105 protein-coding genes and 2 pseudogenes (1 of these 107 running past the window's edge) are annotated in these 115,343 nt (G+C 38.4%); 69 read left to right on the forward strand and 38 right to left on the reverse strand.

Translation table 11 applies throughout. The features are described from left to right. Positions 1 to 84 precede the first annotated feature (84 nt). The 3 genes from I6F65_RS00005 (at position 85) to I6F65_RS00015 (ending at position 1,399) form a co-directional block, all read left to right on the forward strand. On the forward strand, positions 85 to 402 hold the full coding sequence (locus I6F65_RS00005) for a hypothetical protein (RefSeq protein ID WP_197110857.1): 318 nt from the start codon (positions 85 to 87) through the stop codon (positions 400 to 402). Between the two features lie 104 nt (positions 403 to 506). Further along, positions 507 to 809 (forward strand): hypothetical protein, encoded by a 303-nt coding sequence (locus tag I6F65_RS00010; protein WP_024609678.1) that lies wholly within the window; start codon positions 507 to 509, stop codon positions 807 to 809. Positions 810 to 1,087: 278 nt separating this feature from the next. Continuing rightward, positions 1,088 to 1,399: a hypothetical protein gene (locus I6F65_RS00015; protein WP_024609679.1), complete on the forward strand. Its 312-nt coding sequence runs from the start codon at positions 1,088 to 1,090 to the stop codon at positions 1,397 to 1,399. Between the two features lie 96 nt (positions 1,400 to 1,495). On the opposite strand, the gene I6F65_RS00020 is transcribed toward I6F65_RS00015, so the two are convergent. From I6F65_RS00020 to I6F65_RS00050, 7 genes are all read right to left on the reverse strand, one after another. Further along, positions 1,496 to 2,779 carry an allantoate amidohydrolase gene (locus I6F65_RS00020; protein WP_197110859.1) on the reverse strand — a complete coding sequence of 428 codons (1,284 nt, stop codon included), beginning with the start codon at positions 2,777 to 2,779 and terminating at the stop codon, positions 1,496 to 1,498. 14 nt (positions 2,780 to 2,793) lie between these two features. Next, entirely contained in the window at positions 2,794 to 4,023 is a 1,230-nt protein-coding gene (locus I6F65_RS00025; RefSeq protein WP_197110861.1) for an alanine--glyoxylate aminotransferase family protein, read from the reverse strand. A 2-nt stretch (positions 4,024 to 4,025) separates the two neighbouring features. Then, on the reverse strand, positions 4,026 to 4,850 hold the full coding sequence (locus I6F65_RS00030; RefSeq protein WP_197110863.1) for a sulfite exporter TauE/SafE family protein: 825 nt from the start codon (positions 4,848 to 4,850) through the stop codon (positions 4,026 to 4,028). Beyond that, a complete protein-coding gene (locus I6F65_RS00035; protein WP_197110865.1) occupies positions 4,838 to 6,421 on the reverse strand; it encodes a gamma-glutamyltransferase family protein in 1,584 nt (527 codons plus the stop codon). Before I6F65_RS00035 ends, I6F65_RS00030 begins: the two co-directional genes overlap by 13 nt. After that, positions 6,418 to 7,620, reverse strand: a complete 1,203-nt coding sequence (locus I6F65_RS00040) for an amidase family protein (protein WP_197110867.1) — start codon at positions 7,618 to 7,620, stop codon at positions 6,418 to 6,420. Before I6F65_RS00040 ends, I6F65_RS00035 begins: the two co-directional genes overlap by 4 nt. A 462-nt stretch (positions 7,621 to 8,082) precedes the next feature. Next, positions 8,083 to 8,565: a putative 4-hydroxy-4-methyl-2-oxoglutarate aldolase gene (locus I6F65_RS00045; protein WP_166109173.1), complete on the reverse strand. Its 483-nt coding sequence runs from the start codon at positions 8,563 to 8,565 to the stop codon at positions 8,083 to 8,085. Between the two features lie 3 nt (positions 8,566 to 8,568). Beyond that, entirely contained in the window at positions 8,569 to 9,222 is a 654-nt protein-coding gene (locus I6F65_RS00050; RefSeq protein WP_004334664.1) for a TetR/AcrR family transcriptional regulator, read from the reverse strand. A 178-nt stretch (positions 9,223 to 9,400) separates the two neighbouring features. On the opposite strand from I6F65_RS00050, the gene yddG reads away from it, so the two are divergent. Next, a complete protein-coding gene (gene yddG / locus I6F65_RS00055; protein WP_197110878.1) occupies positions 9,401 to 10,309 on the forward strand; it encodes an aromatic amino acid DMT transporter YddG in 909 nt (302 codons plus the stop codon). Between the two features lie 106 nt (positions 10,310 to 10,415). On the opposite strand, the gene I6F65_RS00060 is transcribed toward yddG, so the two are convergent. Both I6F65_RS00060 and I6F65_RS00065 read right to left on the reverse strand, forming a co-directional pair. Then, a complete protein-coding gene (locus tag I6F65_RS00060; RefSeq protein ID WP_197110880.1) occupies positions 10,416 to 11,972 on the reverse strand; it encodes a PepSY domain-containing protein in 1,557 nt (518 codons plus the stop codon). Next, positions 11,969 to 12,265 (reverse strand): hypothetical protein, encoded by a 297-nt coding sequence (locus I6F65_RS00065; RefSeq protein ID WP_197110882.1) that lies wholly within the window; start codon positions 12,263 to 12,265, stop codon positions 11,969 to 11,971. The genes I6F65_RS00060 and I6F65_RS00065 overlap by 4 nt, the downstream gene beginning before the upstream one ends. 381 nt (positions 12,266 to 12,646) lie before the next feature. On the opposite strand from I6F65_RS00065, the gene I6F65_RS00070 reads away from it, so the two are divergent. Then, positions 12,647 to 14,695: a TonB-dependent receptor gene (locus I6F65_RS00070; RefSeq protein WP_197110892.1), complete on the forward strand. Its 2,049-nt coding sequence runs from the start codon at positions 12,647 to 12,649 to the stop codon at positions 14,693 to 14,695. A 100-nt stretch (positions 14,696 to 14,795) separates the two neighbouring features. On the opposite strand, the gene I6F65_RS00075 is transcribed toward I6F65_RS00070, so the two are convergent. After that, the gene (locus I6F65_RS00075) at positions 14,796 to 15,320 is read right to left on the reverse strand and encodes an ankyrin repeat domain-containing protein (protein WP_024610852.1); all 525 of its coding nucleotides are present in this window, start codon (positions 15,318 to 15,320) and stop codon (positions 14,796 to 14,798) included. Between the two features lie 105 nt (positions 15,321 to 15,425). Continuing rightward, complete coding sequence (locus tag I6F65_RS00080; RefSeq protein ID WP_166109177.1) at positions 15,426 to 16,952, reverse strand: catalase; 1,527 nt, start codon at positions 16,950 to 16,952, stop codon at positions 15,426 to 15,428. A gap of 414 nt (positions 16,953 to 17,366) precedes the next feature. On the opposite strand from I6F65_RS00080, the gene I6F65_RS00085 reads away from it, so the two are divergent. The 5 genes from I6F65_RS00085 (at position 17,367) to I6F65_RS00105 (ending at position 24,257) form a co-directional block, all read left to right on the forward strand. After that, a complete protein-coding gene (locus tag I6F65_RS00085) occupies positions 17,367 to 18,047 on the forward strand; it encodes an HAD family phosphatase (protein WP_197110894.1) in 681 nt (226 codons plus the stop codon). 218 nt (positions 18,048 to 18,265) lie between these two features. Next, a complete protein-coding gene (locus I6F65_RS00090; protein ID WP_166109179.1) occupies positions 18,266 to 19,987 on the forward strand; it encodes a cytosine permease in 1,722 nt (573 codons plus the stop codon). 68 nt (positions 19,988 to 20,055) lie between these two features. After that, positions 20,056 to 21,579 carry a mannitol dehydrogenase family protein gene (locus tag I6F65_RS00095; RefSeq protein ID WP_197110896.1) on the forward strand — a complete coding sequence of 508 codons (1,524 nt, stop codon included), beginning with the start codon at positions 20,056 to 20,058 and terminating at the stop codon, positions 21,577 to 21,579. Positions 21,580 to 21,581: 2 nt separating this feature from the next. Next, on the forward strand, positions 21,582 to 22,499 hold the full coding sequence (locus I6F65_RS00100; protein ID WP_024610857.1) for a carbohydrate kinase: 918 nt from the start codon (positions 21,582 to 21,584) through the stop codon (positions 22,497 to 22,499). A gap of 291 nt (positions 22,500 to 22,790) precedes the next feature. Next, on the forward strand, positions 22,791 to 24,257 hold the full coding sequence (locus I6F65_RS00105; RefSeq protein ID WP_024610858.1) for a carbon starvation protein A: 1,467 nt from the start codon (positions 22,791 to 22,793) through the stop codon (positions 24,255 to 24,257). Between the two features lie 95 nt (positions 24,258 to 24,352). Here I6F65_RS00105 and I6F65_RS00110 read toward each other — a convergent pair whose 3' ends face one another. Then, the gene (locus I6F65_RS00110; RefSeq protein WP_197110898.1) at positions 24,353 to 24,877 is read right to left on the reverse strand and encodes a TetR/AcrR family transcriptional regulator; all 525 of its coding nucleotides are present in this window, start codon (positions 24,875 to 24,877) and stop codon (positions 24,353 to 24,355) included. Positions 24,878 to 25,103: 226 nt separating this feature from the next. Between I6F65_RS00110 and I6F65_RS00115 the strand changes: the two genes are divergently transcribed. From I6F65_RS00115 to I6F65_RS00225, 24 genes and pseudogenes are all read left to right on the forward strand, one after another. Then, entirely contained in the window at positions 25,104 to 25,724 is a 621-nt protein-coding gene (locus tag I6F65_RS00115) for a glutathione S-transferase family protein (protein ID WP_197110900.1), read from the forward strand. A 61-nt stretch (positions 25,725 to 25,785) separates the two neighbouring features. Beyond that, positions 25,786 to 26,478 carry a cupin domain-containing protein gene (locus I6F65_RS00120; protein ID WP_197110902.1) on the forward strand — a complete coding sequence of 231 codons (693 nt, stop codon included), beginning with the start codon at positions 25,786 to 25,788 and terminating at the stop codon, positions 26,476 to 26,478. A gap of 137 nt (positions 26,479 to 26,615) precedes the next feature. After that, positions 26,616 to 26,996: an STAS/SEC14 domain-containing protein gene (locus tag I6F65_RS00125; RefSeq protein WP_024610862.1), complete on the forward strand. Its 381-nt coding sequence runs from the start codon at positions 26,616 to 26,618 to the stop codon at positions 26,994 to 26,996. A 294-nt stretch (positions 26,997 to 27,290) separates the two neighbouring features. Further along, complete coding sequence (locus I6F65_RS00130) at positions 27,291 to 27,746, forward strand: nuclear transport factor 2 family protein (RefSeq protein ID WP_166109183.1); 456 nt, start codon at positions 27,291 to 27,293, stop codon at positions 27,744 to 27,746. A 297-nt stretch (positions 27,747 to 28,043) separates the two neighbouring features. Then, positions 28,044 to 28,271: pseudogene (locus I6F65_RS00135) on the forward strand (DUF6789 family protein); the annotation flags it as partial. 510 nt (positions 28,272 to 28,781) lie between these two features. Next, positions 28,782 to 29,240: a hypothetical protein gene (locus tag I6F65_RS00140; RefSeq protein WP_024610864.1), complete on the forward strand. Its 459-nt coding sequence runs from the start codon at positions 28,782 to 28,784 to the stop codon at positions 29,238 to 29,240. Positions 29,241 to 29,438: 198 nt separating this feature from the next. Further along, positions 29,439 to 29,759, forward strand: a complete 321-nt coding sequence (locus I6F65_RS00145; protein ID WP_024610865.1) for a hypothetical protein — start codon at positions 29,439 to 29,441, stop codon at positions 29,757 to 29,759. Between the two features lie 58 nt (positions 29,760 to 29,817). Further along, positions 29,818 to 29,994, forward strand: coding sequence for a hypothetical protein (locus tag I6F65_RS00150; RefSeq protein ID WP_158001062.1), 177 nt, complete (start codon positions 29,818 to 29,820; stop codon positions 29,992 to 29,994). Positions 29,995 to 30,316: 322 nt separating this feature from the next. After that, positions 30,317 to 30,667: a hypothetical protein gene (locus tag I6F65_RS00155; protein ID WP_197110904.1), complete on the forward strand. Its 351-nt coding sequence runs from the start codon at positions 30,317 to 30,319 to the stop codon at positions 30,665 to 30,667. A gap of 140 nt (positions 30,668 to 30,807) precedes the next feature. Then, a complete protein-coding gene (locus I6F65_RS00160; protein WP_158001063.1) occupies positions 30,808 to 30,975 on the forward strand; it encodes a hypothetical protein in 168 nt (55 codons plus the stop codon). Positions 30,976 to 31,132: 157 nt separating this feature from the next. Next, positions 31,133 to 31,495, forward strand: coding sequence for a hypothetical protein (locus I6F65_RS00165; RefSeq protein ID WP_158001064.1), 363 nt, complete (start codon positions 31,133 to 31,135; stop codon positions 31,493 to 31,495). A gap of 634 nt (positions 31,496 to 32,129) precedes the next feature. Further along, complete coding sequence (locus I6F65_RS00170; RefSeq protein WP_024610870.1) at positions 32,130 to 32,516, forward strand: hypothetical protein; 387 nt, start codon at positions 32,130 to 32,132, stop codon at positions 32,514 to 32,516. Positions 32,517 to 32,555: 39 nt separating this feature from the next. Next, on the forward strand, positions 32,556 to 33,266 hold the full coding sequence (locus I6F65_RS00175) for a hypothetical protein (protein WP_166109188.1): 711 nt from the start codon (positions 32,556 to 32,558) through the stop codon (positions 33,264 to 33,266). A gap of 272 nt (positions 33,267 to 33,538) precedes the next feature. Beyond that, on the forward strand, positions 33,539 to 33,949 hold the full coding sequence (locus I6F65_RS00180) for a hypothetical protein (protein ID WP_024610872.1): 411 nt from the start codon (positions 33,539 to 33,541) through the stop codon (positions 33,947 to 33,949). Positions 33,950 to 34,165: 216 nt separating this feature from the next. Then, entirely contained in the window at positions 34,166 to 34,642 is a 477-nt protein-coding gene (locus I6F65_RS00185; RefSeq protein WP_197110906.1) for a hypothetical protein, read from the forward strand. Between the two features lie 672 nt (positions 34,643 to 35,314). Then, the gene (locus I6F65_RS00190) at positions 35,315 to 35,662 is read left to right on the forward strand and encodes a DUF2282 domain-containing protein (protein ID WP_008165743.1); all 348 of its coding nucleotides are present in this window, start codon (positions 35,315 to 35,317) and stop codon (positions 35,660 to 35,662) included. Then, the gene (locus I6F65_RS00195; protein ID WP_024610874.1) at positions 35,652 to 36,578 is read left to right on the forward strand and encodes a DUF692 domain-containing protein; all 927 of its coding nucleotides are present in this window, start codon (positions 35,652 to 35,654) and stop codon (positions 36,576 to 36,578) included. Before I6F65_RS00190 ends, I6F65_RS00195 begins: the two co-directional genes overlap by 11 nt. Next, positions 36,575 to 37,402 carry a DNA-binding domain-containing protein gene (locus I6F65_RS00200; protein ID WP_024610875.1) on the forward strand — a complete coding sequence of 276 codons (828 nt, stop codon included), beginning with the start codon at positions 36,575 to 36,577 and terminating at the stop codon, positions 37,400 to 37,402. Before I6F65_RS00195 ends, I6F65_RS00200 begins: the two co-directional genes overlap by 4 nt. Before the next feature lie 32 nt (positions 37,403 to 37,434). Beyond that, positions 37,435 to 37,977, forward strand: a complete 543-nt coding sequence (locus I6F65_RS00205) for a DoxX family protein (RefSeq protein ID WP_231613060.1) — start codon at positions 37,435 to 37,437, stop codon at positions 37,975 to 37,977. Positions 37,978 to 38,166: 189 nt separating this feature from the next. Further along, a complete protein-coding gene (locus tag I6F65_RS21945) occupies positions 38,167 to 38,853 on the forward strand; it encodes a cation:proton antiporter (RefSeq protein ID WP_269435946.1) in 687 nt (228 codons plus the stop codon). Positions 38,854 to 38,876: 23 nt separating this feature from the next. Continuing rightward, positions 38,877 to 39,410, forward strand: coding sequence for a cation:proton antiporter (locus I6F65_RS21950; RefSeq protein WP_269435947.1), 534 nt, complete (start codon positions 38,877 to 38,879; stop codon positions 39,408 to 39,410). 97 nt (positions 39,411 to 39,507) lie between these two features. Beyond that, positions 39,508 to 39,879 (forward strand): DUF3703 domain-containing protein, encoded by a 372-nt coding sequence (locus tag I6F65_RS00215; RefSeq protein WP_197110908.1) that lies wholly within the window; start codon positions 39,508 to 39,510, stop codon positions 39,877 to 39,879. Positions 39,880 to 40,241: 362 nt separating this feature from the next. Then, on the forward strand, positions 40,242 to 40,457 hold the full coding sequence (locus I6F65_RS00220) for a hypothetical protein (RefSeq protein WP_024610879.1): 216 nt from the start codon (positions 40,242 to 40,244) through the stop codon (positions 40,455 to 40,457). A gap of 223 nt (positions 40,458 to 40,680) precedes the next feature. Continuing rightward, the gene (locus tag I6F65_RS00225; protein ID WP_197110910.1) at positions 40,681 to 41,808 is read left to right on the forward strand and encodes a hypothetical protein; all 1,128 of its coding nucleotides are present in this window, start codon (positions 40,681 to 40,683) and stop codon (positions 41,806 to 41,808) included. Between the two features lie 530 nt (positions 41,809 to 42,338). On the opposite strand, the gene I6F65_RS00230 is transcribed toward I6F65_RS00225, so the two are convergent. The 10 genes from I6F65_RS00230 to I6F65_RS00275 all read right to left on the reverse strand — a co-directional run bounded on the left by I6F65_RS00230 (position 42,339) and on the right by I6F65_RS00275 (position 58,471). Then, positions 42,339 to 45,287 (reverse strand): TonB-dependent receptor, encoded by a 2,949-nt coding sequence (locus tag I6F65_RS00230; RefSeq protein WP_197110912.1) that lies wholly within the window; start codon positions 45,285 to 45,287, stop codon positions 42,339 to 42,341. A 78-nt stretch (positions 45,288 to 45,365) separates the two neighbouring features. Next, positions 45,366 to 47,492, reverse strand: coding sequence for a glycoside hydrolase family 16 protein (locus tag I6F65_RS00235; RefSeq protein ID WP_197110914.1), 2,127 nt, complete (start codon positions 47,490 to 47,492; stop codon positions 45,366 to 45,368). Positions 47,493 to 47,852: 360 nt separating this feature from the next. Next, positions 47,853 to 48,644 (reverse strand): sterol desaturase family protein, encoded by a 792-nt coding sequence (locus tag I6F65_RS00240; RefSeq protein ID WP_024610882.1) that lies wholly within the window; start codon positions 48,642 to 48,644, stop codon positions 47,853 to 47,855. After that, complete coding sequence (locus I6F65_RS00245; RefSeq protein ID WP_024610883.1) at positions 48,637 to 49,314, reverse strand: CDP-alcohol phosphatidyltransferase family protein; 678 nt, start codon at positions 49,312 to 49,314, stop codon at positions 48,637 to 48,639. Before I6F65_RS00245 ends, I6F65_RS00240 begins: the two co-directional genes overlap by 8 nt. A gap of 41 nt (positions 49,315 to 49,355) precedes the next feature. After that, positions 49,356 to 49,994, reverse strand: coding sequence for an ATP-binding cassette domain-containing protein (locus tag I6F65_RS00250; RefSeq protein WP_024610884.1), 639 nt, complete (start codon positions 49,992 to 49,994; stop codon positions 49,356 to 49,358). A 41-nt stretch (positions 49,995 to 50,035) separates the two neighbouring features. Then, on the reverse strand, positions 50,036 to 51,790 hold the full coding sequence (locus tag I6F65_RS00255) for an ABC transporter permease (RefSeq protein WP_197110916.1): 1,755 nt from the start codon (positions 51,788 to 51,790) through the stop codon (positions 50,036 to 50,038). Continuing rightward, a complete protein-coding gene (locus tag I6F65_RS00260) occupies positions 51,787 to 53,127 on the reverse strand; it encodes an ABC transporter substrate-binding protein (protein ID WP_197110918.1) in 1,341 nt (446 codons plus the stop codon). Before I6F65_RS00260 ends, I6F65_RS00255 begins: the two co-directional genes overlap by 4 nt. Further along, positions 53,114 to 53,947: a DUF547 domain-containing protein gene (locus tag I6F65_RS00265; RefSeq protein ID WP_197110920.1), complete on the reverse strand. Its 834-nt coding sequence runs from the start codon at positions 53,945 to 53,947 to the stop codon at positions 53,114 to 53,116. The genes I6F65_RS00260 and I6F65_RS00265 overlap by 14 nt, the downstream gene beginning before the upstream one ends. Before the next feature lie 2 nt (positions 53,948 to 53,949). Then, entirely contained in the window at positions 53,950 to 56,103 is a 2,154-nt protein-coding gene (locus I6F65_RS00270; protein WP_166109201.1) for an FAD-dependent oxidoreductase, read from the reverse strand. 10 nt (positions 56,104 to 56,113) lie between these two features. Beyond that, a complete protein-coding gene (locus I6F65_RS00275; RefSeq protein ID WP_166109202.1) occupies positions 56,114 to 58,471 on the reverse strand; it encodes a TonB-dependent siderophore receptor in 2,358 nt (785 codons plus the stop codon). A 413-nt stretch (positions 58,472 to 58,884) separates the two neighbouring features. Between I6F65_RS00275 and I6F65_RS00280 the strand changes: the two genes are divergently transcribed. Together I6F65_RS00280 and I6F65_RS00285 are read left to right on the forward strand one after the other, a co-directional pair. Continuing rightward, complete coding sequence (locus tag I6F65_RS00280; RefSeq protein ID WP_024610890.1) at positions 58,885 to 59,298, forward strand: hypothetical protein; 414 nt, start codon at positions 58,885 to 58,887, stop codon at positions 59,296 to 59,298. Positions 59,299 to 59,585: 287 nt separating this feature from the next. Further along, positions 59,586 to 62,102 carry a plasma-membrane proton-efflux P-type ATPase gene (locus I6F65_RS00285; protein WP_197110922.1) on the forward strand — a complete coding sequence of 839 codons (2,517 nt, stop codon included), beginning with the start codon at positions 59,586 to 59,588 and terminating at the stop codon, positions 62,100 to 62,102. 116 nt (positions 62,103 to 62,218) lie between these two features. On the opposite strand, the gene I6F65_RS00290 is transcribed toward I6F65_RS00285, so the two are convergent. After that, a complete protein-coding gene (locus I6F65_RS00290; protein ID WP_197110924.1) occupies positions 62,219 to 62,644 on the reverse strand; it encodes a hemerythrin domain-containing protein in 426 nt (141 codons plus the stop codon). A gap of 298 nt (positions 62,645 to 62,942) precedes the next feature. Between I6F65_RS00290 and I6F65_RS00295 the strand changes: the two genes are divergently transcribed. The 3 genes from I6F65_RS00295 to I6F65_RS00305 are packed head-to-tail and all read left to right on the forward strand — an operon-like array spanning position 62,943 to position 63,728. Further along, the gene (locus tag I6F65_RS00295) at positions 62,943 to 63,200 is read left to right on the forward strand and encodes a hypothetical protein (protein WP_231613061.1); all 258 of its coding nucleotides are present in this window, start codon (positions 62,943 to 62,945) and stop codon (positions 63,198 to 63,200) included. 24 nt (positions 63,201 to 63,224) lie between these two features. Then, positions 63,225 to 63,482, forward strand: a complete 258-nt coding sequence (locus tag I6F65_RS00300) for a hypothetical protein (RefSeq protein WP_197110926.1) — start codon at positions 63,225 to 63,227, stop codon at positions 63,480 to 63,482. 27 nt (positions 63,483 to 63,509) lie between these two features. Next, entirely contained in the window at positions 63,510 to 63,728 is a 219-nt protein-coding gene (locus I6F65_RS00305; RefSeq protein ID WP_166109205.1) for a DUF6500 family protein, read from the forward strand. Positions 63,729 to 63,771: 43 nt separating this feature from the next. On the opposite strand, the gene I6F65_RS00310 is transcribed toward I6F65_RS00305, so the two are convergent. Then, on the reverse strand, positions 63,772 to 65,427 hold the full coding sequence (locus tag I6F65_RS00310) for an RluA family pseudouridine synthase (RefSeq protein WP_197110928.1): 1,656 nt from the start codon (positions 65,425 to 65,427) through the stop codon (positions 63,772 to 63,774). A 320-nt stretch (positions 65,428 to 65,747) separates the two neighbouring features. On the opposite strand from I6F65_RS00310, the gene poxB reads away from it, so the two are divergent. From poxB to I6F65_RS00325, 3 genes are all read left to right on the forward strand, one after another. After that, positions 65,748 to 67,472 carry a ubiquinone-dependent pyruvate dehydrogenase gene (poxB, locus tag I6F65_RS00315; protein ID WP_197110930.1) on the forward strand — a complete coding sequence of 575 codons (1,725 nt, stop codon included), beginning with the start codon at positions 65,748 to 65,750 and terminating at the stop codon, positions 67,470 to 67,472. A 213-nt stretch (positions 67,473 to 67,685) separates the two neighbouring features. Beyond that, a complete protein-coding gene (locus I6F65_RS00320; RefSeq protein ID WP_197110932.1) occupies positions 67,686 to 68,159 on the forward strand; it encodes a hypothetical protein in 474 nt (157 codons plus the stop codon). Positions 68,160 to 68,172: 13 nt separating this feature from the next. Continuing rightward, positions 68,173 to 68,586, forward strand: a complete 414-nt coding sequence (locus I6F65_RS00325) for a hypothetical protein (protein WP_331461294.1) — start codon at positions 68,173 to 68,175, stop codon at positions 68,584 to 68,586. A gap of 107 nt (positions 68,587 to 68,693) precedes the next feature. On the opposite strand, the gene I6F65_RS00330 is transcribed toward I6F65_RS00325, so the two are convergent. Next, positions 68,694 to 69,920 carry a threonine/serine exporter ThrE family protein gene (locus tag I6F65_RS00330; RefSeq protein ID WP_024610900.1) on the reverse strand — a complete coding sequence of 409 codons (1,227 nt, stop codon included), beginning with the start codon at positions 69,918 to 69,920 and terminating at the stop codon, positions 68,694 to 68,696. Positions 69,921 to 70,036: 116 nt separating this feature from the next. Then, positions 70,037 to 71,266 (reverse strand): glycosyltransferase, encoded by a 1,230-nt coding sequence (locus tag I6F65_RS00335; RefSeq protein ID WP_166109208.1) that lies wholly within the window; start codon positions 71,264 to 71,266, stop codon positions 70,037 to 70,039. 201 nt (positions 71,267 to 71,467) lie between these two features. Between I6F65_RS00335 and I6F65_RS00340 the strand changes: the two genes are divergently transcribed. The 4 genes from I6F65_RS00340 (at position 71,468) to I6F65_RS00355 (ending at position 76,455) form a co-directional block, all read left to right on the forward strand. Then, positions 71,468 to 73,918 carry a prolyl oligopeptidase family serine peptidase gene (locus tag I6F65_RS00340; protein WP_197110934.1) on the forward strand — a complete coding sequence of 817 codons (2,451 nt, stop codon included), beginning with the start codon at positions 71,468 to 71,470 and terminating at the stop codon, positions 73,916 to 73,918. A gap of 63 nt (positions 73,919 to 73,981) precedes the next feature. After that, entirely contained in the window at positions 73,982 to 74,200 is a 219-nt protein-coding gene (locus I6F65_RS00345) for a S9 family peptidase (protein ID WP_197110936.1), read from the forward strand. A 344-nt stretch (positions 74,201 to 74,544) separates the two neighbouring features. Next, positions 74,545 to 75,162, forward strand: a complete 618-nt coding sequence (locus I6F65_RS00350; protein WP_197110938.1) for a LysE family translocator — start codon at positions 74,545 to 74,547, stop codon at positions 75,160 to 75,162. A 120-nt stretch (positions 75,163 to 75,282) separates the two neighbouring features. Then, positions 75,283 to 76,455, forward strand: coding sequence for a hypothetical protein (locus I6F65_RS00355; protein ID WP_197110940.1), 1,173 nt, complete (start codon positions 75,283 to 75,285; stop codon positions 76,453 to 76,455). 169 nt (positions 76,456 to 76,624) lie between these two features. Here the strand turns inward: I6F65_RS00355 and I6F65_RS00360 are convergent, their stop codons facing one another. The 5 genes from I6F65_RS00360 to I6F65_RS00380 are packed head-to-tail and all read right to left on the reverse strand — an operon-like array spanning position 76,625 to position 84,289. Continuing rightward, on the reverse strand, positions 76,625 to 77,848 hold the full coding sequence (locus I6F65_RS00360) for a VWA domain-containing protein (RefSeq protein WP_197110942.1): 1,224 nt from the start codon (positions 77,846 to 77,848) through the stop codon (positions 76,625 to 76,627). Then, positions 77,845 to 80,178, reverse strand: a complete 2,334-nt coding sequence (locus I6F65_RS00365) for a DUF5682 family protein (RefSeq protein WP_197110944.1) — start codon at positions 80,176 to 80,178, stop codon at positions 77,845 to 77,847. Before I6F65_RS00365 ends, I6F65_RS00360 begins: the two co-directional genes overlap by 4 nt. Positions 80,179 to 80,187: 9 nt before the next feature. Beyond that, on the reverse strand, positions 80,188 to 81,267 hold the full coding sequence (locus tag I6F65_RS00370; protein ID WP_024610242.1) for an AAA family ATPase: 1,080 nt from the start codon (positions 81,265 to 81,267) through the stop codon (positions 80,188 to 80,190). A 56-nt stretch (positions 81,268 to 81,323) separates the two neighbouring features. Further along, the gene (locus I6F65_RS00375) at positions 81,324 to 82,865 is read right to left on the reverse strand and encodes a DUF5691 domain-containing protein (RefSeq protein ID WP_197110946.1); all 1,542 of its coding nucleotides are present in this window, start codon (positions 82,863 to 82,865) and stop codon (positions 81,324 to 81,326) included. Then, positions 82,856 to 84,289, reverse strand: a complete 1,434-nt coding sequence (locus I6F65_RS00380) for an SWIM zinc finger domain-containing protein (RefSeq protein ID WP_197110948.1) — start codon at positions 84,287 to 84,289, stop codon at positions 82,856 to 82,858. Before I6F65_RS00380 ends, I6F65_RS00375 begins: the two co-directional genes overlap by 10 nt. A 357-nt stretch (positions 84,290 to 84,646) precedes the next feature. Between I6F65_RS00380 and I6F65_RS00385 the strand changes: the two genes are divergently transcribed. From I6F65_RS00385 to I6F65_RS00425, 9 genes are all read left to right on the forward strand, one after another. Further along, the gene (locus tag I6F65_RS00385; protein ID WP_197110950.1) at positions 84,647 to 85,495 is read left to right on the forward strand and encodes an ADP-ribosylglycohydrolase family protein; all 849 of its coding nucleotides are present in this window, start codon (positions 84,647 to 84,649) and stop codon (positions 85,493 to 85,495) included. Positions 85,496 to 85,822: 327 nt separating this feature from the next. Then, complete coding sequence (locus tag I6F65_RS00390) at positions 85,823 to 86,677, forward strand: immunity 49 family protein (protein ID WP_197110952.1); 855 nt, start codon at positions 85,823 to 85,825, stop codon at positions 86,675 to 86,677. 406 nt (positions 86,678 to 87,083) lie between these two features. Then, positions 87,084 to 87,878, forward strand: coding sequence for a hypothetical protein (locus I6F65_RS00395; RefSeq protein ID WP_197110954.1), 795 nt, complete (start codon positions 87,084 to 87,086; stop codon positions 87,876 to 87,878). Between the two features lie 211 nt (positions 87,879 to 88,089). Continuing rightward, positions 88,090 to 88,884 carry a hypothetical protein gene (locus tag I6F65_RS00400; protein WP_197110956.1) on the forward strand — a complete coding sequence of 265 codons (795 nt, stop codon included), beginning with the start codon at positions 88,090 to 88,092 and terminating at the stop codon, positions 88,882 to 88,884. A gap of 211 nt (positions 88,885 to 89,095) precedes the next feature. After that, positions 89,096 to 89,893: a hypothetical protein gene (locus I6F65_RS00405; protein WP_197110958.1), complete on the forward strand. Its 798-nt coding sequence runs from the start codon at positions 89,096 to 89,098 to the stop codon at positions 89,891 to 89,893. Then, complete coding sequence (locus I6F65_RS00410; protein ID WP_197110960.1) at positions 89,886 to 90,521, forward strand: pentapeptide repeat-containing protein; 636 nt, start codon at positions 89,886 to 89,888, stop codon at positions 90,519 to 90,521. Before I6F65_RS00405 ends, I6F65_RS00410 begins: the two co-directional genes overlap by 8 nt. Positions 90,522 to 90,658: 137 nt before the next feature. Next, positions 90,659 to 90,808 (forward strand): hypothetical protein, encoded by a 150-nt coding sequence (locus I6F65_RS00415; protein ID WP_197110962.1) that lies wholly within the window; start codon positions 90,659 to 90,661, stop codon positions 90,806 to 90,808. Beyond that, positions 90,798 to 91,661: an immunity 49 family protein gene (locus I6F65_RS00420; RefSeq protein ID WP_197110964.1), complete on the forward strand. Its 864-nt coding sequence runs from the start codon at positions 90,798 to 90,800 to the stop codon at positions 91,659 to 91,661. Before I6F65_RS00415 ends, I6F65_RS00420 begins: the two co-directional genes overlap by 11 nt. A 343-nt stretch (positions 91,662 to 92,004) precedes the next feature. Next, a complete protein-coding gene (locus tag I6F65_RS00425) occupies positions 92,005 to 92,568 on the forward strand; it encodes an SMI1/KNR4 family protein (RefSeq protein ID WP_197110966.1) in 564 nt (187 codons plus the stop codon). A gap of 298 nt (positions 92,569 to 92,866) precedes the next feature. Here I6F65_RS00425 and I6F65_RS00430 read toward each other — a convergent pair whose 3' ends face one another. After that, on the reverse strand, positions 92,867 to 93,379 hold the full coding sequence (locus I6F65_RS00430) for a MarR family winged helix-turn-helix transcriptional regulator (RefSeq protein WP_197110967.1): 513 nt from the start codon (positions 93,377 to 93,379) through the stop codon (positions 92,867 to 92,869). Between the two features lie 165 nt (positions 93,380 to 93,544). Between I6F65_RS00430 and I6F65_RS00435 the strand changes: the two genes are divergently transcribed. After that, on the forward strand, positions 93,545 to 94,438 hold the full coding sequence (locus tag I6F65_RS00435; protein ID WP_197110968.1) for a haloalkane dehalogenase: 894 nt from the start codon (positions 93,545 to 93,547) through the stop codon (positions 94,436 to 94,438). A gap of 52 nt (positions 94,439 to 94,490) precedes the next feature. Here I6F65_RS00435 and I6F65_RS00440 read toward each other — a convergent pair whose 3' ends face one another. Continuing rightward, positions 94,491 to 95,651, reverse strand: a complete 1,161-nt coding sequence (locus I6F65_RS00440) for a winged helix-turn-helix domain-containing protein (protein ID WP_166109218.1) — start codon at positions 95,649 to 95,651, stop codon at positions 94,491 to 94,493. Between the two features lie 215 nt (positions 95,652 to 95,866). Between I6F65_RS00440 and I6F65_RS00445 the strand changes: the two genes are divergently transcribed. Continuing rightward, a complete protein-coding gene (locus I6F65_RS00445) occupies positions 95,867 to 96,457 on the forward strand; it encodes a 3'-5' exonuclease (protein WP_197110969.1) in 591 nt (196 codons plus the stop codon). Between the two features lie 87 nt (positions 96,458 to 96,544). Here the strand turns inward: I6F65_RS00445 and I6F65_RS00450 are convergent, their stop codons facing one another. Both I6F65_RS00450 and uvrA read right to left on the reverse strand, forming a co-directional pair. Continuing rightward, complete coding sequence (locus I6F65_RS00450) at positions 96,545 to 97,036, reverse strand: hypothetical protein (RefSeq protein WP_166109220.1); 492 nt, start codon at positions 97,034 to 97,036, stop codon at positions 96,545 to 96,547. Positions 97,037 to 97,207: 171 nt separating this feature from the next. Next, positions 97,208 to 99,742 carry an excinuclease ABC subunit UvrA gene (uvrA, locus tag I6F65_RS00455; protein ID WP_197110970.1) on the reverse strand — a complete coding sequence of 845 codons (2,535 nt, stop codon included), beginning with the start codon at positions 99,740 to 99,742 and terminating at the stop codon, positions 97,208 to 97,210. Between the two features lie 365 nt (positions 99,743 to 100,107). On the opposite strand from uvrA, the gene I6F65_RS00460 reads away from it, so the two are divergent. The 4 genes from I6F65_RS00460 to I6F65_RS00475 all read left to right on the forward strand — a co-directional run bounded on the left by I6F65_RS00460 (position 100,108) and on the right by I6F65_RS00475 (position 107,456). After that, positions 100,108 to 102,792, forward strand: coding sequence for a TonB-dependent receptor (locus tag I6F65_RS00460; RefSeq protein ID WP_197110971.1), 2,685 nt, complete (start codon positions 100,108 to 100,110; stop codon positions 102,790 to 102,792). A gap of 113 nt (positions 102,793 to 102,905) precedes the next feature. Then, positions 102,906 to 105,470: a glycoside hydrolase family 3 protein gene (locus I6F65_RS00465; protein WP_197110972.1), complete on the forward strand. Its 2,565-nt coding sequence runs from the start codon at positions 102,906 to 102,908 to the stop codon at positions 105,468 to 105,470. A gap of 122 nt (positions 105,471 to 105,592) precedes the next feature. Then, positions 105,593 to 106,675 carry a histidine kinase gene (locus I6F65_RS00470; protein WP_166109224.1) on the forward strand — a complete coding sequence of 361 codons (1,083 nt, stop codon included), beginning with the start codon at positions 105,593 to 105,595 and terminating at the stop codon, positions 106,673 to 106,675. Continuing rightward, on the forward strand, positions 106,650 to 107,456 hold the full coding sequence (locus tag I6F65_RS00475) for a LytTR family DNA-binding domain-containing protein (protein WP_197110973.1): 807 nt from the start codon (positions 106,650 to 106,652) through the stop codon (positions 107,454 to 107,456). Before I6F65_RS00470 ends, I6F65_RS00475 begins: the two co-directional genes overlap by 26 nt. 270 nt (positions 107,457 to 107,726) lie before the next feature. Here I6F65_RS00475 and I6F65_RS00480 read toward each other — a convergent pair whose 3' ends face one another. Continuing rightward, entirely contained in the window at positions 107,727 to 108,320 is a 594-nt protein-coding gene (locus I6F65_RS00480) for a hypothetical protein (RefSeq protein WP_197110974.1), read from the reverse strand. Between the two features lie 250 nt (positions 108,321 to 108,570). Beyond that, a complete protein-coding gene (locus I6F65_RS00485) occupies positions 108,571 to 108,762 on the reverse strand; it encodes a hypothetical protein (protein ID WP_197110976.1) in 192 nt (63 codons plus the stop codon). A 315-nt stretch (positions 108,763 to 109,077) separates the two neighbouring features. Here I6F65_RS00485 and I6F65_RS22030 point away from each other — a divergent pair. The 8 genes and pseudogenes from I6F65_RS22030 to I6F65_RS00520 all read left to right on the forward strand — a co-directional run. Continuing rightward, positions 109,078 to 109,203 (forward strand): annotated as a pseudogene (locus I6F65_RS22030) (transposase); the annotation flags it as partial. Between the two features lie 358 nt (positions 109,204 to 109,561). Continuing rightward, entirely contained in the window at positions 109,562 to 110,317 is a 756-nt protein-coding gene (locus tag I6F65_RS00490) for a hypothetical protein (RefSeq protein WP_197110978.1), read from the forward strand. Between the two features lie 318 nt (positions 110,318 to 110,635). After that, on the forward strand, positions 110,636 to 111,361 hold the full coding sequence (locus I6F65_RS00495; RefSeq protein WP_197110980.1) for a hypothetical protein: 726 nt from the start codon (positions 110,636 to 110,638) through the stop codon (positions 111,359 to 111,361). Positions 111,362 to 111,685: 324 nt separating this feature from the next. Beyond that, positions 111,686 to 112,540, forward strand: a complete 855-nt coding sequence (locus I6F65_RS00500) for an immunity 49 family protein (protein ID WP_197110982.1) — start codon at positions 111,686 to 111,688, stop codon at positions 112,538 to 112,540. A gap of 26 nt (positions 112,541 to 112,566) precedes the next feature. Further along, entirely contained in the window at positions 112,567 to 112,785 is a 219-nt protein-coding gene (locus I6F65_RS00505; RefSeq protein WP_197110984.1) for a hypothetical protein, read from the forward strand. Next, the gene (locus I6F65_RS00510) at positions 112,778 to 113,629 is read left to right on the forward strand and encodes an immunity 49 family protein (protein WP_197110986.1); all 852 of its coding nucleotides are present in this window, start codon (positions 112,778 to 112,780) and stop codon (positions 113,627 to 113,629) included. Before I6F65_RS00505 ends, I6F65_RS00510 begins: the two co-directional genes overlap by 8 nt. A 229-nt stretch (positions 113,630 to 113,858) precedes the next feature. Beyond that, the gene (locus I6F65_RS00515) at positions 113,859 to 114,416 is read left to right on the forward strand and encodes an SMI1/KNR4 family protein (RefSeq protein ID WP_197110988.1); all 558 of its coding nucleotides are present in this window, start codon (positions 113,859 to 113,861) and stop codon (positions 114,414 to 114,416) included. 107 nt (positions 114,417 to 114,523) lie between these two features. Next, positions 114,524 to 114,814 carry a DUF2442 domain-containing protein gene (locus tag I6F65_RS00520; RefSeq protein ID WP_197110990.1) on the forward strand — a complete coding sequence of 97 codons (291 nt, stop codon included), beginning with the start codon at positions 114,524 to 114,526 and terminating at the stop codon, positions 114,812 to 114,814. A 63-nt stretch (positions 114,815 to 114,877) separates the two neighbouring features. Here the strand turns inward: I6F65_RS00520 and I6F65_RS00525 are convergent, their stop codons facing one another. Then, positions 114,878 to 115,343, reverse strand: the final stretch of a protein-coding gene (locus I6F65_RS00525; protein ID WP_197110992.1) for a sulfotransferase. The gene runs 1,112 nt beyond the window's last position; only the last 466 of its 1,578 coding nucleotides appear in the window; the start codon falls outside the window, past its right edge; its stop codon occupies positions 114,878 to 114,880.

Below are 115,343 nucleotides of genomic sequence, written 5' to 3' on the forward strand. Positions count from 1 at the left end.
CGCTTTAGCATTTACTATGATGTGGCTACCAATGTGGGCTGATTAATATATATACTACAAAGATCAACAGCCCCTAGTATAATATTGCTGTTTATAGGTGACTACACTCGATTTTTTGGTATTGTTTTTAGTGTTGTTACAGGAGGGCTTGGTTTTTTTTCAGCGGCTCAGTTATTAAATAATTCCCTTGAGAAGAGTGCAAAAACAATGAAACCTTTATGGTTAAAATGGGGCTTGTTTTTTGGGTTGTCTTCTATTGTTTTTACATTAGTTAATTCACCAGACACTCCTAATGTTTTAATTTCTGTCTTGCTAATTCTTCCTATACCTTTTGTTTTAGTTTTAATGTATTTAAACAGACTCTATCTTTGGCAAGGGGCTAGCAAAAAACGTAATGGCTAAGTAGCTGATTATTTACTCGCTGATTTTAGCTTGTTACTCGCAATTATAGCCATTCATTAGTGCTTGGCAAAGTGTTATATGTTTTCAATAAATGGAGTTTTAATATGAGAAAAGAGTTTCAGTTCAAAGTTAAAGGGCACGATATTAACGTTGTTAACTCATGGATTAGAGGGATAAAGCTGTATGTTAATGGTGATATTCGTGATCAAAACGCCAGTTTTTTTGCAAATCGTAAAATAGCGCTTTTATCTGCCAGTATTGGCGATATTGGCATTTTAGAAATCTATCCAGTTTCAACGTTAATTTCTGTAGAAATAGATGCATATTTAATTATAAATAACGCAAAGCAGTATGTTTACAGCTCACATAAACGTTTAAGTTTAGCTGAACAAAGAACCGCACAATAAACGTAACGTAAGCTGTTTAAGAATGCGCATATACGGTTGACTGCTTCGTTTATCAGCACACTAGCAAACTTAATTTAGCTTGTAGTAATGATTTATTTTGAAAAAATCTCTTATGTTTAATTTAAAGTTTATTAAAAATGAATGATGATAGTGAGCTAGCGATGACTTTGTATAAAAAAGTATTTTTTGTGATTTACCTATCACTTGTATTTACGTCTTGTATTTTTGATTGTACTCAAGGTAATTAGTTGATTACTACATAGGGAGAAGTTAGCAGGATGCGAATCATTAAAATTTTAGTATGGCTTAATCTTATATCGTTTATATTAATGCCATTATTTCGTTATTGCTTTTATAACTCTATGTATTTAGAGCCCAATGAGCCTTATGGTATTGCAGATGTGATTGAGCTGTTTTTAGGCTTTTGGTTCATGTTTGTAATTTTTATATCAGTAATTATATCGCTTTACTTAATGGTAAAAAAACACCCTAACAGGAAAAAACAAAGCGGGTTTTTAATCATGTTTTGTTTAGCGCTAGTAATGTTAGCTGACCCTTTGAGAAGCCTAGCTGCTCGCTTAGCGATATAATTGTTTATGTATGTATTTAAAATAAGTGCCTTTATTTTAAATACATACAACCAAGTACCTCATCAATAAAGTTTATAGCTATTCCCTTGCTTAAAATTACTCAAACCCTTTTACATAAAGTACGAGCGCGCTGTACATTACACTGAGTGCCTTTGTTACATCGCGGTCTATAACCGCTTCTGCTGGGTGATGGCTTATACCGCCTGGGCTGCGTATAAATAACATGCCAACGGGGCAAATAGGAGCGATTGCCATTGCATCGTGCCCAGCGCCTGAGGCAAGTGAAGGCGATGCTTGGTTATTGAGTTTGCATGCATTGGTGAATAAATGTTGAATAGTGGTGTCGCACGCAACGGCATCAGCGGCATGCGTCCATTGCCAATCGAGTGTTAAATTGCGTTTGCTTGCTATAGATTGAGCGCTGCTTTGTATGGCGCTTAGTAAATTAGCGAGATCGATGTCGCTTTGTGCACGTGCGTCTAGGCTTATGGTTGTTTTACCTGCAATCACGTTTGTTGCACCGGGGCGAGATTGTATTTGCCCCACGGTTGCAACTTCGCCATTTTTAGCATTGTTTGCTAGTTTTTCAATTTCGGTTACTAATTCGGCGCAGCCTGCTAACGAATCCTGACGTAAATTCATAGGCGTAGTGCCTGCATGACCGCTTTGGCCTGTTAGGGTGATCATGGCGCGTTTTGCCCCTGCAATGGCCGTTACAACGCCTAACGCCTGATTAACCGATTCGAGCACCGGACCTTGCTCTATATGAGTTTCCCAGTAAGCTAGTAATTCGCTTTTATTTAGTGCGGTTTTTGCGTAGTCGTTGGGATTTAAGCCAAAGTCGAGCATGGCTTGGCGCATAGTTATGCCGTTTGTGTCTTCAATGTTTAGCCACTGTGGGTCAAATTCGTTAGCGAGGGCTTTTGAGCCAATTAAAGTTGTGGCAAAGCGGGTGCCTTCTTCATCGCAAAAGCCCACTACATCTAAATGAAAGGGCAGGTCGAGCTTAAGCTTATTTGCAAGTGCTGCAATTTCTATCCCTAGTAGTACACCTAAAATACCATCAAACGCACCTGCATTTGGAACTGTGTCGAGGTGTGATCCTATAATTAAACGTTTAGCATGTGGGTTTGATGATTTTAGTCGCCCCCAAAGGTTGCCCACTTCGTCTTGCCACGATTGCATGCCTGCCTCAACCATCCACGATGCAGTAACGGCGTTACAATCTTTGTGCTCTTTTGATAAGTACACGCGGTGAATGCCGCCTTGCATTTGCGATAGGCTACTGAGCGTTTTACAGCGTGATAAGGCGCGTGTTGCGTGAGTATCGCCGCGCTCTTTATTTAATAAAGGGCTGTATTGTGGGGTTTCAATCGTCATGCTAATTCTCTATTTTATTTATAGTGAGTAAGGGCTGCAATGGCGGCTTCGCCTTTAGGACCTTTGTAACCGTTGGCATGCAAGCAAGCGTCTAGGCTGGCAAGTGTTTGTAGTACGGCGTCTTTTCGGGCGTTGTACCCCATAGTGCCAATACGCCAAATTTTGCCATGCAGCGGTCCAAACGAGGTGCCTATTTCAATACCAAAATCGGTTAGCATTTGTCCGCGTACGTGATCGGCATTAATGCCCTCGGGTATATAAACACCCAGTACGTTGTTCATTTTATGCGTTAAATCGCCAAATACATTTAAGCCCAGTGCTTGAATGCCCGTTAGCATGGCATCGCCATGTAATTTGTGGCGCGCTACGCAGTTATCTACGCCTTCTTCAATTACTATGCGGGCGCATTCTGAGGCGCAATACAGCATGCTGGTGGCTTCGGTATGATGATTTAGGCGCTCCTCTCCCCAGTAATTCATGATCATACCTAAATCAAAATAGTTAGAGCGCACAAAGGGCTCTGTGCCGTCGATATGATCGGCTGTGCGAATACCAGCTTCTACCTTTTTACGTTTTTGGATCCACTCGGCGCATTTGTCGCTTAGTGTTAATGGCGCTGACCCAGAAGGACCGCCTAAACACTTTTGTAGACCAACAGAAAGTGCATCGAGTTTCCACTCATCGGCAGGAAGTTCGTTACCCACAATAGATGCGGTGGCATCGCAATAAAATAGTATATCGTGCTTTTGGCAAATACCGCCAATATGCTCAAGAGGTTGGTTCATGGTGGTGGATGTATCGCCTTGTACCATAGCAAGCACATGGGGTTTTACATCAACAATGGCTTTTTCGATTTGTTCTGGCGTAAACACTTCGCCCCACGGTACTTCTATTGTGTGCACCTTTGCGCCAACGCGTTCTGCTATTTCAGCAAGTAGGTGGCCAAAGCGCCCCATAATTGGCACTAGTACTTTATCGCCTGGGCGTAAAATTGAGCATAATACGGCTTCAATACCCGCGCGCGATGTGCCATCTATTAGCATGGTCCATTCGTTTTTAGTTTTAAAAATTTCGCGATAGCGCGCCATGGTTTCGTTCATAAAGCCGGTCATTACAGGGTCGTACTGACCTATAAGCTGCGCCGACATAGCACGTAAAACACGGGGATCTGCATTAATAGGACCTGGTCCCATTAATAAACGCTGTGGTGGGTTTAAGGTTTGAACTTGCGTGTTATTAAACATGTTTAGGCTCCCAGAGTCTGAATAAGCATGCGTATACCGGTTATCATTAAAACAACGGCAAAAGCGCGTTTTAGTTGTTTTTGATCCAGCTTACTACCAATTTTTACGCCAATAGGCGCAAATAAAATAGTTAGCGGAATAATAAGAAAAAAGGCCGGGAGGTTAACTAACCCCCACGTACCTAGGGGAGCATCGATTGGCGTTGTGCCAATACTTAATAAGGTAATAACACCTGGTAGCGCAATCAATAAACCAAAAACGGCCGCAGTACCTACTGCAACATGGGCGCGTACATTAAATGCGTTTAGCATAGGTACGCCAATAGTACCGCCGCCTATGCCAATCATTACCGACAAACCACCTACAATACTTGCCATAACGCCTTGACCAAATTTACCTGGCAGTTGTTTTACAAGCGCGGGTGCGCCGGCTCTAAATAACATATTAAGGCTTACCAAAATGGCAATGCAGGCAAACATGAGCACTAATGCGTTACCGCGAACGGAATGAGCAATAATACTACCGACTACCGCCATAACTAATATAAACGGTGCCCAATATTTTATTAGGGCAAGGTCAATATTGCCTTTGCTATGGTGCGAGCGAATAGATGAAAGCGAGGTAGGTACTATAGTGGCAAGTGATGTGGCGGTTGCTATCATCATTGCCGATTCTGGGCTTACGCCAAAACCTTGTAGCAGGAAGTACAGTACAGGCACGATAACAATACCGCCGCCTACGCCAAATAGTCCTGCTAAAATACCAGCAAAAATACCGGTTGCTATTAAGGCCACTACTATTGGCCATTGGTTAATTATTTCTGACATTGTGTTCCTGCTGTAGTTACTGTTGCACGTCCATTTGAACGAGGATCTGTTGCAGCTTCAAGGCTTGTAGGTGTATCTAAAATAGCCCCAGCGTGCCCCATCATTTCGTTATTATTATCAACGCTTACCCAATCGTGGTCACGTTGATTTAATTCATGTTCTATATGAGACGCTAAACTTTTTTCAATTTTTAAATTTGTACTTGTATCGCCCCATGTTCTTCCAAGTAACCACCGAGGATCGCTAATTGCTTGGTTTATTGACTTATTTCGCCATGCATAACCTGCAAAAACAGCGGCTTGGGTTTGTGGTTGGCCTTCACCGCCCATTGTTCCGTAGGCAAGGCGACGACCATCGTTAAATTTTGCCATTGCAGGGTTAAGTGTATGCGCAGGCTTTTTATTTGGGGCAAGGTTATTGACATCTTTATTGTTTAAACTAAAGCTTAAACCTCGGTTGTTCCACACAAAGCCGCCTTCGCTCATTAATATGCCGCTGCCAAATTCCCAATAAATACTTTGAATAAAGCTTACTAATTGCCCGTTTTTGTCTCTTGCTGCCATCCATACGGTATCGCCAGGCTCTGTGTTAAATGACCATTGTTGTGCTTTGCTCATATCAATATTGTTGGCAAGTTCGCTTAAGCGATCATCGGTTAGTGCGTTTTTATAATCATCCCCTAATACTTCAGGGTCGGCCCAAAGGGTAGGGCGATGGGTAAAGCTTTGTTTGGTTGCCTCTACAATTAAGTGCGTCCAGTCGGCATCGGTTTTAGCTAAATGCTTTAACTTATTTACGGCACCAATTATTTGCAGCGAATGCACGCCCTGTGTTGGCGCGGGTAAGTTGTAGCAGTCAATACCACTTAGGTTTGCATTTAGCGGGGTAACTACTTCGGCTTGGGTACTTGCAATATCATCTGTGGTAATCGAGCTGCCTGCCTTGGCTAAATCAGCGGCAAATGAGTTGGCAAGTGCACCTTCATAAAATGCGTTTAAACCTTGTTTTGCTAAGTGCTCAAATGTTGCTGCAAGTTTAGGGTTTTTAAAATGCTGACCCGCTTGCAAGGGCTTACCATTGGGTATGTAAAGGTTTTTAAACGCGTCATTGGTATTTTCAACCGCCGCTAATTTTTCGCAGCCTGCTTGTAGGCTTTTTGTAACGGTAAAGCCCTCGCGAGCAAGCGCAATGGCAGGCGCTAAAATTTTTGAAAGTGGCAGTGCTGCGTGCTCATCAAGCTCAAGCGCTTTTTGCCAACCGCGTATTGTACCCGCTTGGGTCAGTGCGCTTAATCCGCCGCGCTCTGGTATTTGCGTGAGCGGGTTATACGCCGTTGTATTAGTTGCTGCGCGACCGCAGGCGTCAATAGCGGTGGGCGTTTTTTGGTTTGGGTTATCGATAAGCCAAAAGCTGTCGCCACCAATTGAGTTCATATGCGGATATACAACACTAATAGCTGCCGCCGCCGCTACCATAGCCTCGGTGGCTGTACCGCCTTGTTTTAGTATATTTATACCCGCCTCAGTGGCCGAAAAATGAGACGCGGTAAATGCAATGTTGTGTGTGGTCATGCCGATGTGTCCTGTTTAAAGTGTGCCGCTAGGTGCTTAACGCAAGCAAGTAGGCTTTTATCGTTGCCGTGGCTCATCATTAGTGAAAAACCATACGGGTGATCATTTGCTAAATCAGCCAACGGTAAATGCACTTGCGCTGAGCCACTCAGCCCTGCAATTGCCGAAAGCGTAATAATTTGCATGCGTAAGGCGCTTGTGTCGGCGCCTAGTTTTGGTGCGGTTGTGCGGGTGGTAGGTAAAAATAAGCAGCTGTGCTTATCTAAATTATTAGCCACGATTGCTTGCCACTCATGCTGCACTTTTAATGCTTCTTGTTCTTCTTGCTCGGTTAAAGCCTGTGCCATTTTAAAGCGATCTGCAATAGCTGGCGCAAAATGAGAAAGCTGATCTGGGAGTTCAAGCCAGTCTCGGTGCGTTTTAGCAATCGCACGACCTTGTAATATTCTAAAGGTATCGGCAAGCTCACTTAGCAGGCTGCTTTTGGGGAGCTTAAAATCGATATGATGATTAAAATAAGGTTTGGTTTTTTCTAAAAGCTTACCCAGTGGGGCTTGTAAAGAGGGGTCAACGAGTTCAAAGAGTGCTTCGCACATAACCAGAGTATTTACTTTATTAATAGGTTGTTGTGGTAATAATACATCGCCAACGCTGCTTAATAGCTCGGCGCTTTGGGTAAGCCAACCTATGGTATCGAAAGGGGGAGCCAACGGTATTAGGCCGTCTTTTTCAATCACGTTATGGCTTGGCCTTATGCCATATAAACCACAATAGCTGGCGGGTATTCTAATTGAGCCGCCAGTGTCGGTACCTAAGCCAATATCGGCTAAGTTAGCAGCCACGGCTGCTGCCGAACCCATACTCGAACCACCGCAAGCATGCCCTTTTAATTTAGGATTTTGCGCAGCGCCATAATGTATATTATTACCCTCTAAGCTATAAGCCAGTTCGTCTGTGTGGGTAAAGCCTATAAAGTTACAACCAGCGGTCATGAGCTTATTAACCGAGCTTGCCGTATTTTGAGCCGGTTTAGCTGTTTTAAACCAATGTGGATTGCCAGCGCTGTTTCGCTCGCCCTTTACTGCAAATACATCTTTTACGGCTAAGCGATTGTTTGCAAGTAGACCAGAGTGGTTTGTTTGCCACAGGGTAGGACCGTGATTGCAAAATATACCTTTGTTGTTTTTTTTATCACTCATTTGCAGCTCATTATTATAAAACTGACCAAGTACTTACTTATTAAGTTAAGAGTGATTAAAAAGCGGGCTGGTTATTATTATGAATACCAATTTTATTAAAAACATGATCATTCTATCGGATTAAATAGCGCACTTACTTCGTTAAAAATTATTCATAGAGAACAACTATATGTCATAATTTTTTCCTTGTTATTACGCTATTTTCTTCGCGTTATAATAGATCACTAATTTAATGCAATTGGTATAACTCCGCTTTTTAATCGGTAGTTTTGATTTTATCGTGTTTAGACTAAGCAAGAGGAATGCCATAAATTAAAATCCTGTCCAATTGGTCAGGTTTGTGTGGGTTGTACGAGGTTTGTAAATGTTGACTGTAAAAATAGTGGCATCAAAATGAGTTAAAACAAACCAACTTGGTGCGAAGGTGCACCAAGTTGGTCTTTATTTATATGGTTTTGAGTGCTAAATAAGGGCCGTTTTACTGATGATTAAACCGTTAATATCGGCGTAAACCCAATCGTTAGGTTCTATGGTGGTGCTAAGCATGGTAATAACTTGGTTTTTATCACCAAAGCCGCGCTTTAAGGTACTACGCGGTGTAGAGCCTAGCGCCATTACAGGTAAGTTCATCGTGGCGAGTATTTCTATATCTCGGCAACAGCCATTTATTATTACGCCTTCCCAGCCATTACTTAAGGCACGCTCAGCCATAATATCGCCTATAAACGCAAAGCGTTTGCTCGCAAACCCGTTTATAACTAATACTTTACCTTCACCATTTTCATGCAATATATCGGCGGCAAAAGAGTTGTCTTCTGGGCAGGTAACGGTAACTACTTTGCCATAAAATGTGGTTTTTTTACCAAAGTGGTAAAGGCCGCTGTCTGCTACTTGTACGTTATCGCGATGATCGTCAAATAAATCGGGTGTAGTAAAGGATGTCATGGGTTAAGTCTCACTTTGCTCAGGTATTTTAAGACCAATACCTTTTAAAATTATGTGGGCAATTGATTGCGTAATCTGTGCCACATCGGTTTCGTCGTACTCTAATTTGTTCATTACGAGTAAAACCTCAGCCTGAAAGTCGGCGTAATATTGGGTGGTAGACCAAATAGTAAAGAGCAAATGGTAGGGATCAACTTTATCCATTTTATCTGCGTCCATCCATGCTTGAAGTACATCAACCTTTTGTTTAACCCAAGGGCGGGTATTGGTTCTAAAGTAGTTTTGTAAATAAGGTGCACCGCGCAGTATTTCACTGGCAAATAAGCGAGATTGCATTGGCTGATTTACGGCGAGTATTACTTTGCTTTTAATATAGTTATAAAGCACGGTAGCTGGATCGTCGTTAATTGTGACGTTATCGAGGCCCAAGTTCCAATTAGCTATTATGCGGTCGATCACAGACTCGTACAGACCATCTTTACTTTTAAAGTAATACAAAATATTAGCTTTTGGCACCTGCGCTTCTTTAGCAACCATGCTCATACTTGCTCCGTCGTAACCTAATTGCGAAAACAATTGCTCGGCGGCATCTAAAATTAATTTTTGGTTTTTCTCGCGTGTAACTTCTTTTTTATTTGGCTTTATTTGTGTGGTCATTATAGAGTTTGCGTGTTTAACGTATTGATTGATTGTAGCTTTACTGACCAAAAGGTCAATTACTAAAAAGGGTGATTATTAAAAGAAATGTGAGAGTTAAGCTATTAACTTTAATTGTTTAATTAAATAATTGCTGTTAGTTTAGCTGCAAATTTATAAGTAGTACTTTAGGTTTGATATGGGTTTTTTAAGCAAAAATAAATACACGCTTTATGGCGTAGCTGCAATATTACTATGGAGCTGCTTAGTTGCGTTACTTAGGGATGTGTCTGAGTTGTTTAGTCCTATTGGTGGCGCAGCAGCTATGTACACAGTAAGTGCTGTGTTTTTAATACTTGTTATGGGGCTACCTAAGTTAAAAGGGTTTTCTAAACGCTATTTAGTAATAGGTACTTTATTATTTGTATTTTATGAGGTGTGCTTGGCGCTCTCTATTGGTATGGCTAATAATAGGCATCAGGCCATGGAAATGGCGGTAATAAACTATTTATGGCCCACTCTCACTATTTTATTAACCATTATGGTAGGGCGCAAAAAAGTAAGTCTATGGGTTTATCCGAGTATGTTTGTTGCCTTTTTAGGGGTTGCTTGGTGTATTACCGGCGATCAAGAAATGTCGTTGGATACACTAACGACTAACTTTGCTGATAATCCAGCTACTTATTTAATGGCATTAGCAGCGGCGTTTATATGGGCTGTTTATTGCGTAGTAATGCAAAAGTTAAGTAATGGTAAAAATGCGATTACGTTGTTTTTTACTGTTACAGCAATGAGTTTGTGGGGGCAATATGGTTTTAGTAATGAGGCGCCATTAACGTTTTCGCTCAGCTCAAGCATGACATTATTATTAGCCGGTGTAGTAGTGGGGAGCGGTTATGCGCTGTGGAATCAAGCTATTATTGGCGGTAACTTAATTCTTTTGGGAACGCTTTCGTACTTTACACCGGTGTTCTCAACTATTATTTCGGCGTTGTATTTATCTATTTCACTGAGCGCTTCGTTTTGGCAAGGGGTAGTACTGGTAACAGTGGGCTCGCTAATTTGCTACTTTGTAACGCGAGAAAAGCCTAAACGCACAGTAAACTAATCTATTTTAGTTAACTCTTTTAAGGTGCTGATATTTAATAGTTTATATTTTAAATCTAAATTTATACTTTTAATGAGGCGTGCAATACGCCTCATTAAGTTTTTCTTTATAATTTTGCCGGTATAACTGCATAGCTTACTGATTTATTTCTAACTTTTTTTGCACAATAATAAAATATTAATGCAAATACTGCAGCGCTAATATCAACAAAACCGCTTTGATAATATTTTAAAAAATCATCAGCTAATAAAGCCTGTATAAGTGTTGAAACCCCCATTCCAGCAGATAAAAATGCAATGCCGATTAGGCCCCAATAGCTAGCGTGGTGAGTTCCTTTAAAAAAGGTATAAGCAACAAAGGCAAAAAATACCAAATAGTAACTATAGAGATAGCTGTAATTTGCGTTACCCATATATTGGTTAGTCCATTTAGCTTGTAATAAAGTGGCAACCACTGCAATCATTGACCCTAAGCAAACACCAATTGTTAAATTTGCCATAAATCGTGTACTTCGTTTGTTGGCATCTTGTTTAAAGCGCTTGTCTAGCCATAATAAGTTACCAGAGTAAAATAAGAATGCGCCAAGTAGCCCCATAACAAAATACCCCCAACGTCCCCATTCACCTCCATAAGTACCAAAGTGAAGTGAAAAGAAACTTCCTACTATATTACCCCAAACACCATCATCTCCTTGCGGATAGCTTGAGTTAAGTACTTCTAATGTATAGGGGTGTAAGAATAAGTAGTCGGTATCAGGTCCGCGAACGACAGCGCTGCTATTACTCATTTTTAATGTTGCTGTCGGGTTTTTTGTATTTAAACGACTAAATGTAATGTGAATTGGCTCATAACCTGGGGCGTAGTTTTTTGCCGCTAGGAGCTGCTTATTTATGCTTGGTAAGTTTGCAATATGATAATTATGTGCTGCTGGGGCAGGACGTTGAAAAAAGGATTTATCGTCATAAAATGCTGATAGACCATCATAAACCAGATCATGAAATGCAAATACCACCACAGTAAACGCTATAATTAAATGAAAAGGCAAGCTGGCGATCCCAACTAAATTATGACTATCGAGCCAAAAGCGACTGGCGCCTTTTTCTTTTCGAATCGCAAAAAAGGTTTTTACAAGCGTAGGTAGTAAAATAATTACGCCAGACACCAATGCTAAAAAGTACAGCGCAGATGCTATACCGAGTATATATACGCCTGATTGGTCGTGCCCAATTTTGCCTGCAAACCCTGCGGTTCGATGCAAGTAATCTATTAAATCTGCAAGTTTATTCTCACCTTGTTGCTGTATTACAAGCTCATTTTGCTGGTTTAGATAGAGTGCCTGTAATTGGTTATCAAGTTTCATTCCGCGCCCTTTACCTTGGCTATACCAAGATAGTGGCGCTTGATCTGTTAATAAATCGAGAGAAAAACCATTACCCATTTGCTCAGGGTACTTAGCTATTGCTTGGTCAACCAATGTTTGGTAATTGTTAGCGTGTGGTTTAGTCACTGGTGCGCTGGTGGGTTTTGCCCACTGTGCTAATTCGTGTTTAAACATGGTTAAACTACCAGCATAAAAGCCTATAAAAAGTACTAAACCTGCAATTATTCCTGTCCATGTATGCACACCTTGGTAGGTACGCAAAATATCGGCTCTTACTCTCATAGCCAATTCCTTAAAATTATAAATAAACTATATAGCGTTATATTTAAGCCCCCAAGCGTCAGCCAAGCATTTTTTGCTGAACTAAACAGGTAGGTGAAGCTAAAAATAGTTAACCATAAAATGGGTATCATCCACATATTAAATTGCACTTTGTCGGGCGCATCTATGCCTCCCGCTCCGTACCATGCAAAAAAAGCAACGAGAATAAACGCTAGCGCTAGCCCTAAAAAACAACCAGCCAAACTTTTGCCAAGCCAAGTTGGTTTTACTTTTTGCCTTTGTGCAGATGACATTATTTTACTTCCTTGTGTTTAATCAGGCTTACGAGCGGAATTATTATTAAAGCGAGCATTATCATTAAAATGATAAAAAATACGGCTGCCGCATTAGAAAAAGCATATAAGGCTAATGGTATTGCAATAACAAAAAGGATAAATGCGAGCTTGCGCCAGCTTTTGTTAATGGGTTTGCTTAGAAGTCGTTGGTGGCGGTTACTAAGATAAAACAGGGATGTAGCAGTAAATAAAAGAAGAGAAAGGGTAAGTTGCAACATAAATTAAAACACTTATTAATGATGTTGCTATTCTAAATGATAACTAAACTCAATTGCAACAAGTGTGTGTTTGTGCTATTTTTTCGAAAAATAAAACAACTATCCATAAAAGGAAATAACTGTGGTAGCTTCATTTAAGCCTAATAAACTTTCACTACTGATTACAAGCTCTTTGTTATTGGCTCAAAGCAATGCATTTGCTGATGAAACAAGTCGCGAATCAATAGATACAATTATTGTAACAGGCGAAAAAATCGAAAGGTCACTCAAAGATACGATTACATCGGTTGCAGTGGTAGATAAGTCACTATTAGAAAATGGACAACTAGGTTCTGTTTCAGAAGCTTTGGCAGAAATGGCAAATGTAGTGGTACTTACTGGAGCCGTGCCAGACATGCGCGGTGTGTCGGGTAATGGTGGTGCAACAGGTTTTAACTCATTTAGTGGTGGCTCTAAAGCAAGAGTATCAACGCTTGTTGATGGTGTAAGTCAGCCGTTTGTAGCTGATTTAACCGGTGATACAGGTTTGTGGGATATAGATCAAATAGCGGTATACCGTGGACCGCAGTCAACTAGCAATGGTCGTAATAGCATTGGTGGTGCAGTTTATATGACAACCAAAGCACCAACACAAGATTTTGAAGGTGCTGTACGCGTTGGGTATAGAAATCAAGATAGTTATCTTGATACAGCCGCGGTTGTTTCAGGGGCTTTAATTGAGGATGTACTAGCATTTCGTTTATCTACTCAATATGTAAATGGTGAAACCTTTAGCAACCCAACGATACATGAAACCAATCCAACAGATAAAAACTTAAATAAGCTTAATACCAGTAGTACGCGTGCAAAATTACTGTATACCCCAACAACAGATTTAGCTGTACAGCTAACTTACTCTACCTACAGTGAAGAGGGTAATACAGGTCGTAAGTACTTTGAAGGTGATGAACCGTTTGATTATGTGCCTTTATTTCAGCGCGATATGGATACCCAGTCAGACACGACTCAGGTAAATATTGACTATAAAATAAATGATAACTTTTCGTTCGATATATTACTCGCATATATGGATTATGATTGGGGCTTCGAAGCATATGAGGCACTTGCCAGTGCTGAGTCTGATATTTTTATGGATGAAAAAAATATCACAATTGATAGTAAGTTAAACTTTGGCTTAAATAGTGATTTTTATTCGGGCTTTGTAGGTATTGCTTATTTTGACCGTGAACAAGACTTTAAAAGCGTTGGTGCAACCAATTATTTTGGTGACGATAGTAGTGACTCTAAAGCAATTTATGGCGAAACAAGCTTTGAGTTAACAAATGAGCTTACGTTAACAGCGGGGCTGCGAGTTGAGCGTGAAGAACAACTTCGTAATTTTGATATGGCTTTTGGTGGCAGCAGATTAGTTGAGCAATTAGATGATTCTAATACGATAAAACTACCTACGGTAGCTGTTCAATATAAAGTAACTAATAACACTACCTTATCGGCAAGTGCTCGTCGTGGTTATAACGCTGGTGGTGGTGCCTTAGATTTTGCTGCACAAGAATACTATTACTACGAGCAAGAATCAGTAAATACCTATGAAGTAGGCTCGCGTAGCGTACTAAATAATGGTGATTTAAATATTAGTGCTAATATTTTTTACAATAACTTTAATGGTTATCAAGCCTTAAGCTCAAGTCGAAAAATCACTAATATTGACGATGCGCATAGCTATGGCTTAGAACTTGAAGCATATAGCATGCTAGGTGAGCAATGGCAGTTACATGCAGGGCTAGGTTTATTAAAAACTAAAATAGATGAATCAGCGACTTATTCAGATGCAGTGGGTAACGAATTAAACTCAGCACCAGAGCTAACTGCAAGTTTAGGTTTATCGCATTGGTTTACTGATAGCTTAAAGTTAAATGTGAGCGCTAATTATGTAGACGATTACTATGGCGATTTAACTAATACAGAAGAGCGTGTTGCCGGAGGTTATACAATTACGCGTGCAACAATAAGCTATAACAGCGATCATTGGTTGGTGAGTGCTTTTATTAATAATGCATTAGATGAAGAAGCATTTACGTCAGTTGAGCCTGCAAGTGGTCGTTACCCAACGGGTTATGTTGCGGTAGTGAATCCTCAAACGTTAGGTGCTTCAGTAACGTATCGTTTTTAACATGTATTAATTAAGTAGTAAGACAGACTATTAAAATTAAGCAGTAAATTTTAATAAATAAAGTAGCCCTATTATTTTAGGGCTTTTTGTTGCGTGCAGTTTATTTTGCATTATTTACCTGTGCTAATAATTCAATAACTTTTTGTTGACCAAAGGTTTGTGCAAATTGCTCGGCTGTTTGACCTGCTTTGTTTTGATGCGCGTTATCGCAATCAAGTGATACAAGTGTTTTAGCTATACTAAATTCACCTCTAAAAATAGCAGCCATAAGCGCTGTGTTACCTCGGTTATCTTCTAAACAGGCATTAGCACCTAAGTGTAAAAGTGTGTTAACCGACTTTTTATTACCATGGTAAGTAGCAATCATTAACGCGGTGTAGCCTTTATTGTTGTAGCTGTCGATAGGAATACCAGCATCTACAAATTGCTCTATTACATCGGTATCGTTAGTACGTGCTGCAGCAAAGTAATAAGCAAATAAGCTTTGGTATTGCTCTTTTACCTGATCTTGTGTTTGTTCACTTGAGGTTTGAGTATTCGTATTTTGTGTAGTAGCAGTTGATTGAGCATAAGCGCTATTGCCAAAACTTAATAGTAGGGTAAATATAATTAATAAGTTACGCATAAAAATGACCTTTAAAAAAGAGGAAGAGATTTACTCTCTTCCTCATGGTTGTGGTTGCTTATGTAGCCGTTTGTTTAGTTGGAACTATTGTTTTCAACTAGCTACTTACAATTTAGCTGCAAGCTGTTTAACTACTTTAATGTCGCCTTTTACAGCTTTTGTTAAGCGTGTACCGTACTCAGTATCTGCTTTGTAAAAGTGGCTAAGCATTTTGTGTTTAACATTACTGTTTTGCACTTTACCTAAATCACCCGCTAGGTTATTTATTAGGTTTGTACGTTCTTGTTTGCTAAAGCCACGGTATAAAACACCTGCTTGAGCAAAGTTTTGCTGCTTTTTAATTGCTGCTTGTTGTACAAATCCTTTAAGCTCTGTATTACTTCTGCGTGCAATTGGGTTTTCAGCTACGTTTTCTTGGCTTGGCTGGTAGTTCACATTGCTTGTAGTGTTACCGTAGTTCATTGCGCCGTCTTGGTTGTAATTAACCACTTCAACTTTTGCACGGTTAATTGGCAATTGCTGGTGGTTAGCACCTAGGCGGTACATTTGTGTATCAGCGTAAGAAAACATACGACCTTGTAATAAACGGTCTTCTGAAGGCTCAATACCAGGAATAATGTTTGCTGGTGCCATTGCTACTTGTTCCGTAGATTGGAAGAAGTTAGTTGGCATACGGTTTAACGTCATTGTTCCTACTTTAGTTTCTTTAATATCTAACCACATTTTTGTTGCATCTAACGGGTTGTAATCAAAGTCATCAAGTTGCGATGGATCAAGCGTTTTAATGTACAGATCCCATTTAGGGAAATTGCCTCTGTTTATTTCAGTGTATAAATCTTGTGTTAAATGCTGAAAGTTTTGGCTTTGTACTTTTGCCACTTCTTTTGAGTCAAGGTTATCAATGCCTTGCTGGCTTACCCAATGAAACTTAACGTATTTAACATCGCCCGATTTATTAATCATTTTGTATGCATGTACACCCCAACCGTCCATTTTACGAAGACTTGCTGGTGTACCGTAGTCGCTGTAAACCCACGTTAGCATTTGTGTAGAACCTGGTTCATGCGAGAAAAAGTCAAATACACGGTTAGGATCTTGAATGTTATCTACCGGAGATGGTTTTAAAGAGTGAACCATGTCTGGAAATTTGATTGCATCACGAATAAAGAACACAGGTAAGTTATTACCAACTAAATCCCAGTTACCTTGGTCTGTGTAAAACTTAGTTGCAAAGCCACGTGGGTCGCGCAGTGTTTCTGGGCTACCTTTAGAGTGAATTACAGATGAAAAGCGAACAAATACGTCAGTTTCTTTACCTGCTTGTGCAAACGGTGCTGCAATTGTTAAATCGTCTAGCTCTTTTGATGCTACAAACACACCGTGTGCGCCAGTACCACGAGCATGCACAACACGCTCAGGAATACGCTCACGTGCAAAGCGTTGTAGTTTTTGAATTAGTTGTACGTCTTCTAGTAATACGCTGCCACGTTCGCCAGCCGTAATTGAATTTTGGTTGTCGCCAACAGCTGCGCCGTTGTCTTTAGTTAACGTAGTCGCTGCGCTTGCCGGTAATGCCATTGCAAGTGCTAGTGCACTTAGTGTTAATTTTGTTTTGTTTATTTGAGTATTCATTGTCGACCTCATCTATTTAAAAGTGCCGGCAGTGGTGCTGGCTGTTAATCTGTTAACGATAGTATTCATTTTTTTAACTTCGGTAAAACTGATTAATTAGATTGGTCTGATTCGAAAAACAGATGAAATAATTTAACAGGTGTATGTTTAGAGTTAACACCAATTTTGATACTAAGACCTTAGTCGATATGCATATTAATAAAATTGATTAAATACAGAGGTTTTTAATTTTAATTGCGTGTATTTTCACCAAGCTGGTGCGTTTTATACTTACAACGTGTTGACATATCAATTCAATAAAGGGAATATGCTCAATCGCTGGGCTTATGCTCATCATTGAGGGTTGCACCAAAATAGTTTTACTAAACTGGTTATACTAGTCGTTAAACTAATTATTATTTATAAGGTGGCAAAATGAACACTAAAATTGAGCTTGTAATATTTGATTGTGATGGTGTTGTAATAGACAGCGAAATTTTGAGTGCTCAAGTATTAATTAATATGCTTGTTGAAAAGGGCGTTGATATTGATCGTGCTTATGTACAGCAACATTTTTTAGGGTGTAACTTTAAAACAGTAAGCCAAAAAATAGCTAACGCATTTAATGTCACTCTCCCAGAGAGTTTTGAAGGTGATTACCGAGAAGCTCTTTTAAACGAATTTGAAACATCGCTAACCACAACCGATGGTATAAGCGATGTACTAAATAATTTAGCTGTGCCTATTTGTATTGCTACAAGCAGCAGCCCAGCACGCACCGCCAAGGCGTTGAGCGTAGTAAGTTTAAGTAAATACTTTAGTAATACAGTATTTACGAGCAGTGAAGTAAAGCGCGGTAAACCAGCGCCTGATTTATTTTTACATGCAGCTAAGCAAATGGGTGTAAAACCTAAACATTGTTTAGTGATTGAAGACAGTAAAGCCGGTGTAAGTGCAGCAATAGATGCAAATATGCAAGTGCTGCATTATAGCGGAGGGCAACATATGCAAGAGGCAATTAATCATGTACATAAAGCCTACCCAAATGTTGCTCATTTAACGCATTGGGAACAGTTTTTTAATACTTACCCTATGCTTAAAAGTAGTGATTTTTAAATATTGATGAAATAAAGAGCACTGTAAATTTACAGTCATTTAAAATTGTTATTTGTAGCCATACACTGACTGGTTCATAAATAGCAAAATATAAGCGTTGTTAGTTATTGCTTTAACAATAACAAAACAAATTAAGGAATTACGCGTTTATAACTAAATTATAAAAGGCGCTGTATTTAGGTATTAAATACTTTGCTGTTAAACCAATAGGAAATACCATGGCAACGAGTCCACACACACAATCATTTAAAGATGTAAACGAAGAGCAGCTTCCCGTTGCTAATAACCGATTACACGGTTGGAAACATTTTGCTGGGCTATATGCTGGCGAGCATGTTGCGGCTACTGAATTTGTTATTGGTGCAACGTTTGTTGCATTAGGTGCTTCAACCATCGACATTCTACTTGGTTTACTAATAGGTAACCTTTTAGCGATGTGTTCTTGGTGGCTTATTACGGCTCCTATAGCAGTAGAAACACGCTTAAGTTTATATAATTACTTAAACAAAATTGCTGGTAACTCAATGACCAAGCTCTATAACTGGGCTAATGTGGTTATTTTTAGTGTTATATCGGCCGCCATGATCACGGTATCCTCCACGGCCGTGCGGTTTTTGTTTGATATACCTGCTCAACTTGATTGGTACCCTAATAGCTTTTGGTTTGTGGCTATTGTTTTAGCGGTAGGCTCTATTGTTGTGTTTGTTGCGATGTATGGTTTTTCGACGGTTGCTGACTTTTCAAAGCTTTGTGCACCGTGGTTATTTGTTATATTTATTGCCGGTTCGTTCGCATTATTCCCAGAACTTTCTAACCATGTTTTAGGCTCAACATCTTTAAGTAGCTTTAGTGACTTTATGACCATAGGAGACTCCTCCATATGGACCGGTACAAATGCCGATGGCGAAAAAGGTATTGGCTTACTAGAAGTAATTGGTTTTGCATGGGCTGCTAACTCAATCACTCACTTTGGTTTGATTGACATGGCTATTTTTAGATTTGCTAAACGTAAAAGCTATGGTTTGTTCTCTGGTGTGGGCATGTTTTTTGGTCATTACTTAGCGTGGATCTCTGCCGGTATTATGGGCGCAGGTGTTGCTGTATTACTTAAAACAACTATTTCATCGCTTGATCCGGGTGATGTTGCATACCATGCATTAGGCTGGACTGGATTTGTTATTGTAATAATTGCTGGCTGGACTACAGCTAACGCAAACCTTTACCGCGCTGGTCTTGCAGCACAATCTATATTTGTAAATCAATCACGTGAACGTACAACCGCTATAGTGGGTGTTGTTACGGTGATTATTGCGTGTTTCCCATTTGTATTTTCACAAATGCTACCGCTACTAACATACGCAGGCTTATTAGTTGTACCAGTAGGCGGCATTGTGTTTGCTGAGCACGTATTGTTTCCTAAAATTGGTTTAACACGTTACTGGGCTAAATATAAAAACATTACCCGCAGCGTACCGGCTATAGCATCTTGGGCGTTAGCGCTTGTGTTTGGCTTTGGTTTAAACGCCATTGATGTAATGTCATTTTACTACTTGTTTATTCCTACGTGGATTTTCACAATCGTTATTTACACTTTACTTGCTAAAAAATACGGTGCAGGTGAAGACTATACGAGTGAAATTGCTGCCGACGAGCAAGAGTTAAAAGCAATTAAAGAGTACCAAGCAACAGAAGCTAAAGATTTACCAAAACCGGTAATAGATAGCTCTATGTTTAGTAAGGTGCTTAATGCTATTTCCACTATTTCGTTAATTGTTATTTTTGTATTTGCCAGCCAAGTCATGTTCTTTAGCGACACAATGAGCATGTATGGTGCGAACAAATCGCAATTCGAAATAATCTGTTTTATCTGTACTGTAATTTACTTTGTAACTGCTTACTGGTCGTTAAAACGCCATAAAGTATTGAATACAGTATCGTAAATACAGTTTGAGATATTAGTTTCGTATCATAATTTATATTTTATTTTTTGTTTGAGTAAGGCCGCACTATGACGCAATTACAACACACTGACGCTCTTGTAACAGGGCTAAACCAGCAGAGCTTGGCTCAACTACCAAGCCATGTTGATACACCAACGTACGATCGTAGCGCACTTAAAGCGGGCATTGTACATATTGGTGTGGGCGGCTTTCATCGCGCCCATCAAGCCGTTTATATTAACGAGCTTTTAAAAACGCCAGGTTCTGAGCAGTGGGGCATTTGTGGTGTTGGTCTTTTAGAAGGTAACCGTGGGCTGCGTGATATTTTAAAGCAGCAAGATTACCTTTATACCCTTACGGTAAGACACCCAGACGGTAAAATTGATAATAAAGTTATTGGTTCAATGATCGACTTTTTGTTTGCACCAGAAGACAAACAAGCGGTAATTAATAAGTTAGCACACAGCGATACAAAAGTAGTATCGCTTACTATTACCGAAGGTGGCTACAACTTTAACCCAGTAACGGGTGAGTTTGATTATAGCAATCCAGACATTATTAACGACATTAATAACCCGAACGACCCAATTACAGCGTTTGGTTACATTACTGCCGCTTTAAAATTGCGTAAAGAGCAAGGCTTAAGCGCGTTTACAGTGCAGTCTTGCGATAACATTCAGCACAATGGCCACGTAACACGTAAAATGCTTATAGCTTTTTCAAAAGAGCAAGATAAAGAATTAAGCGAGTGGATTGAACAAAATGTTACTTTTCCAAATGCAATGGTTGATCGTATTACGCCAGCATCTAAAAAAAGTGATATTGACTACGTAGTAGAAGCTTACGGCGTAAGCGATGAGTGGCCAATTACGTGTGAATCTTTCATGCAGTGGGTTATAGAAGACTCGTTTTGTAACGGTCGCCCAAATTGGGATACCGTAGGTGCACAGTTTGTAACTGATGTAACACCCTACGAAACAATGAAAATTCGCTTATTAAATGCAGGGCATTCGGTACTTGGTTTACTTGGCTCTATTCATGGCTATGGCACTATTGACGAAACGGTATCAGACACATTATTTGCTACTTACTTACGTGCATTTATGGATAAAGAAGTAACCCCGTTACTTGATCCGCTAGAAGGCATTGACCTTGAAGTTTATAAAGACACGTTAATAGAGCGTTTTTCTAATCCAAATATTAAAGATGGCTTAGCGCGTATTTGCTCTGAAAGTGCAGCAAAATTACCTAAGTTTTTAATTGCATCAATAAACGAAAACTTAGTAAAGGGTCATGATGTATCACTTGCAGCATTAGTTATTGCAACGTGGTGTTTGTACAGCGACAAAGGCGTGAGTGAAAACGGCGCTAAACTTGATATTCAAGATGCTATGTATAAAGAGCTAAATGCATACGCACAAGAAACCATTGTTGACCCATGTGCATTTTTAAAGTTAACCAGTTTGTTTGGCGACCTTGAAAATAACGACAGCTTTACTGTTGAGTATAAAAAATCGATTGCTGCGCTGTATGCACCTAACAGCAAAATTAAAACCATTATGCAAGCTGTGCTTGATCAAAAGAGTAATTAATAATGAGTATTTTAATTAATCATAAATCAAGCGAGAACGTAAGTGTTAGCTGCTTTGGCGAAGTGTTGTGGGATTGCTTTGATTCGGGTAAACGTTTAGGCGGTGCGCCGCTTAATATGTGTGTGCGTATTAACTCATTAGGCATCAAAGCCGACATGATAAGTGCAGTAGGTAACGACGAGTTGGGCACTGAGCTTTTAGGCGAAATTAAAAGTAAAGGCGTAAGCTGCGAATACATTGCTATTAATAATGATAAAAAAACCAGTACGGTTGAAGTAACGCTCGACAGTGGTGGCTCGGCAAGTTACGAAATAGTAGGTGATACCGCGTGGGATAACATAGCACTCACTGACGCATTACTCGATAAAGTTAAAAATAGCGACGTGTTTGTATTTGGTAGCTTAATCGGTCGAAGTGAAGCATCACTGGCTACATTAAAACAACTAGTTGATGTAGCTAACTTTAAAGTATTTGACGTAAATTTACGTGCGCCTCATTACACGCTAGAAACACTGGTAGATTTAATGAATAAAGCCGACTTTGTTAAATTAAATGATGAAGAGCTTTACGAAATAGCAAAAGCAATGGGATGTAAATACCACTCGCTTGAGCAAAACTTAGCGTTTATTGCAGAGCAAACAAATACAGAATATTTATGCGTTACTAAGGGTAGCCACGGTGCATTGTTAACAATTAAAGGTGTTAACTATTACAACTCTGGTTACTTAATTAGTGTGGTTGATACTGTAGGCGCAGGAGATTCTTTTTTAGGGTCGCTAATTTATCAGTTATGTAGTAACGATGATGCTCAATTTGCTGTCGATTTTGCTTGTGCGGTTGGCGCTATGGTAGCCGAAAGCGCGGGAGCAACACCAAGCTTAACGCATCAGCAAATTAGTAATTTTATGAATCCTTTATAAGCTTATTTAAACAGATATAGAAAACAACCAATCATTGTGTGTTAGCGGTTTTGCCTTAGGTAAAATCGCTTTTTTTATGTCTAAAATAAAACGCGATTATAAAATAAGCTGTGTGGATTGTTAAATACACATATTGCATAAATAGTAGCTTACATTGCCGATGGTATTAGCTAAACGTCTTATTGTTCGGGTTATGGCGCTTTGTTAAGATCGTTGATTATTCACGGATTGAACAGGCGGGGCGACACACATGCGCTCTATAACACACATACAAAAAGAGAAACGTGCTTTATGATAATCTTTTTTATCTGCCTTACTATTTTAATACTGGGTTATAAGTTTTATAGTCCATTTGTTGAAAAGCAAGCAGGCTTGGATTCAACCGTTGATACACCACAAAAACGCTTTAGCGAAGGTGTTGATTACGTAGCAATTCATCCTGTACGTGCTTTTTTAATTCAATTTTTAAATATTGCAGGTGTAGGCCCAATATTTGGTCCGATACTGGGTGCTTTATACGGTCCGGTTGCTCTAGTTTGGATTGTACTTGGTAACGTTTTAGGTGGTGCTGTACACGACTTCTTCTCAGGTGTAATGAGTATAAAAGAAGACGGTAAAAGCTTACCAGAAATCGCAGGTCACTATTACAATGTAGTATTTAAAGGCTTTATGCTTGTATTTACTGCCATGCTACTGTTTTTTGTAGGTGTAGTGTTTATTATGAGCCCTGCGGGCTTATTGAGTAACCTTGATTTTTTTGAAGGTACAATATTAGCAAACAACACCTTTTGGGTTGTGGCTATATTAGCGTATTACTTTTTAGCTACGTTATTACCAATTGATAAAATTATTACTAAATTTTACCCAATTTTTGGTGCTCTTATGATTGTAATGACAGTGGCAATTGCTATTTCATTATTAATTAATGCTCCTCATTTACCTGTTCCAAGTGACTTTTTGGCTTATTTTGAAGCCGACCACGCTCACGACTTTTTAGAACCAAACCCAGATGGATTACCAACGTGGCCGTTATTGTTTATTACTATTACGTGTGGTGCTATTAGTGGTTTTCACTCGACTCAAGCGCCAATTATTGCCCGTTGTTTAACAAATGAAAAATACGTACGCCCAGTATATTACGGCGCCATGATGTGTGAAGGTATTGTTGGTTGTGTATGGGCACTTGCGGGTATTGCAGCGTTCCCAGATGGTTACGCAGGCTTAAAAGCATTACTTGACCAAGGTGGTCCAGGTTTAGTTGTTAACCATGTAGCTAACAGCTACTTAGGTGTGTTTGGCGGTATTATGGCAATTATTGCTGTTGCGGTATTCCCAATCACTTCTGGTGATACAGCGTTTCGCTCATTACGTTTAACGGTTGTTGATGCGTTCAATATTCCACAAAGCTTACGTAATCGTTTATTAGTGGCTGTACCAATACTTGCTATAGCATACTTTATGACTAAATTAGATTTCTCGTTAATTTGGCGCTACTTTGCATTCTCAAATATGTTGCTTTCTACAAGCGTACTATGGCTTGCAACTAAGTACTTATTTGACCGTGGAGCTTTTCATTGGATTGCGAGTATTCCAGCTGTTATAGCAACAGGTGTAACAATGTCTTATATTGCTACTGCAGCAATAGGGCTTAACTTATCAAGCGATTTGAATAAGCCAATTGGTGCTGCAGTCGTTATACTTGGTTTAATTGTGTTAGTTATTGTGCATTCTAAGCATAAAGTTAAACCTGCAATGTAATATCTAAAAGTAGCGTAAGTTATTACGTTATTTTAAGTACAAAAAAAGCGAGCTATTAAATAGCTCGCTTTTTTATGCGCTAAATTTAAATTTTATTACGTTAGCTGAGTTGCAAGTTCAAAGTAGCTGTTATCGTCGAGTGTTTTACTTATCATCATTGCACCCTCTAGCAGGCTAACAGTTTGAATAGCCGATTGAGTAGGGTTTAGATCGCCATTAACTAAATGTGCAGCAGTAAGCCATGCTAGGTTTTCGTTAAAAAAGCGCTTTACTTCAAGGCGTACTTTATCCGGTAAGCTATCGCTTTCGGCTCCTAATAAACCACATAAACACATTTTTCTGTCGGTTACTAATGCACTTCTAAAAAGTTGAGTGTACACATTTATCGGGTTTTTACCGCTCGCTTTAAGTTCGTTTGGTTCACCTAGTGCAGCTAAAAACGAATTAGTATATTGATGCGCAAGCTCTGCACCTAAATCAGCCTTAGTAGGGAAATGGTAGTGAACACTCGCACTTTTAATTCCAACTTCACTCGCAAGTTCTCTAAAACTAAAATTACTATAACCGCCAAGACGTACCTTGTTTTCAGCTGCTTTTAATAAAGCTTCTTTCTTACTCATTTTAATATTTCCTATTCGCAATAATAAAATTATCGACCAGTAGGTAGTTATTTACAAGCGTTTTTATTTTTAAGCAACATACTAATTTTATTATAAATTAAGTTAGATCCTATAAATAAGAAAAATTTAAACGTTGACTTAAGTTTAGTTTAGCAATATAAATTACCTATCGGTAGGTAGGTAGTCGCCGTTTTATTTACTTTTAACAAAAATATAAGAGATAATTATGAAAATTTATGATGTAGAAAACTTCCCAAATCCACTTCGTGTTCGTATTGCTTTAGCTGAAAAAAATGCCACTGAAAATGTTGAATTTGTACCTGTTGATTTATTAAATGGTGAACACAGAACTGACGCTTTTTTAGCTAAAAATCCATTAGCGGGCGTACCAGTATTAGAACTAGATGACGGCACGTTTATATCTGAAAGTACGGCTATTACCGAGTATATTGATACCGCATTTGAAGGTCCGTCATTAATGGGTAAAACTGCAAAAGAGCGCGCAGTTATTAATATGATGCAAAAACGTGCGGAATCTATGGTGCTTGATGCTGTGGCAACATACTTTCACCATGCAACTGATGGCTTAGGACCAGATCTTGAAGTTTATCAAAATGCAGGTTGGGGTGAAAAGCAAGGTGAAAAAGCGCGCCAAGGTTTTAGCTATTTTAATGACGTACTAGAGCAATCAGCGTTTGTTGCTGGTGAACAATTTAGTATTGCTGATATTACATTGTATGCAGGGCTTGTATTTGCAGGGTTTGCACAAATAGCAATTCCAAGTGAATTAACACATTTAGTTGCATGGCAAGAAAAAGTGGCAAAACGTCCAAGTGTTGCTGCTTAGTACTACAATTTAAGAATCATATAAGTTTAGGTTTAAGCCAAATTATAGTTAGGAGCTAAGTATGAAAATTGCTGCCGATTTTAGTAAACGAGTTGTTGTGCACAGTGAAACACTTGCCTGGGTTGCATCGCCAATGGCTGGAGTAGATAGACGAGCGCTTGATAGAGTAGGCGATGAAGTTGCTCGTGCAACAACGATTGTTCGCTACGCACCAGGCAGTGAGTTTTCGCCGCATACACACACCGGCGGCGAAGAGTTTGTTGTGCTTGAAGGTGTATTTCAAGATGAACATGGCGACTTTCCGGCTGGCTCCTATATTCGTAACCCGCCTGAGTCAAAACATAAGCCAGGGTCTAAAAACGGTTGTATTATATTTGTAAAATTATGGCAGTTTCAGCCAGATGATAGAACGCATGTACGCTTGCAAACAGATTTAATGCAAAGTGCGGCACATCCTAATTTTAAAAATGTAGCAGTAACGCCTTTATACAAAGACACCTTTGAAGAAGTAAGCTTACTGCTTTTCAAACCTAACGCCGACATGGTAATAAATGCACAAGGTGGGGCTGAGCTGCTAGTACTTGAAGGCTCACTTGATGAACAAGCTGATACTTTGGTAAAAAACAGTTGGCTAAGAGTGCCTATTAACAGCACTGTTAATGTTAAAGCGGGGAATAATGGCGCAAAAGTATGGCTTAAAACGGGTCATTTAACGGATGTAAGTAACCAAATTTCTCGCGTACAAAATACCTAAGCCTAAACCTAAACATATATAAAGTGAGCTACATGCTCACTTTTTACTTTAACCTTAGTGTTTTTTTCATTTGCTTCATAATTCATTAATCTAATGTAACGTACTCTCAAAGCTTAATTGAAGAATGAGATTAAGTGATGGCACATTCAAACCATGGTTTATCGATTGATATTGAAGGCAAAGGCAGTGAGTTTTTTTTAACGTTTAAGGCTGTTGGTAAGCTTACTCACGAAGATTATAAAAACATTACCCCTAAGATTGATTCAGCCCTCTCGCAAGTAAAACACCCCGTAATAAGTATACTAATTGACAGCATAGAACTTCAAGGTGTTGGCTTTAAATGTGTTTTTGATGACTTAAAGCTAGGTAAAAAACATAACAATGAGCTGAAAAGGGTCGCTATTTACGGCAATAAAAAGTGGCAATCAAATATCGCAAAAATAGGCAATAATGCTGTATCTGGGGAAATGGCATATTTTGAAAATGCCACCGCTGCAATTGAATGGTTAGAAGAGTAGCTAATTTGCCGGTTAATAAGTGGCTGATTATAAGTAGATTCAACGCTTTTAGTTTTGAAAATAACTGCTTGAGTTAAATTTACTACCCAAAATTGATTTAATACACAAACGAATAAAAACTTAAACGCTCTTATGGGCGTTTTTTGTTGTTTAAAACAAATATAGAGCATTACCACTACAAGCATTACACATAGTGCTTTTTATAAACATTTGTATTCGTTTTAATTCAATTGTGAATGTTTAGTTATTCAAATACACTTGTACCTATTGAGCAAATTACACATTACATAAACTATGAAATTAATACTTACCTTTATCGCATTATTTATATTTTCATCATCAATACAAGCCGCAGAAGAAGACAATATATTCACACCTGTGAGTGACCTTTTTTTAGCTGTTTCTAATATCGATCACGATAAAATGCGCGCAGCAGTAGATGATTCATTTTTACTTTTAGAGCACGGTGAAGTGTGGACTATTAACGATTTTATTAATGCAGTTAATCCTTCGGAGTTTACAAGAACTAACTATTTTAGTGTGATTAGTTCGAAAGTTGTTGGCGATACTGGTTTTATTAATTATTGGAATCAAGCAAATCTTAAAAGTGAAAAAAAGAGCATGGACGTGTTTTGGTTAGAAAGTGTAGTGGTTACAAAAGTAGATGGTAAATGGCTAGTATCGCAAATGCACTCAACTCGCCTACCTGAAGGGAAACCACCAATAGGCGTAACGTTTGTAAAACAGTAAATGTGAAAAAGTAGGCGTTACTGTATTTAATTAACACCTGGCTGTGTTTTATTTAAAATTAATTGGTGAATTTCTCAATTAGATTAAATAGATGACCTAATAAAAATGTGCAATTATTGTCACGAAAACCAACATACTGATAAAGCGAAATTACAGGATTTAGTTTTTTTATGATTATATTTAAACCAATTTGTCATTGGTGCTTATGGGTCCAAAAATCACGTTAAAAATTGCTTGCAGCAAATAACGTTTATTTTAATTTATGACTTTGTTTAGCAAAAGTAGTATCTACTTGTAAATGATTTATTGCCAAGTAACTCACAAGTAATGAAGGGTATTACTTTTGGTGTGGGTGCTTGGTTATTAATGATGATAGGTCCTATGCCGATGAGTGGTGCTGGTCTGTTTGGCTTATCAATGGGGATTATGGCACCTGTGCTAACCTTGGTGTTACATATTGCTTTTGGTGCAACGATGGGCTTAACTTTTGCTAAATTAAAAAGTACACATAACAGTACATTTTAAGCTAACTCACCAATTGTGTTCATCTGTAAAGATTAAATTTACAGAAGCGTGTTTGTTTAAGGCAAGTAATGCAGCTATTTTTGAATTTATTCAATAGCATTACAGCAAACACGCGTTACTTCATAATAAATAACGTATATAAAACCCTGCTTAATACACATTTTAACTACTACGAAATACGCTCTGCTAAAAAGTGCTTTTTTACTTGTAATAAAGCTACCTAAACATCGTCTAAAACACCCATAAAAACTAGATTAAACTCCCTTTTATATGCGAGGTAACTATATAGTAACCAATTGATCCAATGCAGGAACTCGGATATGGTTTGTTTATTAATAAAAATAAATATTGATGCTGTCGAATTACGCTTATTTAAGAAAAATAGCCTGTATTATGGGGTCTAAATTCATTACCAAATACTTTAAAAGTGCTTAGGGTTGATTTTAGTAGCTCGTTTTTTAATTTAGGCTGTTGGATTATTTTACAACCTTGCGATAGGAAATATTGATCATGAATTACTTAACAATTGAAAAAGCAAAAATGCTTATAAAACAGTTTAATATTCCTCATTTTTTTAATGACGTACTTGATGAAAAACTCAGTTATCCATTAGATATTTACTTTACTTGCCCTGTTGTATATTTCCTTAATAAAGAGGAGCAAGCAGCCTATATGCTGGGTGATATTATTCCACTTTGGGCTGATATAGGTGGATATATACATTATGCATATGACATTAACCAACAAAATTTCATATCCTTTGATATTGAGGAAGGTAGCATAGAAAAACGTTATTCTTGGGATGAAATAATGAAAAAAATTATTGGAATAGCCATAGAATATGAATGCGATGAACATGATAGTATTGAGCAGACAATCGGATCAGTAAAAGATTATTTTGCGTGCATAGAAATATCAAATTTCGATTTATTAGCTGAAAAATGTAGACTTGAATACATAAACAGCTAAATTAAAGTTTGTAGTTAATCTAATAAAAAAAGCAATAAAAACAGACGCTAAACGTTTGGCTGCTATTCGTTTTTCACTACAATTGTAGTCAAATATTTTGCTATTTATTTACTTAAAATTTGAATCTTTATTCTATTTCGGTGTTATGCACGCTTTGTTACGGCGTTAGTTTTTTAAAATATATAGGGCATTAATCATATGACTGAGTTTGTTAGAATTGCTATGTTAGTTGTTGGAGCGATTCCCTTAGTCGTATATCCATTTATAGTTATTGCTAGCCTCATGGGGCTGGGAAGTAACTCACATATTCATATACCCTTGTTTAATAGAATAATGAATCAGTTTTTTTTATGGGGTACATTAATTTACCCTTTAGTGTTTTTTGGGTGTTATAGGCTTAGTGACAAAATTAACGAATATAGTATTTTGGTTGCTTTTTTTCCCTTAGCTTTTTTGATTTTACTTTGGGGGAGTTTTCATTTTATGGATGCTCCGCCCAATACTAAAGTAGAAAAATAATGTGTAAGAGCAATGAAATTTGAACGTTACAATTTATCTGGATAAAAGTGAAAAAATATTGAAAGTATTAGAAGATAATATTGAATCTATTCGAGAGCAAAGCAGAATACATAAAAAAGCGGAGAAAGCTTTAGGTGAGAATAGTTCAAAAAGCCCGTGTTTAATTGGTCCTAAAACAGAGCAAGATTATCAAGACATGTTAAAGGATATTAAGGAGTCAGGGGAAGGTAAATGACAAGTATATCTAGCACAATATTAGGATCTGTTTATTTTTCGAGGTTAAATTTCAGCAATGTGTTTAGTATTTAGGCAATGCAGAGCCGATGTAGCGTTACGCAGGAGCGATTAACGAGGTCACTGGGTTTCGCCTCGAGATGCGATTAAATCTCCATAGAGGGAACAAATTTTAATCCTGAAAGGTTACAAATGCTAATGTATCCGACTTTTTAAAAACAAAAATCAATTAGCTTGTACTTCTTCGTCGCTTATTTTAGTAAGTTGTTGTTAGTTTATTAATTAGACATTGAATTTCGTTGGTAACTTACTTAAGGTTTTATATGCCTCTTTGGTTTGGAATATTAATTGTTATAGCAATAGCTTGTTTATTCGTATGGTATATCTATCCGGATAGAGCTTCTTCACCGAGTTTTTTACGTAAATATATGGCAATTTCTTGGGTTATTATTCGACGTGTAGTTTGCTTTTCGGCAGCGATACTTGGGCTGTTTATTATCTATATAGTGTTGACTTCAAATGAGGAAATTACGCTAAAACTCATATTTACCTTAGTAATATCATTAGTGCTATTGAGTGGTTTTGTATTTATAGGAATAGTAGGGTTTGCAAAGGATGAAAGCATGCTTGATTTATATAAAAGAATTAAGAAAAAATACGGTTTACGCTGGTAAGCTTAATATGTTGTTTAAATTATTAATAACTAGTTGTGCTGGTTATTTCGGTGTTACACGAGTCTTAGGGTTTTAGATGATAATTAATGGTCGAAAGTTTACATTTAAAGTTGCTAGCGATATAGAGTGTAGCGGTACATATGCTTGGCAGTTCTGCCAGCGACGAATCTGGTTATATTAGGCTTTATAATCAAGATGATAAATTATTAAATGAAAGAGAAGTTGAAATGGTGCAGTTAATCGAAACTGTTGACTGCAGTGATGATCACGTATCAATTAAGCTAATTGCCGATTGGTCTTTACAGTGAATAATTCACAAGACAGTCATGCTAAACTCTTAATTTGTGGGCTCCAAATGCTTAAAGCCTTTAGAGTTAATTTCAGGAACTTGTTTTAAATTTTTTAACTAACACACTATTTAATTTTTCAGTGTATGTATTATTTGTTCAGAATAATCAAATTTATTTGCCAAAAATAAACACCTATCAAAAAATCGAAATCCCATTTCAAACTTTGCTGTATGAGATTAAAAATATGAATGTTAATTATGAGCCACTTAGCACCGTAATCATTGATTTTGCCGAGCATCTTAAAAAAGGTAAGTTAATCCAACCAATTTTAGATAATCAAATATCAAATGAAACGACGGCTAAAGAGATCTTAGTGTTTATAGAAAAAATGACCGATCTGTGTGCTGAACTTTTACAAGAAGAAAAGCAATTGAACGGTAAGCCCTTAGACTATTGTGTTGTTGAAAAAGCATATATTTTGATTGAGTGTAATGTATCTGATGCGGGGTTTGAGTATCTTATGCATTCGCTTGAATGATAAAGTAGAACTTTAACTACAGCCAAGTTTTTTAACTGTACCATTACAAGCTCACATTATTTGTACTCGGCTAAGTATAGGAAATGGCTGTTTGCATGCACTTTATATTTGTAATTCTAAAACGCAATAAAGATAAATTGAATTAATGTATGAGAAATTTATTACGCCATTTAAAAAAATGGGTTTATTACCTATCTAAATTTACACTAATTGATGAAGTTTTAGGTTTTATATACTGGGCGTTTGCTATTTACGGTATGTTTATTATTACGGGTTACATTAAAACTCAAGCTATTATGATGTTCGCTCTTTTTATTTATATTTTTGTCGTATCCATTTTCTATATTTTTATATTAAAGAGATTTAAAAGGTATTGGAAAGGTGAGCCAAAGTAAATATGCAACAAAGGTTTGTATCATGGCTACACATTTGCTGCACTCCAAACTTACCATTCAGCGTAGCGTTAAGTGCCTCTCATATAATACCTTTTTAATAAACCATATTGTTGTTAACGAATACGTCACTTTTTACATATAGACTTTATTTACATAGAGTTAAATTTATAAAAGCATGTTAGTTGAATTTGGTGATAGGTGGTATTTTAATGCCAAGTTAGCATAATAGGGTGAGCATATTGAACTTTACAGACAGCGATATAGAACAAAGAAAACCTGTTTGGATAGCGCTGGCAGACTTGTTTTTGGACACTGATGTAACTTTAAATTACCCCTATATAATACGTATTTGTTCTGAATCTCCCTATTCTATAGAAACCCTACGCAGTATTTTGTACGAAGAAGTAGCGCCAGTTGTATCAATTAATTTGTTAAGCATTACCGGTGAATGGGCGGGCTTTAACGAGCAATGGTTAATAAAAGAAATAACTAAACAAGTTAAAAGTAATAACTCAATACAAGGTAAGCTTTTAAGGTTGCTTCCACGTATGTCTTGTCGGTTATATGTTGGAGAACATTGGAATAGTATTGAGCCTAAAATCAATATATTACGAGGAAGCATTTAAGTCCTCCTGCCTGCATAATAGTCATTTTAAGAGATGTTAATGAATCAAAAACTAAAATTATTAGAAGACATACTAAAGCGAAATAGTGAAGATCCTGATTCAATTGATATTGAAAATGAAATTGACCATTATTTTTTCTTTAATGCTATTCATAATAAAGATGACTTAGAAATTGCGTGGTCAGTTTTTGATGAACACGAAGATATACGTAAGAGATTGTCAAAAATACAAAACAATGCTGATTCTATTCCTGGATGGGGGTATAAAACACCCAATTTAGACTACGTTAAGTGTGATGATGAAGAGCTTAAACGTATTGTTTCTTTACACGTATCGAGCTTACGCTCCATTTTGCTTGAAGAAGATTACAACGCCGACATTATTACTTTTATAGACAATGGGTTTAAAGTTGAAATTGCCCCTTCAAATATAGAAATTCCAGGCACTTCAGTTAACACGCTTTTTGGTGTGCTTTATGAAGCGATTACTGAGTATTGGATAGAGTACTTTCCTTATGATGATGAGCACTACGAAGTTCTTAAAAACTGGGCTATCCATCTTACTAAATGCGACGAAGTTGCAACTTATTTAATGTGGCCATTTTTAGAACGAAGCAATGACCTAACGGATAATACAATGGATGCTGGTGCTAAGTTATGGAAATTTGGTTGTAGAGACCGATATTGGGTTAAAGATTTAGATTATTCAAGCAAAGTGGTTTATGTAAGACCGCCATGGTTAGATAAATAATTTGGCAATAATAGTTGTAAAAAAATTCCGTTATTTTAGTTCAATTTTTGGTGGTTTATAATAGACTTTAAAGTATAAATTTATAAAAATCAGCAAAGTGGAAGTTATTTTAATAGTTTCTATCGCACTTTTAAGTTTACTATTTAAGGCAACTCTATATTGGTTTATGCCTGTTACTGATGGTGAACCTAACTGTTTAGGTGACGCATAGAGCTTGCTCTTGTTTTTATAGCTGGTTTTTTTATGGTGATATAAAGGTAGATATTTGAATTATGAATTTTAAAAAATTGAGTGGTTTAGACTTAATTGTCATTATTTTATTAGCTACTTCGTACTCATTTTTAGCGTATAGATTTATCAATACTGCACTTCAAAGTACAGTGACGTATTCTTTAGAAGATGTGATTTTGATTAGTAGAAGCCCTGATTGGAAATACGGCAAAGGTTTTTATACTGCTGTTGTTACGTTAAAAAAAGAAGGGGATATTTATAATGTTAACTGCAAAGTTCACATCGGAGATAGCAGTTATCATCAATTAGTGGCATTAGGCAGTGTTACTTCTAAAGAAGATGCATATTCTCGCTGGGCTAACGTTGAGTGGACTGATACCGCTTTAATAATAGGTGATGACGCTCCGTATCAAGTCACAGTAAAACGCAGCCAAATCGAGAGGCACCGATAGAAATACGGTACAAAAATTTAAGGTGCTAAATAAATAACGCAGATAGCGTAATAATATTCTCAACAATCCTTTACTAATAATACAACACTTAAATTGGTAAGTTGTTGTAAAGTAATAGATAGTAATCATTTTTTTGCTGTGAAGTAAATAATTAAAAAGACCAAGGGGTGTAATTATTACGTATACGCGTTTAAAGACTGCAGAGGGACAATTTCGATGTCGATAATAACGAAAGTTGCTCTTATTGCGCTATTTTTAGTGTCGGCTGTAATATCACTTAGGCTCTCTTTTGGACCCGATATACCAATTGCAGAGTATAAAGATTTAGAAAAGGTATCAGGTGTTATCACCCATGTTGGTTGCTCAGGACGACACAATGAATATTTTTCATCGGTTAAATTAAATGATTCTAAATTTTATGAAATTCCGATGAGTATCGATTCACTTTATTGTGATGATGCACGAAAAGAGTGGGTTGGAAAGACTGCGTTTTTAAACATATTTCAAAACAGAGGTGCTATTGATGTTTACGAACTACGCATTGATCAGAATCTTATTTACGATATTTCATGGTATAAAAAACAAAAGCAATTAGAAGAAAAGTGGGTAATTGCTTTCCCTTATATATTAATTGTTATTGCGTTACTTGTTTATTTTAATAACCAACGTAAAAAACGACAAGTTAATTTTTAAGCTTATAACGCTTACGTAATTCGGTAAAAATGTTTAACTAACCCTGCATAAAATACGGGGTTTTCCTCAACACTCACGTTCTATACTCCTATACTTTAGCTCCCATATATAGGCAATACCACAACATAAAGATAAAACATACGCTGCCATTTTGGTACTTTCTACCTAATTAATTTGCTCTTTGTTGTCTGCACGGGTGTAGGTAAGAGGCGTGAGTAGGGGCCGTTATAGAGTTCACTAAGCTACAAACTACGCATCGCGTTTAAGCCTCTTCGAAAAAGAACAAATTTTAATCCTCAAAAGTTAATAGAGCCTAATATATCTCTTAATTAGGGTTCAGATTAAATCGTAATTTAACTGCAGTTGACGATCTATAACTTTTTTTGAAATATTTAATTAACACTTTATTCACTTTGCTGTTATTTTTTAGTGCAAGTAGTGTTTAAATATCAATGCGTTACTCTGGACTTGTTACAAGTTGAGATCTTTTTTATTTTATTGTTATCAATATTTTTGAAATTTAATTTGAAATTTATTTTTATGCAAATAGGTCTATTAAATTGATAAAACGGCGATACCGCTTATCCTTATTGTACTTGTTTATGAGAATGTGGATGTTTATTCGCATCCATTGATAAAACAAGAAAAAATATTTTAATCAGGAGCATACAAATGAAAAAAGTAAATTTAACTACGGCTTTATTAATTGGCGCATCAGCAGCAGTATTAAGTGCAGGCGCAGTAGCTGGTCCTAACAGCCAGTTAACAGTTGCAGAAGGTGCTTCAGCAAAAGTACAAGAGCAATTTAAAGGCTGGGTAGCTGGTGATAAAGTTCGCGGTCGTAAAGATAAATGTTTTGGTATTGCTTTAGCTGGTGAAAATGATTGTAAAGCAGGTGCAGGAACGAGTTGTGAAGGCACTTCAACTACAGACTTCCAAGCTAACGCATGGACATATGCACCTAAAGGCGTATGTGAATCAGTTGTAACTCCTAATGGTAAAGGCTCGCTTGAAGGTTAATAAAGCAGGTTTTCCCCAGTACATTGTTGCTGGGGAGCAATTAGGTGCCGGCCTAAGTTTAAAGCCAGAACATCTTGACGACATTTTAGCTTTACCAGTAGAACAGCCAGTTACAAATAATAATCTTTGGTTTGAAGTGCATACAGAAAATTATTTTGTAGCAGGTGGACCTCGGTTAAATTATTTGAGAGCGGTACGTGAAAATTTTGATATTAGTTTTCATGGTGTTGGTGGTTCGTTAGGCTCTGATCATAAAGCCATGCTTGCTCATACTAAACGAGTTAAAGCGTTGATTGATGAGTTTCAACCAGCACTGGTATCTGAGCATGCAGTTTGGTCTAAGTCTGAGGGTAAATATTTTGCAGACTTAATGCCTTTACCTCGCACACAAGACGCTCTTGCATCTTTAATTAATGGGATTGATTGTTACCAGACGGGCATAGGTCGGTCAATCTTAGTAGAAAACCCAAGTAACTATTTAGATTTTATAAGTGATATGGATGAACCTCAGTTTTTAGTTGAGGCGGCTAAGCGCTCTGGTTGTGGCTTACTGATCGATATTAATAACTTATATATCAGTAGTAAAAACACGGGTATTGATGCGCTTGATTATTTAAAGCAGATCCCCGCTGAGCTTGTTGGAGAAATTCATATTGCAGGGCACGATCCGGATCCAGCTCTTGGTCAGTCACTATTGATAGACAGCCATGCAGCACCGGTGGCAACTCCTGTATGGGATTTGCTAGAACAAGCAATTGAGATATTTGGTCAGCGACCAGTGCTTGTTGAGCGAGATGCTAATATTCCATCGTTTGAAGAGCTTATGAGCGAGCGAGAAACTGCGCAAAACTATTTGAATCAAAGCGAGTCACAAAGTCGCTTAAATATATCTCATAAAGAAGTGGTTCGCCAATGAGTACCAATCAATATATTGATGCTTTTACTCGCTATTTGCGAACGGGCGATCCAAGTGCAATGGAGCATTTTTGCGAAAATCCTTCGCACATTAAAAGATTAGCTGTGTATAGAAACGGGTTTTATAAAGGCTGCGTTGATGCATTAATAGCTAACTTTCCTATGTGTGAAAAAAAAGTAGGTAGTGAGAACTTTCGTAAAATGGCACGACTTTATGTTGACCGTTTTCCACCAGAGCAGGGCACTTTGGTGGGATACGGATTAAGCTTTCCAGACTTTGTTGCAGATTTGATTAAAGATGGTGAAATTGAAAATAAACATATTTTTGAAGTCACTGTAAATCAGCAAAGTGCATCAGATTTATATATGAACTTAGTTGATATTGCGCATTTAGACTACGCGTGGCTAATGAGTTTGATGAGCGCTGATTCAACTGAAACTTTAACTATAGAATATGTTACTCAACTAATGGAACAAGGTACTGAGCTTACTGAGCTTAATGTAAAGCTTAACCCCAGCGTACTGCTACTTAGTGTGAGTGAAGGCGCATTTTTTGAATGGATTTCGCTAAAAACAAATAATAATGATGTCGTTGTAACTAAATCCTCTACTGAGGATTTTATAATGTTATGGCGTTTACAAGGTGCGGTGCAAGCCCGCTCTCTTTCTATCGCAGAAGTTGCACTTATGCAGGCTCTACAGGGTACAAGTAGGTCTTTAGGTGAAGCTTTTGATGCAGCAATAACGGTAGATGAAAACTTTGAAGTGAGCGATGCTTTTACAGCATGCTTGCAAAATGAGTTATTAGAAATCCAAATCAATTAGTACACATTACAAGAGTAGGAATAAATATGGGCATGATAAAAAAAATACAACAACTGTACGTACAGATGGGAGAGCAGTTATCGCGGTTCTTAGAACCTATAGCACTGTTTTTCCTTCGCTTTATGGTCGCTAAAGTATTCCTAGACTCTGGGTTGAGTAAATGGGATGGCTTTTTACAATTTAATGTTGATAAATACGACTTATTTAAATACGAATTTTTCTGTCCTGATCCAGTTAGAGAAGGTGCTTTGCAGCTTTGTGATCCAAAAACATTAGATTATGTTGATGGCTCATTCCTTGTAAAAGCAATTGAAACGCTTGCTGTGGTTGCTGGTGTTGTTGAAGTGTTACTCCCAATATTACTGATTATCGGTTTGTTTTCTCGCTTTGCAGCGTTAGGTCTTATTGGTATGACAATGTTTATTCAGCTTGCAGTTTTTCCTACACTCGATCATTGGATTAATCCGGCATCGTGGTGGGCTGTTTCATTATTAGTGATTTTTGCTCGTGGACCTGGCTTTTTATCTATTGATAAGTTACTTGGTTTAGACGCAAAACGTGCAGCAGCTAAATAAGCTTTTACATATTAAAGTTAAACGTAACCGGCAGGCTAATGTTATTTAGGTGCCGGTTATTATTTTAGATTAAAGTTAAAAATAAACTTATAAAAATTAACTCAATAAATTGTGCTGATTTAATATAGCTAACCCCAACCCTGATATTTTCTAATAAAAATACCAAGCCATGCCTAATAGGAACTCCCAATGGAAATAGGATTACTCATTCTTCTTTTCTCAGTTAGTGCTTACTCTATGCTAGCAAAAAAACTCTCTACCACTATTATCACGGCGCCAATGGTATTTTTAGGTATAGGTTTTGCTGTATCTCAGGTTGGGCTGATCAATATAGGCGATGCACACGAGACCGTGTATTTAATAGCAGAAATATCGCTAGTTGTATTATTATTTTTAGATGCTTCACAAATAAATTTACGCAGATTAAAAAGGCAAAATACGTGGTCTTTAAGAATGCTATTGATAGGTTTGCCGTTGAGTATTTTGATTGGTACAGGCTTTGCTTATTTGTTTTTTCCACAGTGGCCTTGGGCAATGCTAGCCTTAGTTGCGGCAATTTTAGCACCGACTGATGCAGCTTTAGGTCAAGCTGTTGTTAGCAATGAGAGCGTACCTTTAAACGAGCGACAAAGTTTATCAGTTGAGAGCGGTTTAAATGACGGACTAGCATTACCTGTTATTTTATTTTTTGCCAGTATAGTTGCTATGGAAACCGGCTCTCAAGAAAATGAAATGTCATGGTTAGTGTTTGGATTTAGCCAAATATTTATAGGTATTTTGGTTGGCGCATTTATGGGGTTTTCGAGCGGACGTTTATTTTTATACTCTGAGTCAAAAAAATATCATCGACTATATATGAAGGAATTGGCGTTTTAGCACTTACCGGCACATCATATTTAATGGCTACTTTAATGGGTGGAAATGGATTTATATCAGCGTTTGTTGCAGGTTTAGCCTTTGGTAATATTGTAAAAGGCCATTGTCGATTTATATACCAATTTACTGAAAGTGAAGGGCAAATATTAATATGGACTTCGTTTGTTATTATTGGGCTTGGCTTACTTCCTTCAGCTGTTGAGCATTTAACCCTCCCTGTTGTTGGTTATATTTTAGTAAGTATATTTATTGTACGACCTCTTGCTATTTATCTTTCACTGATTGGCACTAAAGCTAAAGTATTAACAAAAGTGTTTATGGGGTTCTTTGGACCTCGAGGTCTTGCTACAGCGCTGTTTGCACTTATTATCTCTAAAGATATTTTAGGTGAATACGGTCACTCAGTTTTAATTGTTGCGATTAACGCTGTATGGATGAGTACTTTAATACACGGTATTGCAGCAGCACCTATGGCTAATTGGTACGGCGCTAAAATTAAAGTGCTAAAAATTAAATCAAGAGAGCTCGCAAAACTAAAAAACAAAAGTAGCAATTGAACCAAAATAGCAACTCGGTTATTGTTTGACCATTAATAAACATAGGTTATAAACGAGTTGCTTTAAATACTCGTTATACGCTTACAAGGATAGAAGTATGTTTAGTCAATTCACTAAAAATATAAAACCATATGTAAATGCCGAATTAGACTTAGCTCATTTAGCTAATAAAAATGGCAAGTTTATGGAGGCATTTGAGCATTTAGAAAATGCTCATGTACTCGGTCAAGAATCTACTTATTTTCATGTTAAAGTGCATATATTGATGTTTTGCTGGGCGTTTAAGCAAAACGATTTACGTGAGCTTTTTGGACAAATATTTCGTATAGCTGGAGCAGCTACCAAAACTGCGTTTGGATTAATTCCCAGCGGTAACACTGGCGGGGCAAACGTCAGCCCCTTCAAAGTCATGCCTATTTCTGCTGACTATTCAGATTTTATTGCACGCGCTAAATCAGATGTACAATAAACGTTATATCTGTTTAACCTCTTTATTTTAACTAAAACTAGGGTCTGTTGATTTTTGCGGATTAAAATTTGTTCAAACTAGGGCTATTTAACCGCGGTGCGAGATTTGTAACCTAGTGGGCCCGATAACTGCTCCTGCTTTATTCTACTGGCTTACATCCATGTAAGAATAAGTAAAAACCGAGCAACAAAGAGTAAATAGCTCCTAGAAAGAACCCTCTGGGCAGCGCCTGTTTTGCCTTTATGCTACGTTATCGCCCATTTATGGGAAATAACCACACTGCATAGGCTCTGTCTTGCCTAAATACCAAATATACTGCTGTAAATTCAACCTTGAAAGATCAATAAACCCTAATACAACTGATGTCAAAGTGGGTAGATGTAAAAGTCATGAATGTAGATTATGAACCGGTTAATACCGTTATTATTGATATCGCAACATGTTTAAATAAAGATAAGTTAATACATTCAATTTTACATAATCAGATAAAGAGTGAAATTGAAGCCAAAGAAATATTAATATTTATCAATGAAATGGTGGAATTTAGTGTGGCTCTTTTAAAAGGGGAAAACAGCTAAACAACATTTTAGATTATAGCGCAGTAAAAAAAGCTTACATCTTAATTGAATGTGATGTATCTGAAGCCGGATATGAGTACCTTATTGAATGATTTTTTGTAAAAAGAAAAAATAACATCGTATGAACTTAAAACTTAAATAAAGCGATTTTAAACTGGTTCTTTAATAAAGAATCAGTTTAATTTGTATTTGAGTACATATATAGCTAACAGGAGTACTTTAAATGGAAGAAATAAAAAACAAAGCAATCACATTAAGTGATGAACTAAAGAAGGATAATCCTCAGTTAGATGGCACCATGGGTACGTTAAACGAACTTGAAAAGCTTATTGCTGCTCTTGGTGGAAAATTAACCACCGAGTTAATGGAAAAGTTTGGTGCTTATTTTGGTGAAGTTATCCGAGATGAAATCCCTGATGCTGATTGGGTTAATTACGATAATGCTAAGGATATTATTGGTGAGTTAGAGTATGGGAAAGATATCGATTTACTTTTGAGGCATAAAAACCAATGTGTCTTTCCCTTAGTGAAAGTAACTAAATTTTTTCACAATGGGTCCACGGATAGTATTGCTGCTTTTGGTCCGGTAGCAGCAATAACTTTGAATGGTGGTGTTAAAAAATTAAAAAATAATAAACTCGTTGATCCATCAAGCTTTAGTGAATCTGAATTAGTCAATATTGAACATATAAAAACATTTTACAATGAACCAACGTATGAAAACTTAAGGCATATTCACTCTGTTAGTTACTCCAGTCTTTCTAGTAAAGAGATACTTTGGGTGTTGAAGAACTTGAGTGCTGAGCCTACTATATTTACTCAATTTCTTGAATGTGAAGATGTAGGAAAAGGGTACGCTAAATACAGACCACGCCAAGGAGCTCAAGAGTGGATGTACAAAGGCATTAAAGTGGGTGCACTAGATCTTAATAAATCAATAATACATTTAAAAAGCTTATTAACTTCAACTAATAAAGCCGTTAAGGAGAGCGCTGCTTGGGTACTGACTCGTACGTATATTGATTTTAAGAGTATGTCAGAGGTTAAGGCACTTTTTATAAAAGCGGATGTTCCTGCCCGAAAAGGGGCGATGGATGCTTTTGAGCGTCATATAAGTGATGAAAATTGGTACAAAGATAATATTGATAGTGAAGTAAAAGACTATGTTGCTTTGTGTAATAAAAGTAAGAACAGTACTAATAAATTACCGCGCAGTTTATCTGATTATATTGAATTTATTCGCCTTGGTTTAGCTGATAAAAATAAAAAATTAAATCGACGAGTACTGTTTCACTTATTAACTTTGCTAATAAAGAGCAATTCATTTTCGCATTATTTGAACGCGAAATAGCTTTATTATTAAAAGACAATAATTTAGAAGTAATAAGAGAATCTCTGCCTATTTGTAAGTTCTTTTCATTTGAGAGTATTAAAAATCAAGAAATCCAAAATCTTTTAGTAGCTATTGCTACTAGTCACAAAAATGGGCGGATACGAGAAGATACATGGAGTATTCTTGTAAAGCACCTGCGAGAAAAAAGGCTGTCATCAAATCATATAGTTACATTGCTTCCTCATTTAGCTACACCTGATAAGTTTACCGATCTTAACCTGTGCTTTTTTGCACGATATCTTTTTGAGCAAAATTTGTTTAAAAGCGAGGTTGAAAAATACGCTAATCTTGGTCTGAAAGATAATAAGTATACTAATTTTTGCACTCGAGAAATGAAGAAAATCCTAAAACATTACTGTTAAACAAGTAGTTAAAACAGATTGTAAAATCAAGGTAACTCAATATAGTTTTTGTGCACGTGTGAACTATTAAGGTATAAATAAAGCTAAGCCGCTCAATAGAGCGGCTTCGTTTTGCTGGTAAATATTTTAGAAGCTGTAACGTGCGCCAATGGCGTAACGAGGACCGTATTGATTAGCAAATAAGAATTGCTCTTCGTAACGTCCGTAACCTTGTTCGGTTTCGTTGTTTAGGTTTACACCTTCAAAGAATACCGTTACGTTTTCGTTTACGTCGTAATTTACGCTCATATCCCACTGACCATATGTTTTAGCATACTGCGGTGGTGCGTCTGCAGAGCCTTGCGCTTGACCAACACCAATTAAGTACGAGTCGCGCCATGCGTAAGTAATTTTAACTGATAAGCCATCTTTTTCGTAAAATGCTTGAAAGTTTGCCGAGTCACTTAAACCCGATAATGGTGATTGTTGGCTTAAACTTTCAGTGTCAAATTCTACATCGCCGTCTACAAATGTAGCATTTACACCAACACCAAATCCGGTTTCGCCAATTAAGTGCTGCACAGCAACTTCAAAACCATCTACTGATTTACTGTCGCTGTTTTGTGGTTGACTAATATTCCATGTTATTAGCGGATCATCACTGTTTGGCTCGATAATTCCACTTGAATTGGCATCACCATTTGCGATCATTTGTGCAAAAATAGCATCGGTTGTTGCTTGCTCGCCACGTGATTCTAAATCACTCACGGCTTGCAAGTAACGAGGACCGTTTAAAATATCGTGTAAACCGTCAATTGTTGTTTGCGTAATGTTTGTTTGAATAAAGTTGTCTACGTCTTTTTTAAAGTAGCCAATTGATGCATAACTACCTTCTGCATAATAATACTCTAACGATAAATCAAGGTTTGTTGATTTAAATGGCAGTAAGTTTGTATTACCTTGGCTACCTGTGCGCGAACCAGGTTTAGGGCTGCCTGTAAGGCTTCGACCACCCGCTAGGTTACCTAATGGCGCTCGTGACATTGTTTTACCCCAAGATACACGGGCAACTATGTCATCGGTTAAATCGAGACTTAAGTCAATTGAAGGCAGTAAAACGTCGTAATCACCTTCTTGTTCTAAGAAATTATCGTCGCCGCCGTCTGCGTATTGCATAATCCATTCTGAGGCGCTGATCCAATTAACTTGTTGCTCTACTCGTTGGCGTACTGTACTGGTTACATCTGTTTGTTCGTAACGCAGGCCTGTATTTACTTTTAAAAAGTAATCACCAAGCTCAAACTCCCAACGTGATTGAACATAAAAGCTGTTGGTAATTTCTTCAACATAGCTTTCGCTGTCAATACCATCTAGATAAGCGTTTGCTGCGTATGCATCGCCGCCGGTAACATCTGAGGTTAAGTAAGCTATTTGTCTTGCTACCGCTTCGTCAAAGTCAAATGTGTAGTAGTAATTAGGCTGTAAGTCGCTGCCACCGCCTGAAAACTGATCAAGCAAACCAGATGTATCATTACGAGTAAACATCGCATCTGGGAATATTTCAGTGTACGACGGGTTAAAACCAGGACCGCCCACTAATCCGCTCCATGCAGTATAACCGCCAGTGTCTTGCTCTGTACGAGAGGCACCAAATTTAACTTCAACTAAGCCAATATCAAAGCTTTCGTTATACCAAGTTGTGTGTAATTGCAGTTGTTCAATATTTGACTCGCCTGGTGAATGAATAAATTGACTAAAGTTAGAATCTATTTCGCCTTTAGTTAATTCATTTGTCCCATTTTGCCAAAATACTTCAGCGCTTGGTATTTCACCTGTACGGAAATCGTATACTTTATTTACAAGCTGGTCTGAACCTAAAATAACTTGTCCTGCACTACCTAACCCGCTATCTGCGCCGTTATCAGTTTCGTTTTTAGAGTCGTGATAATCAAGTTCAACTTGCCATGTATCATTAATTTGCCATTCTAGGTTCACACCTAAAGAGCGTGCTTTAACTTCGGTGGTACTTTTGCTTGAAGTAAATGAAGCATCATTACCGCTTAAATCCATGTATACGGCAGTGCCGTTTTCGTCTAACTCGTAACCATTAATATTGCTGCCAAAGTCGTTCCAAATACCCCAGCCAATAGTTTGTGAGCCAGTGGTTGCTTCGCTTGCGGTGTAATCTACAGTTGCTACAAAGTTATCAGTTGGCGCATATTGAAGTGTTACTTGACCGTTAGTGCGTTCGCGTTGTAAGTCTTCAATTGAGTAGTTCATATCTTTTGGAAGATAGTAATTACCGGTAGGGTTTCCATCAGCATCAACACTGCGGTTGTCAATAAAATCACTTTGGTCAAGGGTAGGTAAATCTACGTTTGCTTGCCAACCTTGAATATTTGCGCTTTGTTTTTGAAAGTCACGGCGTTGGTGAGAAAACGAAAAGCCAATACCAAAGGTTTCATCTTTAAAGGTATTGCTGTACATCGCCGATACTTCTGGTGTTACATCATCGCCAGCTTCATTTGAGGTATCGTAAAGCGCTTTTGCTGATGCTGTAAAATGCTCGCCAGGTTTTTGTAGTGGACGGGCTGTTGATATATTTACCGTTGCGCCTAAGCCTCCACTAGGTATATCGGCGCGTGCAGTTTTAAATACTTCAAGTGCGCTTACGCCATCTGAGGCAATATTTTCTAAATTATAAGAACGAGAGTAACCCGTGCCTGGCATTTGGCGACCATTTAACGTTATTAAGTTAAACTCTGGGCCAAAACCACGCACTGTAATTTGGCTACCTTCGCCATTTGCACGACTTACCGATACACCGGTTATACGTTGCAGTGATTCTGCTAAGTTAGTATCAGGGAATTTACCCATTTCTTCAGCTGAAATAGCATCTACTACACCTGCCGAATCGCGTTTCATATCCATTGAGCGGATAAGTGAACCACGAATACCTTTTACTTCAATAACTTCTACATCAGATGAAACGCTTGTTTCAGCTTCTGCCGCAATAGCTGTGTTTAATGTGCTCGCAGCAATGATGAGAGACACAGAAGCCGCAAGTTGGCTCTTTTTAAAATTGAATGTGTTCATAATAGCTCTGCTTTATAAAATGTTGTTCAAGAGAGTAGGTGCTGTGTAAGCACCTAGAATTTGTCAGTGAAATCTTAATTACGGGTTTGAAATTTTTACATTATCAACACGATATACTGCGCCAGCACCTTGACCCCAATTAGGAAAAATCATTAATACATCTATTGCACTTACATCTAAACCGGCAGCCGATAAATCAGAAAGCGTATAAGTATATGTTTGCCATTCGTTTAAAGTAGGGGCAATACCTTCAACACTTGCAGTAAGTGCAAGCTCTACGGCAGAGTCACCTTCGTTTGACTCAACTTTGAAAAACCATGGCGCATCGGGTGTGCTTGGCATACTCGTAACTTTCATATCAAACGTAATTTGACCGAGTGTTATGATAGCGCTTGCATCAAATGCCTCGCCACTTCCACCAACAGATGTACGGCTATTAAAGCCCATTACAGTAGGCGTATCATTTATTGTAAACTCTGCTGTTATACCATGTTGTTCATCATCCATTACTTCCACTGGCGTAGAGCCGCTACAGCAGTCCCACATTGGCCAATCAAGATTTTGAGTATCTGAAAACACATCAAGCTCAGGGAAATCTTGCGTAACTTTTACATCATCTACTCTATAAACAGCGCCATTACCAGTGCCCCAAGTAGGAAAGATCATAACCGCATCAATAGCGCTAATATCTAAGTTTGCAGCAACAAGATCGGTTAATTTAAATGTGTATGTTTGCCATTGACCTACAACAGGAGCAATACCTTCAACGCTTTGAGTAATGGGTAGTTCGGCCGCAGTTGTTGTGTCTCCTGCGCTTTCAAGCTTAATAACCCATGTAGAGTTTGCATCAGCAGGTGCGCTAGTTACTTTCATTTTAAATTGAAAATACCCTTGTGCTAACAGGGGCGTTGCATCAAAAGGGGAGGCTACACCTGCCTCATTGGTAATGTTTGCCGCTCTTGAAATAAAACCGTTTACAGTTGGGTTTTCACCAACATTAAATTCAACAGTATTACCTTGCTGTTCATCAACAACTATTGCAGGAGTTGAACCTCCGCAACAATCCCACGCAGGCCAATTAATATTAAAAGAATCACCAAATATGGTTAATGGAGTAACTCCATCAGCTATAGGAACTGGTGCATCACCTTCAAGTAGGGCATCGTCTAAGCTATCGTAACCTGGGCGAATAGTTTCGCACCCTTTACCTGTATCAGGGCTTGATGCACATTGATAAACACGTACGTAATCAATAGCAAAGGTTTGGCCGTTTTCAAATGCGCTAGCATCTATACCTAAATCATTAACGTTTTCAGGCCAGTCGCCGCCTACTGCTAGGTTTAGCAATAAGTGAAAATCTTTATCAAATGGTGCGCTATCCCAATGCGTTGTAAGTTCGCCAGAACCTTGTTCAAAGTATTCTGCAAACCAACCTCGATGCTTTAAGCCCGCAGGCTCACTTTTGGAATTGTATAAAACCTCAGATTGACGCTGGGTTGCATAAAGGTAACCATCTACGTACCAGCGAATTTCACCTTCTTGCCATTCAACAGCATAAGTGTGGAAATCATCTGCTGGATTAGTATTCTCAGGGAATTTATATTCTTGTCCTGTGTAGCTATTATCTGGCCATGCACGTCCGTAATGAAGGGTGCCGTGGATGCTTGACTCTATTCCGCCGTCTTCATCTGGTGTTTTAAGGTTTACTGATTCTAAAACATCTATTTCGCCAGAACGAGGCCAAGTGCCGTAAACTTCATCTGTTGGCAGCATCCAAAATGCGGGCCAACTACCTTGACCTGCTGGTAATTTTGCACGCACTTCAAATCGACCATAAGTAAAATCAGCGTTATAACGTGTATTTAAACGCGCTGATGTATATGGCTGTTCTGCACCTTCTCCAGCAGGGAGGGCAACAATGTTAAGTATGCCGTCTTTTACAAAGGCATTTTCTTCGTTGTCGGTGTAACATTGTTTTTCGTTATTACCACCGCCATCGCAATTTAATTCAAAATTCCATTTATTTGCATCAATGCTAGATGTATCGAATTCGTCATTCCAAACCATTTGCCAATCAGAGACTGGTGCGGTTACGTCTACTTTATCAAAATTTGATGTAGTGGCAGCATCGCCACCACAACCAGCTAAAGATGCTAATGAAATAGCAGCCAATAAGCGAGTAATGTGCGTTGTTTCAATGTTCATAACTGAACCCCGGTTTCAACAGATTATTGTCAGAATTTGTGTTTTAACTTATTAAAAGTTATATCGTTTTTATTTACTGTAAGCGCTTACATTTTTATGTGTGAATTGTAAGCGCTTACAAATGATATTGCGGGGAAGGTAATTGGTCAACATATTTGTCTATGTTATTTACATTTAGTTTACGGTTCGACCAGTTAACAAGGAGTTATAAAAATATAGCATTTATTGGTTGGTTAAAATGTTTAGTAAAAAAGGAGGGGTTACTTTAGTTTGCAGTGGTCTAATGTATGAATGTAAGTAAAGCACAGCTATGTGCTTTACTTACATATTAAATAACAATCTATAACCTAAATATCTTCGTTATTTATTTTTAAAAGGAATTATAAGTAAGTTCCAAAGAGATGCATTTTGCTTAGCACTTGGGTATTCAATTAAGCCTATATTTATATCACCATCAGGCTTTTTAGCTTCGCTTTTATAACTGCCAAACAGTTTATCCCACCAAATAACGCTAAACCCATAATTTGAGTTTGTTTCACTTACCACGTTGCTGTGGTGTATTCGGTGAAGTATTTGGGTCATCAAAACGAGGCGTAATGGTTTTTCAATTTTATTTGGTAAACGTATATTTGCATGATTAAACAATGCTAAACCGTTGAGTGCTATTTCAAATATAAGCACTGCTATTGCGGGTACGCCAAGAGCGCTTACGGCTACAAATTTTACTAGTATGCTAAGCACAATCTCAATAGGGTGAAATCGCAAGCCCGTACTTGTATCAACGTGGGCATCGGCATGATGTACGCGATGTAAGCGCCATAAAATAGGCACCTGATGAAATAACCTATGTTGCCAGTAAATTAATATATCGAGTAATAACATGCTCAATATAATAGTAATCATACTTGGCATGGCTATTTGATTGAATAAACCAATGCCATGCTCTTGATTGTAAAGTGCAACAGCGGTTAAGCCAATGGGTACAACTAAGCGTGCAATAACCGACGAGGCAAACACTAAACCAAAGTTAGCAAACCAGCGTGTGCTGCTTTTAATGGGTGATTGGCGTGCTGGTTTTTGCCATTCAAGTAACATCATAATAATTAAAATGCTAAAAAAACAGCCTAGACGCCACCATACTTCGTTAGTCATTATTTACCTCTGTATCGAAGTGTTGTGCTTTTGGCTCTGCGTTATTAACGTCAGCTTCTTGCTGCTTTAAAGTGTGGTAACCACCATGTATACGGGTAAAAATAGTAACGCCGCAAGCAACAGCAAATATACTTGCCATAATGGCAAAGTGTTGTGGCCAAATACAAAATGCAATAAACAGTGCAATTGTTTCTGTGCCTTCGGTTAAACCGTTTAAGTAGTAAAAGCTTTTATATTTAAACTGAGGTTTTTCAAGCTTAAATTTTTCGGCGGCAATCGCAAACGCTAAAAAGCTTGAGCCAGTGCCAATAAAGGCTGCAAGTAGTAACGAGCCGGCAATTGCATTTTGCTCAGGGTTCGCCAAAATAAAACCAAGCGGAATAGCCGCATAAAATAAAAAATCGAGCGTTATATCTAAAAATCCACCAGCACTAGAGCTTTGATTTGAATAACGCGCCAGTGCGCCATCAAGCCCATCTAAAATACGATTTAAAACAATGGCAGTTAATGCCCCATACCAAAGTCCAAAAGCAAGTAATGGCACTGCTAATAAACCCACTAAAAAACCAACAACAGTGAGTTGATCGGGGGTTATACCGCGTTTGTGCATAAGCATTACAACAGGAGTTAAAAGTGGCTTTATTACAGGGGTGATAAATTTGTCTAGCATGTTTGTTGCCTTATGCGTTTAAGCTATGTATTAAAGCCATATTAAAGAGCTGCGCTTAACGTAATGAGCTTGCCATTGGCAGCCTCTGCGTCGCTGTGGTCGTGGGTTACCATTATTGCGGGTAGTTTGTGATCCCGTATTTGGCTAAACACGAGTTCGCGAGTATCAACCCGCAGTTGTGTGTCGAGCTTGCTAAATGGTTCATCGAGCAAAATAGCTTTAGGCTCGCTCAGTAGCATGCGTAATAATGCTACACGTGCTTGCTGGCCGCCCGAGAGGTTGTCGGGGTGGCGATTGCCCATGTCTTTCAAACCGACTTGTTCAAGCGCGTGTTCTATTTTTTCAAGTCGCTGCTTTTTATTGCCTTTAGGCATAGCAAAGGCAATATTGCCAGCAACCGATAAGTGCGAAAACAATAAAGCATCTTGGTAAAGCACACCAATGTGGCGCAAATGCGCAGGCAAGTTATCAATGTTTTCGCCGTTAAGCCATACTTCGCCATTAGCTTTAAAGCCATTTGGTAATGTGCCCGTAAGCCAATTTAATAAGCTTGATTTACCGCTGCCCGAAGGCCCCATAATTGTGAGTATTTCGCCGCCATTCACTTGTTCGTTCAAGCTAAGTAAAAGCTCGTTTTGACGACAAAGCTTTAAATTTTTAATCTGTAAAGATGACTGCATTAAAAAACCTTAACGATATATGCATTATAATTTATGCGTTTCTAAACTCGCGCACTTTTAAAAAAGTACTTAGGCAATACCCACGCAAGTATAAATCCAATAAGTGGTAGCGCCATTTGCATAATGGCATACACCGCACTTGTGCGCCTACTTGCGCCATTAGCAAGTGTAACGGCTTCAGTAGTTATTGTGGCTATACGTCCGCCACCGGCTAAAAGTGTAGGTAAATATTGACCAAAACTTATTGCTAAACCCAGTGCGGCAGCGATTAAAATTGGTGCAAACAACTGAGGAAGTTTTACTCTAAAAAACACTTTGCATGGGGCGGCGCCTAAACTTGCCGCAACATTTGCAAAGCGTGGATCTAAGCGTCGATAGCTGCTAGCAAGCGACAAAAACACATAAGGTAAAACAAAGAGTAAGTGTGTAAGTACCACATTAAAAAATGCGGCTTGGTTATTTACTAATTGCTGAATCCACACAAGACCAAACAAAAAAGCAATACTAGGCACAAGCAACGGTAAGTAAATAATTAAACTCGTAAAACGAGAAATTGGTTTATCGTTTAATTGCTCTGACTCTAAACATAACAACGTAATTATAATGGCAAATACGGTTGTTACTAAACCAATAGCAAGTGTATTAAACAGTGGGCTGCCCATTTGCATTAACGCACTTTTAAAGTGTGACAGCACAAACTGATCGGGTATAGCTGCCGGAAAGCGCCAAAATCCAGCGACCGACCACATTACTAAACCAATAAGCGACAATAATATAAAACCAATAACAAATATGGTGAGGGTAACGGTGATTTTTTGCCAAAACGCGCCGCCATATTCACGCTCGCCATTGGTAAGTAGGTCACTAAATAGCATTTTAATGGCTTTTTCGCCGCCAAGCCATATAGCCAATAACCCACCGGTTACAGCGAGTTGTAGCAAAGCGCCGGCTGAGGCTTTAATGCGCAGGTTTAAATCAACATCGTTAAACCAATGCATAATAGCAACGGCCAAAGTAGGCGGTGTATTTGGACCTAATATAAGTGGCATTTCTACACTTGCGCTGGCATAGGCAAGTACCGCTAAAAGGGGTAAACGTAAGAGTGGATAAAGGCTTGGAAGTATTACTTTAAAAAAAGCAGTCATTGGGCAGTAACCCAAATTAAGCGCGACTTTGTGTTGTTGGCGTAACTTTTTGCCGAGCTCAGGTTGCGCCAATACGCCCAGTGCCATTAATAACAAAAAAGGAAGTTCTTTAAGTGTTAAGCCTAAAATTATACTAATACCAAACGAGTCATGCGGAAACATGCCGTTTGGTGCAAGATCCCAACCGCTCAACCAAGGTGATATTAAACGCGAAATCATACCTGAAGGGGCAATTAAAAAACCAACTGCAATAGCGGCTGCTGCGTGTGGTATTACTAAAATTGGACTCAGTAAACGCTGAATATGACCAAGCCAAGGACTGTTAAAAAACACAGCTAAAATCATTAAGGTAATGACAAAAGCAAGTAGGGTACTTACCAAGCCAGTTGCAACACTTAATGCAACCATTTGGCTCAAACCAGGTGTTTGCCAAAGTGCATTAAAGCCCTGTAAACCAATACTGGTTTGTTCAAGTGCTGGAGCCCAACCAAAGGCGGGTAGTAAAACACTAATTAAGCCACCAAGTACGGGTAATATCAGTAAGGCGAGTAAAAAGCGCGGGCTAAACTTAACCATACGGGTAAATATATCAGTATTACAATGCGTAACGGGCTTTGAAGTTGCAATCACTTTGTTTGAAATTACACTCATTTGCTTACCCCATAACGCGTTTGCCACCCTTGCATAATTGCATCAACCCAGCTTGGGTGTGGCTCACTTAATGTGCGTTTAATACTGTTAAAAGGAAGGGCGCTTGGGTGTGGTTTAGTTGTTTTAAACAAAGCTTGTTGCTCAGCATTTAATGTTGATTGAATAAGTACCGTTTTATCACCCCAAACATGTGCTTGCTGTTTATGAGCCTGAGCTTGTGGGCTAAGTAAAAAGTTAGCCACTAATTGCGCACTTTGCTGGTGGCTGGCATTGTAAGTAATAGCAATAAAATGGGTGTTACTTAAACTGCCATCATTCATAGCGTAACTACGAATACTGTTTGGTAAATCATAGCGTTTAACTGCTGCAGGCACTTCGGGAGCTGAAAACGTAAAGGCTAAGATCAGCTCTGTATCGTCTACTAAGCGTCGCATTTGTGCACCACTTTGCATAAAGTGCGTACCACCACGCCAAAGTGTTGGGTGCAGTTTATTTAAAAAGTCCCATAACGGATTTAGCACTTGTGCCATATTTAAAGCGGTAGCTGGTTGGTTTAACTGTGCTTTTACACTTTCATTGCTTTGTTGATGTAGCATGACTAGTGCGTACTTTAAAAAGCTCATACCTAAAAAGTCAGGTGGTTTTGGGTAGCTAAAGCGGCCTGGGTTTTGCGCGCTCCAGTGTAATAATTCGTTTAATGTAGTGGGAAGTTTATTATTAGCTGAGCCATCTATTGCTAGGCTATCGTAATAAAATGTGAGCGATGCTTGCCCCCACGGTGCTTCCATTCCATTGGTAGGTAAGCCAAAATCAAAATTAACAGCCGGATTATTTATCGGATCGGTAAATACAAAGTTAGGTAGCTTATTAGCCCATTGCTTTAAAAGCAGAGAATGCTCGCTCATGGTGGCAAAGTTAGCACCATTTATCCACACTAAATCAACACTGCCTTGGTTGTTATTATTGGCTGATTTTTCTGCAAGTACACGGCTTACCGCTTCGCTGGTGTCGCTGAGTTTTACATGCACTAAGTTTATGTTGTACTTAGTTTTAACTTGTTTTGCAGCCCATTGAATATAGGCATTTATTTGTGCATCGCCGCCCCACGCATAAAAATACACGTCTTGGTTTTGACCTTGCGTTTTAATATGTTCCCAACGTGATTTTTGGGCAGCATTATTCTTTATATTATTTTTGATATTAGTATCGGTGCTAGTAACCGTACTGGCAAACGTTGAGGTCGAAAAAACACCAAAACTTGCCGTTATACAAACGCAAAACGCGACACAGCAAAAGCTGTATCGCGTAATGATTTGCCAAAACTTAATGGCGTGCATTTAAATCCCAGTTGTAATCTAAAAATTTAATTTTCATCTCACCACTTTTAAGTGCTTTTTGCTGATTAGGCATCAGTTTAAGCGCATCTGGATATTGCAGCATAAACTCACCCAGTGTATTTGTGCCTCTAAAGCCTTTTTCAAAATCATCGCCGTACCATTTAAATATAGAAGACACGCTTAGCGTATTATCTTTTGCAATGTTACGAGTTGTATCTGATAAAAAGCGAACCGTTTGTTCTTGTAGTTGTGCTTCTAAAGTGTCGGCGGTGTACGCTTCTTCACGAAGTGCAGGGCAACCAACACTCGCACAATTTACAGCAAAGTGAATACGTGGGTCGTTATATTTACCGCTACCACGAATTAAACCATGCTCTATATCATCAAGACTACGTGTTTTACCAAGTAAAGGAACAAACTCTTTACTCCACGGTGAGCTAAAAAAGCTGCCTAAATCTTTAATTGACTTAAGATCAGGGTGCTCTTTACTGGCAAGGTTTGAGACGATAAGCTCAACAGTCCACGCATTATAAGCATTGATTAAAAAAGCGAGTTGCTTAGGCTTTTCCCAGCCATCAAACTCACTTTGTGTTACTGCTGTTAGTGAATCTAAATAACTTTTAAGTTCTTTATGCTGTAATTTTATAGCAGCGTAATCAACCTCAGTACTATGACCATTATTAATAGCAACAACATTGTTAGTTACTAACGTGTTCCAGCTATCGTGCATGCTTTGGGCTTGGGCTGTAAATGAAGTTGCAAACGATGTTGCGACTAAAACTGAGCCAATTAGTAGTGCTTTTAAAGGTGTTTTAAACATAATTAACCTCTGCGCCAAGTGTGGTATTTTTCAAGTAAGTTAAGTACTTTTTCAGGAGCATGAGCGCGTTTCCACTCACCTGCTGCGTACTTATTACCTTCAGCCCATGTAGGGTAACTATGAATAGTACCGAGTATTTTGTTAAGCCCTAAGCCGTGCTTCATTGCCAGTACAAATTCAGCAATTAAGTCGCCAGCATGTTCAGATACTACGGTAACACCCAATATTTTGTCTTTGCCTTTTGGTGTAATTACTTTAATAAAGCCTTTAGTGGCGCTATCGGTAATTGCACGGTCTAGCTCTTCAAATTCAAAACGAGTGATTTCGTAATCGATCCCTTTATCAATAGCATCTTGCTCGTTTAAACCAACACGTGCTACTTCTGGGTCAATAAATGTAGTCCACGGAATAACACGGTAATCTACTTTAAACTTTTTAAGGTGACCAAATAAACCGTTTACTGCTGCGTACCAACCCTGATGAGCGGCCACATGTGTAAACTGGTATGGACCTACAATATCACCCGCTGCAAAAATATTTGGGTACAGTGTTTCTAGGTATTCGTTAGTTACTACAGTGCGGTTTGTTTCTATGCCTAGCTCTTCAAGACCGTAACCTTTAAGACGCGCACTTCGACCAACGGCACATAGTAGCTCATCGTATTCAATATCTATTTCTTTGTCGTTATGTTTAACAATAATGAATTTTTTACCATCGCGAGCTTCGCAACGTAATGCCTGATGCGATGTTAAAATATTAACGCCACTTTCGGTTAACGCTTCATGAGCAAAAGTAGACACTTCAAGATCTTCTTTGATCATGATGCGCTCCGCCATTTCAATTTGCGTAACACTTGAACCTAAACGTGCAAAGCTTTGTGCTAATTCGCTACCAATTGGACCGCCACCTAGTACTACAAGTTTTTTAGGTGCTTCATCAAGCTCTGCAAATTTATTCCACAATGTATCGCTTGTTACATAGCCTGTTTCTTCAATACCGGGTAGTGGCGGTACAAATGGGCGTGCGCCAGTTGCAATAACAATGGTGCGAGCGGTGAGTGTTTGCGTGCCGCCATCGTTAAGTTTAATTTCTACAGTCCACGGGTCTATTAATTTACCGTAACCTTTTACTACATCTACGCCTAAGTCTGTGTAACGCTCAACACTGTCGTGTGGTGCTACATCGGCAATAACTTTATGTACACGTGCCATTACTTTTTTGAACGAAAACTGTGGTGTTGCGTTTTCTAGACCGTAGTTTTCACCGTGGCGAATTTGCTCTGCAATTTTAGCGCTTTTAATAACTGCTTTACTTGGAACACAACCGTAGTTTAAACAGTCGCCGCCCATTTCGCCGGCTTCAATAAGGGTTACTTTTGCTTTAACCGCAGCGGCAATATAACTTGTTACCAAACCACCAGCGCCCGCGCCAATAACAATCATGTTACGGTCGAATTTTTTAGGCTTAGTATAATTTTTGTATACACGACGTTTTTTAAACACGTTTAAGATTCCTTTAGCAATAAATGGGAAGATTCCTAACAAAGCGAACGATAAAATTAAGTTGAACGATAAAATGCCCGATAAGCTATCAATTTGTGCCAGTTGCGTACCTGCATTAACAAATACAAATGTACCGGCTAGCATGCCTGCTTGGCTTACCCAGTAATAAGTCCATGACTTTATTGAGGTAACACCCATTAGTAGGTTTATTAAAAAGAACGGAAACACCGGCACTAAGCGAAGAGTAAATAAATAAAATCCACCTTCTTTTTCAACACCAGCGTCAATGGCGGCTAGGCGCTCAGGAAAGCGTTGCTTAATTGTATCGCGCAGTAAATAACGAGACACTAAAAAGGCGAGTGTTGCACCAATAGTCGATGCAAACGATGCAACTAATAAACCCTCTACCAAGCCAAATAATGCGCCTGCTGCAAGTGTTAAAATAGCCGCGCCTGGTAAAGATAAGGCAGTAACTATTACATAAAGTAAAAAGAACCCACCAATAACCAACAACGGAGATTGCTCTTTGTAATCGCTAAACTGATCCATTGATCCTTTTAAGCCATCAAGCGTCAGTAGTTGGTGCAAATTAAAGTGAAAGAACAAGCCTACGGCGCCTGCTGCAATCAATAATAGAAATATTTTTTTAATCATGTTCTCTCTCTTAAAAATTATGAGTAAGCGTAAGCTTGGCGTTAATTGGCAACTCAGGAAAAGCCAAAGTTGCACCAAAGTAACCGCCTTCAAATACTGGGCGCCAGTTTTTTTGATTCGTAACGTTGTTTACGTCTAATCGTAACTTGGTGCTAGGCGTAAAAGCATAGCTAGTATTTACGTTTAACGTGTATTGATCACGAATCTTTACTGTCGCCAAAAAGTCTAATGGGTAACTCTTTGTATATAGACCTGAAAAACCCGTTTGCCATTTCGAATTAATTGAATAATTTCCGTTAAAACTAAAAGATTGTTCCGGAATACCCTGAACACGCCTATCAGATGGCGCAAACGCCGTAAAACTAGGCGCACCAACACTGGTACCTTCAATAATATCTGGACGAGAATTATCAAATGCATCTGCTACTTGTGCTGAATCTTGACTGCTTGCAGAGTTATCGTAGCGAGCATCGATATAGCTGTAACCCGCGCTTAACCAATATGGGTAGGCGTCGTAAAATACTTGGCTTTCAAAACCGGAAGTACGAATGCCTGTGTTGCTACCATCGCGATTACGTAAACTACGACGTTGACTAAATAAAGCAGCATCTGCGTACCAATCACTGTCGGTTGGTGCGTATTTTAAACCAAACTCAACAAGGGTATTTTCAGTAGAAAAATTTTGTGCACTTATTGTATTGTCACTACTAAGCGCTGTACCACCGGCCATACTGTTTGATGTAGCTTCGTTATAGCTTGCAGTGCCGTAAGTAGTGTAGTCACCATTTAGTCGGTAGTTAAAACTGATTTGCCCAGAATGTAGTTTATCGTTAATGCTATCGCTGGCTGCAATTTGCCCTTGTGGTGCTATTGGGTCGTGTGCGTCTACGTCATAAAAGTCAATACGATAGCCAACGCTTGTGTGAAATTTGCTTGTCCAATCTGAATCTTGTTGAATGGCAAAGCCTGTTTGCCATGAGCGCGAATCGGTAGTGTCTGATAAATTAAAGTCGCCACTGCCGTCGTTATTAATATCGTATTGACCACCGGGTGATACAAACACACCTGGGCTAATTTCAATTAAACGCGCTTGTTGTGTGTCGGTTAAAGGAATGCGGCGGTTTGAAAGTGGGCCTGTCAAATCAATAGGTAAGTCGGCTTCTGTTGTAAATTGGCTATAGCCTAATACGCGGTTATAACGTACATCAAATGCAAAAATAGTTTGCTGATTACTATTCCAAAGATAAGTAAGCTCAGTACGGTTTTGTGCTGTATCGGCACCATCTATAATTTCAACAAAGCTATTTTGCGCAATTTCTTCACGTTGTAAGTGCTGAAAATACGTGATGTTTTTAATTGATGCGTTGTTGGAAAGCTCACGCTTATAAATACTGTGTATTAAATAAGTCGTCGCTTCGTTTTGATTATCAGGATCGGTAAGTACCGTGCTTCGGTCTATTTTTACTTGCCCAGTTGGCGAAATAATTGAACCAGCGGCTGGTACTGTGCTGCCATTTGCTTGTACGCCTTGCCCTGTAATATAAAGCCCGTCATCTATTAGTGCTTGAGTAGGGCGGTTAATACCGGCGTTATCGGTAAACTCAACTTGATACAACTCAAAGTTAATATCCCAGCTGCTTTTGTCATCGGGTAATACACGCAACGATGCAAATAAGCTGTCGCTCTTTGTGCCTGAAAAGTCGTAGTAGCTGCCGTTATCAATGTGCTCAGCACTGACTCTAAAACCGACTTTGTCTTTTACAATCGGTGCGCTGTAATCTACTAAAACACTGTATTGATCCCATCGACCCGCAGATACAGTTGCTTTGCCTTTACTTTCATCAGTAGACGCTTTTTTAGAATGTAAGTTTACAAAACCACCATTTCGCTGGCTTGAGCCAAATAATACCGGTGGTGCGCCTTTTACCACATCTATTTGTTCTATAGAGTTGAACGATAACGGCACCCCAAAGCCATTATTACCTGCTTGACGACGTGTACCATCTTGAAAAAGCTCACCTAATTGCCCACGAATAGTTGGTAAGCTTGGTGCGCCAAAGCCACTCGCTGAATAAGTATTAGGGCTTACTGCTAATACATCTTGTAATGTCGTAATGTTAAGTTGTTCTATTAATTCGCTTGAGATTGGTGTTACCGAACGCGCTATATCTTGCAGTGCTAAGTTGTCACCAAAAGGTCCATCAACTGTAGCGTCTTTAACAGAAAGTCCTTGAGATCTAATAACTTGACCAGCCACCTCAATGCGCTCTATTGAATCATTTGTCTTTGTTGATTCTTCTGCTGCAAAAGCACTAAGTGGGGTATTTAATATGGTGGCTAAAGCTAAAGCCAAGTATGCGTGTTTCAAGCGTTTTCTCTCTATAATTATATGTTGATGGCGATAAAGACCGAAAGGCGTAAAAATAACTTTCAGTCAAACCTCAATTCTTTTTGTTTTTTAGAACATAACAAAATTAGTGTTTTTTAAGGTTAGTAACTTAGTATTATAGTTTTACTGGTTAGCTAAAAAAATCGATAAATTGTATTACATTGAACATAAACATTTGCTTTTAATGAGTTTTTTAATTGTAGACTACTTTTTAGTTCTTACCATTTTATATAGAGCAGCCTGCTTACTGAATTTATAAAACTAAAGTGTGCGGCGTTATAATTATTAGAATTTAACTTTTATTAAAAAAATTAATTTTTTTTGAAATAAAAACGAATTTATACGGTCTTCGTCTATTCAGGTTTATTTATATATTTTTTAAAGGAAGTTTTATGACAAATTCAATGAGTTCAGATGTACAAAATCGTTTGCAGTGGTCTCTTTTATCGCTTCGCTTAGGTGTTTTTATCGTAATGGCTATGTGGACGTTCGATAAATTCGTAAACCCAGGTCATAGTGCGCGTATTTTTGAACATTTTTACGGTATTAGTGGCTCATCTGATATTGTTGCTTATGTTATTGGTGCTCTTCAACTTGTTTTAGTATTGGCATTTTTAGCGGGTATTAAAAAACGTATTACTTACGGTATCATTTTTGTAATGCATGGTTTATCTACGCTTTCGTCTTACAACCAATACATTGATGGTTTTAATAACTTATTATTCTTCACTGCATGGCCAATGTGGGCTGCGTGTTTTGCACTTTACTTGTTACGTGACCAAGACGTAAAATTTACTGTAAAGTAATAAAAAAATAGCTATATCCATAAGGTTATAGCTAAAAGTACATTGGGCTGAGTTACTTACTACTTCAGCCCAATGTATAGCCTTTAAGTACTTCTTTTAATAATCCACCCTCTTTATCATCTTCTAAAAATAATCCTTTTTATATTATTTCACCCTTAATATTGCGTTAGATCAAAGTTAATACATTTGTAAGAACAATATCGACAGCTTTAGTTTATGTTAGCTATACGGTTAGTAGGTTTTAATTACCTCAAGTTATTCAACTCAATGTTGTATAGAAGGCTCGTATGGAAAAGGTCAAAATTTCGTCAGCGCATCAGTCATCAAATCGTTCAGTAAACAAGTCTTCACATAATCAAAATTGCGATGAATGGAGCAAGCTCGATTTAGCACAATTACAAGCAAAGCTAAAAACATCATCCGACGGGTTAAGCCAAACTGATGCCACACAAAGATTGGCACAATATGGACCTAACGAACTAGTTGAAGAAAAAACAAACCTACTACTCAAATTTTTATCTTACTTTTGGGGGCCAATACCGTGGATGATCGAGGCTGCTATTATTTTATCGGCGCTTGCTAAGCACTGGGCTGATTTTTTTATTATTCTTGTATTATTGCTGTCTAACGTATTGGTTGGCTTTTGGGAAGAGCATCAAGCGGGTAATGCAATTGCTGCATTAAAAGCAAAATTAGCCAACAAAGCACGCGTTCGCCGCGATACTCAATGGCAAAATTTAAATGCCAGCGAACTTGTACCAGGTGATGTTATTAGAATGCGGATGGGCGATATAGTGCCTGCAGATGCGCGTTTGCTCGATGGTGATCCAGTAGAAGTCGATCAATCATCACTTACGGGTGAGTCGTTACCGGTTGTAAGGTCGGCGGGTGAAACTGTTTATTCGGGCTCTATTATTCGCCAAGGTGAAATAGAAGCAATAGTTTACGCAACCGGCGCTAATACCTTTTTTGGTAAAACAGCACAGTTAGTGCAAGGGGAGCGAACCGTAAGTCATTTTCAGCGTGCAGTGCTTAAAATTGGTAATTATTTAATAATGCTTGCTGCGGCTTTAGTGCTGCTTATAGTTATTGTTGCTTTGTTTCGCGATGATCCAATGATTACCACATTGCAGTTTGCACTCGTATTAACCGTTGCGGCAATACCAGTCGCCATGCCAACAGTGCTATCAGTTACTATGGCTGTAGGCGCTCGTTTATTGGCTAAAAAGCAAGTGGTTGTAACACGTTTAGCTGCAATTGAAGAGCTAGCAGGTGTTGATATTCTTTGCTCTGATAAAACAGGTACACTGACACAAAACCTATTAACGTTAGGTGACCCGTTTTATATCGAAAACTCAACAAATAAAGGCTCTGCTGAGCAAGTTATATTGTACGCGGCATTAGCATCTCGCTCAGAAAATAACGATCCGATTGACTTAGCAGTATTACAAAGTGTAAAAGCTGAGCAGCATCTAGATTCTTATCATATAGAGCATTTTCAGCCATTTGATCCTGTGAGCAAACGTACTGAAGCATTAATTAAAAATGCTGATGGCAAAACGTTTAAAGTGACCAAAGGTGCACCGCAGGTTATTTTAGCTTTGTCGGCTAATATTGAGGCAGTTAAAACTGCAGTTGAGGCATCGATAGATGAATTTGCAGCGCGTGGGTTTCGCTCTTTAGCGGTTGCTAAAACAGACGAGCAAGGTAAATGGCAATTTATAGGCGTATTGCCGCTTTTTGATCCACCGCGTGAAGAAGCAATACAAACCATTGCCGATGCAAAAGAAATGGGTATGAGCGTTAAAATGGTCACGGGCGACCAAGTTGCCATTGCGCGCGAAACTGCAAGTAAACTGGGTTTAGGGACAAACATTCTTGATGCTAGTGGATTTGGTGCAACTGAACACCATCAAACAACGCAGTTAGATGATTCTATCGAGAGTGCTGACGGATTCGCACAAGTATTCCCTGAGCATAAATACCATATTATTGATGTGCTTCAGCATAGAGGGCACATTGTTGGTATGACAGGAGATGGCGTAAATGATGCGCCAGCACTTAAAAAAGCTGACTGTGGTATTGCTGTATCGGGCGCTACAGATGCAGCGCGTTCAGCAGCATCAATTGTGTTAATGACCGATGGCTTATCGGTTATTATTGATGCAGTTAAAGAAAGCCGAAAAATATTTCAACGCATGAACAGTTACGCTATTTACAGGGTTGCTGAAACACTGCGCGTGCTACTTTTTATGACAATGGCGATATTATTTTTTAATTTTTATCCGTTAACCGCAGTCATGATTGTAATGCTTGCTTTACTTAACGATGCCGCCATTTTGTCTATTGCATACGACAATGTGCATTATCAAAATAAGCCCGAAACATGGAATATGCGGCTCGTTTTGGGTATTGCATCTGTGCTGGGAATTGTAGGGCCAATTGCAGCCTTTGGTTTATTTTACTTGGGCGATAAAGTATTTGAACTCGACCGTCCTCATCTTCAAACATTAATGTACTTATTACTTTCTGTAGCAGGGCATTTGACTATATTTTTAGCGCGTACCCGAGGTCCATTTTGGTCTATTAAACCGTCTGCTATATTAATGGTCTCCGTATTTGGCACGCAAGTTATAGCAACACTTATTGCTGTTTATGGCGTGTTTATGACCCCACTAGGATGGGGATGGGCACTTGCTGTGTGGGCATATGCTTTGGTGTGGTTTTTTATTAACGATGGCTTAAAGCTAGTGGCGTATCGAATTTTTGATCCGACAGAAGCACCCTTACTAGAGAAGAGTTAGAGCGTAGGCTTAAAAATGGTTATAAGCCAAGTGGCTTATAACCAATAGTACACAAGGGAGTGTATATAAGGTGGTTCAATTATTTGTGAATAGGGGTACTCACAAATACAAAATATTTAGTGCATTGCATCGTTATATTGCTTTGCTAAACTTTGTTTTTGCCCCTCGGTTAGTGTTTTACCCGCTAATTGAAATACTTCGTGTTCTTCTTCACTTAAATGATGATGTACTAAATGGTGCAACTTTTTAGCTGCAACTAACCATGCAGACGAGCTCATTTCGGTATCTTCAAGTTGTTCAATTAATTCATCAATTTCGTGATGTTCAGCTACGCTGTGGCGCGCTTTTTCATGAGTTAAGTCATCAAACATAAGTGGGTTGTAAAAGTAACGTTCTTCAAATTTTGCGTGTTGTTCTAATTCTGTTTTTAGCTCGTCCATTAAAGTATGGCGTTTGTCTGTTTCACCGTGGGTTTGAATAAGTGCATCAACTAATTCTCGTTGCTTATCATGATCGTGACGTAGCGCTTCAAAAATGTTCATAATTAATCCTTTTACTTACTATTGATTGCTTATTTGATTAGAAGCAAGTGCAATGCCACAGGTTAATCTTTTGAAATTATTGGGTTTATATTTATATTTTTGTTTTTTTATAGCACTAATCTGTAAATTTTACAGAGAGACTAATGCAATTATTTCAAAGAGTAAAACAGCACAAAAGTATAAATATTGAGTAAGTTTACTTCTACAGATACTTACAAAATTTGGATAGGAAAGCCTATTATTACGGTGCTAAAATAAAATTTAAAGATAGGAAAATATTTTAAGTTTAAGGATAAACATGAAAAAATTTATTGCTGTTTTTTCACTATGTTTTGTATTAAGTGCTTGTAGTTCGCCAATACATACTGATTCGGATGAGTGCATAGAAGAAGCTAATTCGACCGATAACAATGGTGCTCAAACAAGTACCGAAGTTTATAATCAATGTATGAGCGCTAAAATCGAAACAAATCATAAAAATGACATTTTTACAGATGCAGTTGGTTTATTCTTTTTTGAAGTTTTTGTTATTGCGATTGAAATGGCAACAAACTAACATTTACGTTTAGGTAGGGTAAATATGAAACAGCTTTTTATTACGTTTTTATTATGCTTGCTACTAAGTGCTTGTGCATCGCCTGACTATGCAGGGTCTTCAAAATGTATGCAGCAAGCTGATACTGCATATGAGGTTGAAGCACACACGGTAGAACAATTAAAAAATGAGTGCAAAGCTATGCAAGTAAATGCTAAAAACAAAAAAATAGAAAACCATGGCATAGTAGACAGAAGTATTTTAGAGTTTCTGACTAGTTTTTTAAATGGCGTGTTTAATTAGTGAAGAATAAAACTAAACAAGGTATTTATGCGTGAATCGTTAAGAACAAAAATAATCACAGTGTGCGATAAAAAAATAGCAAGCAAAGGCGAAAATGTTGGACTTTCTTTTTATGCTTTTTTTGCTAATAAAAATGACGACTCTGAGCTACTTATGGAAGCGGCTACATGGTGGATACAAACTCATAAGTTAGATCACTTTGAAAAAGCGCATAAAATTAAACAGATGATTTTAGATGGGCTTTAACTAACTACCTTGCAGCCACCAAAGATTAATACGCTCCTAGTATCTAAAAATCAGCAGCTACTTCAAACTCTAATCGTTTTTGCGTTATTGGGTGAGTAAACGCTAAATACTCAGCGTGTAAATGTAATCTGTCGGCTTTTTTTCCATAATGAGTATCGCCAACAATAGGCATATTTAAACCTAAACTGTGGGCGCAATGTACTCTTAATTGGTGGGTTCGACCTGTTTTAGGGTATAACTGCAATCGGGTTGTATTGTTTTTACGCTCTAAAACATGCCATGTTGTAAGCGATGGCTTACCATTTTTGTAACACACCATTTGACGTGGTTTATCATCAAAGTCGAGCACTAATGGTAAGTCTACCGTTCCGCTATTTTCAATTACATTTCCTGCGACCAATGCAACATAACGTTTTTCAATAACGCGTTCTATAAACTGCTTTTGCAGGGCTTTATGCGCTCGTTTATTAAGTGCGATCATCAATAATCCAGAAGTCGACATATCTAATCTATGCACAATTAAGGGACCAGAGGCTTCTGGAAATTGCGTTTTAATACGCATATAAACAGAGTCTTCAATATTAACGCCAGGCACAGATAAAAACTCGGCTGGTTTATTTACCACGAGTAAGTCATCATCTTTATAAATAATTTCAAGATGCTTACCTTGTGCAGGATTAACTAATAATGGATTGTCTTCAACGTTAAGCCCTTTAAGCATATGGCTCAAAATGGGCTGGCATTTACTGTAACAAGACGGATAATAATTTTTGTGCTGCCTAATAGCCGACTTAGGCGCAGCACCCCACCAAAACTCAGCCATCGCAATAGGTTTTAGGTTATGTTTATACGCATATTGCAGCAATTTAGGCGCGGCACAATCACCAGAACCTGCGGGCGGGGTATGTGCTGGTAACTCAGCAAAAATACCATTGAGATCTTTTACTTCTGCGTTAGCATTTAAAAATTGATATTGTGCAAATAATTTTTTTTGTAAGCTTTTCGACAACGTTTTACGGCGCTTTTTTAAATGACTTATTTCATCTGTAGTTTTTGCTAAGGTGTGTTTAAGTAAATCTATTTTATTTTGCCAGTAAAGTTTAAGTGCTTGTAGTTGTTTTTTCTCGATAATACTTAAACTAGCTAACTTTGTTTTTAATAATTCAAAATCACTTTCACTAAGTTCTGCACTTGCTTCATTGCGCTGTTTTTTACGTTGTAATCGGCCTAACTGCATTACAGCTTGCTGTGCTAACAACTGCTCTTGATAAGTGATTGTTGCTTCGTTTAACTGTGTTTTGGTAACCGCTAACTGCTTGCTGTTTTCTAGCTGATCAATTTGTGCATTAATGTCGTTAATTATTTTACTTTGTTCTGAGTAAATATCATCTTGTAGTTGTATGCTCGAAACAGCCGGTACAAAGTTTATACCTGCTTTTTCACTTTCTAGTTGCCCTGAATAAGCAGCTAAAAACCCTACTTGCTGCGCATCGTTTTGTACCACTAATACGCCAAACATTTTACCCGCGTTTTCTTCGTGCAGTTGTGGCAGCATTTCAAGTTGTTGCTGTAGTTGCTTTGCCGCTTTAATAGCTAGAGGTTGTGGCTCGTAATAAAAAGGGAACGTAAACTTTTCTGGGAGCAAAAATTGGTCAATATTTTGAGCAAATAACGTAAAGCAAGTAGCAGAATTTGGCATAAAGATAACATAAAGTATTCAGTGAAATAATTAGGCGCATAATAACATATTCATAGTTAAGCCACTAAAAATCTCGGGCTAGTTTATTCGTCTCGATTTTAAAGCGCGCATTCATGTTATGTGTATCAGTATGGGGGCGCAGCAAACCTAGGAGTATTGTTTGTTAGTAAAGTCTCAGTAGTAATATATCTATCATTATTAAAATATCTAAGCTTGTCGATTCTCAATAATTGAGCGCATTTCGAAACGATGACTTATCTGATAGATCAGAGGCAAAAAATCAATTTACAGAATAACTTAATATTTAGGAGTTCTATATTATGAGTCAAAGTATCGCAAGTTTTATTACTAAAACCCTTGAACAAGCGGGCGTAAAGCGCATTTGGGGAGTAACTGGCGATTCACTTAACGGCATTAGTGAAAGCCTGCGAAAAATGGGAACAATTGAATGGCTAGGCACACGTCATGAAGAAGTGGCAGCATTTGCAGCTGGTGGCGAAGCACATTTATCAGGCGAGCTTGCGGTGTGTGCGGGTTCTTGCGGGCCAGGTAATCTTCATTTAATTAACGGCTTATTTGATTGTCAGCGTAATAATGTACCGGTATTAGCTATTGCCGCACACATTCCTTCATCTGAAATTGGCAGTAGTTATTTTCAAGAAACCCATCCGCAAGAATTATTTAAAGAATGCAGTGTGTATTGTGAAATGGTTTCGAGCCCCGAGCAAATGCCGTACCTGCTAGAAACCGCAATGCGACAAGCAATACTAAACAAAGGCGTGAGTGTACTTGTGCTACCTGGCGACATTGCATTAAAAGATATGCCTAAAGCTATCAAGCCAAAATGGAACGTGCCAAAACCAGCAACTTATACCCCTGCTTTATCTGATATTAAAGCAATGGCGACTCATCTTAATAAAAGTAAAAAAGTAACCTTATTGTGTGGTGCTGGTTGTAAGGATGCCCACGACGAAATTGTTGCGCTAGCCGACAAATTACAAGCACCGATAGTGCATGCTATGCGTGGTAAAGAATTTATTGAGTACGACAATCCTTACGATGTTGGTATGACCGGATTTATTGGTTTTGCGTCGGGCTATCATGCAATGCAAGAAGCCGATACGTTACTTATGATTGGTACTAGTTTTCCTTATCGTGCTTTTTATCCTGAAAATACCACCATATTGCAAATTGATAATCAGCCTGCGTCACTTGGTCGGCACGTGCAAATTGATTGTGGTGTATTAGGTGATACAAAAAATTCAGTAACCACATTGCTTGACCATATTAAAGGTGAGCGCACAAGTTCGCATTTACAAAAGAGTGTTAAAAACTACAAAGAGTCGCGAAAAGATCTTGATGAACTTGCCAGTGGCAAAACCTCGCAAAATTTAATACACCCGCAATACCTAACGCGTTTACTAAACGAGCAAGCGGCTGACGATGCTGTTTTTACTTGCGATGTAGGTACGCCAACAGTGTGGGCTGCACGTTATTTATCAATGAATGGTAAGCGCCGCTTAATAGGATCGTTTAATCATGGCTCTATGGCAAATGCCATGTCGCAGGCAATGGGGGGTCAATCTGTAGATAGAGATCGCCAAGTCATTGCAATGTGTGGCGATGGTGGTTTTTCGATGTTAATGGGCGATTTAATCTCGCTTAAACAGCTTAATTTACCAATAAAGATTGTTGTTTATAATAATCGCTCACTCAGTTTTGTGGCTATGGAAATGAAAGCCAGTGGGTTTTTATCAAGCGATACCGATTTAGAAAACCCAAGTTTTGCTAAAATTGCAGAAGCCTGTGGCTTAAAAGGGATTCATGTGGACGACCCTGAAAAATTACCATCGGCAATGAACGAGATGATGAACCACTCAGGACCTGTTGTTTTAGAAGTCGATACCGCAAAACAAGAGCTTTCAATGCCACCGCAAATCAAATTAGAGCAAGCAAAAGGCTTTAGCGTTTACATGATGAAAGCACTGATAAATGGCAAAGGAAACGAAATTGTAGAGCTTGCCAAAACTAACTGGTCACGCTAGTTAAGTTACTTCCCTATTGAGTATTTTGGCTCAATAGGGAAGTGTCATAGTAATAATCCTCACAGTCATCCTCGACCATTAATAAGCGATGGCTACTTGTAAGTAATTGAACTAAAATAGAAAATAATAAATGGTTTATCGTTAACTAAATCGACATGCACACAACAGTGTTTTAATGGCTTCTTCTATAAAGAGGGGGTGGAGTAATAAATAATGACATGGAAAACGGTTTTATTGTCACTGGTTGTTTTATGGTTTATTCCAGCTCAGCAAAGCAGTTTACGAACCAGTGAATATGCAAATATAGTTTCTGATTTGGATGAGGTTACTGTGCTTGGCGAATGTGAAATTTCTACCAAAATCACAAGAGAGTGGCCATACTCTTGGGCTATCAGCAGCGCTGAAATTACCGTTAAGAATAAAAATACGTTGCTTACAGCAACAACCAGTAAGTTTAAATTACCCGATCGTAAACGTCTTAACACACGTAATACTCAACATCACTTTACGTGGACTGAAACCAAAAACAACGCTTTGTTTGCATCGTACATGGACGTAGAAATTGACTCTACAGGTAAAGTGTCAGGTCTTAAAATAGGTAATTGTTCAAACTACTCAAATGATACTGATTTAATAGGGTATTTAGAGCATTGCAACAGTGTTGTAGAGTCAGCCACATGTTTATAAAAGCAGGTATAGTGTGTTGATTAAAATTGAAGACTTTTCTTTAGCATGGCGCTGGATTAGCGCATCCCATGGCGATTTTTCTAAAGATACACTAAATAAACTCAATCCATTGAGCGAAGATCAAGCAAGAGCATTAATTGCTACTACACCTATGAACTTTCCGGTTGGAGCAAAAAGGTTTGACTCCACACAAGGGAATGAATTAACACGCCAATGGTTAAAGGGCTTAGTAAATGATTCGCAAACAGTAACAATTTGCTGGGATCAAGAAACAGGGCTTACATTACCTTGGCTAGTTTTTTGTAGTCACTGGGATGATTTTTGCTATTCATCAAGTGATGACATAAATCTGTATTTTGAAAGCGGTGAACTTTTTTTACGTTGGAATCACTATGAGGTTTTTGAGTTTGACTCAAGTGCAATGTAATGAGCTAAAACACTTAGCATTGGCATCAATTGCTACGTGGTAGTTGTTGTTAGTTTAACGCTTCACTCGCTTTACTCAATCAAAGTAAAGCGAGTGCTCAGTATAATTTATAAACTCTTTTTAGGCGGTAGGGCTACGTTTGCAAATATTAGTCCTGCAACAAGCGACATAAATATTAAAAACGTTTGTTGGCCTATATGCTCTGCATATACAAAGTCTTGACCTTCAATAAGTGAATTTAAGCCAATATACGTTTTGCTTCCTGGTACTAATACAATCAAGCCTTGCATGGCAACAATAGAGGCCGGCGCATTAGCAACACGGTTAAACAAGTTACTAAATATACCCACCGATAAAGCACCTACAAACGTACCTAACGTGTAATCAAGGTACATAGCCGAGCCAATACTGGTGCCATACGCTATAAAGCCTGATGCGATAGACCAAACAGCATGCTTAAGTTTGGTTCTAAAAATAACGATTAAGCTGCTACAAAGTAAAAATATAGCCAGCCATGCGGTCCACTTTGGTAATGGCTCCGGTTGTACAAAATCGGCTTGCCCAAAGAGTGCAAAGCCAATACCTATACCAATAAAACCACCAAAATACAGTTTAAATAGCAGCATGAACGAGTCCATTACTCGCGCAGTACCCGACACTAAATGCCGCGCTGCCAGCTCTGCTAAACCAAGCGCAAGTGCTAAACCAGGTATAAACACAATAATGGCCGAAAGTACCACTAAGCGTATATTTATCTCAGGTGTTATATACACACTTACTGCACACGCAAGTATTGCTGATATTATTGCCACTAATGGCTCAAGCATATGAGCTACGCGTTTTGAGCGCCCAGACCAAAGTACAAATAAATAAACAACGAGAGTAAGCATTGATGACCAAATTACGTCAATCCAGCTTGTGCCCATTAACATGGCAAACGCACCACCAGAGGTTGCAAATGCAACACCCGTTGTTAGTTTGTTATACGGGTTTGGCATTACAAAAATAGCGTCTAGCTGGGCGTCGACCTCTTGTAAGGTTAATTTGTCGTCGAGCATTTGATTTACAAGGTCGTCGGTATCGGCAAGCGAGCCTAAATCGTGATCGCCAGGGTCTACACGTGCTACGTGGGTGTACTCGTCTTCGTGACCATCGGTCCAAATAACAAACGTTACAGAGGTTGGCGACATAACAAACGACGATTTAAGTCCTAAGTAAGTAGCCACTTCCATTAGATGAGCTTCCAGGCGGTAAGCGGGCGTACCATACTTGTGAAGCATTTTGCCTAATTTAACGATAAATTTGCGTTTTTCTGTAAAAGTTGCAGTTTTCAAATCTTTTTGGACCAAATATTGCGATAACTAAGCTAAAAATATAAGCAATACAGCTAAAATTGCCCACGTTTGATGGGCGCGATTTTAAACACTAATTGGTGTGTGTCTAGTCATTTTTAATCTAATTTTTTATTTTTTTCGGCTATCCATTGCGACATGTATTGAGTGCTGCGCATTGTATGATGTTTGAGCATTTGGCCGGTGAAGTTTTTTTCGCGATGAGCGTTTAAATCGTTACTTATTGAATCGACTTTTTTAATTAACGCAGCGCTTAATTGCGCTTTATCGTACAGCGTATTAAGTAGTGTGTTGCCATTATGCTGCGCTTGTTCAAATTCACTTTGGCTGTTGTACATTTCAATGGCTGCATTGGCAAAGTCGTCAGCGGTGTTAGCTATTTTACCCGACCATGGTAAATCGTTATGCATGCCCTCTGCACCAATATTAGTAGTAACGCTGGGTGTTTGCATAATCATGGCTTCTAGTAATTTGCCTTTTATACCCGCACCAAAACGCAGTGGTGCTAAACATACTCGAGCGCTTTGCATTACATCAAACGCGTTATCGGCCCAGCCTTTTATTAAAAAACCGGTTTTAGGGTTATTAAGTGCCGTGGCCTTTGGTGGTGGGTAAGAGCCGTAAATATGTAGCTCTGCTTTTGGTAGTTGCTTGCGAATAAGTGGCCATATTTTTTGTAAGTAAAGTACAGCATCCCAATTTGGCGCATGCCTAAAGTTACCTATGGTCATAAAGTGCTGGCGCTGCTCAAACGTTTTTATGCTTGCAGGTAATGTACTTAAATCAACCATAAAGGGTAGGTGGTGCAATAAGCTTGGCTCTATTTTAAATACGCTATTTAGTAGGCTCATTTCATAACTTGAAATAATTAAGCTTAGGTCGCAGCGTAAAATAGCGGCAATTTCGCGTTTTGCTATATCTGAGTGTAAATCGCTGGTTGTAAATTCGCGCTCAGCTTTTAGTGCCGTGTGTCGAGCGTTACGCAAGCATTGTAAATCTTCAGTGTCTAAAATTTTAATCGCATTTGGGCAATGCTTATCAACACGCCAGCCAAATTGTTCTTCCATCATAAAACGGTCAAACATTACTATATCTGGATTATAGCTTTTAACGTATTCGTCAAAACTGTCACAGTTTAGCGCAATGCTTTGGCTGGTTATGCCGTAGTCGTCAAGGTTTACCATGTGGTCGGTGCGCTGCGCGGGCGTTGCAAATTCAACGTCCCAGTTTTGCGCTTTAAATGCATTTAATAACGACATCATGTGCGTACCCGCAGCAGACGAATTTGGTTCTGGCCATACGTAGCCAATTACCAGCACTTTTTTCATTGGCTAGAATCTCTAATTTTTGATAAATACTAACTCGTATTGTAACGAGTCAAACAACAAGTAAACAGCTGTGTAGTGTAATTTAAATTAGATTACTAAGTCATCTTTTACTCCACTTAAAGCAAGCTTAATACTTTATGAATAAAGCAAAACGTGTTTATATACAGCTATAATAGTAAAAAATAACAAAAGGATAAAAACATGAGCGCTTTTAGGCTGTTAGTTGCCCTTATTTGTTGTGTTGCATTAGTACCAACAAGTTATGCCGAGCAGGGGTACCAAACTCCATCACCCGAACTTGCCGCTTTGGTTGACGCAAAGTTAGCACCCACTAGCTACTTATCAAGCGATGGTCAATGGCTTGCGTTATTTGAACGCAAACGGGTAGTAACCCTTGATGAACTTGCAAAAGAAGAACTTAAACTAGCTGGGATTAAGCTTAATCCTGCTAATTTTTCGCGCTCCCGTGTAAATGCAAAATACAGTGCAGTAGAATTAAAGCATGTTCAAAGCGGGACAGTTATTCATATAAATAACGTACCAAAAGGGATTATTCGCTCACCTCAATGGTCATCTAATAGTAAGTATTTAGCCTTTATAGTTGAGCAGGCAGATCAAGCAAATTTGTGGTTGTACAGCGTTGAAACAAAGCAAGCAAAAGCACTTTCTAGTTCTGCGTTAAATTCGGTATTAACCGCAACGCCTTACGAATGGCTGCCAGATAGCAGTGCAATAGTTGCAAATTTAGCGGTTAATATTGGTAAGCCAAGGCTTACAAATGATAGTCAAAATATTGTGCCTGTTATTCAACAAAGTACTGGCGAAAAAGCCCCAGCACGTACTTACCAAAACTTATTAACCAGCCCGTTTGATGAAGCGCAATTTAAGTTTTACGGGCAGGGTCAACTTGCTTACATAACGCTCGATGGTAATACACAAGCAATTGGCAGTTCAGCTTTATTTAAATCGTTTTCGGTTTCTCCTGATTCTACCAATATTTTAGTGGCAGGCATTAACGAGCCATTTTCGTATCAAGTACCTTACAGCCGTTTTGCAAGCACATGGCAAATATGGGGCATGCGCGGCTATGCATTAGCAGAGCTGGCAAAACAGCCACTTGCCGATAACATCCCACAAGGTTACGACAGTGTTCGCACTGGCCGCCGCGATTTTGAATGGCGAGCAGATCAAGGTGCAGAAGTTATTTGGGCGCAGGCACAAGATGGCGGCGATATGAAAACCGATGTTGAGCATCATGATTATATTTACAGCCTACGCGCTCCGTTTAAACGTGAGCCTAAATTATTTGCCAAAGTAGAACGCCGATACTCTGGTATTGAATGGGGCAACGAAAACGTAGCAATGCTAACAGACTGGCGTTTTAGCGATCGTCAAGTTCGTACCTATATAATACAACCTCGTAATGCCGACAAAAACCGAGTTTTGTTCTCAGAGCGTAGTTATAACGATGCTTATAAAAATCCAGGTAATGCAATTTACGAACGCAACGATTTAGGCGCGAACGTAATTAAAATTGTAGGCGGGCGTTATATTTACCTGCGCGGCAATGGCGCTTCAGAGCAAGGTAATGTGCCTTTTTTAGATAGGTACGATGTTAAAACAAATAGCAGTAAACGTTTATGGCAATCAAAAGCCCCTTATTATGAGCGAGTACGCGCTCTGCTTGACGACGAAGGTGAGCGATTTATTACTATTCGTGAATCTAAAACTGAGCAACCTAACTTTTTTATACGTAATTTAGATAACGACATGCTAACGCAGTTAACGACATTTGAGCACCCGTATCCTGCATTTAAAGGTGTTACTAAAGAACAACTACGTTATAAGCGCGACGACGGTGTTGAGCTATCGGGCACGCTTTATTTACCACCAGGGTACGATAAAACACAAGGTCCGTTACCTGTGCTTATGTGGGCTTACCCACTTGAATACAAAGATAAAGCCGTAGCATCGCAAGTACGCGAATCGCCTTATGCATTCACTTATATTGGATACTGGGGGCCAATGCCTTACCTTGCCAAAGGCATTGCCGTATTTGACGATCCTAAAATGCCAATAGTGGGTATTGATGGTAGCGAGCCTAACGATAACTTTAGAAAGCAGTTAGTATCAAGCGCGCAAGCCGCAGTTGATGTTTTAGTTAAAAAAGGCATTGCTGATAAAGATAAAATAGCGATAGCAGGGCACTCATACGGTGCATTTATGGTTGCTAACTTACTGGCTCACACTGATTTATTTAAAACGGGTATTGCCCGTAGCGGCGCGTATAACCGAACATTAACGCCGTTTGGTTTTCAAGGCGAAGAGCGTGATTTTTGGCAAGCACAAAGTGTATACGCTAATATGTCGCCGTTTTTTCATGCTGAAAAAATTAACGAACCAATGCTAATGATCCACGGTCAAGAAGACCCTAATTCTGGAACCTTCCCAATGCAAAGTGAGCGTATGTACGCAGCCCTAAAAGGCTTAGGTAAAGACGCCCGCTTAGTAATGCTCCCTTATGAAGCACATGGTTACCGTGCTCGTAAAAGCTTGTTACATGTATTGTGGGAACAAGAGCAGTGGCTTGATAAATACTTGCTAAATGACTCAACTACTGAGCAAGTAGCAGAATCAATCCCGAGTAAATAGTAAAGTAAGTGTTTATGTTGTGAGGGCAAGAAGACCCACTCTTAATCTCACGGAACCTTCCCAATGCAAAATGAGCGTATGTACGCAGCCCTAAAAGGCTTAGGTAAAGACGCCCGCTTAGTAATGCTCCCTTATGAAGCACATGGTTACCGTGCTCGTAAAAGCTTATTGCATGTATTGTGGGAACAAGAGCAGTGGCTTGATAAATACTTGCTAAATGACTCAGTTGAGCCGGCAAAGGTAACTACTGAGCAAGTAGCAGAGTCAATCCCGAGTAAATAGTAAAGTAAGTGTTTATGTTGTGAGGGCAAGAAGACCCACTCTTAATCTCACGGAACATTCCCAATGCAAAGTGAGCGTATGTACGCAGCCCTAAAAGGGTTAGGTAAAGACGCCCGCTTAGTAATGCTCCCTTATGAAGCACACGGTTACCGTGCTCGTAAAGCTTATTGCATGTATTGTAGGAACAAGAGCAGTGGCTTGATAAATACTTGCTAAATGACTCAACTAAAGAGCCAGAGCAAGTGCCGGAGCCTACTAAAGGCCAGTAGTAAAATAGGTATTCAAAAACGTGGCTATTTAGCCGCGTTTTTTATTTTTAGTTAATTTAATATAAGAGCATATTAATGATTGATGCAGCAGCACTCGCCGTTTTTATTCCTACTTTCTTTTTTGTGTCGATAACGCCAGGTATGTGTATGACTCTCGCCATGACACTCGGTATGAGCATCGGCGTACGCCGCACATTATGGATGATGATAGGTGAATTGTTAGGTGTAGCTGCAGTAGCCGTTGCAGCGGTGCTTGGGGTTGCAAGCATCATGCTAAATTACCCAGATGCGTTCGCTATTCTAAAGTGGGTAGGCGGTGCGTACTTAATTTATATTGGTTTTAATATGTGGCGAGCCAAAGGTAAAATGTCGATTGATACCTCAAAACCAAATGACGTAAGTAGGCAGTCATTATTTACGCAAGGTTTTGTAACCGCAATTGCAAACCCTAAAGGCTGGGCGTTTATGATCTCATTACTGCCGCCGTTTATAAGTGTTAAGTACGCTCTAGCACCGCAGCTTTTAGTATTGCTTGGTGTAATAATGGTCAGCGAATTTGTATGCATGTTAGCTTACGCAACAGGTGGTAAAAGCCTACGTTTATTTTTAGCCCGTGGCGATAATATTAAATGGATGAACCGTATAGCAGGAAGCTTAATGGCCGCTGTAGGCGTATGGTTAGCACTTGGGTGATATGGTTTGTATTGCAATAACCCATTCTTTGCATAACAAATATCAAAACTGAAAAGTAATTCTATCTATATATTAATATAGAATAATATTTATTAAAATACGTACGGAAGCAGTAATAATATGAACAGCTTGATTTATAAAGTAATTACTATCTTCTTCTTATTGATGTTTACAACGCTCTCTTTTGCATCGGAGGAGCCTGTTGATAATACAAAACAAGAAACAGTATTAAGCACAATAAATACGCTTTACGATCTTGGCTACATAACAGCAGACAACGCAAAAAAAGCAAAAATAGAATTGTTAGCTGAACCTAACACGGCTTTTGAAGATGAGAAAGCGATAGATGAAAAAGTAATAGATGAAAAAGCTACCAATCAGGAGGGTTACTTTACTGCTATAAACATTCTTAAATCACTTGCGGTTATTGCATTGTTGATTGTTTTTCATAGGGTGATTTATGAAATTGTTTGTTTAATAATCGCTATTCCAGCAATAATTCTTCAATCTATTTTACTCTTTTCAGGGTACTTGTTGATAAGCCAAGCTGAATCTATATGGGCATTGCAGGCATATTATGTAAGTATTATTGGCGTAGTTATTCACATTGGTACGTTTTATTGGTTTATATTTATCTACGAAGATGCGCTAGAAGCAATTGCTCGAAAGCTAACCTTTAATAGAATTTCAGATATTGATATTATTTTTTATGCTGGTGTATTCTGCTACACCGCTTATTTTACTATTGTTCTGCAAAGCCCTGTTTTAGGAATATTTGCAGTGAGTACATTTATTTTAATTTTTGGCGAAAATTTTTGTAGGCTTATTGGCGTTGAAGAAGAAAACAGAAACAATGTCCTGCTTATTACAACGGGGGTGGTTGTATTAAGCTATTCAGTGCTAAAAGTAATGCAAGTAGATATACCTTGGTTAAGCTATTTTTCAATGGGAATTGAATATGCTGCAACGGGGGTTTTAGCTTTTGGCTTATTTGTTTATAGTCGGTTTAATATTAAAATTATTGATAACGATAATAAGGTGCGTCAAAGATGCGCCGTAGTTGCTTTTGTTATTATAGAAATACTGAGTTTAATTGCTTTACTCACTTTTAATCTGCCAGTGATACCTGCCATTATAAACACTGTATTTTTTCTCTATGTGATTATGACGGTTGTAGATTTAGTTGGTAATAAACACGGTATGTTAGCAATTGTGTTAGTTGCTATTATTTTGTATGCGGTTGCGGTTTTAATTGAGTCGTCTCCTCAATTATTTATACAAAATATTTTTTAAATATTTATTATTTAGCTACTATTAAATTCAAATTATTATCATCATTGTATATCGAGCAAAATTACATTTAAATAAATAATGAATGATTTTGCTCGATAGCTCGCTTTATTACTTTTTAGATTAAGCCCCTGAACTCTGGTTAAGAGATCAGGGGCTTAATTTAGAAGGCTTACTCTAACGGGCGAATTGCTTTTATGTCTTGATCTGCTGCCCATAACATAATGTCTTCTCGCTTTAAGGCTGTTGCCATTAAGTCTGGAAACTGTTCTGGGGTGCATGCAAATACGGGGCTGCCAAGCGTTGCAAATTCAGCTGCCATTTGCGCGTCGTAAGCGGGTCTGCCATCGTCACTTAAGGCGAGTAGAGTAATGACGTTTACACCTTGTTTTACTAGCTGAGCAACACGTTGTTTTAACTGAACTTCATCGCCACCTTCATATAAATCAGAAATAAGTAACAGGTGCGTTTTAGTTGGCTGTTCTATTTGTTTTTCGCAATAAGCAATCGCTTGGTTAATATCGGTGCCACCACCTAATTGAATCCCAAATAAAACGCTAACAGGGTCAGTTAAATCTTCTGTTAAATCAACAACGCTGGTATCAAAGCATATCAGCTTGGTTTTTACTGCGGGAATAGACGCCATTACGGCTGCAAAAATTGAGCTATACACGACCGAAGTTGCCATAGAGCCAGATTGATCAACACACAGTACTACTTCATCAAGATCGGCTAAACGGCGTTGCTGACGCATAAAACCAATTAACTTTTCAGGCACTATGGTTTTATATTCAGGTTGATAATGGCGCAGATTTGCATGAATGGTTCTAGGCCAATCAATATCATTAAAGCGAGGTCTAAAGCTTCGTTTAGATTTATTTAAAGCCCCTCTAATGGCTTCTGACGTTTTTTGCTCTAGTTTATCCATTAGCTCTTTGACGACTTTTTCTATAACTTGTCGTGCGGTTTCGATTGTTTTTTCAGGCATAATTGAGCGTAAACTGATTAAGTCAGCTATTAAATGTACGTCAGCCTCAATAGCACTTAAAAACTCAGGCTCCATTAGCATTTCTTTTAAGCCGAGCCTTTCAAAGGCATCTTTTTGAACGACTTGCACGACTGGGGTCGGAAAAAACTCACGAATATCGCCTAACCACTTCGATACTTTAGGTGCTGAACGGCTGAGACTTCCTCTGCCTTGTTTTTTTGAGTCGTCAGAGCCATAAAGCGCTGAAAGTGCACCCGATAAACGTTCATCGCGATTAGATAACGGCGGTTGTTGTTCGTCGTTTACACCTAAAGCGAGCTGCCAACGGCGTGACTTTTCGCTTAATGTTGTCGCCATTGGTTCGTTATTTTCGTTAAGCTCTTGGGTTAAAGTCGTTTTATCATTCATATTAACCAATCCTTATCACGCTGTGCGAGTTTCGCTAATTGTGATAACTGTTGTTGCCATAACGCATAATGGGTTGTATCGGTATTGTGTGTTATTTCAGAAGTTGATTTACTGCTAAACAGGGTATCAAACAAACGTTTTCGCTCCATTGAATCAAGGTTTGAAAATACGCGTCTAAATAGCGGTAAAAATTCAATAAAGGTGGTTTCTTCCAGATGTAACAACCAGTTATTAATAGCATCAAGTAGCACCGAGTCATATAAAAGCTGGTCTACTGCATCAGTAAAAAAACCATCAAAAAAGAGCGCCGCTTGAGCTGGCGGTAAAGCGGGCGACAGCATTTTATTAAGCATTAAGCTGAGCTGCTCACTGTTTAATCTTTCTGCTTGATAAAGTAGCCTTGCACATAAACCGATAAGTAAAAAATTTGATTGGCTTGAATGCGTTATCTCTTCAATACTTTGCCACCATTTTGCTAAGGTGTCGGTGTTATTTAAATGCAATACCAAGGCTCTATGAGCTGCATGAATGTTTTGACGATACTGTTGTGTTTCTTCGTCATTTAAATTTCTACATGCGTAGGGAAGTGCAAGTGCTGCTTGAATCGTTAGGCGTTCAATTAATTCATCAATTTTACCCAAAGCAAGTGTACGAGCTGTGCCATAACGGCTTATATCAATAAGAGGTGAAATACTGGTCAGTAAATCATGGCAGTCACTTACTTGACCCGCTCGCGCGGTGAGTTGCGTTAAGCCAAAGTCTGTTGCATTGTTTAAATTGGCACTTAAGCAGCTGTTTACTAATGTTGCTAGCTTGCCAAGGTGTTGCTCTTTAGCTAATGCTGCAATTACTTTGTTGTTTGCGGCTTGCTCTATGGTGCTTCCGTAAACTAAGTGTTCAACGAGTTTAATAGCGTATTCGGGTTGCCATATTAAACGCCATTTTTCTCTAAATGTTCCTCGACTACTTCCTGCGTCTAATTGCTCGCCCCACGGTACATCTAGTAATTGTAATCGGTGAAGTAAAACCGATTTGTTTTGTCCTATGTCACTGCGTAAATCGAGCGAATGCTCTTTTTCGAGTGCTTCGGGTTTTAGCCTATATTTTTTTTGTAGTTTTTGAAGATCTTCTAATAATGGCACAAGGTCGATGTCGTCGGGTATTTCACCTACTTGTTGACCCAATAATACGGTTTTATTTATTTGTTGCCACAATGCGTACTCGCCAAAGCACATACAGCTAATAACCGCGTCGGTTATTTCTTCAAAGCTTGGCTGTGGTCTGTCTCGTACTGCGGCTAAACTTAGGCTAAGACGCTGTGCTTCGATAACAGATGCGGTTGAAATAATAGCGCCTTGCTCGCGTAAAGTATTGGCAATAAACACAAGCCAAGGAGCAATATGATCGTCTTGATTACGGTGTTGCCATAAATGTTGATACCACATAGGTGCCGACACGCCTGCGCCATAGCCTGCTTGGGTAGCTAAACGCGACGATGTCCAAGGTATCCATGTTGATTTATACTTACTTGCCGCCAGTTTTTTTGGAAGTGTTTTAATTAAAGCACGATCATCTTTTGTGGTGTGCTTACCTTTTAGCGCAGGGACATGCCATGCACCGCATATTACGGCGATTGGTCCATCACACTCTTTTGCTACTTTTGCTATTTCTAAACGCATAAAGGCTTCGCGCAGGCGGTCTTGCTCTAATGCTGGAGAGTCATCAGCAATAGGTTGGCGAAGGGCGGTCATTGCGTGTTCTACTTGCTCAAAAATAGCTAAGCTGTCATCACGGCTTTGTTCTATAAGATCGTTCCACCAACCTTCTGCGTCTTCATAACCGGCAATATTTGCTAGTGCGCCAATAGGGTCGTGTAACAACGCTGCTAACTGAGGGTCTGAGGTTTCTAGTTCATTAGATGATGTTTTTTGCTCATTTTCATTTGTAATCTCATCATCACTTTTACTGTCGTTGTCATTATTAGCATCTTGCTCTATTTGCATTTGCGCTAAACGCACTGAAATAGGTAAGTCAATAAACTCAACCGGTTTTTGTTGATTAGCTGCCCACAAACAAGCTTGGTATTCAGGTGAATACTCAGCAAAAGGATAAAAAATACTGTTGCTTGCGTGCTCAACTGCATAGTTTAATAATGCAATAGGGGGCTTCATTTGCGGGTTGGCTAATAAAGGCAGTAGTTCATTGCAATCAGCTGGTCCTTCAATTAATACGTGCTGTGGTTGTAGCTGATCAAGCGCGGCTAATAAGCGCTTACTCGAGCCAGGACCATGATGTCGTATACCAAAGTAGTGAATATCAGAGTGTGCCATTAGTTAACCTTATAACACCTGATTTAAATGATGGTAGTAGTCTTCAAACCCTTTGCGTTTTTTAAGCACCGTTTCAAGGTATTCTTCTAATACAGCGCGGTCTTGAACAGGGTCTTTAACAATAGCGCCAAGCAGGTTTTGACTTATTTCAGCTGCACCTAGGTCGCCTTTATTAAACCAATTTGCTTGGCTCAACCCACCAACCATAACCGATATAGCCTCTGCTGTTGAAAGGTTGCCCGTGGTTGTTTTAAGTGTAAGCTTACCGTCTAGGGTTTCTCCGCCGCGTAGTTCTCTAAAAATAGCGACTACTTTTTCTATTTCATCAGCGGTGTTTTTAGGCACTGGTAAGTCTAACGATTTACCCATTTCTATTACGCGTTTATTAATTATTTCAACTTCTTGTTCTGCAGAATCAGGCAGAGGTAATACAACTACATTAAAGCGACGTTTAAGAGCCGATGAAAGCTCGTTTACGCCTTTATCACGGTTATTGGCTGTGGCAATAATATTAAAGCCTCTTTGCGCAAAAATAGAATCGTTTAGCTCTGGAATAGGCAGCATTTTTTCAGACAATACGGTAATTAAAGTGTCTTGTACGTCAGAACCCATACGCGTTAGTTCTTCAAAACGACATAAATTACCGCTTTGCATTGCACGAAACAACGGCGTTGCAACTAATGCTTCTTTACTTGGTCCGTGTGCGAGTAGTTGTGCGTAATTCCAGCCGTAACGAATTTGGTTCTCGTCTGTGCCGGCGGTACATTGTATTACTTGTGTACTGCATCCGCATATTGCAGCGCTTAAATGCTCAGATACCCAAGATTTTGCCGTACCTGGTACACCTAATAATAATAAAGCACGGTCTGTAGCAAGTGTCGCAACGGCTGTTTCTATAATGCGACGGTTACCAATATATTTAGCCGAAATTTCAACACCAGAAGGTGTTTTACCGCCCATTAAATAGGTTACCACTGCTTGAGGAGATAAAGCCCAGTTGTAAGGTTTGCTACCGGTGTCTTCTGCTTTTAAAGCATCTAACTCTACTTGGTACGTTTGCTCAACGGGTAAACGAAGTATATCGCTCATTATAATGTCCTTGAATTTTATGTGTACGAGCCCAGCATTTCCTTAGGCGACTAATTTTATAATATAAAAGTTATATTTGTGTAGGTGTTTTCTAGCGCTATATTGAGATTAAGAGAATCCAGCGCTGGGTCGTTGGGTAATACACCTAGAGTAATAAAGTAATCATACGCTTGCTGCGCTAAAGACGGCGGTAAAAACAGACCTAGTTTAAGTAGCTCAGGGCGGATGTGATATTGTTCAATATAATGACCTTTACTTATATCTTTTTTAATATCATCTGTTAGCTCTTTCCACGCGATAGATTGGCTTAATTGCAGCCAAGTTAAGTGAGTTAAAGGTTGATCTGCTAATAATGACCAATAAGTAAACCCTAAATTTAACACTTCTTTTTCTAAAATGTAGTTTAGTACTTCCGATGCACCTTGTACCGAAAAACGAGATTCTATACCGTGTAATACAGCACTGAAAAAACGGTCATAACGAAGTTCTTTGCAGCACTTTTCAAAAAAGCGTTCCAATATATATTGAGGTAAAGAGTCAAAAGCATTACGAATAAAGCTAATGTTGTCTTGTTCTCTGTGCTCGGTAAAACGCCAGTTTTTACACAGTTCTATTAATGAAATCCCCAGCGCTTCTGCTAAGTCAGGTAAAGCAACGTCGTTAATTAATTCGGTGCGCATAGCTTGTTGTTTTATGCTGTTAAGTGTTGCAGGCAAAATAACCGTCATTTTTTTGGGTAAAAGCTGCGTTTTTACAACAAGCCATTGGGCTAGCTCTTGCGCTAGTTGCTCATTTTTTTCATCTTTAATAAAGGTGTCTAACCGAGATAAAAATCGCGTAGCGAGTTGTACTACTTTTTTAGACTTATTTTTAAGGCAAACTTCTAAAATAGGTATGTCTTGCGACGTTAAATTAACTTTTAAAATTTTATAGAGCTTGTAACGTGCCTCAGAAGGCGCAGCTTGAGCTAATTGATGGATATATTGCCCCGCAACTTGAGGTTTAATGTCGCGCAGCCGTGTAAGTGACGACTCAATTTGCGCTGCAGAAAGCTCAGCAAAGTTAACTTTATCAAACTGTAAATCTTGTATTAAATGCCATTGGGTTAGTTGATTATTAGCCCAGTACTGCCAAGTAAAATAACAACCAGGAATGTTTTTAGTGTTTTCTGTCGGCATCCAATCACTTGGATGAGCGCAAACTTCGTAGTTAGCTAACAGGTTTAACAATTGTAAAATACTGTGTGAGTTATTTTTACACTCAGCCATAACCCGATTAAATAAAGGGCGAAGTGATTGCCCTAAACTTGCAAAAGCAAGCTCAGGAATATCTTGTGTGGGCTCTAAATCATCACTGGGTGACAAATAATGAGTCACTAACTGTTGCTGTTGCGTTAAAATTAACGCATATAAATTTAGTTTAGTAGGGTCGTGCTCTAATGGCGTTAATACTGAATGCCACTGCTTGGGTAAGTCTGCTACGTTAATTTGGTTATTACCAATAAGCCATTTTTTTTCTAGATTTTGAGCCGTATTTAAAGCGTTGTTAAGCTCTATAGCTACTTCGTTTTTGTTATCGGTTGTTGATATTACAGACATGTAATGACTCCCCAATGCTCGGTTTTTGCACTAATTAGCTCAGCAAATTGCCCATTGAGCAATACAAACACACTGCTAAGTTGGCTACCTAAAATAATGGGGTTTATTGCGTTATTAATTAACGGTAAACACTGCGTTTTATCTTTATTGTGCCACCAGTATTGCCCTGTATTATCTTCACTAATACGACCGGCTTGCGCTATGTAAGGCACATCATCAATCCAAGGCATTTTGGCATGTATTGCAAGAAAGAGTTCTCGCCAATGGGTATTATTAGTTGGTTGGCTCACGGGCGTGTCGGTAATGTATTTATGTTCGCCTAAAATTGCGCGTAAAGGAGATCGGCTAGGGTAAAAAATAACACTTCCTTCAATCTGCATACCAACAACACTTGTTGTTTTATTTTTGCCACTTTTAATCGTGGAGTAATCAAGTAATAAAGCAAATGTAGGAGCAGCGCTTAACGATGACGAACTATCAGCGACTAAAAGCAGCCAGCGCATTGATACTTGAAGCCCATTACGAAGCATTTCTGACTTTTCGCCAATAATTTGCCAAGTACCATTTATTACAATTGGTTTAGGCGTATCAGAGGTGGGTGCTAGTAATTGCTCACGATTTTCGCTGCTTGCAACACTTCTAAATGTATCTATATCATCAGGGTTTGCTAGCCACGCTTCGCTAAGCAGTATTAGTTTCGCAAATTCTTGCAATACAAAATTTGGCTGTTGTTGAACAGGAAACACGCTTATTTTAGCCGGAAGCTCGTCAATGCTAGCAGCTAAGTTAACCGCTTTTGCATCAACTAAACGCGCCGCAATTTTCCGGCACTTTGTGGTATCTTCTTTTAAAAAGTGAACAATACCGTGGCTTAATTGATCGTTTACCCATTGCTGAAATTCTATTAAACCTTGTTTAATGGAATCTTGCGTTTTAGCTTTATTTTGGGATGCACGCTTTGCTTTATCAGCTTCTCGTTTTGCTATTTCTTCAGGCGTGAGTACTTGTTCTGTAGGTGTGCTTTGAGTATTAAGCTTATTGGCCGGTTTATTACTATCGTCAGTCGATGTTGTTTTTTCGCTTGTATTAGTACGCTTACGTCTGCCAAGCCAATCGTTTACCCATTCGGGTGGATCTGTTTTAGTAAAGTTACCAGGCACATCAGAAAACAACCAAAATAAAGCCAATACATGTTTACAAGGAAACTTACGCGAAGGGCAAGTACATTTATAGCCGTTATCAGCAACATCAGCCATTGTATAATAAGGTTTAGAGCCCGAACCTTGGCACTCACCCCAAATAGTATTAACGTTTTCGGATTGACTCAATACCGGCCATTTTGCAGGATTAAGTAACTTTTTTGCTGCGTTGATTGAAGGCTGATCTGGAGCAAGAGCTTGCACAAGCGATTCGGATACTTCCATGTTATAACGCCTACTTATTTTACGTTGTAAAAATAAATTTTATCGTGTCATTTTATCTGTAATTATCATAAATACAATAAGATAATTGTTATCGTATGTAGTCATTTAATCGCTGAAATTTAATACAATAAGATAGCTGTTACCTTTAATAATGTAGAATAGTCGAGCGTTACTTAGATTTATTAAGTTCCTTTATTTTAAACATGTTGTAATTTAAAGTTAGTCATTTAAAAATGTTGTTACTCATACAAAATTCAAAATACGTTGCTAATAAAGGTATAAAGACGGTAATAGTAAAGCAAAATAACGTATTTACAGTAAAACCATATTATATGGACATAAATAGGACGAATTTAAATGTTAAAAGAAATAGCGATTGCAGATGCATACGGTGCAGGGTTTGAATTTTCTACGGTCGATAAAGTAACCGCATATAATAATTTATCGGCTTATTGCACCCATGACCTTTATGGTTTTTTAGCCAAATACACTGACGATACACAAATGACCATTGCAATCACCGAATTGCTATTAAGTGATGAACATTACAGTACAGAACTTATCGCAAATAAATTTGTTGATTGCTTTAAAAGAGATGTGCGAAAAGGGTACTCAAAAGGATTTTATGCATTATTGTGTAGTGTTGACTCTGGAGCGGAGTTACTTTCAAAAATAAAACCAAATAGCGAAAGAAACGGTGCTGCGATGAGATCGGTACCGATTGGTTTTTTAAAAAATAAAAATCAGGTAATTGAGTTAGCCTCTATGCAAGCAAAAGTAACTCACGATACAGATATTGCTATTAAATCGAGCTGTGCAATTGCTTTAGCAAGCCATTTTGCGATTCATAAACACGGTAAACTATCAGAGCTTAAAGCCTTTTTACAAAGCGAAGGTTACGCAGACTGGGATTTTAACTGGAGTAAGGAAGTTTCTATTGCTGCTTACGACACCGTTAGCGCTGTATTTAGCTGTTTGTTAAAGCATAACAACTTAAAAGATTTACTACGCAGCAGTGTTGACCTTTGCGGAGATACCGACAGTGTTGCGTCTATTGCGGTTGGTTTGGCATGTTGTTTCCCTGAATACGAAAATAATTTACCTCTAAATTTAATTGAAAACTTAGACGAGCCGGATTATGGCATTTGTTTTTTAAATACGTTGGAAGAGCAACTGCATACTAAATTTAATAGCGTTGATTTTTAAAATTAAACGCTATTCTTACCAATACTAAGTTTGATGCAGGCTCTCGACCTGATTAACACCTAGGTAATTTGCCAAAATTGGTGATGAATATTATCAACAAAGTACAACGGAATATACAGAAGCCATTATTGAGTTAATGGGGCTAAAAGCTCCAGAATCTACAGATAAGCAGGCAGCCGAAGCATTGACTGAAGCATCGTTAACAGGAAAGAAAATACAATATTTACATATTGAAACACCGATTACTAAAACGGCATCGGGTTCCGTAGTCGGTGAAGTTAACATATCTGAATTTGATATAGATCCCAGTAAACTAGCAGGTACATAATGAATATTGAGCGTAAAGTAAAAATAGATTTAGATAAGTTAGATAAATGGTTGGCATTTCCTAGAAGAATGATTGGAATGGTGCCTCAGGCAATCACTATTCGTCGTGATAATCTTATTGGCTTTCCTAAACAATACTTGGAATTATCCCGATGGCTTACTTGGGAAGAGCAAACCCCCGAGGTTGAGCAAGAATCTGCAACAGGGCTGCGTTATGCGTCAAAAATGTACGCCGCGTTCTTAAAACTTGCACAGTACCCAGAGCAAGAGCAAACTTTTAAAATATATGATTTACCCGAAGTAACGTGGAATGGAAAAGGGATGTTAGAGGCTGGACGCGCAGCCCCATCGAAATGGATTGAAGCCTATTTTTTAGCGGTGATTGCTCGCGATACTGAAAGTATGGATAGCTTGGCAAATTTCCCTATAGAAACAATGAAACAAAGTGCGACACAGGCTGGCCCCGTTTCTTATAAGCTCGTTGAAGTATTTCAAGCTTATCACCATAGCAAAGCAGATTACCCTAAATTGCTTGACGAGTGTATGGGAATGGCTGTTAAGCAAAATGATGACTGGGCGATATATATTGCTTTCGGATACTTAGAAACTCTAACTGCTTTATCGCCAGCAACTTTTGATGTCGGTTGTGATTTTAATGAAGCACTGGCTAAAAACGTACAAGCGCAAGAGCGCTACCATATTAATGAGGCGGGTCCAGATCATGCCCCAGTAGATTCATTCTTACCCCTACAATTACTCGGTATGGCGTGCATGTGGCACGATATGGGTAATGAGGTAACCGTAGAGAATGATTCATTACCACGCTTTTTAATTGAAGGGACTTATTTTAAATAGTTTGAATATAGGTAAAAGGAAATAGGATAGACATACATGGACGCTCCCTTGAAGTCAAAACGAACTGGTTTATAAACATCAAAATTTATGCCTTTATTTAATTATCATGTACCCCATTTCACTGTCGTGATGCGTTACAATCTTGCTAAAAAGCAAAGCATATATTTCATGTTCGGTTTATATCAAATGCCTGATGAGCCTCGTACCAACGGATTTAAGAAATAACCACCTAAGCGAGATCCGAAAAGCGACTTTTTAGTTTTATTTATTGTAATTTATATGCTCTTACGTTAAAAAAGTGCCGATTACACAATAAAAAGTGCTTAATATTTTTAATGTTCCTCATGTAACGCTCTGTGGGTAAAACGAGAGGAACGTTAATTAATACAGTAAAAGGATGTTTATTATGGATTTTAAACCATTTCAAATTAATATTGCCATGCTAGGCACTAACCCGCTTAATAATGAAGCCATGTTTGCTGAGTTATTGGATGTACTAGAAAGCTACCCTGAGTTTGCGCCGAGTTTTTGGAGCTTACAAGAGCGCGGTAAGTTACCTTATAACCGTGATGAAATTATAGAAAAGATATCAGGTGTAGAATTTGGTAACTATGCTCATGTTTATTTAAAACGTAGTAAGGCTGCAAAATATGTTGGGTATATTGATGTAGCGCCAAGGCAGTTCATAAAATTTGGGTTCGACCCTAAGCTTAACAGTAAGCACTATCCAACTTTATTTGAATTCACAGACAAGTTAGTACAAATATTTAAACCAGATGTTGCATCAATCCATATCGATCCACCCCTTCCTGTTTACCCTTGGAAAACAGCTTTAGAAGCAGTTACAGCTCAGGTAGCTTATTCTAGTTATCTTGCCCCCGTTGATTATTTTAAGGTAGGACCTAAGGGCTTAGCCATACGTACTTATTTTGGTCCGCATTATGTTAAGCAATTTGGTCAAGCATTATTGATGAGTACACCAAGTACACAAACCACGTTACAACCTTGGGGTGGTGTAAGACTTGATTTATCAGAAACGCCTTGGACTTTAACTGAGCATGAACTCGTAGAACATTGGCAAACCGCAATGGCGCATTTACGCCCAGCAAAAGTATTTGCTGAGGTAGAGGTTTATCAAAATAGAATGTTTAAATATACAAAGGCAGAAAATTGCACCATTGGAGGGTTAAATTATGTCTAAAGAGGGTGCGCTAGCGCAGTTAAAACAGATGTTATAGTTACGCCCATCCTCATTTTGTTGCGAAGATGCTCACCCACCTTGTCGACCTTCATTAGGTATTAAAGACGATAGCGAAGTACTGTATTTTGATAATAAAAAAAATGCTATTACTCATGTGTGGGATACAGATACTAAAGCTTGGTTGGAAATATAGTGATAATTAGGAGTATTTATGGATTTTAAACCGTTTAAAGTTGAAGTTGAGATGTTGGGTACTAACCCGCTCAACGATGAAGCTTTATTTACCGAGCTATTAGATGTAATTGAAAGCTATCCTGAGTTTGCGCCGCAATTTTGGAGCTTAGAAGAGCGTGGGAAGTTGCCTTATAACCGCGATAATATTTTAGATAAAATAAAAACGGTAGAGTTTGGGAGTTATGCGCATATTTATTTAAAACGTAATAAAGCCGCTAAGTTGGTTGGAAAAATATCAGTTGCTCCAAAGCAATATATAAAATTTAAGTTTGACCCAAAAATGAACAGCAAGCATTACCCCGCCTTATTTGAGTTTGCAGACCGATTAGTGCAAGTGTTTAAGCCTGATGTTGCTTCGGTACATATTGACACACCTGTTTACCCTAGACCATTTGAGTCATCAGAGCACAAAAACTCAAGAGTAGTGAGCAGCACTGCTTCACTAGCACCTGTCGATTACTTTAAAGTTGGCCCTAAGGGATTAGCAATGCGCACCTATTTAGGGCCGCATTACGTGAAGCAATTTGGCCAAGAATTATTACTGAGCACACCCAAAGCGCAAACAGAGCTTCAATCTTGGGGCAGTATTCGCCTTGACTTATCAGAAGCGCCTTGGGAATTAACAGAACATGCGCTTATAGAGCATTGGCAAACAGCCATGGCACACCTACGCCCTGCTAAAGTTTTTGCTGATTTGGACGTTTATCAAAATAGGAAATTCAAATATACAAAGGCAGAAAACTGCACCATTGGTGGGTTAAATTATGTCTAAAGAGGGTGCGCTAGCGCAGTTAAAACAGATGTTATAGTTACGCCCATCCTCATTTTGTTGCGAAGATGCTCAACCACCTTGTCGACCTTCATCAGGTATTAAAGCCAATAGCGAAGTACTTTATTTTGATAATAAAAAAAATGCAATTACGCATAAATGGAATACACGTGATGAGTGTTGGTATGAAGTATAGTGATAATTAGGAGTATTTATGGATTTTAAACCAAAACATATTGATATTGCCATGTTAGGCACCAACCCGCTTAATAATGAAGCCTTGTTTGCTGAGTTATTGGATGTACTAGAAAGTTACCCTGAGTTTGCTCCGAGTTTTTGGAGCTTACAAGAGCGCGGTAAGTTACCTTATAACAGTGATGATCTTATCAATGTTGTAAAGGGGGTGACGACGAACATGACGTGTCAAGAAATTTATTTAAAACGTAATAAAGCACCTAAATATGTGGGGCGGATTGCTGTAATGCCAAAGCAATTCATAAATTTTGAGTTTGACCCTAAGCTTAATAGTAAGCACTATCCCACTTTATTTGAATTCACAGACAAGTTAGTGAAAATATTTAAACCGGACATTGCATCAATGTATATTGGACCATCTAACCCCGTTAGGCCTTGGGAAACAAAACCAGAAGTGAATATTGCTGAAATAAATGAAGCTACTTTTCTTGCACCAGTCGATTATTTTAAGGTAGGACCTAAGGGCTTAGCCATGCGTACTTATTTTGGTCCGCATTATGTTAAGCAGTTTGGTCAAGCATTACTGATGAGTACACCAAGTACAAAAACCACATTACAACCTTGGGGTGGGGTAAGACTTGATTTATCAGAAACGCCTTGGACTTTAACTGAGCATAAACTCGTAGAACATTGGCAAACCGCCATGACGCATTTACGCTCAGCGAAAGTATTTGCAGAGGTAGAGGTTTACCAAAATAGAATGTTCAAATATAAAAAGGCAGAAAACTGCACCATTGGAGGGTTAAATTATGTCTAAAGAGGTTGCGCTAGCGTTACTAGCGGGCTCACGAGAGCAAGATAACGTTAAAGGAGTCGATATATCAGGGCTTGATTTAACGCAATGCGATATCAGCGAAACTTCAACTGAAATGCTTAAAGCCGAAGGCGTTATATTACGTGGTGGCATTTTAGATTTAGCGTATTTTTTAGATGCTGACTTTACGGGCGCTAACCTTGAAGGGGCAAGCTGCGGTCAAACTGCATTTTTTGATTGTGTACTATACCAAGTTATCAGTTCTGATGCTGATTACAGCTACGCTAAGTTATCGGCGAGTAACTGTGATTATTCTAACTTTTCCACATGTGAATTTGATAATGCCAATCTGTGGGCTTCAACGTTTCTTGGCAGTGATTTAAGTGATGCGACATTGACCCATGTAGAAGCATCTAGTGCCTGTTTTGATGACGCTAATTTAACGAATGCGGATTTATCAAACGGAAACTTCACAGAAACCATGTTTAGAAAAACCAACCTCACAGGTGCTGACTTAAGTGGTGGTAATTTTACAGACTGTGATTTTACCGGCGCTAACTTAACGGACGTATGTTGGGATAACGCTATTCTTACCAATACAAAGTTTGATGCAGGCGCTCGACCTGATTAATATCTAGGTAATTAGTCAAAATAGGTGGCGAATATTATCAGCAAGGTACAACGGAATATGCAGAAGCCATTACTGAGAATATTGAGACTAATACTAACCCGAAAACGTCCACAGATAGAAAAGCAGCAAAAGCAACAATGAAAGCAGCTAAAAAGAATAAGAATATTAAGTATTTACATATCAAAACTCCTAAAAAAAAGACGGGTGCAGGCTTTGAGGTTGGTGAAGTAGAAATTTCAGAATTTGATATAGATGAAAATGCATTAAGAGGTAGGAATGATAATTAAAAGAAAATACGATCCAGAATTTGATAAGTATGTGCCCTTAGAAGAATGGTTGAGATTTCCGAGAGGTGAAATTAAAGAAACACCAGAGTTTTTTGGGGATTATCGTGATAATTTAGTTAGATGTGCAGATGAAAGGTTAAAGCTTGCTCGCTGGCTCACTTGGAATGTTCAAACCCCCAAGATAGAAAATGAATCTGCAACGGGGCTGCGTTATGCGTCAAAAATGTATGCCTCGTTCTTAAAGCTTGCACAGTACCCAGAGCAAGAGCAAACCTTTAGAATATATGATTTACCCGAAGTAAAGTGGAATGGAAAGGGGATGTTAGAGGCTGGACGCGCAGCTCCATCGAAATGGATTGAAGCCTATTTTTTAGCGGTGATTACTCGCGATACTGAAAGTATGGATAGCTTGGCAAATTTCCCTGTAGAAACAATGAAAAAAAGTGCGACACAAGCAGGTCCCGTTTCTTATAAGCTCGTTGAAGTATTTCAAGCTTATCACCATAGCAAAGCAGATTACCCTAAATTGCTTGACGAGTGTATGGGAATGGCTGTTAAGCAAAATGATGACTGGGCGATATATATTGCTTTCGGATACTTAGAAACTCTCGCTGCTTTATCGCCAGCAACTTTTGATGTCGGTTGTGATTTTAATGAAGCACTGGCTAAAAACGTACAAGCGCAAGAGCGCTACCATATTAATGAGGCGGGTCCAGATCATGCCCCAGTAGACTCATTCTTACCCCTACAATTACTCGGTATGGCGTGCATGTGGCATGACATGGGTAATGAGGTAACCGTAGAATGTGATTCACTTCCACGCTTTTTAATTGAAGGGACTTATTTTAAATAGTTTGAATATAGGTAAAAGAAAATAGGATAGACATATATGGACGCTTCCTGAAGTCAAAACGAACTGGTTTATAAACATCAAAATTGATGCCTTTATTTAATTATCATGTACCCCATTTCACTGTCGTGATGTGTCTAATGAGTTTCGTACTAGGGGTTTGAAAAACAACCAAGCGAGATCCGAAAAGCTATTTGCATAAATTCAAACTAAACAGTAAAAATGATAATCCCCATTTAATGAGCTAAATGAAAATAACATAGTAAAAAAGGTAAGTTTTTAACCTGAAAATAGATTTTATCGCACAGTTTAGCTTGTGCGATTGTTAATAGTCTTTGGAGGCATAATGGATAAACTAAATAATATGTGGAATAAATTAAACAATATAGCTGTAGCTCCCTCTAGGGGAACAGGGCTAAGTGAATACATACCTAAATTAGAATCTTTAGTTGGGTCATCCTTGCCCTCTGATTTTAAAGATTTTTTACTTAATTTTGGTGGTTATGAGATAGTTCCTCCCGATTCTCTTGATAGGAGCTATATGATTAAGTTACCTAAGCTTAAAGGAGGAAGAGAATCTATATATTTATCTCATTCTACTAATATAAGAGGTATGATTAGTGCTTGTAATGAGTGGGGCAGTTCATTACCACCTAAATCGATATTAATAGAAGCTACTGGGGATGGTAGTAATATATTCATGAGTATGACTCCTGGTTCTATTGGCGAAATATACTTTATTGAAAGAGATCACTATATGGATTATGGTGAATTTGATGACTATGAATTTGAGGAACATGCCTGTGATGCTTTTGACCCTAAAAATGGTGTAGTTCCCAATATTTTCTCAAAATTAGCCAATAGTTTTTCTGATTTTATTATGGTTGTGGAATTAGACGATGGCGAATAATAAATCATAAATAACTAATGCATTAAATAACCAAGAGATAATAGAAACATAAAAGGGGACAGAGTCACTTTAAGTAACTATACACTTTTAAGCATATGAGAAGATTAGATTGGTTTCATGGCGAGAAAGCAGCGAGTTTCTCACCAATACTAAATTTGATGCAGGCGCTGAGCCTAATTAATAAAAACAGAATGATGTTCTTATTAGTGTTTTATCTATAATAGGATGACACCGCCTTTTTTTATCGGCGTTTATATATTCGAGGCGACTTAATAATTAAAAGTGGTTAAAAACGGCTCTATTTAATCGATTTTTCTACTGGGCAGCCTTGTTTTCTGCATACACCTTCATTGCATAATTTGCATATTTTTCGCGCTTCTATTTGCTCGCTTGTTAAAGTGCCGAGCGCTATTTCTATTAAACTTAAAAAGCTTTGTTTTTGCTCAGTATTAAAGTTGCTAAGTATTTTAGACGTCGCTGTTTCTCGGTTGCTTAGTATTAACTCAACCCGTTTACTTCCTTTATCGGTTGTACGTAAAACAACAGATCGGGCGTCTTTTAATGACTTTTGTCTTTTTACAAGTTCTTCTTTTTCAAGCGTATTTATTAGCCTAACTGCACCCGAGTGGGTTAAGCCTAACACCTTGCTTAGCACATCAATGGTTTCGTTTGGGTGGTTATAAATAGTAACTAATGCTGCTTCGTGGCTCAGGCTTCGCCCGCCTAGCTCGGCAATCTGCTTTTCAATGTCATTTGAAACCGAAGTAGCAAAAGTGCCAATTAGGTTTGATAAGTATTTTTCATTTTTCATAAATCAATTATATGTGATTCGATCATATAAACATAGTGACAAGTTTAACGCTCTCGCTTATTGTGTGACTCAGTCATGTATATAATTCAAATTAGTTGTCTTGTGCTTAACGTATATTGAATAAGTTACCGCACACAATCCAATAAAATAAAGCGAAGAGATTAAATGAAAAATGATTTAGAAACATTACGTTACACCAAAAAATTTAAAACGGTATTAGATAAAAAAATGGCGTACGTAGACGAGGGGCAAGGTGATCCTATTGTATTTTTACACGGCAATCCTACATCTAGTTACCTTTGGCGAAACGTTATGCCTTATCTAGAAGGTAAAGGACGCTTAATTGCAATAGATATGATTGGGATGGGGGATTCGCAAAAGTTAGATAATACGACAGACAGTAGTTACTCTTTAGCTGAAAACAGTAAGTACACATTCGCACTTTTAGAGGCGTTGGGTGTAAATAAAAACGTAACTTTAGTGCTACACGATTGGGGTTCTGGTGTTGGTTTTAATTGGGCTAATACACATCGTGATGCTGTAAAAGCCATTGCGTTTATGGAAGCAATTGTTACTGACTTCCCTACATGGGATGACTTTCCTAAAGATTTGCACGGCCCCATTGGCACTATGCGCTCAGCTGAGGGCGATAAAATGGTGCTTAATGATAACTTTTTTATTGAAACAATATTACCGGCGACTATTTCGCGCAAATTAACGCAAGCAGAGTATGATGAATACCGCAGACCGTATTTAAATGCAGGGGAAGACCGCCGTGCAATTTTAGCCGGACCTCGCCAATTACCAATAGCAGGGGAGCCTGCCGATACCGTGGCTTTAGTTAAAAGCTATGCGAATTTTTTAGCTAATTCACATGACATACCAAAGTTATTTATTAATGCTGAACCGGGTGCTTTTTTAGTTGGTTACGCAAGAGACTTTGTGCGCACATGGCCAAATTTAACTGAGGTAACCGTGAGCGGTATTCACTATGTACAAGAAGATTCGCCACACGAAATAGGTAAAGCTATTTCAGATTGGCTACCCGTAACAAATTAAAAAAGATTACACATAAACAAGTGCTTAAAAGTAAGGTGTTAGCAACGGCTAATTAGTGTGTGTTATCCGACACTTTATGTATAACGTAACTTGTACATTTGTTGAATATTGAAAAAGCATGAAGCTCTTTATCAAGGGCTTCAAAAAAGGCGTCTTTATTTTTTAATTTAGGCTCTAAATGTAAGTGGTTTACGTTTAGTGTTTTACTCAATTTATCAACTTTACAATCGGCGCGAGCAACCAAGTTGCCATCCCATAAAATAGGTAAGCAAAAATAGCCGTGTATGCGTTTAGCTTCTGGTACATAACACTCTAATAAGTAATCAAACTCGAAAATTGCGCTAGCTCTTTGTCGTTGTATGAGTAAATTATCGAACGGGGAAATAATTTTAGCCTGCTTTTTATTAAGCCGATCATTAAGTAAGTTTAAAGCGCTACTGCTGGTAAAGTAAGGCATGTTGTTAATGAGTATGGGCTCTATTATTTTCGATTCTAATAATTCATTAAGCGTTTGTTTTATTAGTGCTTTACTATTTTTTAGTAAATAGGTTATTTGATTTAACGTGCCAAATCCATGCGCTTTTAAATAATTTAATATCAAAAATTGTCCGTATTCGCTATCAGTTGGGATTGCAGTGTTTATATTGCTTGGTAATACGTGCGATGTTAGGTCGTACACTTTATGAAAGTTTTTACGCTCAGTAATCATTAAATCACCCTGCATAAACAAAACTTCTAACGCTTGCTTCGTAGGTTTTGCTCCCCAGCCATTACTTTTAATATTTTGCGATGCAAAGTCTTTAGCCATTAATGGGCCTTCGCTCTTTATTCGGGTAATAACATGGTTCATCATTTTTTCATCTTTTTTAAACCAATGTGTTTGCTCGCCATTTTTTAATGCCGCTTTGCGTGGGAGGGTAAATCGGTAGTTTTGCATGGGTAAATAGGCCGCCGCATGCGACCAGTATTCAAACACCTGCTTATTTGCTACAAGATGGTCTAAATGATCGATGTTGTAATCTGCGTGTCGACTAAAAAGAGTATGATGATGAGCACGCTGTACAACAGAAATAGTATCTATTTGCACATAGCCAACGTTATTAAACACCGCTAATGTTTTAGCTAATGCAGTACCAGCTTTGGGGGTTTTTGAAAGCAAGCCTTGGGAAAGTAACGCAAGCTTTTTAGCGTGGGATAAGGAGAGTGATTTCATCGGTATTTTATTAATAACATAAGCAAAAAAACAAAATACCATATAAACAAGGTGAATATGATAACCTTTTTATCAAAGGCTGACTTTTAAATAAACGAGCTAAAAACAGTAATGTAAACATGAAAATGGTGTTATGGGCTTAAATTTGAGTGTTGGCTGCTAACTAATTAATGGCAAATTAAAACGAGGCTCCAGCTGTTTTAAAAGGACGAAAAATGGAAAGGTTAACAAAAGAGCAGATTCAATTTTTACCGATGTACGACGGTTTAAGCCTCGATAACATAATTGTAGTAACGCAAGCGTCAGATGCGATAAGCGCGATAGAAGAGCTAAAAAAGCATGCAGTTTTAGGGTTTGATACAGAAAGTAAGCCTTGTTTTAAAAAGGGTGAAGTAAGTGACGGGCCTCACCTAATTCAATTGTCTACAAAAACAGAAGCGTATTTATTTCCGACTAAATTTTTTGAAAACTTTACCGAAATTGAAAATATATTGTCTGATCTAACAATCAAAAAAGTGGGCTTTGGACTAAAAGAAGACAAAAAACTTATTTTTAGAAAATTTGGAATTAGCTTAGAAAACACAGTTGAATTGTCCTCTAAAGTTATGCACTTTGCGCAGGTAACACAGCGCGTTGGTGCACGAGCTGCTGTGGCAATGTTTTTTAATCAGCGTTTATCTAAAGGTGCACAGCGTTCAAACTGGTCTGTTTTTCCTTTAAAAGATCACCAAAAAATGTACGCCGCAAATGACGCTCACTCAGCATTACTAATCGAACTTGAAATAGAAAAACACAACAGTAATTAGGTAGCAGCTTTAGTATAAGGCATGTGCCATATGACCTTTAAAGTAATCAAAGGCTATATGGCACGAACTATATTTATAGCTTTAATTTTATAGGTCTGGGTTATATTTGCTTTTAATTTCATCCACGGTCATTCTTTTAGCTACGTTTTTAAAGCTCAGTGGTGAATTATTACAGTTAAATTCTAATGTAAAATCAGCTTCCATTTCATAAAGGCTATCTAGCGCAATTAATGGCTCACTAATAAACCATTTTTGTGACTCTATAGTAACCACGTCGGAGAATGATTTTTGAAATTTACGAACTCCCAGTTTTTTTGTTTCAATAGTCATTGGTTCATTAGACGCATTGATAAAATAAACCTCTGACACCCAATCACCAATACCACTCTCATAAAGCGTTTGTAAATCATCAGAAAATGGTCCGTCGTGCTTAAAACCCTTAGGTACTCTTTCAGGACCTAACGTAATAACAAGTCTGGTTATTAATCCAAATTCAGGATTAAAATCTTCAAATTCATAATACGTACTATATTGTACATCTTCAGGTTCGTTAGATTTAGAGTCGAGATTTTTATTCATTAGGTTACCAACTTTATAAAAAGTATTTTTAAATATAAATAGCGTGTGCTACATAATTGGGTAAAACATATCAAAATCAAAGGCTCTCAACAACATTAGTTTAATGCAATAAAATGCGGTGCAGAGAAGCGATTTTCATAATTTTATATTAAGCTTATACCCACGCCCTAGTTATAAATAAGGCGCGGTTTGGCTTATTTTTGATTGAGCTACGTGTTCGGGTTTGCCTTGCGCTACTATTAACCCGCCTTCATTGCCCGCACCAGGTCCTATGTCAATAATCCAATCACTATTACTGGCTACTTGCATATCGTGCTCAACCATAATAACCGTGTTGCCGGCATCAACGAGTCCATTTAATTGCACCATTAACATAGCCACATCTTTAGGGTGCAGGCCGGTCGTTGGCTCATCTAAAATATAGAGGGTATCGCCGCGTTGTGTGCGCTGTAACTCAGTGGCAAGTTTAATGCGCTGCGCTTCACCGCCTGAGAGTTCTGTAGCTGGTTGCCCCAAACGTAAGTAACCAAGGCCCACTTGAAGCAGCGCATTTAGCGCGCGTAAAATAGCGGGTTCATCGGCAAAAAATGTATGCGCCGACTCAACTGTTAAATTAAGTACATCGGCAATGGTTTTATCTTTGTAAGTAACTTCGAGTGTTTTTTCGTTATAGCGCTTGGCGCTACACACTGGGCAAGGCGAATACACACTGGGTAAAAATAAAAGCTCTACGCTTACAAAACCAACGCCTTCGCAGTTTTCGCAGCGACCTTTTTTTACGTTAAACGAAAAGCGACCTGCATCGTACTTACGTGCTTTTGCCTCGCTTGTGTTGGCAAACAGTTTTCGTACATGATCGAATAACCCCGTGTAAGTTGCTAGGTTGGAGCGGGGAGTACGGCCAATGGCTTTTTGATCAACTGTAATAAGGCGCTTTATATGCTCAATGCCTTGAGTAATTTGCCCCTCGGTTGTTATATCGAGCTCTTGGTCGAGCAGTTCGGCTTCATCTGTTGGTACTTGTGGCTGCGATTTTTGCCCAAGTGCATCGTATACCAGCTCAACTAAAGCTTGGCTTACTAAACTCGATTTACCAGAGCCAGACACGCCCGTAACGCTTGTAATAACGCCTAGCGGAAATTCTACATCGAGTTTTTGTAAATTATTTCGCTCAATACCGGCAAGCTTTAACCATGCTTTGGCGCTGCGTTGTGTTTTATTACTTTGGCTTAAAAGCTTTTCATGATTTTTAAAAAGGTATTGGCTAGTATGCGAACTGGTCACTTTTTGCAAACCTTCAACAGGACCGCTATAAACAATATTACCGCCATGCGTACCAGCATTTGGACCTACATCAACTACCCAATCGGCGTGGCGAATAACGCTTACGTCGTGCTCAACCACAAATACCGAGTTACCCGCTGTTATTAACTCATCTAACGCGGCTAATAAGGCTTGTGTATCTGCCGGGTGTAAACCTGCCGAAGGTTCATCTAAAACATAAACCACCCCAAACAGCTTAGAGCGAATTTGCGTAGCCAGTCTAAGACGCTGTAATTCACCAGGCGATAAAGAAGGAGTGGTTCGCTCAAGCGATAAATACCCTAAGCCAAGTTTGGTAAGCGCTTCAACCCGTTTAAGAATGTCGCTGGCTATACGCTTTGCAACAATGGTTTTTTCTGGGTTAGCAGCGTTACTTTTAGGCTTTTTATTAGCAGCAATACTAAGTGTTTGAGCCAGATCACTTAACGTTAGCTGCGAGATTTCGCCAATATCAAGCCCAGCAAATTTAACCGACAGCGACTCTTTTTTCAGCTTTTTACCATTGCACTGTGGGCATGGTGATATTTGCATATACTGCGACACACGCTTTTTAGTACGCGGGCTTTGAGTGCTTGCAAACGATTGTAAAACAAAACGTTTAGCGCTCGAAAACGTACCCATGTAACTTGGGCTTTCTTCATTTTTAATAGCCGCTTGTGTTTGCTTAAGCGTGTACTCGGGAAATACCGGTACCGTAGGCGTATCGTCGGTAAATAAAATCCAATCGCGTGTTTTTTTAGGCAGAGTATTCCAAGGTTTATCAATATCATAACCTAACGAGGTAAGTATACGGCTCAGGTTTTTACCTTGCCATGCTGGTGGCCACGCAGCGATTGCGCGTTCTCTAATTGATTTAGTGGGATCGGGCACTAACAGTTTTTCGGTCACGTTAAATACACGGCCAATTCCATGGCATTCTGGGCATGCACCTTGTGGCGTATTAGGCGAAAATGCATCAGCATAGAGTATACCTTGGCCTTTTGGGTATTCACCCGCGCGCGAGTACAACATACGCAGCGCGTTAGAAATAGTCGTTACGCTGCCCACAGATGAGCGTACCGACGGCACACCGCGTTGTTGCTGCAGTGCAACCGCAGGTGGTAACCCTTCAATTGAGTCTACATCGGGCTCGCCTACTTGGTCTATTAATCTGCGCGCATAAGGCGATACTGAATCGAGATAACGATGTTGCGATTCGGCAAATAATGTACCAAAAGCTAGCGATGATTTACCCGAACCCGATATGCCGGTAAAAACAACGAGTGAATTACGGGGGAGATCTACATCCACATCTTTTAAGTTATGAACACGCGCGCCTCTTACTTGAATGCTGTTATTAGGATTTGATAAATCCATTGTTGAGTTTTTATGTGTGGTTGCCATACGTTTTAACTCCTATTTAATCGCGCTTTCACTTTAAATTTGCTTTGAACTACTTACTTACTCTTATCAGTCTTTATTGCTTCTAAAGTAACGCAGACACACTGAATGAGCGCTTATTCGGAGCACTGATTAAAACAGCTTAATTGTGTGTTTACATAATGGTATTAAATTCGAATATAATTTAACTAAATTTTGTTTAAAAAGAGGGAACTGACAGCGAATTTACTCGGGTTGTATTATAAGCGCATCGCTTCACCGCATTAGGGTAGTCAACAGGTGTAACAGATTTGTAAACTGTTAACAGGTGATAAACTAAGTTGTTTTACTCACTGCTGACAACCCACACAAATTGAAAGGTGATACACGTGCAAAAAATAAATACAATAACTCTGGCAATAGCGCTCGCTTGCTCGTTGCCCAGTATTGCTCAAGAGTCTTTAACAGATCAAAGTGATAACACAGCACTTAAAAATAACGACACCGCGCTGGAAGTAATTTCGGTAACGGCCACTAAACGTAAAACAAGACTAATGGAAACGCCCGTTGCTATTACTGCGTTAACGTCAGCGCAGTTAAAACAAAGTGGTGTTAACAATATAAAAGATATAGCTAACTTAGTACCAGGGCTTGATATATCTACCGCAACAGACCAGTCAGCACCGGTTATATCTATGCGAGGTGTGCGCTCTACTAATATCACCGAACTGGGCGATCCTGCTGTTGGTGTACATTTAGATGGTGTTTATTCGCCAAGAATGCAAGGCGCTTTAGCGCTAATGTACGATGTAGACCGTGTAGAAGCGCTGCGTGGTCCGCAAGGAACGTTGTTTGGTCGAAACTCAACCGTAGGCAGTATCAATGTTATTTCGGCAAAGCCAGATTTTACCGATGATTATGGCAGTGTAACGCTAGAGGCTGGTAAATATAATTCACGTAGTGTGGAAGGTTTTTATAATTTTTCGGTCAGTGATGATTTTGCTGTGCGTGTTTCTGCTAAAAGCTTAAAACGTGATTCTTACTTAGAGGGCTATTACGATCCTAATCAGTATGACACCCGCCGACTAAGTGACGATGTACTTAATGCTGACGTTATATCGCAAGATTCATATCAAAATATAGGTAGCACACTTACTCAACGAGAAAACTGGTGGATAGATGCAGCTGGTACCGACCCAGAATCGCAGCAAGTGCGCGCATTAACAAAAGCAGATGAATCAGATTTTTATAATAGTGCTAACGAGTATTCTTTTAGAGTTAGTACGTTATGGTCGCCTTTAGATGGTAATTTTTCTAACCATACGGTATTTCAAAAATACGTTAACGACAGCGGCAATAATGTAGATTTAGTTAACTGCGATAAGTTACGAGGTCGTTCTGCTGAGCTGGGTGGCGACTGTTCAAACTTTTTACCGTCAGACAACACTTACCAAGCTGTAGTAAATGTACCTGGTGAGCTTAAGTTAGATATAACGTATATACGTAATACACTTAACTACGCCCTAACCGACGACCTTGATTTAGTGTGGCTGGTGGGCTTTGAAGATATGGAACGTTCTTCTGCGCAAGATAGCGAAGCAGGTTTAGATGTGTGGGATGGCGCTACTTACTTTTTAGATGGTACTGGCGCTAAATCTTATTCTACCGAACTGCAATTGCAATCATCGGATATGTCTGATCTTACGTGGATTGTAGGCGTTAACTATTTTCACGAAAAAACAACAACGCTCGGTTATTACGATAACCCAATGGACGATAAAGTATTTTGGGATCAGCCAGATAGATCGACCGATGCATTCGCATTTTTTGCTCAAGCCACGTATAAAATAACCCCAAAACTGCACGCTACATTAGGCTACCGTTTTAGTGACGAAACAAAAGAAGATAAAGGTGGTCGCTCTTATCGTTGTTCAAATGCAGATGGCTGCGCGCCAGGCTGGTTTAACCGTACAGATTTAAATAACTTGCCGGCAGATTACTTTGAAGATCCTGCTATTTATGCATCATTTTTTGAAAATGACAACAAAGGCAGTTGGACCCATCACGATTTTAGAGTGGGTTTAGATTACGACCTAAGCGTTGACACAATGCTTTATACCTATTTAGCAAGTGGCTTTAAAGCTGGCGGTATTGGCGATGTGTTTGAAGTAGTAAACGACAGAACATCTGAAGTTAACCGATTTGAAACCCAGTTTGATCCAGAAGAAGTATTAACATGGGAAATTGGCGCTAAGTCGAGCTTTTTAGATAACTCATTAAACTTGCAAGCTGCGTTTTTCTATACTGATTATACCGACATGCAATATGCATCTGTTGGTTCTATTGGTAATGTTGAGCGCCTTTCGGCAATTGAAGGTGACGATGGCAGACCTGTTTTAGATGGCTCGGGTAATCCGGTATTAGATTATATAAATCAGCCTGTTATTGCGTACTACACGCAAAATGTGCCTGGTTCAACAATTAAAGGTATTGAACTTGAGTTTGATTGGAAGCCATACCCAAGCGGTCGTATTACGGGTTATGTAACCTGGACCGAGGCTAAAGTAACAGACGACTGGTTTACTAAATGGGATTACGACTCTGAGTATTTATTTGATATTTCTTATGAAGACTCACTAGACCCTGAAAACCCATTACTACAAACCAATTTAAAAGGTAATAACTTGGCGATGACGCCTAAATTTACCGCCAATTTAAGCTACACCCATAGTGTTGATTTAGGTGAATACGGGTTTGTACATGGCTGGTTTAATGTAAGTTGGAAAGACAAATCATACTCAACAGTGTGGAATGTTGATAAGCACTTAGATGATATGGAATTTGCTGTATCTGACGAAGCAACTCGTTACATAGATGACTCGCGCGATAGCTTTGCAATGTTTAATGCTTCTTTAAAATATGAGCCGCAAAGCCAAAAATGGTTTGCAGAAGCATTTATAAATAATGCCAGCGACGAAACAGTACAACACTGGAATAATACCTCTAAAGGGTTTGCTAAAGGCAGTTTTGGTATGCCTAGGTATTACGGTGCAAGAGTTGGTTTTAACTTTTAAAAAGCATTAATAAAAACACACCGTGTTTATGGTAAATAATTTTAGCGTGACCTTTATAAGTAATATAAATCAAGTTAATAAAAATTAAGTAATAAAAATTTAAGGATCCTTACATGCTTACTATTAAGCGTCGTTTTTTGCAGCATACACCTGCGGCTTTGCTAAGTGCTTTTACTTTAAGCTTTAGCGTAATGGCAACCGAGCCAGTAGATTGGCCAATGGTTAATACAAAATTAAAATCTGATCCAGCGGTTGAGCGCCAAATTGATAAATTAATGGCTACTATGAGTATTGAGCAAAAAGTAGCGCAGTTAATTCAGCCCGAAATTGCCTACTTTGACGCAGAAAAAATGCGTAAGTATGGCTTTGGGTCGTACTTAAATGGCGGTAATACGGCACCATATGGTAATAAAACGGCCGATCCTAAAACATGGTTACGTTTTGCTGATGAAATGTATTTAGCCTCAATTGATAGCTCGCAAGACCAAAGCACAATTCCTACTATTTGGGGTACCGATGCAATGCACGGTCACAGCAATGTGTATGGTGCTACGTTGTTTCCTCATAATATTGGTTTAGGCGCCGCTAACGACGCTCAACTAATAAAAAAAATAGGTAAAGCAACAGCAAGAGAAGTGTCGGTAACGGGTATTGAATGGAGTTTTGCGCCCACCGTTGCTGTAGTAAGAGACGACAGATGGGGACGTACTTACGAAAGCTACTCAGAAGACCCAGATATAGTACAACGCTACGCTGGTGCAATGGTATCGGGATTACAAGGTGATATAAATGACGACTTTTTAAATGGTTATCATCGTATTGCTACCGCTAAACACTTTGTTGGTGATGGCGGGACCGAAAACGGCATAGATCGCGGTAATACTGTAATCGACGAAGAGACACTGAGAGATATTCATGCGGCGGGTTATTTTTCGGCGATTGAATCGGGTGTGCAATCAGTTATGGCTTCGTTTAATAGCTGGAACTCAGAGCGAGTTCATGGCAGTAAATACTTATTAACCACCGTGCTTAAGCAAAAAATGGGGTTTGATGGATTTGTAGTAAGTGATTGGAACGCACATAAGTTTGTAAAAGGGTGCGACCTTGAACAATGCGCCGGTGCATTTAATGCCGGTGTAGATGTAATGATGGTGCCTGAACATTATGAGGCGTTTTATCACAATACAGTTAAACAAGTTAAGCAAGGCGATATTAAAATTGCAAGAATAGATGACGCCGTTAGACGTTTTTTACGTGCAAAAGTACGTTGGGGATTATTTGCAAAGGGTAAGCCATCAAGCCGTGAAGAGTCTAAAAATGCAAGCTGGTTAAATGCACCAGAGCATAAAGCGTTAGCGCGCGAGGCTGTTAGAAAATCTTTAGTATTACTGAAAAATAATAAACTAAAAAACAACCAATCAAAAAACAGTCAAAATGTGTTACCAATATCACCGCGTAGCAAAATATTAGTGACAGGTAATGGCGCGCATAATATTGCCAAACAAGCGGGTGGTTGGAGCGTATCGTGGCAAGGAACCGACAACACCAATGCCGACTTTCCAAATGCAGTATCTATTTATGATGGCTTAAAAGAGCAAGTACTTGGTGCTGGTGGCGAGATTGAATTATCGAAAAATGCACAATTTAAGGAAAAGCCTGATGTAGCAATAGTCGTGTTTGGCGAAGAACCTTACGCCGAGTGGTTTGGCGATATACAAGGGCTTGAATATCAGCGCGATGATAAAAAAGATCTCGCTTTATTAAAGTCGCTACAAGCGCAAAATATTCCGATAGTGAGTGTATTTATAAGTGGTCGTCCGCTTTGGGTAAACAAAGAGCTAAATGCGTCGGATGCATTTGTAGCCGCATGGTTGCCAGGCTCTGAAGGGCAAGGTGTTGCTGACGTTTTACTTTTAGATAAAAACGACGCGGTTCAATACGACTTTACAGGTAAATTAAGCTTTTCTTGGCCCAAATTTGACGACCAATTTATTCTTAATAAAGGCGATAAAAACTACGACTCTTTATTTGCTTATGGTTATGGACTTAGTTACAAAGAGCCTAAAAATGTAAATAGACTATCAGAAAAAACCAGCCCCCCAATTAATGTAAATGACAGCCAAGGCACCCCATTTTTTGTTAGAAATCTAGCATCTAACGTTCGCTGGGCGTTATCAGACAAAACTCAAACCAACATGATGACTAAAAGCTCATCAGCCATGAGCGCCGACGGCAAAAGTATTTCTATGCAATCAGTTAACTTAGCTTATCAAGAAGATGGCAGGCAGTTTGTTTGGAATAATAAAGAGGGAGCTGGCAAGGTCAGTTTGCGTTTTGAACAAGCAACGGGTGAGTTTGAAAACCTAGATAAGCAATTCATACAATTTGATATACGTGTTGACGATACACCAATTGAGGGAGGAGTTTTGAGCGTAATGTGTGATAAACAAACATGCTCTACTCAAACAAATATAGCCACACAACTTACTCAATTAAAAAGTATAGGTTGGAAAACAGTTGCAGTACAATTAGGTTGTAATAAAGCGCAATCAACGTTGAGTGAAATTACTGATATACTTAGCATTAGTGCTCAGCAGCCGCTTAATTTGGCAATTGCTAATGTTGCGCTAGTTAAAGCAACAAAAAGCAATAGCATTATTTTAAATTGCAGTAATTAATATGTATTGATTGCCGTTTATACTCATTTATTGTTAAACGTAGGGCTGTTAGTGTTTGCTAAACAGCCCTTATATTTAGGTTGACTGGTATAATATGCGACTTTTATTTAGTTAGGATAAATGTGAAATTAGAATCTCGGCGTCATTTGTTTTGGGTTTTTCAGCTAAGCGGCTGGGGAATTTATGCACTTTTAACCGAAATAATGATAAAGCTCCCTAGTAACGAACCTTGGCAAATTCATATCCCACATTTATTACTCGATACTTTATGCGGGTTTTTAATAACGATAGGGCTGCGGAAATGTTACTTACTTGCTAAAACAAAATCGGCAAATATAAGTATTACACTTCATGTATCAGCGCTGTTAATAGCAAGTATAGTGTGGACCGTCTTTAAATGGACAGCTTTACAGTGGTTTTATGGCAATTGGTGGTCTGCTATGAGCTGGTTTGACTTTGGCACATGGAGCACAGCATCTTTAACCATGTTGGCGACTTGGACTGGCGCCTATTTTGGTATTAAATCTTACCTAGATAACCAAGCGCAAAAGCAAAAAGCTGCTGCGGCGCTTAATTTAGCAAACGAAGCCCAACTTAAAATGCTGCGGTATCAGCTAAATCCCCATTTTATGTTTAACAGCATTAATGCCATTTGTACGTTAATCCTGAAAAAAGATAATATGCATGCAGTTGATATGCTTGAGAAACTCTGCGATTTGCTGCGTTATAGTTTATATACCGATCCACTAGCTAAAATAACAGTGCACGAAGAAGTGCAAATATTAAATACCTATCTAGATATTGAGCAATGTCGTTTTGGCAATAAGCTCAATGTAAATATTATAACTGAGCCGCAATGCAGTGACTTTTTAATTCCATCAATGCTTGTACAACCACTGGTTGAAAATGCGTTAAAGCATGGAATGGATCAAGCGCAAAATATAACTATAACGGTTAAAATAGAACAGCAAAATAATAACTTAGTTATTTTGGTTTCAGATACAGGTAAAGGCTTTAATAAACATAGCCACTCTCAAAGAGGCATAGGCTTAAAAAATTGTGAGCAACGGTTAAGCTTAATTTACCCTCAAAATAATCAATTTAAAACGGGTAATAGCGAGCAAGGCGGTGCATGGGTATATATGACAATACCGCTACAGCGTACACAGGAGCAAAAGTATGCAGTTAACAACACTGATAGTTGATGACGAGTTTAGTGCCATTGAAGGGTTGATGATAAGGCTTGAAAAATTTCCTCAAATTAACGTTATTGGTCACGCATGCAGTGTAGACGAGGCTGTGGGTATTATTGATAAAACTCAGCCAAATCTTATTTTTTTAGATATAGAAATGCCCAGTAAATCGGGGTTTGAACTTGTTAAATATTTTACAGGCGATTATTGCCCTGCCATTATTTTTGTTACTGCATTTCATCAACATGCAGTGCAAGCTTTTGAAGTGAAAGCGGTAGATTACTTACTCAAGCCGGTTAAATTACAACGGCTAGGGGAGGCAATCGAACGTGCCTTAGAGCGTATAAACAGTGTATTTAACAAACAACAACTGCTTGAAATGCGTGAAAGCTACTTAAACGCGCAGCAGCCACAACTACCCACGGCTACAAAAGTAGAAAAATTAGCAGAGGCTAACAATTTAATTATTCAAGATGGGCGTAACCCGATACAACTTGTACCCTACGATGATATTTTATGTATTGACGCTGCCGGCGATTATATGTGCGTACACACCAAGCAAGAAACATTTGTAATGCGAGCCCGCATGAAAAGCCTAGAAAAAGACACACTTCCACCTCACTTTATTCGTATACATAAGTCAGCAATCGTAAACTTAAAACACATAAAACGCTTAGAACCACTACGAAATAGCGAATACAACGCTATTTTAAAAAATGATAAATTAATGAAAGTAAGCCGTACCTACAGCAAAGAACTAAAAAGTCGGTTACTCAATATCAGCGGCTGCTAATTGTATTTATAAGTAATAAAACGTAAATAGTTATGCGTTATATATTAGCCAAAGCGCCTAGTTAAAATGTGTAGTTGAAGGGCTGTATTGAGCGATGTGCAGTCAATTGGGGTTAGTTGTCATTAGCTGATAGGTTGTTTAGAGTAAAAGATGAAAAGTCCATACAGCGCCTAAATTGAATCGACATGCTGCCTTTTAGGCTCCTTTGGTTTTTACTATAATATTTAGGCGAATTACGGGTGTAAGGAAGCGTAACTAATGCTTTTTGGGTTATGTAAAAAGGCTTAATAAATCACTATTAAAAGTAATTCCACTTAAGTTATTTTCTTTTACAAGAGTTTTAAATGCTGCATTACAATAAATAGACCTACCACCTTGCGAACTTGATTTGAATATAAGATTTAGATCAGATTTGAATACTAGAGATTTAAGACCATTTTCAAAGCCATCAAGGTAAGCTGTTTCGGTTAATGAGTCGTCTTCTTCTTCAAAAATCAGTGGATTGAATAAAAACAGCTCTTTTTCACAATCAAGCGGTACAAACTCTCCACAACCCTGTAAATGATTACCTATAGCCATGTACGCTTTTTTATTAAGTACTAAGTAGCTTGATAATAAATTTATGTCATAGTTTTGTTTTACAGCCCCTTTTTCAACTTTACAGCTGAAACCTTCTTTCAACACGTCCAGTATCTTAGTTTTGCCTCGGGGGATATCATCCATCGCTATTTTTACGGCAGCATCAAAGCTCAGCTCTGTTTTTTTTGCTATTTGTTTGGCTATTGATACGGTTGTAAGGTCAATTATATCGTATGCTTTCATTGACTTATGTATTTTATAGATAATTAAATCCCTTTCCATCATTTATCCTTTTTTTCAAAAACTTTTGCCGACAACAATTTAACATTTAAAGATGTTCAAGACCAATATTGATAATTGGCGGGGTTAGCAATGCCTGCTTATGGCACTTTAGTGAAGTTCGACTAAAGCGAATAGCGAATGGTCAAGAATCGTGATGTATGAAGTTAAGATTTGATCTCTTCGGTTCTTAGTGCTGGGGGGGGTAAAGCTCCCTTTGGAGCTTTTTCTAGAATCTTCTCTATTCGTTAAGGGTTTATTCATCACCATAATCCTCTTCAAAATCTACTATCATTTTACCCGATACTAATCTTTTAGGTTCTGGTATTTCATTTTTATCTAACTCTAAAACTAATTTTTTCAAGCCAGCTTTTGCACGCTCTTCTTTTGATAAGGATTTAAGTTTTTTATTGTGAGCAGCATCAAAATTTTCAATGATATCGGTCATTATGCAACCCTCCTAATGCAGCTATTACTTTTTTGATCATATTTGAAGCCCTTACTTTCATAATAATCCCTAACATCGTTGTTTATAGGGTTCCTTATTTTAACGTGATTAGCACCTAACAAAGTCGCATAAGCATATAGTGCAAGGTATGATAAGTCTAAATGTGATTCATTAGTTTCGGGTGACTTCTCTATATAATCTAAGTCCAGTTGTATTGTATGTAGGTCTTCCCATCGTAAAACTTATTAATATATTATTAAAATTGCAGCACCAAATTGCAGTGACAGCACCAAATTGCAGTGACACCCATCCTTAATACTAGCAAGAGTAAATATATCTCCAGAAAACGGGTTAAAGCTTACAACCCAATTTACACGCGTATTGCATGGCGCAGAAGGTAGACCTGCCTCACAAGCAAGTTACTTTGAAAATTTAAACTGAAAGAGGTGAGCGAACATCAGTAACGGCGAAAAGCTACCCGCATAAAACTTAAACGACTCAGTAAAAAGTTAATACTGCATCATGCAGTTATTACCATGCGTGTAATTTAGATTTAACAGTGATAATGGCTTATTTAATGGGGCAGTTTAGCTTATATAATTAAAGTGGCTGTCTAGTTTGGTTCGTCTTTTTCGCTTAATAAGGCTTTTCAATGCGCGCAAATGGTACGCTGCGGAACTTCGCCTGAGGGCGAACATTGATTAAATGAAAGTGAAATCAATAGCATGCAATTCAGTAATATACGTTAAAATTGTTGCTTTAGTATGTATCGATTAAATTTCAATAAGGAAAAGGTAAGATGAATGGAGGATTTTTTGTTTATATCTACAAAGATAAAAAACAGAATATACAATATGTAGGCTATGGAAAAAATTCAAAACGTGCAATATCACATCAAGCTAAAACGCATAATAAATCACTAGAAGAGCTGATTGAAAGTGGTGGTTATAGTGTTCATATTGCAGGACCTTTTGATGATGAAGTAACAGCGCGAACCGTGGAAGCCGCACTTATTTCTGCTATTGATCCATTTTGTAATAAAAAGCAGGAGAAAAAAGAATGGCGCTTCAGACCGATAGGAGTAAAGCCCGAACTAACATTTCGACTTGCTGAGGCACCATTACAACTTTCAGATTTGTTAATTGATAATAAAAAGATTTTGTTTGTTAGAATATCAAATATTAACTTTTCGGACAGGGTTGGTTACGATATTAGTACACCACCTAAAGACTCAGCAATAGTAGCAAGGGTTAAAAAATATTGGCAATTAAATAAGTATATTCCTCAATGGGCAGAAAACCCAAGTGAAAGCCCTTCGCTTCTAGTAGGGGTTATAGGCTCCCCAGGCTCACAAATAATAATCTCTTCTATGGAAATTGATATTAATAAATGGGGTGACCTTGATGTCCATAAAGGAGGATTAGTAGAAGTACCTTTGAAAAATGCGCGGGAGTTAGATATGCATGATCTTAGGGGGCGTAAAATTGATAAATCAGTTGGCTTGAAATTTGGAGGAATCAGATCTCAATTTTTTCGAATTTTTCCAGAAAGCTAGTATGGTCGCGTCTTGTCTGTTACCTCTTTCTGTTTGTGAAGCCAATGGGATCAAATCTTGACTTCATACATCTACTTTCATTATGTTGAATTTAGAAAAAACAAAATAAATAACAAAGACAACACTTTAAATAGTGGGTGTTAATTTACCACTAACACATTGTACTTAAAAAACATAACACTAAAGAAAAGGACACTTCGATGCCAGCAATGAAATTAATCCAATCTGTAGGGATTGGCGGCGCAAATAAGCCAGATGATGTAAATGCAGTACAAACCGCTCTAAATTCACTTCTTTTCCTTTCACTTTGAGCACAAAATGATTAAAAACACACTGTTACTCGCTTTAACTATTATACCGATTACTGCCTGTGCGAATATTGAAGTAAATGACATAGCGCCTACATATAACTTAAAGAGCAATACCAGAGGGTTATTTATAGAACCAGTAACATCCGACAGTTTGGAGCAGGTTAATACGCTATTGAATAAACAATGGTATTTTACAAAAGTACTTACTCTTGATGGTAAGCCTGATATGGATGTGAATAGCTGTAAAACATTGCTTAAGGCTGCTAATGAAAACTACAAAACAACAAATTATCAGGCTGAATCTATACTAAAGGACTTTAAAAAAACGTGTTCGACCTGGCGCGATATGGGGCAGTTAACGCCTTCAAATAAAAGCTTTTTAAGCTCATTTAAACACAGTTTAGCATTACCAAAACAAATGCCGCCTGAGCTCGCTTTAATTATTTCGAATGATGATGAGCGCCGCTTAGCAAAAGCAAGTAGCTGGGATGAAATGAGCCACATTCAAAAGATAGTACCTGTAAATGATGCTCAAGCTATTTATTACGATAACAGTGGCGGTATTCAAAGGTTAACAATAATGGCTAAGGGTGATTATAACCAAGATGGCATTGAGGATATGGTGTTGTACATAGAAAACTCAGTGGAGGGCGGAGATTATTACTCTTCTTATAATTATATTGTGACACAGTTAACTGCCGATGCACCCTATACGTTAATTAAGCAGTTTTAATTACTTAGCAATTAGAGTCGCTGTCTCGTTAAGTTTATTTATTATAATAAAGATACAGGCGAAATTATTACTGTTGAGGCAAAAGGCGGGGCTTCAACAAGAGGTAGCCGCAAAATAAAAAATGATAAACAGGGTGAATAAGACGCATCTGAATACCGTGAAAATAAAATAATAAACATGAAATAAAAAATTAAAGAGGCACAAAATACCTGCGTTTTGATTTTAATTCTAATAAGTACGATCCTACATTTAAAAAACAGGTGGGTCTTTAAAAGTAAAAGCCGAACTAAGTTCATTTAAAAACGACAAATGGGTACCAGACGAATGATAGAACGACACTATAAAGAAACGCATATGGAAATAGTCATTAAAGGTATTAATAGATTTGAAAAGCGAATACCAAGTAAGATAAATACCATTAAGAATACAAATAACGGTGAGGTTCTAGGTAGCTCTATCCAACACGCTTTAGATGCATTTGCAAGAGCAGTTCTGGCGGATCTAGACCGCTCGACACAATTGCGTTATCTCACGTTACTTAAAGAATTTGGCACAGCAAATTTTGAGTTTGTTATGCGTGTTGATGAAAAGTTCCCCGTTACTATTGATGGTGAAACCTTTGAATTGACGGGGGCTCGTAAAACTGATTTTGTGGATAACGATGCATGGTTAAATGCTTATTATAGCGCAGTCATTTTACGTGATCGCTCAGCAATTCACTCTTTGAGAGAAGTTGATGAAATCGTTTTTTTAAATGCGAATCTCAAGTGTAATACTTTTGATTTGGCGTTAGTTAATATTATGCAAAACTTATTTACCGGCGGTGCGGATATGGGGGACCTGTTAGAAAAGGCATTACTAGCCGACGATCCGGATGATGTCCGCCTACCTTATTCTTATCGTATTTTATTACCTTTAATAGCAGTGTACCGTTGTATTTTTACCCCTGATGCCGAGGCCGAATTTAATAGTGAAATGCGTGATGCAGTAGAAAAGCATAAAGATTTTTGGAAAAAAGATAGTTACAAAAAGCCAGGTTGGATTTCCTTACCTTTAATTGCAGCAGCCGCGTTTGCTTACGACCGAAACGGTTACAAATTAGATTTTGAAACTGATTACATCCCTAATTGGCTAGTGACGGGTGAATTTTTACCTGAAATAGCTAATAAAGATAAATAACAGATAAAGATAAATAACCAATACACGTGTTTAAAAACCACAGAAGAGAAAAAATAGCCAATGTGCTTAAGCAAAATGAAGTTGGGAAAAAACTACTAAAAGAAAAAGAGACAGAAAGTCAGATACAGTATTGGCATGCAAGCACTAAGTTAAACCCTGACTCAAGTATTAAAAATGATACAACCACTATGAAGCGATTTAAAAACAGAATAAAAGCTAGTAAAGAAGGAAAATCTAATGATTAATATAACACGCGATTATGAACCTACGTTTTTAGAGCATGATACTGAACGATTTGAAGAAATTTATGATGACTCGATTGAAGATCTACCTATTAAAAGAGATAATTTAATAAGCGTTTTTGGCAATGCAATCAAAATCTGCCAATGGTGGTCGTTTGATTTAACGGATGAAAACAAGCAAAAATCCATAAAAGCATTAAAAATAGTAGCAAGAGCCGGTGAGGCTATTTTTAGACTAGGTCGAGAGCCTAAAAAAGAGCAGCGTATCGTGATTGACGATATATTAGACGCCACCTACAACGGCCTAGGTTTATTAGAAAACGGGCGATTACATGCGATGCGTTGGCAAGAAGCTTTTTTTGCTGCAGCAATTGTGCGTGACTATGACGCGATGGACAGCTTGGTTAAGTTTCCTGTGTCGTTAATGCGAAAGTGTTCTTCTAAAAACCCCGAAGCAGAGTATTTATTAACCGAGTTAATACAGTGTATTCATCGTCGTGAATCAGGCCCCAAAGGCATTGAAATTCTCAACAAGTTAATGGATGAAGTGATTGAAGGCGGCAAAAAAGAACCATGGGTTGCGTATGGTACTGGTGCAAAATCAGATTTTATTATTTCCTTTACCACACAATCAGAAGCAACACCGAGCGAAGCATTAGCAAGTGCACTAACCGAAAATTGGAAGTATTGTGAGCGCCACCGTGATTTAGAGGGGTATGAACAACCTACTTTTTACATGCCAATTAATTTGCTCGGTTTAGCATGTATGGCAAAAGACCTTGGTAAAGAAATAAACGTGCAATCAGACTTTATTCCGCAGTTTTATATTGATGGCGATTATTTATAAAAACAGCGTTACGCTTTTAATTTTAAAGTAGTTTGCTTTGGTAAAAATAACATGTGAGTTTAAAGGCCTTTAAGCATAAAAAATAATGGTTTTAGCATATGCTTATTTTGTTTGTGATCCTAGTGTATCTTATCCAATATTTGATGATTAAAATGCAGGTAAAGGTTTAATTAATTTACTATTGAGCCCAATGGCCTGGGCGTTAAGAACTAAAAATTGGAATTTTACAATGCTTGAAAAACAACCATTAATGGATATTCGAAAGCGGGTGGATGAGTATAGACAAGCTAAACATCAAGGTTTGATTCCAACGCCAGAGCATGAGAATTCGATTTGGAACACCGATTTTATACCCGAACGCTATGCAAGCATCGAAAAAGCGTTAATCGAATTGCAAGCTCGTCGATTAGGCATAACTATTCCGCACGCTTTAATGGAGCAGCTATTAATCCAAAATGGCGGTGAGCTGGATGAATGCGTACAAGATCTTTTTAATAATGCCACAACCAACTGGACTAATGCGACTGTTGATGGGATTGAAACCATTGATTCTTGGGAGCATGGTGAAGAGTCTGATTGGTTTAGAAGCGTTAATATTTTGGATAAAAAATTACTGATTATTATTGCGTCACATTCTGAGTCGCAGTTGTGTCTCGATTATCGCAAAGTTGGACCTGGCGGTGTGCCGAGTGTTGTTTATATTGACGTGAGTATGACGCCGGCTGAGGTTTTAATTATTACTGACTCAGTTGACGATTTTATCGGCTCTATTGTGGCAGCTCGCTAAGGCGAAGCTATAAAAAATTGATTAACGTTGGTTATCAATTTTTTATGCTTTTAAACAGCTAATCTAATTAATAAAATTTATAATAAAACCAATAATATAGGTTAATAATGACTTCGTTAGATTCAATGGCAATTACACATTTTGAAATTATTAAAGATTATATAATTGCAATTACGTTTGCTGATAAAAAAATTCAAGTAATAAACTTTGAACCCGTAATAGGCGTTGGCTGGATGCAAAGTTTAAAAAAACGTGAATACTTTAATCAGGTATTTTTAAACGATGTAGAGAACTTGGAGTGGCCTGAAGGGCAAGATTTCAACCCAGAAGCTTTATATGATTGGGAGAATTTTGAACAGGCGTATATTGACGATATGAATAATCAAGTAGCTAATTAAACCGCTTTAAATGACTTTTAACCTACTTGGATTAAAATAATTAGTAGCATTTTATATATTGACTTACAAAATACCCTCATCAATAAATAACGCTTCAATTTCATCAGTATGGGGCTTAAACGCTCTCCAACGGCCAATTGCTTTATTATTGAGTGGCTGGCGTACTTGCACTTTACTTGCTGTAGAAACCGGTGCGCTGTTTAAGTGAAAATCTATACATTGTTCTTGCCATTCTAGGTTACAAAAGCTCACTAAGTCTTTTATTTGCTGCTCGGGCTTTGCTACCAATTCTTCGTATTTTACTAATTTTATATTGCTGTGCAGGGCGCTGAAGTGCTGCATTAGCTTATAAAAACGGCTGTAAAATTTGGCTGTGTCGAGTAAATCGAGCGAGTAGGCGTAGTACGGGTTATTAATGGTAAATAATTGGCGATAGTTGCCAATACAGGTGTCCATTGGGTCACGTAGCATACAAATTATTTTGGCGTTTGGCAGTGCTTTGGTTATTAAGTCGATATAAAAAAAGTTA

It is taken from the genome of Pseudoalteromonas sp. SWXJZ94C (genome assembly GCF_015864385.1).
Lineage (GTDB): Bacteria > Pseudomonadota > Gammaproteobacteria > Enterobacterales > Alteromonadaceae > Pseudoalteromonas.

Bases quoted from the DNA above. Each gene is read 5' to 3' on its own strand.
- I6F65_RS00010 (WP_024609678.1), top strand. From the start codon at position 507: ATGAGAAAAGAGTTTCAGTTCAAAGTTAAAGGGCACGATATTAACGTT.
- I6F65_RS00015 (WP_024609679.1), top strand. From the start codon at position 1,088: ATGCGAATCATTAAAATTTTAGTATGGCTTAATCTTATATCGTTTATA.
- I6F65_RS00020 (WP_197110859.1), bottom strand. From the start codon at position 2,779: ATGACGATTGAAACCCCACAATACAGCCCTTTATTAAATAAAGAGCGC.
- I6F65_RS00025 (WP_197110861.1), bottom strand. From the start codon at position 4,023: ATGTTTAATAACACGCAAGTTCAAACCTTAAACCCACCACAGCGTTTA.
- I6F65_RS00030 (WP_197110863.1), bottom strand. From the start codon at position 4,850: ATGTCAGAAATAATTAACCAATGGCCAATAGTAGTGGCCTTAATAGCA.
- I6F65_RS00035 (WP_197110865.1), bottom strand. From the start codon at position 6,421: ATGACCACACACAACATTGCATTTACCGCGTCTCATTTTTCGGCCACT.
- I6F65_RS00040 (WP_197110867.1), bottom strand. From the start codon at position 7,620: ATGAGTGATAAAAAAAACAACAAAGGTATATTTTGCAATCACGGTCCT.
- I6F65_RS00045 (WP_166109173.1), bottom strand. From the start codon at position 8,565: ATGACATCCTTTACTACACCCGATTTATTTGACGATCATCGCGATAAC.
- I6F65_RS00050 (WP_004334664.1), bottom strand. From the start codon at position 9,222: ATGACCACACAAATAAAGCCAAATAAAAAAGAAGTTACACGCGAGAAA.
- yddG (WP_197110878.1), top strand. From the start codon at position 9,401: ATGGGTTTTTTAAGCAAAAATAAATACACGCTTTATGGCGTAGCTGCA.
- I6F65_RS00060 (WP_197110880.1), bottom strand. From the start codon at position 11,972: ATGAGAGTAAGAGCCGATATTTTGCGTACCTACCAAGGTGTGCATACA.
- I6F65_RS00065 (WP_197110882.1), bottom strand. From the start codon at position 12,265: ATGTCATCTGCACAAAGGCAAAAAGTAAAACCAACTTGGCTTGGCAAA.
- I6F65_RS00075 (WP_024610852.1), bottom strand. From the start codon at position 15,320: ATGCGTAACTTATTAATTATATTTACCCTACTATTAAGTTTTGGCAAT.
- I6F65_RS00080 (WP_166109177.1), bottom strand. From the start codon at position 16,952: ATGAATACTCAAATAAACAAAACAAAATTAACACTAAGTGCACTAGCA.
- I6F65_RS00085 (WP_197110894.1), top strand. From the start codon at position 17,367: ATGAACACTAAAATTGAGCTTGTAATATTTGATTGTGATGGTGTTGTA.
- I6F65_RS00090 (WP_166109179.1), top strand. From the start codon at position 18,266: ATGGCAACGAGTCCACACACACAATCATTTAAAGATGTAAACGAAGAG.
- I6F65_RS00095 (WP_197110896.1), top strand. From the start codon at position 20,056: ATGACGCAATTACAACACACTGACGCTCTTGTAACAGGGCTAAACCAG.
- I6F65_RS00100 (WP_024610857.1), top strand. From the start codon at position 21,582: ATGAGTATTTTAATTAATCATAAATCAAGCGAGAACGTAAGTGTTAGC.
- I6F65_RS00105 (WP_024610858.1), top strand. From the start codon at position 22,791: ATGATAATCTTTTTTATCTGCCTTACTATTTTAATACTGGGTTATAAG.
- I6F65_RS00110 (WP_197110898.1), bottom strand. From the start codon at position 24,877: ATGAGTAAGAAAGAAGCTTTATTAAAAGCAGCTGAAAACAAGGTACGT.
- I6F65_RS00115 (WP_197110900.1), top strand. From the start codon at position 25,104: ATGAAAATTTATGATGTAGAAAACTTCCCAAATCCACTTCGTGTTCGT.
- I6F65_RS00120 (WP_197110902.1), top strand. From the start codon at position 25,786: ATGAAAATTGCTGCCGATTTTAGTAAACGAGTTGTTGTGCACAGTGAA.
- I6F65_RS00125 (WP_024610862.1), top strand. From the start codon at position 26,616: ATGGCACATTCAAACCATGGTTTATCGATTGATATTGAAGGCAAAGGC.
- I6F65_RS00130 (WP_166109183.1), top strand. From the start codon at position 27,291: ATGAAATTAATACTTACCTTTATCGCATTATTTATATTTTCATCATCA.
- I6F65_RS00140 (WP_024610864.1), top strand. From the start codon at position 28,782: ATGAATTACTTAACAATTGAAAAAGCAAAAATGCTTATAAAACAGTTT.
- I6F65_RS00145 (WP_024610865.1), top strand. From the start codon at position 29,439: ATGACTGAGTTTGTTAGAATTGCTATGTTAGTTGTTGGAGCGATTCCC.
- I6F65_RS00155 (WP_197110904.1), top strand. From the start codon at position 30,317: ATGCCTCTTTGGTTTGGAATATTAATTGTTATAGCAATAGCTTGTTTA.
- I6F65_RS00160 (WP_158001063.1), top strand. From the start codon at position 30,808: ATGCTTGGCAGTTCTGCCAGCGACGAATCTGGTTATATTAGGCTTTAT.
- I6F65_RS00175 (WP_166109188.1), top strand. From the start codon at position 32,556: ATGAATCAAAAACTAAAATTATTAGAAGACATACTAAAGCGAAATAGT.
- I6F65_RS00180 (WP_024610872.1), top strand. From the start codon at position 33,539: ATGAATTTTAAAAAATTGAGTGGTTTAGACTTAATTGTCATTATTTTA.
- I6F65_RS00185 (WP_197110906.1), top strand. From the start codon at position 34,166: ATGTCGATAATAACGAAAGTTGCTCTTATTGCGCTATTTTTAGTGTCG.
- I6F65_RS00190 (WP_008165743.1), top strand. From the start codon at position 35,315: ATGAAAAAAGTAAATTTAACTACGGCTTTATTAATTGGCGCATCAGCA.
- I6F65_RS00200 (WP_024610875.1), top strand. From the start codon at position 36,575: ATGAGTACCAATCAATATATTGATGCTTTTACTCGCTATTTGCGAACG.
- I6F65_RS00205 (WP_231613060.1), top strand. From the start codon at position 37,435: ATGATAAAAAAAATACAACAACTGTACGTACAGATGGGAGAGCAGTTA.
- I6F65_RS21945 (WP_269435946.1), top strand. From the start codon at position 38,167: ATGGAAATAGGATTACTCATTCTTCTTTTCTCAGTTAGTGCTTACTCT.
- I6F65_RS21950 (WP_269435947.1), top strand. From the start codon at position 38,877: ATGGCTACTTTAATGGGTGGAAATGGATTTATATCAGCGTTTGTTGCA.
- I6F65_RS00215 (WP_197110908.1), top strand. From the start codon at position 39,508: ATGTTTAGTCAATTCACTAAAAATATAAAACCATATGTAAATGCCGAA.
- I6F65_RS00220 (WP_024610879.1), top strand. From the start codon at position 40,242: ATGTCAAAGTGGGTAGATGTAAAAGTCATGAATGTAGATTATGAACCG.
- I6F65_RS00225 (WP_197110910.1), top strand. From the start codon at position 40,681: ATGGAAGAAATAAAAAACAAAGCAATCACATTAAGTGATGAACTAAAG.
- I6F65_RS00230 (WP_197110912.1), bottom strand. From the start codon at position 45,287: ATGAACACATTCAATTTTAAAAAGAGCCAACTTGCGGCTTCTGTGTCT.
- I6F65_RS00235 (WP_197110914.1), bottom strand. From the start codon at position 47,492: ATGAACATTGAAACAACGCACATTACTCGCTTATTGGCTGCTATTTCA.
- I6F65_RS00240 (WP_024610882.1), bottom strand. From the start codon at position 48,644: ATGACTAACGAAGTATGGTGGCGTCTAGGCTGTTTTTTTAGCATTTTA.
- I6F65_RS00245 (WP_024610883.1), bottom strand. From the start codon at position 49,314: ATGCTAGACAAATTTATCACCCCTGTAATAAAGCCACTTTTAACTCCT.
- I6F65_RS00250 (WP_024610884.1), bottom strand. From the start codon at position 49,994: ATGCAGTCATCTTTACAGATTAAAAATTTAAAGCTTTGTCGTCAAAAC.
- I6F65_RS00255 (WP_197110916.1), bottom strand. From the start codon at position 51,790: ATGAGTGTAATTTCAAACAAAGTGATTGCAACTTCAAAGCCCGTTACG.
- I6F65_RS00260 (WP_197110918.1), bottom strand. From the start codon at position 53,127: ATGCACGCCATTAAGTTTTGGCAAATCATTACGCGATACAGCTTTTGC.
- I6F65_RS00265 (WP_197110920.1), bottom strand. From the start codon at position 53,947: ATGTTTAAAACACCTTTAAAAGCACTACTAATTGGCTCAGTTTTAGTC.
- I6F65_RS00270 (WP_166109201.1), bottom strand. From the start codon at position 56,103: ATGATTAAAAAAATATTTCTATTATTGATTGCAGCAGGCGCCGTAGGC.
- I6F65_RS00280 (WP_024610890.1), top strand. From the start codon at position 58,885: ATGACAAATTCAATGAGTTCAGATGTACAAAATCGTTTGCAGTGGTCT.
- I6F65_RS00285 (WP_197110922.1), top strand. From the start codon at position 59,586: ATGGAAAAGGTCAAAATTTCGTCAGCGCATCAGTCATCAAATCGTTCA.
- I6F65_RS00290 (WP_197110924.1), bottom strand. From the start codon at position 62,644: ATGAACATTTTTGAAGCGCTACGTCACGATCATGATAAGCAACGAGAA.
- I6F65_RS00295 (WP_231613061.1), top strand. From the start codon at position 62,943: ATGAAAAAATTTATTGCTGTTTTTTCACTATGTTTTGTATTAAGTGCT.
- I6F65_RS00300 (WP_197110926.1), top strand. From the start codon at position 63,225: ATGAAACAGCTTTTTATTACGTTTTTATTATGCTTGCTACTAAGTGCT.
- I6F65_RS00305 (WP_166109205.1), top strand. From the start codon at position 63,510: ATGCGTGAATCGTTAAGAACAAAAATAATCACAGTGTGCGATAAAAAA.
- I6F65_RS00310 (WP_197110928.1), bottom strand. From the start codon at position 65,427: ATGCCAAATTCTGCTACTTGCTTTACGTTATTTGCTCAAAATATTGAC.
- poxB (WP_197110930.1), top strand. From the start codon at position 65,748: ATGAGTCAAAGTATCGCAAGTTTTATTACTAAAACCCTTGAACAAGCG.
- I6F65_RS00320 (WP_197110932.1), top strand. From the start codon at position 67,686: ATGACATGGAAAACGGTTTTATTGTCACTGGTTGTTTTATGGTTTATT.
- I6F65_RS00335 (WP_166109208.1), bottom strand. From the start codon at position 71,266: ATGAAAAAAGTGCTGGTAATTGGCTACGTATGGCCAGAACCAAATTCG.
- I6F65_RS00340 (WP_197110934.1), top strand. From the start codon at position 71,468: ATGAGCGCTTTTAGGCTGTTAGTTGCCCTTATTTGTTGTGTTGCATTA.
- I6F65_RS00345 (WP_197110936.1), top strand. From the start codon at position 73,982: ATGCAAAATGAGCGTATGTACGCAGCCCTAAAAGGCTTAGGTAAAGAC.
- I6F65_RS00350 (WP_197110938.1), top strand. From the start codon at position 74,545: ATGATTGATGCAGCAGCACTCGCCGTTTTTATTCCTACTTTCTTTTTT.
- I6F65_RS00355 (WP_197110940.1), top strand. From the start codon at position 75,283: ATGAACAGCTTGATTTATAAAGTAATTACTATCTTCTTCTTATTGATG.
- I6F65_RS00360 (WP_197110942.1), bottom strand. From the start codon at position 77,848: ATGAATGATAAAACGACTTTAACCCAAGAGCTTAACGAAAATAACGAA.
- I6F65_RS00365 (WP_197110944.1), bottom strand. From the start codon at position 80,178: ATGGCACACTCTGATATTCACTACTTTGGTATACGACATCATGGTCCT.
- I6F65_RS00370 (WP_024610242.1), bottom strand. From the start codon at position 81,267: ATGAGCGATATACTTCGTTTACCCGTTGAGCAAACGTACCAAGTAGAG.
- I6F65_RS00375 (WP_197110946.1), bottom strand. From the start codon at position 82,865: ATGTCTGTAATATCAACAACCGATAACAAAAACGAAGTAGCTATAGAG.
- I6F65_RS00380 (WP_197110948.1), bottom strand. From the start codon at position 84,289: ATGGAAGTATCCGAATCGCTTGTGCAAGCTCTTGCTCCAGATCAGCCT.
- I6F65_RS00385 (WP_197110950.1), top strand. From the start codon at position 84,647: ATGTTAAAAGAAATAGCGATTGCAGATGCATACGGTGCAGGGTTTGAA.
- I6F65_RS00390 (WP_197110952.1), top strand. From the start codon at position 85,823: ATGAATATTGAGCGTAAAGTAAAAATAGATTTAGATAAGTTAGATAAA.
- I6F65_RS00395 (WP_197110954.1), top strand. From the start codon at position 87,084: ATGGATTTTAAACCATTTCAAATTAATATTGCCATGCTAGGCACTAAC.
- I6F65_RS00400 (WP_197110956.1), top strand. From the start codon at position 88,090: ATGGATTTTAAACCGTTTAAAGTTGAAGTTGAGATGTTGGGTACTAAC.
- I6F65_RS00405 (WP_197110958.1), top strand. From the start codon at position 89,096: ATGGATTTTAAACCAAAACATATTGATATTGCCATGTTAGGCACCAAC.
- I6F65_RS00410 (WP_197110960.1), top strand. From the start codon at position 89,886: ATGTCTAAAGAGGTTGCGCTAGCGTTACTAGCGGGCTCACGAGAGCAA.
- I6F65_RS00415 (WP_197110962.1), top strand. From the start codon at position 90,659: ATGAAAGCAGCTAAAAAGAATAAGAATATTAAGTATTTACATATCAAA.
- I6F65_RS00420 (WP_197110964.1), top strand. From the start codon at position 90,798: ATGATAATTAAAAGAAAATACGATCCAGAATTTGATAAGTATGTGCCC.
- I6F65_RS00425 (WP_197110966.1), top strand. From the start codon at position 92,005: ATGGATAAACTAAATAATATGTGGAATAAATTAAACAATATAGCTGTA.
- I6F65_RS00430 (WP_197110967.1), bottom strand. From the start codon at position 93,379: ATGAAAAATGAAAAATACTTATCAAACCTAATTGGCACTTTTGCTACT.
- I6F65_RS00435 (WP_197110968.1), top strand. From the start codon at position 93,545: ATGAAAAATGATTTAGAAACATTACGTTACACCAAAAAATTTAAAACG.
- I6F65_RS00440 (WP_166109218.1), bottom strand. From the start codon at position 95,651: ATGAAATCACTCTCCTTATCCCACGCTAAAAAGCTTGCGTTACTTTCC.
- I6F65_RS00445 (WP_197110969.1), top strand. From the start codon at position 95,867: ATGGAAAGGTTAACAAAAGAGCAGATTCAATTTTTACCGATGTACGAC.
- I6F65_RS00450 (WP_166109220.1), bottom strand. From the start codon at position 97,036: ATGAATAAAAATCTCGACTCTAAATCTAACGAACCTGAAGATGTACAA.
- uvrA (WP_197110970.1), bottom strand. From the start codon at position 99,742: ATGGCAACCACACATAAAAACTCAACAATGGATTTATCAAATCCTAAT.
- I6F65_RS00465 (WP_197110972.1), top strand. From the start codon at position 102,906: ATGCTTACTATTAAGCGTCGTTTTTTGCAGCATACACCTGCGGCTTTG.
- I6F65_RS00475 (WP_197110973.1), top strand. From the start codon at position 106,650: ATGCAGTTAACAACACTGATAGTTGATGACGAGTTTAGTGCCATTGAA.
- I6F65_RS00480 (WP_197110974.1), bottom strand. From the start codon at position 108,320: ATGATGGAAAGGGATTTAATTATCTATAAAATACATAAGTCAATGAAA.
- I6F65_RS00485 (WP_197110976.1), bottom strand. From the start codon at position 108,762: ATGACCGATATCATTGAAAATTTTGATGCTGCTCACAATAAAAAACTT.
- I6F65_RS00490 (WP_197110978.1), top strand. From the start codon at position 109,562: ATGAATGGAGGATTTTTTGTTTATATCTACAAAGATAAAAAACAGAAT.
- I6F65_RS00495 (WP_197110980.1), top strand. From the start codon at position 110,636: ATGATTAAAAACACACTGTTACTCGCTTTAACTATTATACCGATTACT.
- I6F65_RS00500 (WP_197110982.1), top strand. From the start codon at position 111,686: ATGATAGAACGACACTATAAAGAAACGCATATGGAAATAGTCATTAAA.
- I6F65_RS00510 (WP_197110986.1), top strand. From the start codon at position 112,778: ATGATTAATATAACACGCGATTATGAACCTACGTTTTTAGAGCATGAT.
- I6F65_RS00515 (WP_197110988.1), top strand. From the start codon at position 113,859: ATGCTTGAAAAACAACCATTAATGGATATTCGAAAGCGGGTGGATGAG.
- I6F65_RS00520 (WP_197110990.1), top strand. From the start codon at position 114,524: ATGACTTCGTTAGATTCAATGGCAATTACACATTTTGAAATTATTAAA.